The 112913-nt window shown below is 67.5% G+C and carries 105 protein-coding genes, 3 tRNA genes and 2 pseudogenes (2 of these 110 only partly in view); 35 read left to right on the top strand and 75 right to left on the bottom strand.

Translation table 11 applies throughout. The annotated features are described in order from the left end of the window. A protein-coding gene (gene rpmA, locus BLV49_RS13620) for a 50S ribosomal protein L27 (protein ID WP_091185559.1) crosses the window boundary here: on the bottom strand, positions 1 to 113 show its start. 145 nt of this gene lie to the left of the window's left edge; only the first 113 of its 258 coding nucleotides appear in the window; the start codon lies at positions 111 to 113; the stop codon falls past the left edge of the window. Between the two features lie 19 nt (positions 114 to 132). Then, the gene (gene rplU / locus BLV49_RS13615; protein WP_091185553.1) at positions 133 to 441 is read right to left on the bottom strand and encodes a 50S ribosomal protein L21; all 309 of its coding nucleotides are present in this window, start codon (positions 439 to 441) and stop codon (positions 133 to 135) included. 209 nt (positions 442 to 650) lie between these two features. Here rplU and BLV49_RS13610 point away from each other — a divergent pair, with 209 nt between their 5' ends. Continuing rightward, on the top strand, positions 651 to 932 hold the full coding sequence (locus BLV49_RS13610; RefSeq protein WP_091185550.1) for a DUF4031 domain-containing protein: 282 nt from the start codon (positions 651 to 653) through the stop codon (positions 930 to 932). Here the strand turns inward: BLV49_RS13610 and BLV49_RS13605 are convergent. Next, entirely contained in the window at positions 929 to 3178 is a 2250-nt protein-coding gene (locus BLV49_RS13605; protein ID WP_091185547.1) for an Rne/Rng family ribonuclease, read from the bottom strand. The two genes, BLV49_RS13610 and BLV49_RS13605, sit on opposite strands and share 4 nt — an antisense overlap. 297 nt (positions 3179 to 3475) lie before the next feature. On the opposite strand from BLV49_RS13605, the gene BLV49_RS13600 reads away from it, so the two are divergent. Continuing rightward, on the top strand, positions 3476 to 4087 hold the full coding sequence (locus tag BLV49_RS13600) for a vitamin K epoxide reductase family protein (protein WP_091185544.1): 612 nt from the start codon (positions 3476 to 3478) through the stop codon (positions 4085 to 4087). A 64-nt stretch (positions 4088 to 4151) separates the two neighbouring features. Here the strand turns inward: BLV49_RS13600 and ndk are convergent, their stop codons facing one another. The 6 genes from ndk to BLV49_RS13570 form a co-directional block, all read right to left on the bottom strand. Further along, complete coding sequence (gene ndk, locus BLV49_RS13595; protein WP_091185540.1) at positions 4152 to 4568, bottom strand: nucleoside-diphosphate kinase; 417 nt, start codon at positions 4566 to 4568, stop codon at positions 4152 to 4154. 3 nt (positions 4569 to 4571) lie between these two features. Then, positions 4572 to 4928, bottom strand: a complete 357-nt coding sequence (locus tag BLV49_RS13590) for a DUF4233 domain-containing protein (RefSeq protein WP_091185537.1) — start codon at positions 4926 to 4928, stop codon at positions 4572 to 4574. Then, positions 4925 to 6292, bottom strand: a complete 1368-nt coding sequence (locus BLV49_RS13585; RefSeq protein ID WP_091185532.1) for a bifunctional folylpolyglutamate synthase/dihydrofolate synthase — start codon at positions 6290 to 6292, stop codon at positions 4925 to 4927. Before BLV49_RS13585 ends, BLV49_RS13590 begins: the two co-directional genes overlap by 4 nt. Then, positions 6285 to 9635 carry an isoleucine--tRNA ligase gene (gene ileS / locus BLV49_RS13580; protein WP_091185529.1) on the bottom strand — a complete coding sequence of 1117 codons (3351 nt, stop codon included), beginning with the start codon at positions 9633 to 9635 and terminating at the stop codon, positions 6285 to 6287. The genes BLV49_RS13585 and ileS overlap by 8 nt, the downstream gene beginning before the upstream one ends. A 215-nt stretch (positions 9636 to 9850) precedes the next feature. After that, entirely contained in the window at positions 9851 to 10330 is a 480-nt protein-coding gene (locus BLV49_RS13575) for a DUF1648 domain-containing protein (RefSeq protein ID WP_176980850.1), read from the bottom strand. After that, positions 10327 to 10914 (bottom strand): TetR family transcriptional regulator, encoded by a 588-nt coding sequence (locus BLV49_RS13570; RefSeq protein ID WP_245723663.1) that lies wholly within the window; start codon positions 10912 to 10914, stop codon positions 10327 to 10329. The genes BLV49_RS13575 and BLV49_RS13570 overlap by 4 nt, the downstream gene beginning before the upstream one ends. Positions 10915 to 11026: 112 nt before the next feature. On the opposite strand from BLV49_RS13570, the gene BLV49_RS13565 reads away from it, so the two are divergent. The 4 genes from BLV49_RS13565 to BLV49_RS13550 are packed head-to-tail and all read left to right on the top strand — an operon-like array spanning position 11027 to position 16057. Beyond that, entirely contained in the window at positions 11027 to 12670 is a 1644-nt protein-coding gene (locus BLV49_RS13565; protein ID WP_091185516.1) for an ABC transporter substrate-binding protein, read from the top strand. Beyond that, positions 12667 to 13632 (top strand): ABC transporter permease, encoded by a 966-nt coding sequence (locus BLV49_RS13560; RefSeq protein WP_245723662.1) that lies wholly within the window; start codon positions 12667 to 12669, stop codon positions 13630 to 13632. Before BLV49_RS13565 ends, BLV49_RS13560 begins: the two co-directional genes overlap by 4 nt. Continuing rightward, on the top strand, positions 13629 to 14474 hold the full coding sequence (locus BLV49_RS13555; protein ID WP_091185513.1) for an ABC transporter permease: 846 nt from the start codon (positions 13629 to 13631) through the stop codon (positions 14472 to 14474). Before BLV49_RS13560 ends, BLV49_RS13555 begins: the two co-directional genes overlap by 4 nt. Then, positions 14471 to 16057: a dipeptide ABC transporter ATP-binding protein gene (locus tag BLV49_RS13550; protein WP_245723661.1), complete on the top strand. Its 1587-nt coding sequence runs from the start codon at positions 14471 to 14473 to the stop codon at positions 16055 to 16057. Before BLV49_RS13555 ends, BLV49_RS13550 begins: the two co-directional genes overlap by 4 nt. A gap of 1 nt (position 16058) precedes the next feature. Here BLV49_RS13550 and BLV49_RS13545 read toward each other — a convergent pair whose 3' ends face one another. Further along, positions 16059 to 18158, bottom strand: a complete 2100-nt coding sequence (locus tag BLV49_RS13545; RefSeq protein WP_176980849.1) for an acyltransferase family protein — start codon at positions 18156 to 18158, stop codon at positions 16059 to 16061. A gap of 187 nt (positions 18159 to 18345) precedes the next feature. On the opposite strand from BLV49_RS13545, the gene valS reads away from it, so the two are divergent. Together valS and BLV49_RS13535 are read left to right on the top strand one after the other, a co-directional pair. Next, a complete protein-coding gene (gene valS, locus BLV49_RS13540) occupies positions 18346 to 20925 on the top strand; it encodes a valine--tRNA ligase (protein WP_091185505.1) in 2580 nt (859 codons plus the stop codon). 8 nt (positions 20926 to 20933) lie between these two features. After that, positions 20934 to 21197, top strand: coding sequence for a hypothetical protein (locus BLV49_RS13535; protein WP_091185501.1), 264 nt, complete (start codon positions 20934 to 20936; stop codon positions 21195 to 21197). On the opposite strand, the gene BLV49_RS13530 is transcribed toward BLV49_RS13535, so the two are convergent. From BLV49_RS13530 to BLV49_RS13515, 4 genes are all read right to left on the bottom strand, one after another. Next, on the bottom strand, positions 21191 to 22426 hold the full coding sequence (locus BLV49_RS13530; RefSeq protein WP_091185497.1) for an MFS transporter: 1236 nt from the start codon (positions 22424 to 22426) through the stop codon (positions 21191 to 21193). The genes BLV49_RS13535 and BLV49_RS13530 overlap by 7 nt on opposite strands. Further along, positions 22423 to 22635 (bottom strand): hypothetical protein, encoded by a 213-nt coding sequence (locus tag BLV49_RS13525; protein ID WP_091185494.1) that lies wholly within the window; start codon positions 22633 to 22635, stop codon positions 22423 to 22425. Before BLV49_RS13525 ends, BLV49_RS13530 begins: the two co-directional genes overlap by 4 nt. Before the next feature lies 1 nt (position 22636). Next, positions 22637 to 23254 carry a winged helix-turn-helix domain-containing protein gene (locus BLV49_RS13520; protein ID WP_091185490.1) on the bottom strand — a complete coding sequence of 206 codons (618 nt, stop codon included), beginning with the start codon at positions 23252 to 23254 and terminating at the stop codon, positions 22637 to 22639. A gap of 82 nt (positions 23255 to 23336) precedes the next feature. Continuing rightward, entirely contained in the window at positions 23337 to 24143 is an 807-nt protein-coding gene (locus tag BLV49_RS13515) for a class I SAM-dependent methyltransferase (RefSeq protein WP_091185486.1), read from the bottom strand. A gap of 64 nt (positions 24144 to 24207) precedes the next feature. Between BLV49_RS13515 and BLV49_RS13510 the strand changes: the two genes are divergently transcribed. Continuing rightward, the gene (locus BLV49_RS13510; RefSeq protein WP_091185483.1) at positions 24208 to 26244 is read left to right on the top strand and encodes a M3 family metallopeptidase; all 2037 of its coding nucleotides are present in this window, start codon (positions 24208 to 24210) and stop codon (positions 26242 to 26244) included. A 61-nt stretch (positions 26245 to 26305) separates the two neighbouring features. On the opposite strand, the gene clpX is transcribed toward BLV49_RS13510, so the two are convergent. The 5 genes from clpX to BLV49_RS13485 form a co-directional block, all read right to left on the bottom strand. Beyond that, positions 26306 to 27583 (bottom strand): ATP-dependent Clp protease ATP-binding subunit ClpX, encoded by a 1278-nt coding sequence (gene clpX, locus BLV49_RS13505; protein ID WP_091185478.1) that lies wholly within the window; start codon positions 27581 to 27583, stop codon positions 26306 to 26308. 142 nt (positions 27584 to 27725) lie between these two features. Beyond that, positions 27726 to 28391 (bottom strand): ATP-dependent Clp protease proteolytic subunit, encoded by a 666-nt coding sequence (locus BLV49_RS13500; RefSeq protein WP_091185474.1) that lies wholly within the window; start codon positions 28389 to 28391, stop codon positions 27726 to 27728. Positions 28392 to 28410: 19 nt separating this feature from the next. Next, entirely contained in the window at positions 28411 to 29004 is a 594-nt protein-coding gene (locus BLV49_RS13495; RefSeq protein ID WP_091187359.1) for an ATP-dependent Clp protease proteolytic subunit, read from the bottom strand. Positions 29005 to 29163: 159 nt separating this feature from the next. Beyond that, positions 29164 to 30528, bottom strand: a complete 1365-nt coding sequence (tig, locus tag BLV49_RS13490) for a trigger factor (RefSeq protein ID WP_143034062.1) — start codon at positions 30526 to 30528, stop codon at positions 29164 to 29166. Between the two features lie 51 nt (positions 30529 to 30579). Continuing rightward, a tRNA-Pro gene (locus BLV49_RS13485) sits at positions 30580 to 30656 on the bottom strand. 174 nt (positions 30657 to 30830) lie between these two features. Between BLV49_RS13485 and BLV49_RS13480 the strand changes: the two genes are divergently transcribed. After that, positions 30831 to 30901 (top strand) — tRNA-Gly (locus BLV49_RS13480). Between the two features lie 188 nt (positions 30902 to 31089). Here BLV49_RS13480 and BLV49_RS13475 read toward each other — a convergent pair. Then, positions 31090 to 31620: a gamma carbonic anhydrase family protein gene (locus BLV49_RS13475; RefSeq protein WP_091187355.1), complete on the bottom strand. Its 531-nt coding sequence runs from the start codon at positions 31618 to 31620 to the stop codon at positions 31090 to 31092. 97 nt (positions 31621 to 31717) lie between these two features. Here BLV49_RS13475 and BLV49_RS13470 point away from each other — a divergent pair, with 97 nt between their 5' ends. Continuing rightward, the gene (locus tag BLV49_RS13470; RefSeq protein WP_091185470.1) at positions 31718 to 35470 is read left to right on the top strand and encodes a zinc ribbon domain-containing protein; all 3753 of its coding nucleotides are present in this window, start codon (positions 31718 to 31720) and stop codon (positions 35468 to 35470) included. An 87-nt stretch (positions 35471 to 35557) separates the two neighbouring features. Beyond that, positions 35558 to 36043, top strand: coding sequence for a Dps family protein (locus BLV49_RS13465; RefSeq protein WP_091185466.1), 486 nt, complete (start codon positions 35558 to 35560; stop codon positions 36041 to 36043). A 66-nt stretch (positions 36044 to 36109) separates the two neighbouring features. Here the strand turns inward: BLV49_RS13465 and BLV49_RS13460 are convergent, their stop codons facing one another. Genes BLV49_RS13460 through BLV49_RS13445 form a run of 4 tightly spaced genes read right to left on the bottom strand, consistent with a single transcriptional unit; the run spans position 36110 to position 39736 of the window. After that, positions 36110 to 37609 carry an amidohydrolase gene (locus tag BLV49_RS13460; protein WP_091185463.1) on the bottom strand — a complete coding sequence of 500 codons (1500 nt, stop codon included), beginning with the start codon at positions 37607 to 37609 and terminating at the stop codon, positions 36110 to 36112. A 10-nt stretch (positions 37610 to 37619) separates the two neighbouring features. After that, positions 37620 to 38615: an Fpg/Nei family DNA glycosylase gene (locus BLV49_RS13455; protein WP_091185460.1), complete on the bottom strand. Its 996-nt coding sequence runs from the start codon at positions 38613 to 38615 to the stop codon at positions 37620 to 37622. Next, the gene (locus BLV49_RS13450; RefSeq protein ID WP_091185456.1) at positions 38615 to 39103 is read right to left on the bottom strand and encodes a ribose-5-phosphate isomerase; all 489 of its coding nucleotides are present in this window, start codon (positions 39101 to 39103) and stop codon (positions 38615 to 38617) included. Before BLV49_RS13450 ends, BLV49_RS13455 begins: the two co-directional genes overlap by 1 nt. Positions 39104 to 39118: 15 nt before the next feature. Then, on the bottom strand, positions 39119 to 39736 hold the full coding sequence (locus BLV49_RS13445) for a mycothiol-dependent nitroreductase Rv2466c family protein (RefSeq protein ID WP_091185451.1): 618 nt from the start codon (positions 39734 to 39736) through the stop codon (positions 39119 to 39121). A gap of 77 nt (positions 39737 to 39813) precedes the next feature. Between BLV49_RS13445 and pepN the strand changes: the two genes are divergently transcribed. From pepN to BLV49_RS13425, 4 genes are all read left to right on the top strand, one after another. Continuing rightward, positions 39814 to 42357, top strand: coding sequence for an aminopeptidase N (gene pepN, locus BLV49_RS13440; protein WP_091185447.1), 2544 nt, complete (start codon positions 39814 to 39816; stop codon positions 42355 to 42357). Between the two features lie 87 nt (positions 42358 to 42444). Continuing rightward, a complete protein-coding gene (locus BLV49_RS13435; RefSeq protein ID WP_091185445.1) occupies positions 42445 to 43455 on the top strand; it encodes a mechanosensitive ion channel family protein in 1011 nt (336 codons plus the stop codon). Beyond that, a complete protein-coding gene (locus BLV49_RS13430) occupies positions 43452 to 43844 on the top strand; it encodes a globin (RefSeq protein WP_091185442.1) in 393 nt (130 codons plus the stop codon). The genes BLV49_RS13435 and BLV49_RS13430 overlap by 4 nt, the downstream gene beginning before the upstream one ends. 29 nt (positions 43845 to 43873) lie before the next feature. Next, complete coding sequence (locus BLV49_RS13425) at positions 43874 to 45532, top strand: FAD-binding dehydrogenase (protein WP_091185439.1); 1659 nt, start codon at positions 43874 to 43876, stop codon at positions 45530 to 45532. On the opposite strand, the gene BLV49_RS13420 is transcribed toward BLV49_RS13425, so the two are convergent. Continuing rightward, a complete protein-coding gene (locus tag BLV49_RS13420) occupies positions 45533 to 46177 on the bottom strand; it encodes a DUF8185 domain-containing protein (RefSeq protein WP_091185437.1) in 645 nt (214 codons plus the stop codon). A gap of 55 nt (positions 46178 to 46232) precedes the next feature. Here BLV49_RS13420 and BLV49_RS13415 point away from each other — a divergent pair, with 55 nt between their 5' ends. Next, positions 46233 to 47099, top strand: coding sequence for an acyl-CoA thioesterase (locus BLV49_RS13415; protein WP_091185434.1), 867 nt, complete (start codon positions 46233 to 46235; stop codon positions 47097 to 47099). Positions 47100 to 47106: 7 nt separating this feature from the next. On the opposite strand, the gene BLV49_RS13410 is transcribed toward BLV49_RS13415, so the two are convergent. The 5 genes from BLV49_RS13410 to msrA all read right to left on the bottom strand — a co-directional run bounded on the left by BLV49_RS13410 (position 47107) and on the right by msrA (position 51057). Continuing rightward, complete coding sequence (locus tag BLV49_RS13410) at positions 47107 to 47577, bottom strand: acyl-CoA thioesterase (protein WP_091185432.1); 471 nt, start codon at positions 47575 to 47577, stop codon at positions 47107 to 47109. Then, positions 47577 to 49259 carry an energy-dependent translational throttle protein EttA gene (ettA, locus tag BLV49_RS13405; RefSeq protein WP_091185430.1) on the bottom strand — a complete coding sequence of 561 codons (1683 nt, stop codon included), beginning with the start codon at positions 49257 to 49259 and terminating at the stop codon, positions 47577 to 47579. Before ettA ends, BLV49_RS13410 begins: the two co-directional genes overlap by 1 nt. A 51-nt stretch (positions 49260 to 49310) precedes the next feature. Continuing rightward, entirely contained in the window at positions 49311 to 49784 is a 474-nt protein-coding gene (locus BLV49_RS13400) for a DUF6993 domain-containing protein (RefSeq protein WP_245723660.1), read from the bottom strand. 50 nt (positions 49785 to 49834) lie between these two features. Further along, positions 49835 to 50356, bottom strand: a complete 522-nt coding sequence (locus BLV49_RS13395) for a single-stranded DNA-binding protein (RefSeq protein WP_091185427.1) — start codon at positions 50354 to 50356, stop codon at positions 49835 to 49837. A gap of 179 nt (positions 50357 to 50535) precedes the next feature. After that, a complete protein-coding gene (gene msrA / locus BLV49_RS13390) occupies positions 50536 to 51057 on the bottom strand; it encodes a peptide-methionine (S)-S-oxide reductase MsrA (protein WP_091185425.1) in 522 nt (173 codons plus the stop codon). 108 nt (positions 51058 to 51165) lie between these two features. Between msrA and BLV49_RS13385 the strand changes: the two genes are divergently transcribed. The 3 genes from BLV49_RS13385 (at position 51166) to BLV49_RS13375 (ending at position 53217) form a co-directional block, all read left to right on the top strand. Next, entirely contained in the window at positions 51166 to 52173 is a 1008-nt protein-coding gene (locus BLV49_RS13385; RefSeq protein WP_091187351.1) for an aldo/keto reductase, read from the top strand. Positions 52174 to 52247: 74 nt separating this feature from the next. After that, complete coding sequence (locus tag BLV49_RS13380; RefSeq protein ID WP_091185422.1) at positions 52248 to 52478, top strand: hypothetical protein; 231 nt, start codon at positions 52248 to 52250, stop codon at positions 52476 to 52478. A gap of 64 nt (positions 52479 to 52542) precedes the next feature. Beyond that, positions 52543 to 53217, top strand: a complete 675-nt coding sequence (locus tag BLV49_RS13375) for a hypothetical protein (protein WP_091185419.1) — start codon at positions 52543 to 52545, stop codon at positions 53215 to 53217. Positions 53218 to 53221: 4 nt separating this feature from the next. On the opposite strand, the gene nadE is transcribed toward BLV49_RS13375, so the two are convergent. The 5 genes from nadE to BLV49_RS13350 form a co-directional block, all read right to left on the bottom strand. Then, on the bottom strand, positions 53222 to 54043 hold the full coding sequence (nadE, locus tag BLV49_RS13370; RefSeq protein ID WP_091185416.1) for an NAD(+) synthase: 822 nt from the start codon (positions 54041 to 54043) through the stop codon (positions 53222 to 53224). A 52-nt stretch (positions 54044 to 54095) separates the two neighbouring features. Further along, positions 54096 to 57548 (bottom strand): error-prone DNA polymerase, encoded by a 3453-nt coding sequence (locus tag BLV49_RS13365; RefSeq protein WP_091185412.1) that lies wholly within the window; start codon positions 57546 to 57548, stop codon positions 54096 to 54098. A gap of 26 nt (positions 57549 to 57574) precedes the next feature. Continuing rightward, positions 57575 to 59134, bottom strand: a complete 1560-nt coding sequence (locus BLV49_RS13360) for a DNA polymerase Y family protein (protein WP_091185408.1) — start codon at positions 59132 to 59134, stop codon at positions 57575 to 57577. A gap of 10 nt (positions 59135 to 59144) precedes the next feature. Beyond that, on the bottom strand, positions 59145 to 59843 hold the full coding sequence (gene imuA', locus BLV49_RS13355; RefSeq protein ID WP_143034061.1) for a DnaE2-dependent mutagenesis accessory factor ImuA': 699 nt from the start codon (positions 59841 to 59843) through the stop codon (positions 59145 to 59147). Between the two features lie 108 nt (positions 59844 to 59951). Continuing rightward, the gene (locus tag BLV49_RS13350; RefSeq protein WP_091187349.1) at positions 59952 to 61868 is read right to left on the bottom strand and encodes a BCCT family transporter; all 1917 of its coding nucleotides are present in this window, start codon (positions 61866 to 61868) and stop codon (positions 59952 to 59954) included. A gap of 166 nt (positions 61869 to 62034) precedes the next feature. Between BLV49_RS13350 and BLV49_RS13345 the strand changes: the two genes are divergently transcribed. Next, a complete protein-coding gene (locus tag BLV49_RS13345) occupies positions 62035 to 62739 on the top strand; it encodes an SOS response-associated peptidase (RefSeq protein WP_091185402.1) in 705 nt (234 codons plus the stop codon). A 1-nt stretch (position 62740) separates the two neighbouring features. On the opposite strand, the gene ku is transcribed toward BLV49_RS13345, so the two are convergent. Then, positions 62741 to 63718: a non-homologous end joining protein Ku gene (ku, locus tag BLV49_RS13340; protein WP_091185400.1), complete on the bottom strand. Its 978-nt coding sequence runs from the start codon at positions 63716 to 63718 to the stop codon at positions 62741 to 62743. Between the two features lie 68 nt (positions 63719 to 63786). Here ku and BLV49_RS13335 point away from each other — a divergent pair, with 68 nt between their 5' ends. Further along, positions 63787 to 66282 carry an ATP-dependent DNA ligase gene (locus BLV49_RS13335; RefSeq protein ID WP_091185397.1) on the top strand — a complete coding sequence of 832 codons (2496 nt, stop codon included), beginning with the start codon at positions 63787 to 63789 and terminating at the stop codon, positions 66280 to 66282. Here BLV49_RS13335 and BLV49_RS13330 read toward each other — a convergent pair. After that, the gene (locus BLV49_RS13330; RefSeq protein WP_091185395.1) at positions 66263 to 67447 is read right to left on the bottom strand and encodes a zinc-dependent alcohol dehydrogenase; all 1185 of its coding nucleotides are present in this window, start codon (positions 67445 to 67447) and stop codon (positions 66263 to 66265) included. The genes BLV49_RS13335 and BLV49_RS13330 overlap by 20 nt on opposite strands. A 125-nt stretch (positions 67448 to 67572) precedes the next feature. Here BLV49_RS13330 and BLV49_RS13325 point away from each other — a divergent pair, with 125 nt between their 5' ends. Beyond that, positions 67573 to 67977 carry a hypothetical protein gene (locus BLV49_RS13325; RefSeq protein ID WP_091185393.1) on the top strand — a complete coding sequence of 135 codons (405 nt, stop codon included), beginning with the start codon at positions 67573 to 67575 and terminating at the stop codon, positions 67975 to 67977. 96 nt (positions 67978 to 68073) lie between these two features. Next, positions 68074 to 68748: a DUF6766 family protein gene (locus BLV49_RS13320; protein WP_091185391.1), complete on the top strand. Its 675-nt coding sequence runs from the start codon at positions 68074 to 68076 to the stop codon at positions 68746 to 68748. A 35-nt stretch (positions 68749 to 68783) separates the two neighbouring features. Here the strand turns inward: BLV49_RS13320 and BLV49_RS13315 are convergent, their stop codons facing one another. The 4 genes from BLV49_RS13315 to pdhA all read right to left on the bottom strand — a co-directional run bounded on the left by BLV49_RS13315 (position 68784) and on the right by pdhA (position 72585). Beyond that, positions 68784 to 68978 (bottom strand): hypothetical protein, encoded by a 195-nt coding sequence (locus BLV49_RS13315; protein WP_091185386.1) that lies wholly within the window; start codon positions 68976 to 68978, stop codon positions 68784 to 68786. Between the two features lie 121 nt (positions 68979 to 69099). After that, positions 69100 to 70470 carry a dihydrolipoamide acetyltransferase family protein gene (locus tag BLV49_RS13310; RefSeq protein ID WP_176980848.1) on the bottom strand — a complete coding sequence of 457 codons (1371 nt, stop codon included), beginning with the start codon at positions 70468 to 70470 and terminating at the stop codon, positions 69100 to 69102. 10 nt (positions 70471 to 70480) lie between these two features. Then, positions 70481 to 71476, bottom strand: coding sequence for an alpha-ketoacid dehydrogenase subunit beta (locus tag BLV49_RS13305; RefSeq protein WP_091185383.1), 996 nt, complete (start codon positions 71474 to 71476; stop codon positions 70481 to 70483). Next, positions 71473 to 72585, bottom strand: a complete 1113-nt coding sequence (gene pdhA, locus BLV49_RS13300) for a pyruvate dehydrogenase (acetyl-transferring) E1 component subunit alpha (protein WP_091185379.1) — start codon at positions 72583 to 72585, stop codon at positions 71473 to 71475. Before pdhA ends, BLV49_RS13305 begins: the two co-directional genes overlap by 4 nt. 133 nt (positions 72586 to 72718) lie before the next feature. On the opposite strand from pdhA, the gene BLV49_RS13295 reads away from it, so the two are divergent. Continuing rightward, positions 72719 to 73321: a TetR/AcrR family transcriptional regulator gene (locus tag BLV49_RS13295; RefSeq protein WP_091185376.1), complete on the top strand. Its 603-nt coding sequence runs from the start codon at positions 72719 to 72721 to the stop codon at positions 73319 to 73321. Between the two features lie 87 nt (positions 73322 to 73408). Then, positions 73409 to 74887 (top strand): FAD-dependent oxidoreductase, encoded by a 1479-nt coding sequence (locus BLV49_RS13290; protein ID WP_091185372.1) that lies wholly within the window; start codon positions 73409 to 73411, stop codon positions 74885 to 74887. Positions 74888 to 74889: 2 nt separating this feature from the next. On the opposite strand, the gene BLV49_RS13285 is transcribed toward BLV49_RS13290, so the two are convergent. From BLV49_RS13285 to BLV49_RS13275, 3 genes are all read right to left on the bottom strand, one after another. Beyond that, positions 74890 to 75624 (bottom strand): endonuclease/exonuclease/phosphatase family protein, encoded by a 735-nt coding sequence (locus tag BLV49_RS13285; protein ID WP_143034060.1) that lies wholly within the window; start codon positions 75622 to 75624, stop codon positions 74890 to 74892. Between the two features lie 27 nt (positions 75625 to 75651). After that, a complete protein-coding gene (locus BLV49_RS13280) occupies positions 75652 to 76134 on the bottom strand; it encodes a hypothetical protein (protein ID WP_091185368.1) in 483 nt (160 codons plus the stop codon). Positions 76135 to 76196: 62 nt separating this feature from the next. Continuing rightward, positions 76197 to 77264 carry an FUSC family protein gene (locus tag BLV49_RS13275; RefSeq protein ID WP_143034059.1) on the bottom strand — a complete coding sequence of 356 codons (1068 nt, stop codon included), beginning with the start codon at positions 77262 to 77264 and terminating at the stop codon, positions 76197 to 76199. An 80-nt stretch (positions 77265 to 77344) separates the two neighbouring features. Between BLV49_RS13275 and BLV49_RS13270 the strand changes: the two genes are divergently transcribed. Then, complete coding sequence (locus BLV49_RS13270; protein ID WP_091185362.1) at positions 77345 to 78034, top strand: SDR family oxidoreductase; 690 nt, start codon at positions 77345 to 77347, stop codon at positions 78032 to 78034. Between the two features lie 7 nt (positions 78035 to 78041). On the opposite strand, the gene BLV49_RS13265 is transcribed toward BLV49_RS13270, so the two are convergent. Then, entirely contained in the window at positions 78042 to 79142 is a 1101-nt protein-coding gene (locus BLV49_RS13265) for a glutamate--cysteine ligase 2 (protein ID WP_091187344.1), read from the bottom strand. A gap of 85 nt (positions 79143 to 79227) precedes the next feature. Here BLV49_RS13265 and BLV49_RS13260 point away from each other — a divergent pair, with 85 nt between their 5' ends. Both BLV49_RS13260 and BLV49_RS13255 read left to right on the top strand, forming a co-directional pair. Beyond that, entirely contained in the window at positions 79228 to 80028 is an 801-nt protein-coding gene (locus BLV49_RS13260) for a class II glutamine amidotransferase (RefSeq protein ID WP_176980847.1), read from the top strand. A 91-nt stretch (positions 80029 to 80119) separates the two neighbouring features. Then, positions 80120 to 81580 carry an MFS transporter gene (locus BLV49_RS13255; RefSeq protein WP_342706633.1) on the top strand — a complete coding sequence of 487 codons (1461 nt, stop codon included), beginning with the start codon at positions 80120 to 80122 and terminating at the stop codon, positions 81578 to 81580. Positions 81581 to 81583: 3 nt separating this feature from the next. Here BLV49_RS13255 and BLV49_RS13250 read toward each other — a convergent pair whose 3' ends face one another. After that, the gene (locus tag BLV49_RS13250) at positions 81584 to 81982 is read right to left on the bottom strand and encodes a ChaB family protein (RefSeq protein ID WP_091185354.1); all 399 of its coding nucleotides are present in this window, start codon (positions 81980 to 81982) and stop codon (positions 81584 to 81586) included. 183 nt (positions 81983 to 82165) lie between these two features. On the opposite strand from BLV49_RS13250, the gene BLV49_RS13245 reads away from it, so the two are divergent. Further along, positions 82166 to 83803: a RecQ family ATP-dependent DNA helicase gene (locus BLV49_RS13245; RefSeq protein ID WP_091185350.1), complete on the top strand. Its 1638-nt coding sequence runs from the start codon at positions 82166 to 82168 to the stop codon at positions 83801 to 83803. 24 nt (positions 83804 to 83827) lie between these two features. Here the strand turns inward: BLV49_RS13245 and BLV49_RS13240 are convergent, their stop codons facing one another. Continuing rightward, positions 83828 to 84064, bottom strand: coding sequence for a DUF2795 domain-containing protein (locus BLV49_RS13240; protein WP_091185347.1), 237 nt, complete (start codon positions 84062 to 84064; stop codon positions 83828 to 83830). A gap of 371 nt (positions 84065 to 84435) precedes the next feature. On the opposite strand from BLV49_RS13240, the gene BLV49_RS16955 reads away from it, so the two are divergent. Continuing rightward, on the top strand, positions 84436 to 84582 hold the full coding sequence (locus BLV49_RS16955; RefSeq protein ID WP_176980846.1) for a hypothetical protein: 147 nt from the start codon (positions 84436 to 84438) through the stop codon (positions 84580 to 84582). Positions 84583 to 84600: 18 nt separating this feature from the next. Here BLV49_RS16955 and BLV49_RS13230 read toward each other — a convergent pair whose 3' ends face one another. After that, a complete protein-coding gene (locus BLV49_RS13230) occupies positions 84601 to 86151 on the bottom strand; it encodes an arylsulfotransferase family protein (protein WP_091185341.1) in 1551 nt (516 codons plus the stop codon). Positions 86152 to 86227: 76 nt separating this feature from the next. Between BLV49_RS13230 and rlmC the strand changes: the two genes are divergently transcribed. After that, a complete protein-coding gene (gene rlmC, locus BLV49_RS13225; protein ID WP_091185338.1) occupies positions 86228 to 87352 on the top strand; it encodes a 23S rRNA (uracil(747)-C(5))-methyltransferase RlmC in 1125 nt (374 codons plus the stop codon). Positions 87353 to 87355: 3 nt separating this feature from the next. Here rlmC and BLV49_RS13220 read toward each other — a convergent pair whose 3' ends face one another. Continuing rightward, a complete protein-coding gene (locus BLV49_RS13220; protein ID WP_091185335.1) occupies positions 87356 to 87565 on the bottom strand; it encodes a hypervirulence associated TUDOR domain-containing protein in 210 nt (69 codons plus the stop codon). Between the two features lie 20 nt (positions 87566 to 87585). Then, positions 87586 to 88032, bottom strand: coding sequence for a sigma-70 family RNA polymerase sigma factor family protein (locus BLV49_RS13215; protein WP_091185331.1), 447 nt, complete (start codon positions 88030 to 88032; stop codon positions 87586 to 87588). A gap of 156 nt (positions 88033 to 88188) precedes the next feature. On the opposite strand from BLV49_RS13215, the gene BLV49_RS13210 reads away from it, so the two are divergent. After that, complete coding sequence (locus BLV49_RS13210) at positions 88189 to 88926, top strand: TMEM175 family protein (RefSeq protein WP_091185327.1); 738 nt, start codon at positions 88189 to 88191, stop codon at positions 88924 to 88926. Here the strand turns inward: BLV49_RS13210 and BLV49_RS13205 are convergent. The 7 genes and pseudogenes from BLV49_RS13205 to BLV49_RS13185 form a co-directional block, all read right to left on the bottom strand. Continuing rightward, entirely contained in the window at positions 88899 to 89264 is a 366-nt protein-coding gene (locus BLV49_RS13205) for a VOC family protein (RefSeq protein ID WP_091185324.1), read from the bottom strand. The two genes, BLV49_RS13210 and BLV49_RS13205, sit on opposite strands and share 28 nt — an antisense overlap. Positions 89265 to 89338: 74 nt before the next feature. Further along, complete coding sequence (locus BLV49_RS13200; protein ID WP_281245336.1) at positions 89339 to 89803, bottom strand: MBL fold metallo-hydrolase; 465 nt, start codon at positions 89801 to 89803, stop codon at positions 89339 to 89341. A gap of 198 nt (positions 89804 to 90001) precedes the next feature. Continuing rightward, positions 90002 to 91900, bottom strand: coding sequence for an AAA family ATPase (locus BLV49_RS17060; protein ID WP_218132632.1), 1899 nt, complete (start codon positions 91898 to 91900; stop codon positions 90002 to 90004). Further along, positions 91901 to 92214: pseudogene (locus tag BLV49_RS17455) on the bottom strand (TIGR02391 family protein); the annotation flags it as partial. It abuts the gene before it with no gap. 459 nt (positions 92215 to 92673) lie between these two features. After that, positions 92674 to 93003 carry an ImmA/IrrE family metallo-endopeptidase gene (locus BLV49_RS13190; protein WP_091185321.1) on the bottom strand — a complete coding sequence of 110 codons (330 nt, stop codon included), beginning with the start codon at positions 93001 to 93003 and terminating at the stop codon, positions 92674 to 92676. After that, on the bottom strand, positions 93000 to 93170 hold the full coding sequence (locus BLV49_RS16950) for a hypothetical protein (protein ID WP_176980845.1): 171 nt from the start codon (positions 93168 to 93170) through the stop codon (positions 93000 to 93002). Before BLV49_RS16950 ends, BLV49_RS13190 begins: the two co-directional genes overlap by 4 nt. Before the next feature lie 3 nt (positions 93171 to 93173). Beyond that, a complete protein-coding gene (locus tag BLV49_RS13185; protein WP_176980844.1) occupies positions 93174 to 93545 on the bottom strand; it encodes a transcriptional regulator in 372 nt (123 codons plus the stop codon). Positions 93546 to 93894: 349 nt separating this feature from the next. On the opposite strand from BLV49_RS13185, the gene BLV49_RS13180 reads away from it, so the two are divergent. Together BLV49_RS13180 and BLV49_RS17480 are read left to right on the top strand one after the other, a co-directional pair. Further along, on the top strand, positions 93895 to 96381 hold the full coding sequence (locus BLV49_RS13180) for an AAA family ATPase (protein WP_176980843.1): 2487 nt from the start codon (positions 93895 to 93897) through the stop codon (positions 96379 to 96381). Positions 96382 to 96444: 63 nt separating this feature from the next. Continuing rightward, a pseudogene (locus BLV49_RS17480) lies at positions 96445 to 96579 on the top strand (IS256 family transposase); the annotation flags it as partial. A 315-nt stretch (positions 96580 to 96894) separates the two neighbouring features. Here BLV49_RS17480 and BLV49_RS13170 read toward each other — a convergent pair. The 18 genes from BLV49_RS13170 to BLV49_RS13095 form a co-directional block, all read right to left on the bottom strand. After that, positions 96895 to 96968, bottom strand: a tRNA-Pro gene (locus BLV49_RS13170). Positions 96969 to 97057: 89 nt separating this feature from the next. Next, entirely contained in the window at positions 97058 to 97894 is an 837-nt protein-coding gene (locus BLV49_RS13165; protein ID WP_091185310.1) for a DUF1684 domain-containing protein, read from the bottom strand. After that, the gene (locus BLV49_RS13160) at positions 97891 to 98808 is read right to left on the bottom strand and encodes an NUDIX hydrolase (RefSeq protein ID WP_091185308.1); all 918 of its coding nucleotides are present in this window, start codon (positions 98806 to 98808) and stop codon (positions 97891 to 97893) included. The genes BLV49_RS13165 and BLV49_RS13160 overlap by 4 nt, the downstream gene beginning before the upstream one ends. A 63-nt stretch (positions 98809 to 98871) precedes the next feature. After that, positions 98872 to 100386, bottom strand: a complete 1515-nt coding sequence (gene der, locus BLV49_RS13155) for a ribosome biogenesis GTPase Der (RefSeq protein WP_091185306.1) — start codon at positions 100384 to 100386, stop codon at positions 98872 to 98874. Then, a complete protein-coding gene (gene cmk / locus BLV49_RS13150; RefSeq protein ID WP_091185303.1) occupies positions 100379 to 101059 on the bottom strand; it encodes a (d)CMP kinase in 681 nt (226 codons plus the stop codon). Before cmk ends, der begins: the two co-directional genes overlap by 8 nt. A gap of 4 nt (positions 101060 to 101063) precedes the next feature. Beyond that, complete coding sequence (locus tag BLV49_RS13145) at positions 101064 to 102185, bottom strand: prephenate dehydrogenase (RefSeq protein ID WP_091185300.1); 1122 nt, start codon at positions 102183 to 102185, stop codon at positions 101064 to 101066. Then, on the bottom strand, positions 102182 to 103033 hold the full coding sequence (locus BLV49_RS13140) for a pseudouridine synthase (RefSeq protein WP_091185294.1): 852 nt from the start codon (positions 103031 to 103033) through the stop codon (positions 102182 to 102184). Before BLV49_RS13140 ends, BLV49_RS13145 begins: the two co-directional genes overlap by 4 nt. Next, the gene (gene scpB, locus BLV49_RS13135; RefSeq protein ID WP_091185291.1) at positions 103023 to 103664 is read right to left on the bottom strand and encodes an SMC-Scp complex subunit ScpB; all 642 of its coding nucleotides are present in this window, start codon (positions 103662 to 103664) and stop codon (positions 103023 to 103025) included. Before scpB ends, BLV49_RS13140 begins: the two co-directional genes overlap by 11 nt. Next, entirely contained in the window at positions 103654 to 104496 is an 843-nt protein-coding gene (locus tag BLV49_RS13130) for a segregation and condensation protein A (protein WP_091185288.1), read from the bottom strand. Before BLV49_RS13130 ends, scpB begins: the two co-directional genes overlap by 11 nt. Beyond that, positions 104480 to 105376, bottom strand: coding sequence for a ParA family protein (locus tag BLV49_RS13125; protein ID WP_091185283.1), 897 nt, complete (start codon positions 105374 to 105376; stop codon positions 104480 to 104482). The genes BLV49_RS13130 and BLV49_RS13125 overlap by 17 nt, the downstream gene beginning before the upstream one ends. A gap of 75 nt (positions 105377 to 105451) precedes the next feature. After that, the gene (xerD, locus tag BLV49_RS16945) at positions 105452 to 106366 is read right to left on the bottom strand and encodes a site-specific tyrosine recombinase XerD (protein ID WP_176980842.1); all 915 of its coding nucleotides are present in this window, start codon (positions 106364 to 106366) and stop codon (positions 105452 to 105454) included. After that, positions 106363 to 107004, bottom strand: coding sequence for an NUDIX domain-containing protein (locus tag BLV49_RS16940; protein WP_176980841.1), 642 nt, complete (start codon positions 107002 to 107004; stop codon positions 106363 to 106365). The genes xerD and BLV49_RS16940 overlap by 4 nt, the downstream gene beginning before the upstream one ends. Then, positions 107004 to 108701 (bottom strand): CTP synthase, encoded by a 1698-nt coding sequence (gene pyrG, locus BLV49_RS13115; protein ID WP_434061461.1) that lies wholly within the window; start codon positions 108699 to 108701, stop codon positions 107004 to 107006. The genes BLV49_RS16940 and pyrG overlap by 1 nt, the downstream gene beginning before the upstream one ends. Before the next feature lie 6 nt (positions 108702 to 108707). Beyond that, complete coding sequence (recN, locus tag BLV49_RS13110) at positions 108708 to 110429, bottom strand: DNA repair protein RecN (protein ID WP_091185275.1); 1722 nt, start codon at positions 110427 to 110429, stop codon at positions 108708 to 108710. After that, positions 110426 to 111331, bottom strand: coding sequence for an NAD kinase (locus tag BLV49_RS13105; protein ID WP_091185271.1), 906 nt, complete (start codon positions 111329 to 111331; stop codon positions 110426 to 110428). The genes recN and BLV49_RS13105 overlap by 4 nt, the downstream gene beginning before the upstream one ends. After that, a complete protein-coding gene (locus BLV49_RS13100) occupies positions 111328 to 112140 on the bottom strand; it encodes a TlyA family RNA methyltransferase (RefSeq protein ID WP_091185268.1) in 813 nt (270 codons plus the stop codon). The genes BLV49_RS13105 and BLV49_RS13100 overlap by 4 nt, the downstream gene beginning before the upstream one ends. After that, entirely contained in the window at positions 112131 to 112301 is a 171-nt protein-coding gene (locus BLV49_RS16935; protein ID WP_218132631.1) for a hypothetical protein, read from the bottom strand. Before BLV49_RS16935 ends, BLV49_RS13100 begins: the two co-directional genes overlap by 10 nt. Positions 112302 to 112348: 47 nt before the next feature. Then, on the bottom strand, positions 112349 to 112913 hold the 3' portion of the coding sequence (locus BLV49_RS13095; RefSeq protein WP_091185266.1) for an HAD-IIA family hydrolase. It continues 461 nt past the right edge of the window; only the last 565 of its 1026 coding nucleotides appear in the window; the start codon falls outside the window, past its right edge; the stop codon is at positions 112349 to 112351.

The following is a 112913-nucleotide window of genomic DNA, read 5'->3' as shown; positions in this document are numbered from 1 at the left end:
ACGATGATCTCGCCCGCGTTGACAGCCTGGCCGCCGAAGCGCTTCACACCGAGACGCTGGGCGTTGGAGTCACGACCGTTGCGAGTAGAGCTCGCACCTTTCTTGTGTGCCATCTCTTGTTCTCCTCGATGTCTACTTGATTCCGGTGACCTTGACGCGCGTGAGCTCCTGACGGTGCCCCTGGCGCTTCTTGTACCCGGTCTTGTTCTTGAACTTCTGAATGACGATCTTGGGGCCGCGGAGGTCACCGAGGACCTCTGCCGTGACCATGACCTTCGCGAGCGACTTCTGGTCGCTTGTGATGGTGTCTCCGTCAACGAGGAGGACTGCGGGGAGCTGGACGTTGCCGTCCTTGTCGGCCTTCACGCGATCCATCGTCACGATGGTGCCGACCTCGACCTTCTCCTGCCGTCCACCGGCGCGCACTACTGCGTAAACCACTTGGAGTACCTACTTCTCTCGGGAGCCGGAGCTCCGTCTGTTTGTCAAAGGAAAGTCACTGCTCCAGACGGACCCAGTGGGATGGAAGGTCTGCCTGTCAGAAAACCACGGTTGCGTTCCGGGGATAAGCCAGACGCACCAACGGTCAAGTTTACGTCATGGGCGGTCAGATCAACAAATGACACGGGCGGTGTTTCTAGAATCGAAGAATGACCGTGCTCATCGATCCGCCCATGTGGCCGGCGCATGGACGGCTCTGGTCGCACCTCGTGAGCGATTCCTCACTCGACGAGCTCCATGAGTTCGCTCGGGAGGCGCAGATTCCCACGCGAAGCTTCGACCTCGACCATTACGACGTGCCGGATGCCCGCTACGAGGAGCTTGTGCGTCTAGGGGCCGCGCCGGTTGACGCGCACACGCTCACGAGACGGCTGATCGCCAGCGGCCTTCGCATTCGCGCGAAGGACCGCCGGCGATCAGCGGGGGCCTAGTCGGTCTTCTTTGTCGGGTCCTGCGTCGGAACGGGCGTGCCGCTCAGCGCTGCGGTCGTGACGCGGCGAGAGCGGTTGCGTCCCTGACCCGGCTTCTTCGGCTCGGGCAGCGCGTCGAGGACCGAGCCCAGGAGGTCCTCGGCCTCGCGCTTGTCGATGTGCCGCTCGTTCCGCGAGGCGGGTTCGATCGGAATGTCGAGAATGGCGACAGGCTTCTCCTCGACCGTCTTCTCCTCCACCGGCTGCTCGGGCGCACTGGCGGCCGGAGCCGCCTCCTCGACGTGGATGGTGCTCGCCGCGATCTGCGAGAGCGCCTTCTTGGCGTCGTCGGTTATCGAGTGGGTGGATGTCTTCGGAGCGCCACCGTGGTTGGTGCCTCCGCCGTTCGAGTTGTTCGAGCTGCCACCGCGGCGTCGCCGGCCGTTCCCGTTGTCCGACGACGAGGAACGGTGCTTGAGAACCGGGTCGTGGTGCACGATGACACCGCGGCCTGCGCACACCTCGCATGCCTCGCTGAACGTCTCGAGCAGACCGAGGCCGAGCTTCTTGCGGGTCATCTGCACGAGGCCGAGCGAGGTGACCTCGGCAACCTGGTGCTTCGTGCGATCCCGGCTCAGGCATTCCACGAGCCGGCGCAGCACCAGATCGCGGTTGGATTCGAGCACCATGTCGATGAAGTCGACGACGATGATCCCGCCGATGTCGCGCAGACGCAGCTGACGGACGATCTCCTCGGCGGCCTCGAGGTTGTTCTTGGTGACGGTCTCCTCGAGGTTTCCGCCGGACCCGACGAACTTGCCCGTGTTGACGTCGACTACGGTCATAGCTTCGGTGCGGTCGATCACGAGCGAACCGCCGGAGGGCAGCCACACCTTGCGGTCGAGAGCCTTCTCGATCTGCTCGGTGATGCGGTACTCGTCGAAGATGTCCTTGCCGCCGTCGTAGTTCTCGACGCGCTCGAGCAGGTCGGGCGCGACCTGGCTGAGGTACTTCTCGATCGTCTCGCGAGCGTCGTCGCCAGCGATGACCATGGAGTGGAAGTCCTCGTTGAACACGTCGCGCACGATCTTGATCAGAAGATCGGGCTCAGAGTGCAGCAGCGCGGGCGCGTGACCGTTCTCGACGAGCTTCGAGATCGACTCCCACTGGTTCTTGAGTCGCGTGACGTCGCGAGTGAGCTGCTCTTCGCTCGCGCCCTCTGCCGCCGTGCGGACGATGACGCCGGCGTTCTCGGGAAGGATCGCCTTGAGGATCTTCTTCAGCCGCGCTCGTTCCGTGTCCGGAAGCTTCCGGGAGATGCCGTTCATCGAGCCGTTGGGCACGTACACGAGGTAGCGTCCGGGCAGCGAGACCTGACTCGTGAGTCGGGCCCCCTTGTGCCCCACAGGATCCTTCGTCACTTGCACGAGGACCTTGTCGCCGGGCTTGAGGGCAAGCTCGATACGGCGCGGCTGGTTGCCGGTCTCGACCGAGTCCCAGTCGACTTCGCCGGAGTAGAGCACGGCGTTGCGCCCGCGTCCGATGTCGACGAACGCGGCTTCCATGCTCGGCAGCACGTTCTGGACCTTGCCGAGGTAAACGTTGCCGATGAGCGACGACTCTTGCGATCGCGCGACGTAGTGCTCGGCGAGAACGTCGTCTTCGAGCACGCCGATCTGGATGCGGCCGCCCTTTGAACGCACGATCATCTTGCGGTCGACGGATTCGCGGCGCGCGAGGAACTCCGCCTCGGTCACGACGGCGCGGCGACGCCCGGCGTCACGGCCGTCACGACGGCGCTGCTTCTTCGCCTCGAGTCTGGTCGACCCCTTGACCTTCTGCGGTTCGGTGATCAGCTCGGCGCGCGACGAATTGTCACCGCCCTGGTCTCCGCCGCGACGCTTCCGGGAGCGCCTGCGAGAGTTCGATCCGGACTCGTCCTCATCATCGCTGTCGTCGCGAGGGGCTGGGCGAGCCGGAAGCGGCTTGATGTCGGGTGCGCGGAACAGCAGCTGCGTCGACGGTGCCGACACGAACGGCGCTTGCTCCTCCGGCTTGTCGTCACCGGTTCCGGCGTTCTCCGCGGCCTGGGCGCCGGACTGCTGCGATTCGCTCGTCTCCGCGGGAGACTGTGCGGCGGCCTCGTCGGCAGCGGACGGCGTGTGCTCGTCCCGTGGCGTCTCGGCATCCGACCCGTTCGTCTGCGCAAGCGGCGCAGCTTCTTCAACCGGGTCCGCGGGATTTGTCGTGTTCTGTTCTTCCACCATCTCTGGTGCACTCCTCGACCGGACGGACAGCCGCGCCATCCATCCGGGAACTCTCTTAGGGAAGATGCGCCTCAGCGAACCCCTCCACAATCCTGTCTCCTGCAATCGGCTCTACGCTCTGATCGCAGGCCCTCGGTCACTCCGACCGATTCACAATGCGGGGCGCGTGACGCCCCATAAGCCTTTTTCATCGTGAGGCGAAGCGCGGTTCGCCTCTGACTTTCTTCATTATCGCACGATACCGCCGCGGGCGCTGTCAGCGACTCTCGAGACGCCGCGCTGTGTCATAATCCGAACGTGACCGACTCCAGTGTCAAGCCTCGCGCACCTGAACGTCCGATCGCCTTCGCGATCACCCTCATCGTCGCCGGAGTCGTCGGCTGGTATGCGGCGTTCGCGCTCACTCTCGACAAGTTCATCCAGTTGGAGAACCCGCAGGCAAAGCTCGGCTGCGACTTTAGTCTGCTGGTGGGGTGCGGCACGAACCTCGCGTCTGAGCAGGGTGCCGTCTTCGGCTTTCCGAACCCCATCATCGGGCTGACCTGCTGGGTCGCGCCGATCGTCGTCGGTGTGGCTCTGCTCGCCGGCGCGCGATTCCCGCGCTGGTTCTGGTCGCTCTTCTGGCTCGGCTTCGTGTTCGCGATCTGCCTCGTCGGCTGGTTGATCGCGCAGAGCATCTACGTGCTGTTCTCGCTGTGCCCGTGGTGCATGGTCACCTGGGCTGTGACGATCCCGTCGTTTCTCGCCGTGACGTTCCACGTGCTGAAGATCGGCGCGCTGCCGGTCGGCGCGGCCGGCCGCCGCGTGGGCTCGGTTCTCGCGGGCTGGACGCCGCTCATCACGCTTGTGCTCTACGTGCTCGTCGCGCTCCTGGCGCAGCTGCGCCTTGACGTCATCGGGCATCTCTGAGCCCGCGCGAAAAGTCGGCGCCGGGCGGAGGTTCCGCTCGGCGCCGACAGCGAGCGACGATTGCTCAGGCGAACCACAGCGACAGCTCGCGCTGTGCCGACTCCGGGCTGTCCGAGCCGTGCACGAGGTTCTGCTGCACCGGGAGACCCCAGTCACGCCCGAGATCGCCGCGGATGGTCCCGGGCGCGGCGGAGGTCGGGTCGGTGGTGCCGGCGAGCGATCGGAATCCCTCGATCACGCGATCGCCGGCCACGCGGATAGCGACGACCGGTCCCGACATCATGAACTCGACGAGCGGCTCGTAGAACGGCTTGCCCTCGTGCTCGGCGTAGTGCGCAGCGAGCAGGTCGCGCTCGGGCTGCACGAGGCGGATGTCGACGAGCGAATAGCCCTTGGCCTCGATGCGGCGGAGGATCTCTCCCGTGAGGCTGCGTGCGACCCCGTCGGGCTTCACGAGCACGAGTGTCTCTTCTACGGCCATTGGTTATTCTCCTGACTGGTTCTGGTGGAGTTTTTCTCGATCGATGCGCGCGCCCACGACCATGCAGTACACCCACATGAGCAGGAACAGGCCGCCCACGACGAACATCAGCGGCATGACGATGCCGGTAGCAACGATAACGCCTTGCAGCACCCAGCCGCAGATCAGCCCCCAACGGAAGCGCAGCACCGGAATGACGGCGATCATGAGCACGCACAGGATGCCGCCGCCGATGAACGCCACGGGAGGATCGACGAGCTTCAGGCCGAAGGCGACGAGGGAGCCGAGGAAGACCACGAGGATCTCCGCGCTGAACACGATGGAGCCGAGCGTCGCCTTCAGGCTCTGCGTGCGTCTCATGCCCAGTCCCTGTCGTCGGCGATGAGCAGGGTCTCGCCGGCGAGGATGATGGAGCCGGCGACGACGACCATGCGGCGCGGCTGCTCTCCCGCCCACTCGCGCGCCGCGTACAGGGCGTCGTCGACGGACTCGAACGCGGCCACGCGGTCTCCCGCGCCGGCTTTCGCGACAGCGACGGCGAGCTCGTCGGCCGAGAGCGCGCGCTCTGATTCCACTTGTGTCGCGTACACGCGCGTCGCCTTTGGCAGCACCGCGGCGAGGATGCCGGGCACGTCCTTGTCGGCGAGGACCGCCATCACGAAAGCGATCTCGTCGACGTCGAAGTAGCGATCGAGAGCCGCGACGAGCGAACGAACGCCGTGCGGGTTGTGCGCCGCGTCGACGAGCGTCGGCGGTTCGGTCGAGGCGAGCTCGAGCCGCCCGGGCGAGCGCGCCTCGGCGAGGCCCTGTGCGAGGACGTCGTCGGCGATGCGCACGCTCCCGTTTCCGAGGAACGTCTCGACCACGGCGATGGCCAGAGCGGCATTGTGCCCCTGGTGGTCGCCGAAGACGGGGAGGAACTGCTCGGTATAGGTCCCGGCGCGTCCCGTGACCGAGATCTGCTGTCCGCCGACGGCGACGAGGTCGGAGGAGAGAACGAAGTCCTTGTCCTCGCGATACAGCTCTGCATCGTTTCGACGCACGGCAGACTCGATCTCCGCCATCGCCGCTGCCGCCTGCACGCTCGTGACGACGCGCGCGCCCGGCTTGATGATGCCGGCCTTCGTGCGCGCGATCTCCGTGATGGTGGAGCCGAGCGTCGCGGCGTGGTCGATGTCGATGGGCGTGAAGACCGCGACCTGCGCGTCAGCCACGTTGGTGGAGTCCCACTCGCCGCCCATGCCGACCTCGATCACGGCGACGTCGACGGGAGCGTCTGCGAAGCTCGCGAACGCGAGCACCGTGAGCGCCTCGAAGAAGGTGAGGCGCACGTCCCCCTTCTGCTGCAGTTCCGCGTCGACGAGCTCGATGTACGGTTTGACGTCCTGCCAGTTCGTCGCGAGCTTCTCATCGCTGATCGGCTCGCCGTCGATCGAGATGCGCTCGTTGAACACGCGCAGGTGCGGGCTCGTGAACAGTCCCGTGCGCAGTCCGTGCGCCCGAAGCAGGCTCTCGGTGAAGCGCGCCGTGCTCGTCTTTCCGTTCGTCCCGGTCAGCTGGATGATCGGGTACGCGGTCTGGGGGTCTCCGAGCAGTTCCATCGCGCGCCGTGTGGCGTCGAGCCGCGGCGCAGGTCGCCCCTCACCCACTCGCGTGTACAGTTCGGCGATCGCGTCGGCCGCCTCGTCGGCGAACCGCGCGTCATCGATCGATGACTCAGGCATCGGCATCCTTTCCGACACGGCTCACGGCGATGAACACGCGGCCTTCGTTCGCGTACTCACCGGCGTCGAGCTCCTTGATGAGTTCGGGCGCGTGCGGTGCGGCCGCGGCGAGCAGCTCCGCCGAAGCTCCTGCGGAGCCCAGTTCCTTGACCGTGTGCAGTGTGAACTGCACGGCGAGGGTCTCGGCGGCGATGTCGACGTCTTCGACCCAGCGCACGGCGGCGGCGTCCTCCTCCGAGGCGAACGCGACGTCGAGGCAGATGCGGTCGCTGACGTCGAAGCCGGCGGCCTTTCGCGTGTCCTGCACGGCCCGCACGAGGTCGCGTGCGAGACCCTCGGCTTCGAGCTCCGCCGTGAGTCGAGTGTCGAGCAGCGCGAACCCGGAGCCGGAGAGCAGCCCGATCGCCTGATCGCCGGCGTCGCTCGCGGTCTCGAGCACGAGACTGTACTCACCCTCGACGAGCGGGATTCTGCCCGCCGTCACAACGCCGTCGCTCTCGCTCCAGTCGCCGTTCTTCGCCGCGACGATGGCCTGCTGGACCTGCTTGCCCAGGCGGGGGCCTGCCGCGCGAGCGTTGACCGTGAGCTTCGACGTGATGCCGTGCTCGACGGCGCTGTTCTCGGTGAGCTCGACGAAGCTCACGCGCTTGACGTTCAGCTCGTCGCGGAGGATCTCCTCGAAGTCGCTGAGCGACGCGGCATCCGGGGTCACGACCGTCAGGTTCGCGAGCGGGAGCCGCACGCGGTGGCCGGACTGCTTGCGCAGCGCCTGCGCGACCGAGCTGATCTCGCGCACGCGGTCCATCGCGGTCACGAGCGCGTCGTCTTGCGGGAACGCGTCGGGCACGGGCCAATCGGTCAAGTGCACGCTGCGACCGCCCGTGAGGCCCTTCCACACGCGCTCGGTCACGAGCGGCAGCAAGGGCGCTGCGACGCGGCTGAGCGTCTCGAGCACCGTGTAGAGCGTGTCGAAGGCCTCGCGCCCTTCGCCGGTCTCGGTGACGCCATGCCAGAAGCGGTCGCGAGAGCGGCGAACGTACCAGTTGGTCAGCACCTCCGCGAAGTCGCGCAGCTTGGCGGCAGCGAGAGGAGAATCGAAGTTCTCCAGGTCCTCGGTCACCTGGGCGACGAGCTGCCGCAGCTTGGCCAGGATGTAGCGGTCGAGCACGTCGGAGGAGTCGGTGCGCTCGCTCGCCTCGTAGCCGCCCTCGATGGCGCTGTTGGCGTACAGCGAGAAGAAGTACCACGTGTTCCACAGCGGAAGCAGGAGCTGACGAACGCCCTCGCGGATGCCCTCCTCCGTCACGATGAGGTTTCCGCCGCGCAGCACGGAGCTCGACATGAGGAACCAGCGCATCGCGTCGGACCCGTCGCGCTCGAACACCTCGGTCACGTCCGGGTAGTTGCGCAGCGACTTCGACATCTTCTGCCCGTCGCTGCCGAGCACGATGCCGTGGCTCACGACGTTCTTGAACGCGGGGCGGTCGAAGAGCGCCGTCGAGAGCACGTGCATCATGTAGAACCAGCCGCGCGTCTGCCCGATGTACTCGACGATGAAGTCGGCCGGGTTGTGCGTGTCGAACCACTTCTCGTTCTCGAACGGGTAGTGCACTTGCGCATACGGCATCGAGCCGGAGTCGAACCACACGTCGAACACATCGGTGATGCGGCGCATCGTCGACCTGCCGGTCGGGTCGTCGGGATTCGGGCGCGTGAGCTCGTCGATGTACGGGCGGTGCAAGTCTGTCGGCCGCACCCCGAAGTCGCGCTCGAGCTCGTCGAGGGAGCCGTACACGTCGACGCGCGGGTACTCCGGGTCGTCGCTCTTCCAGACCGGGATCGGCGAGCCCCAGTACCGGTTGCGGCTGATGGACCAGTCCCTGGCGTTCGCGAGCCACTTGCCGAACTGACCGTCCTTGACGTTCTCCGGCACCCAGTTGATCTGCTGGTTGACCTCGACCATCCGGTCGCGGAAGGCGGGCACGCGCACGAACCAGCTCGACACCGCCTTGTAGATGAGCGGGTTGCGGCACCGCCAGCAGTGCGGGTAGGAGTGCTCGTAGCTCGCCTGCCGCACGAGTCGCCCGTTGTCCCGCAAGAGCCGGGTGAGCGGCTTGTTGGCGTCGGACCATAGCTGACCGGCGACGTCAGGCACGCTCGGCAGGAACTTGCCACCCTCATCGAGCGAGAGGATGACGGGAATGCCCGCCGCCTCGCAGACACGCTGGTCGTCCTCGCCGTACGCGGGAGCCTGGTGGACGATTCCGGTGCCGTCGGTCGTCGTGACATAGTCGTCGACGAGGATCCGCCAGGCGTTCTGCGTGCCCCACGCCTCGGTGTCGGCGTAGTAGTCGAACAGGCGCTCGTACTGCACGTCCGCGAGTTCGGCGCCGATTATCGTGCGGCCGATCGCCGCAAGGGCGGCATCCGCCGACTCGTACCCGAGGTCCTTCGCATAGCTCGCGACGAGATCCCGAGCGAGCAAATACTCGCCCGTCGGCGCCTGGTCGCCAGCGGGCTTCGGACCGGCAGGCACGACGGCGTACTCGATCTCGGGGCCCACGACGAGCGCGAGGTTCGTCGGAAGCGTCCACGGCGTCGTCGTCCACGCGAGCGCCTTCACGTCGGTGAGGCCGAGCGCGACGGCCTTCTCCCCTGTCAGGGGGAAGGTGACGGTGACCGTCTGGTCCTGGCGCATCTTGTAGACGTCGTCGTCCATGCGCAGCTCGTGGTTCGACAGCGGCGTCTGGTCCCGCCAGCAGTACGGCAGAACCCGGTAGCCCTCGTACGCGAGTCCCTTGTCATACAGCTGCTTGAACGCCCACAGCACGCTCTCCATGAAGGAGATGTCGAGCGTCTTGTAGTCGTTCTCGAAGTCCACCCAGCGCGCTTGACGCGTAACGTACTTCTCCCACTCCTTCGTGTAGCGCAGCACCGAGTCGCGCGCCGCCGCGTTGAACTCGGCGATGCCCATCTCCTCGATCTGGCTCTTGTCCGTGATGCCGAGCTGGCGCTCCGCCTCGAGCTCAGCCGGCAGCCCGTGCGTGTCCCAGCCGAACCGCCGGTGCACTTGCTTGCCGCGCATGGTCTGGAACCGCGGGAAGAGGTCCTTCGCGTAGCCCGTGAGCAGGTGCCCGTAGTGCGGGAGCCCGTTCGCGAACGGCGGGCCGTCGTAGAACACCCACTCGGGAGCGCCCTCGCGCTGGTCGATCGACGCCTGGAACGTTCCGTCGGCGTCCCAGAACGCGAGAACGTCCTCTTCGATCGCGGGGAACGACGGCGACGGGGTGACGCCGAAGGCCTCACCGGTGTGCGAGGCGTCATTCGACTTGGGGTACGGCATGTCTCTCCTGGCAGGTTGTCTGTGCTCCTGCGAGGACGGCTCTCGCCGCGGTACCACCTCACTTGCCCGCCGGGACGGGCCTCTCGTTCTTTGGCTGTGACGGGCCAGACCCGTTCGGTTCTACTGGGCACGGATGCCGTTCTTCCGAAGACTCCCCGGTGATGCCGGATCGCTGTCGCTGCCCCAAGTCTACCCGCCGCGCGACGCTGCTGCGGTCACGCCCGTTCGGGCTTGAGCGCGAACCAGGCGACGACGGCGAGCACGACGCCTACGGCTGCGCCGACGAGCATCCAGATTCCGCCGCCCGGCGCGAGTCGCGCGTCGGCAAGTCCGCGCTGGTCGCCGAGACTGCCCGCGACTCCGATCGTGATGAGCGCCGAGAGGAACGGCGCCGTGCTCAAGAGCACTCGCCGGTTGGTCTCCGGCGACAGGCTGCCCCCTCGGGTTCCCGCGAACAGCAGGATGATCAGCATCAGAACCGCATAGCCGACGACGCAGATCACGGGAAGGAGGACCATGCCCCAGGCTGAACCGAATCCGTCGGGGGCGTCACCGCTGCCCCAGTGCACGGCGACGGGATCCGGCAGCTCCGGCAGCCAGCTGACCATGATGATCGCGCCGACGAGGGCGATCAGGCAGGGGATGATGATCCCGACGAGCACTTCACGCGCGTTCACAGGTTCACGAACTCTCATGATGCGGCCCCGAAGCCTTCGCACACGGGGTGCACGGCGACGCGCACGTACTTCTCGAGCGGTTCCCGGGAGACGCCGGATGCCGCCCATCGCGCGGCGGCCGCTGCGGCCGCCGCCGTGACGGCCGCAGCAGCGGCCTTCGCGCGGAGCGGATCCGCGTGCCTCTCACGCTCGGTGATGAACGCCTCGAGCGTGCCGCTCACGGCGAGAAACCGCGTCAGCCCCGAGCCCTTGAGCACGTCGAGGGTCCCCATGAGCTCGAACTGCGTGAGCGCCCACGGGACACGTCCGCTCGGGTGGTCGGCCGCCACGTGCACGAGCGCCTCCTCCACTCCCTCCATTACCGGGTCATGACGGGGAATCCCGGTCAGGATGCCGCGGAGCGCCCCGATCGTCTCGTCGAAGTCGACCCAGAGCACGTCGCTCTTCGCGGAGAAGTAGTTGAAGAACGTGTTTCGGCTGACGCCGGCGCGCGTTGCGATGTCGTCGACCGTCGTGCCGTCGTACGTCTGCTCGAGGAAGAGCTCGGCCGCCGCTTCCTCAAGCGTGCGACGCGACGATCGCCTCGGCCTTCCCGCGCTCACCCTGCTCACCTTCGGTTCGCTCCCCTCGCCCGCCTCGCGTGTATCTTGCCATAAGGTAATTACTGCACTGCATACAATAACTGTGCTCCTCGCTGTGAAAGGCCCTATCCCCATGCCTCACCCTGCACGCTTCGTGCTCCCCGTCGCCATCGTCACCACCGCTCTCCTCGGACTCAGCGCCTGCAGCTCGGGTGGCGCCGACTCCGCGACGACCGAGGCGGTCACGGGCGGCACGCTCGTCTACGCCTCCGGCGACGCGGAGCCCGATTGCCTCGACCCGCACGTGGGAGGCAACTACCCTCAGGCCCTCGCGGGCAGCCAGGTGATCGAGTCCCTCGTCTCCCGCGACTCCGAAGGCACGATGATTCCCTGGCTGGCAACCGACTGGACCGTGTCGGCCGACGGCCTCACGTGGGACTTCACGCTCCGCGATGACGTGTCGTTCACCGACGGCACCCCCTTCGACGCGGCAGCGGTTAAGACGAACATCGAGCATCTGCAGGATCCGGAGACGGCGTCCTCGACCGGCTACCTCGCCGTGCAGAAGATCGCGGGAATCGACGTCGTCGACGCCGAGCACGTGCGTTTCACCCTCTCAGCACCCGACAGCGCTCTGCTCGAATCCCTGTCGCAGAGCTGGGTAGGCATGGAGTCGCCGGACGGCATCGCCCGCGGAATGGACGAGAACTGCAAAGCTCCCATCGGCACGGGACCGTTCATCGTCGCCGATTGGGTCGCTCAGGACCACATCACGTTCGAGCGCAACGATGACTACAACTCCCCGCCTGCCGACGCCGTAAACGACGGCCCCGTCGCGTTCGATCGGATCGAATGGCGATTCATCCCCGACTCGGCCTCCCGATATGCGGCGCTGCAGAGCGGCGACGTCGACATGATCGACAACGTGCAGCCGGATGTGCTCGCCGCCGCGCAGAAATCGAAGACGTTCACGGTGCTCGACGCACCCCGCACGGGCGCCTCGAACCGCATCGAGCTGAACGCCGGCAAGTCGCCCTTCAACGACGAACGAGTCCGCGAGGCCTTCGCTCGAGGCATCGACATCGACGCGGGAATCCAGTCGTTGTTCTTCGGGACCGTGGAGCGTTCGACCTCGCCACTCTCAAGCGCCGAGCCGGCGGCCTACAGCGAGCCCGACCTGTTCACGGTGGACACGAAGGCCGCGAACGCCTTGCTCGATGAGGCCGGATGGGACGCTCGGGACGCCGACGGCTATCGCACGAAGGACGGGGCGCGCCTCACCCTCGCGTTCCCGGTGAGCACGGCGCAATCGATCCCCGCGGAGCAGTCGCTCTTCGATCAGATCGCCGCGGGAGCCAAGGACCTCGGCATGCAGGTGAAGATCGAGCTCATGGACCTCTCCAGCTGGTACGCCGCGCTCGGCTCGAACGACTACGACCTCGTGAGCGCGCCGTACACGAAGGTCGGGCCCGACGTGCTCCGGATCCTCTACCACTCGTCCGGCATCACTCCGGCGCCGAGCGGCTACTTCGCGAACCACGCTCAAGTGTCGCTTCCCGCGCTCGACGCCCTTCTCGATCAGGCGTCCGCCTCGCAGGATGCCGCGGAGCGGACCACGCTGTACGAGCGCGCGCAGAAGCTCGTCCTCGACGGGTACTACATCGTGCCGCTGTACGACCAGCTGAACACCTTCCTCATCAACCCGAAGGTAGCGGGCGTGCGCGCCATGCCGACCCTGTCGACGCCGACATTCGTCGACGCGCACTTCACGAAGTGACCGTTCGCACGAATGCCACGCCCTCGCCTCGCGCGTGGCGATGGCTCATCGTGCGCCTTCTCGGAGCCGTCGCCGTGCTCTGGGCCGTCGCGACGGTCGTGTTCTTCGCGATGCGGCTCATTCCCGGCGACCCGGCGGAGGCGATACTGGGCGGGCCCGGTTCGCAAGCGTCCGCCGAGGCTCTCGCCGCCGTGCGTGCCGAGTACGGACTCGACCGGCCGCTGCTCCTGCAGTACCTGGGGCAGCTCGGCAGGCTCGCAACCGGCGATCTCGGGACCTCCTACTCGCTCAAGGCGCCGGTCGGCTCCATCATCGCGGGCCAGCTGGGAAATACGCTCGTTCTCGCGGTGCTCTCGCTCGCGCTCGCATGGCTCATCGCGCTCGCGCTGTCCCTGTACTCGACGCGCGGCGGTCGCGTTCCTGCCGCCGTCGGGAACGCGATCGAGCTGACCGCCGCCGCCCTGCCGCACTTCTGGCTCGCCGCGATCCTCATCGCGACGTTCAGCACGGGCCTCGGCTGGCTCCCGCCCGTGTCGACGGCGGAGCCGGCCAGCCTCATTCTGCCGGTCGTGACTCTCGCCGTGCCGACGGCAGGCTTTCTCACGCAGGTCATGCGCGACTCGCTGCTCGACGCGCTCGACGCGCCGTTCGCGCTGAGCGCCCGAGCGCGGGGATCGAGCGAACTGCGCGTGCGCCTCGTACACGCGATCCGGCACGCCGCTGTTCCCGGAGTGAATCTCACGGCGTGGGCGTTCGGGTACCTCGTGAGCGGAGCCGTCGTCGTCGAGACGATCTTCGCGCGCCCGGGCCTCGGCCGCAGCCTGCTGCGCGCCGTCACCGCCAGGGACGTCCCCATGGTCACCGGCGTCGTTCTCGTGACGGCGCTCGCGTACGTCGTCATCACTGTCGCCGCCGATGCCGCGACCCGGGTGATCGACCCGAGGACGGCGGGCGCCGCATGACCGACATCGAGCTGCGCACCTCCCGTCACGTCCTGACGGCGCGCGTTCCCGTCGGCGCTCTCGTCGCCGGCGTCGTCGCAGCGTTCCTGATCGCGTGCGCCGTCGCGCCGGCGGCGATCGCCCCCTACGACCCGCTCGCCGTGCAGCCGGCCGATGCGTTCAAGGCGCCGAGCGCCGACCACTGGTTCGGCACGGACGAGTCGGGCCGCGACATCTTCAGCCGAGCGGTGTTCGGGGCCCGTGCCTCACTCCTGATCGGCGTCGCCTCCACGGCGATCGGTCTCGTCCTCGGCGGAGCGCTCGGCCTCGTCGGCGGACTGGCCGGTCGCTTCGCCCACCTGGCGACCGGCCGGCTCATCGAAGTGCTGTTCGCGTTCCCCGGACTGCTTCTCGCTCTTCTCGTGATCGTGATCGTGGGACCCGGGCCGGTATCCGTCACGATAGCGGTCGGGCTCTCCACGGCGCCCGGGTACGCTCGCATCGTCCAGGGACGAGTGCTCGCGATCCGCGCCTCCGGCTATGTCGAGGCGGCTCGAGTGCTCGGCCACTCTGCAGCGCGCATCGTGTGGCGCACCATCGTCCCCAATACCGCGGCGCCCCTCGTCGTGCTCGCGACGCTCGGCATCGGGCAGGCCGTCGTGTGGGCGGCGTCTCTCAGCTACCTCGGTCTCGGAACGCAGCCGCCGTCTCCCGAGTGGGGCGCCATGCTCAACGCCGGCCGGACGTACATGCAGACCGCTGCGTGGATGACGATCATGCCCGGCCTGTTGATCCTCGCGACGACGATCTCGTTCACAGTGCTCGGCCGACGCCTGGCGAAATCGACGGGAGGCGCGGTGTGACCCGGCTGCTGAACGTCGAGAGCCTCCGCGTCCGCTTCGGCGCGCGGCACGTGCTGAACGGCGTCTCGTTTCACGTCGACGCCGGAGAATGCGTCGCGATCGTCGGCGAATCTGGGTCGGGAAAGAGCGTCGCGATGCGCAGCCTCCTCGGCTTGAGCGGCGGGACGGTGGCTGCCGACGCGATGAGCCTCGGCGACATCGACCTGCGGGCTCTAGATGCGCGCGGCTGGCGGAAGGTGCGCGGTGGCCGCATCGGACTGGTGCTGCAGGACGCGCTCGCCTCCCTCGACCCGCTGCGACCCGTCAGCCGGGAGATCGAGGAGGCGCTCGCGCTGCACACCTCGCTCACGGCTCTTGAGCGCCGGACGCGGGTTCGCGACCTGCTTGAACTCGTCGGGATGCCGGAGCCGGACAGCCGCGCCCGGCAGCGGCCGGGCGAGCTCTCCGGCGGGCTGCGGCAGCGTGCGCTGATCGCTTCCGCTATCGCCGCGGACCCGGAGCTGCTGATCGCGGATGAGCCGACGACCGCGCTCGACGTCAGCACGCAAGCGCGGATCCTCGCGCTGCTTGGCCGCTTGCGCGACGAGGGCACAGGAATCCTTCTCGTCAGCCATGATCTCTCCGTCGTCAGCGAGATCGCGGATCGCGTGATCGTGCTGGATGCCGGCCGCGTCGTCGAAACCGGGCAGACGGCGGACGTGTACGCGAGCCCGGCGAGCCCCGTGACTCGCGCTCTGCTCGCCGCCGTGCCCGGGCCCGTGCCGCGGGGCCGCTCGCTCATGGCGCCGGCTCAGCCCGCTGCTGACTCGGCGGCGCCCGGCCCCGTCGTGGTGACGGCGGAATCCGTCACCGTGAGCTTTCCGCGGCGCGGCGCCGAGCCGATCCACGCGGTGAGGGACGCCTCGCTCGAGCTCCGAAGAGGGATGACCGTCGGTCTCGTGGGCGAATCCGGCTCGGGCAAGTCGACGCTCGCTCGAGTGATCCTCGCCTTGCAAGCGCCCACGTCGGGGAACGTGCTGCTGGCCGGCGCACCGTGGTCGGCCGTGCCAGAGCGGCGACGCCGCGAGAGCCGGCGCCGCCTCTCCCTCGTGCAGCAGGACACCACGAGCTCATTCGATCCGCGATGGAGCGTGCAGCGCACCATCGCCGACGCGCTGCCCGGCGGCATCCGTTCGACTGAACGTCGGCGCAGGGTGCACGAACTGCTCGCTGACGTGCAGCTCGAGGCGGACGTGGCGGAGCGGATGCCGTCCGAGCTGTCCGGCGGGCAACGGCAGCGTGTCGCGATCGCCCGGGCGCTCGCCGCCGAGCCCGAGATCCTCGTGCTCGACGAGCCCGTCTCGGCGCTCGATGTGACGGTGCAAGCTCGCATTCTCGACCTGTTCGACCGGCTGCAACGCGAGCACGCGCTCGGGTATCTGCTGATCAGCCATGACCTCGGCGTCATCCGGCACATGAGCGACGAAGTGCTCGTGATGCGCGACGGCGCGATCGTGGAACGCGGCGACACCGAGAGCGTGCTCGCCGCTCCCGGCCACGACTACACGCGCGCGCTGCTGGCCGACACGCCCGGCCTGACCTGACTCACGCGGCGACGGTGTCGCCGACGACCTCGGCCATCTTCGTTCCGATCGGCTTCGCGAGAGTGGACGAGTACACCCAGCTCACGTGATGCGTGTCGCGGAACGCCAGCACTCCCCCGATGACCGGCGGGCATTCGCCATCGACGATGAAGTAGTCGCTCATGTCGATGAGGGACACGCGCGGGTCCGCGTCCGACTCGGCAGCATCCGCAAGCGGGTCGTCGCCGAAGGCCTTGTCCACGGGTACCGCGCAGTTCTGGGCGGCGTCGGCTCCGCTCACGGTCACGCAGTTCAGCACGCCCTTGTCCATGCGCGGTGTGTCGCGAATGGCGACGATGTTCTCGATCGTCGACGGCAGTTGCTCCCACCGCTCCTTGTACGCCTCTGTCGCGGTCTGCTGCCAGGTCTCGCCTGCCGCGGCCTTGACGGGGTTGGCCGACTTCGCCGATGTGACGAGCGTGTCGATCTCGGGATGCTCGTCGATGTAGCGCAGGGCCTCCGTGTTCCACGTGCGGCACGTGTCGACGAGCGCCGCCATCTCGGCATCGGACTTGCTCGGCTCGTCCCGGTCCACGCCGATGAACGGGCAGGAAGCCTTCGTGATGACGAGAACGCGCCAGTCGTGCTTCTCGGCGGTGAGCGACATCGCGCTGAGCCACTGCTCCGCATGCGAGTCGCCGACGAGGGCGATCGTGCGCGTCGCATCCTCTTCGGCGACGCCGTACGGGCACACCTTGAGCTGCGAGTCCCGCGTGTTCGTGATGCAGCGCTCGGGTGACTTGTCGACGAGAGCAGGGTCGGGAATCGCGACCGTGTTCGATTCCGGATCGCAGCCCGAGCCGGACTCGAGGGCGGCCGCGCCGAGGCATGGCTCGCCGCTCGCGACGATCTTCTTGAGCTCGTGCTGCTGCTGCGCGACCTGCTGATCCGCCACGCCGACGCCGGCGAACGTCACGGCGACGACAGCCGCCATCGCGGCGGCCGTCGCGGCGAACGTGAGACGAGGGCGCCAGTGCGCCGTCATTCCGGTGCGGATGGGATCCTCGACCCACTCCTTGGACCCCCAGGCGAGAAGAAGCGTCGCAGCGACGATGCAGAGCATGTCGAGGGGGGTCAGTTCGCGGCGCAGCACGAAGGGCACGAGCACGATGAGCGGGAAATGCCACAAGTAGACGCTGTAGGAGACGTCACCGAGCCACTGCATGGGACGGGTCGCCAGGAGCCCTCGTGGCGACCAGGCGGGCTCGGGGTCGTGCGCGACGATGACCGCGACCGTCGCGAGAACCGGCAGAAGTGCCGTGAAACCTGGGAAGGGCGTGCCGCCCGTGTACAGAACAGCGGCGACGGCGATGCCCGCGAGCCCCGCCCATGCCAGGCCGGCACGCAGCCCGGGCGGCAGAGCGGCGAACCAGCCGGGGCGCGCAGCGGCGACGAGAGCGACGAGGCCCCCGGCGGCGAATTCCCAGGCCCGCGTCGTCGTGACGAAGTAGGCGGCGGCCGGATCCACGGCCGTGTGCCAGATCGACCAGGCGAGCGATCCGACGAGAATGGCGCCCATGATGGCCGCGACGACGCGACGCGGAGTGCCGCGCCGGCTGCGCGCGGCGAGCCAGAGCGCAAGGACCATGAGCAGGGGCCACACAATGTAGAACTGCTCCTCGGTCGACAGGGACCAGTAGTGCTGCACGGGCGAGACCTGCGCTTCGGCGGCCATGTAGTCCACCGCCTGGTCGGCCAGCGCCCAGTTCTGCACGTACACCGCCGACGCGGCGACTTGAGCGAGGAAGCCCGGCACGAATCCCGTCGGCGCGAGCACCCACACCGCGACGACCGTCACCACGAGCACGAGAAGGGCCGCGGGGAGCAGGCGGCGCGCACGACGCGCCCAGAATCGTGGCAGGTTCACCCGACCGGACGACGCCATCTCGCGCAGCAGGTGCGCCGTGATGAGGAAGCCCGAGATGACGAAGAAGACGTCGACTCCGACGTAGCCGCCGGGAAGCACGGCGGGCGCCAGGTGGAAGACCACCACGAGGCTCACTGCGATGGCGCGCAGCCCCTGAATATCCGTCCGCACTTCGGTCGTGCGTCCGCTCGTCACTTGAGACACAGTGGATCACCAGCCATTCGTCGTTACCCCCACTTTAGGGGGCACGCTCTCCGCGCGCTCCCACTTGACATTCAGGGAGGATGCGGTCTCGCACGTCAACGCCGGGACGTTAAGATGGAGTGACCTCATTCAGGCACGGTCACACGGTGCCGCCCATATCGATATCGAAAGTAGCTCCATGACGACGAACGTTCCCGACAAGCCGGCCCTCGAAGGACTCGAAGGAAAGTGGGGCTCCGTCTGGGAAGCCGACGGGACCTATCGGTTCGATCGGGCCGCCGCGAGTGAGGGCGGACGCCCGTGCGTGTACTCCATCGACACCCCGCCGCCGACGGCATCCGGCTCCCTCCACATCGGGCACGTCTTCAGCTACACGCACACCGACGTCGTCGCGCGCTTCCACCGCATGCGGGGCAAGAACGTGTTCTACCCGATGGGCTGGGACGACAACGGCCTGCCGACCGAGCGCCGGGTGCAGAACTACTTCGGAGTGCGCTGCGATCCCTCGCTGCCGTATGACCCCGATTTCGTTCCGCCGCACGAAGGCGGCGACGGCAAGAGCATCAAGGCGGCCGACCAGCAGCCGATCTCCCGGCCGAACTTCATCGAGCTGTGCGAGCGGCTCACGATCGAGGACGAGAAGCAGTTCGAGGCGCTCTGGCGCGACCTCGGGCTCTCGGTGGACTGGACGCAGAGCTACCGCACGATCGGACGCGAATCGCTGAAGACGAGCCAGCACGCGTTCCTCAACAGCCTCGCCCGCGGCGAGGCCTACCAGGCGATGGCGCCGACGCTGTGGGACATCACGTTCCGCACGGCGGTCGCACAGGCCGAGCTCGAGGACAAGGAACAGCCGGGCGCCTATCACCGCATCAGCTTCCACAAGCCCGACGGCGGCACGATCGAGATCGAGACGACGCGTCCCGAGCTGCTCCCCGCGTGTGTCGCGCTCGTGGCGCACCCGGACGACGAGCGCTACCAGCCGTACTTCGGCACGACCGTGACGACGCCCGTGTTCGGCGTCGAGGTCCCCGTGCTCGCGCACCACCTCGCGCAGATGGACAAGGGCGCCGGCATCGCCATGATCTGCACCTTCGGCGATGTCACCGACGTCGTGTGGTGGCGGGAACTCGACCTCCCCAACCGCACAATCATCGGCTTCGACGGTCGCATCATCGCCGAGCCGCCGGCGGCCATCACGTCCGCGCAGGGCACGGAGGCGTACGAACAGCTCGCCGGCAAGACCGTCTTCAGCGCGAAGAAGGCGATGGTCGAGCTGCTGGCCGCCTCGGGCGACCTGATCGGCGAGCCGAAGTCGATAACGCACCCGGTGAAGTTCTTCGAGAAGGGCGACAAGCCGCTCGAGATCGTCTCCACTCGCCAGTGGTACATCACGAACGGCGCCCGCGACGAGAAGCTGCGCGACCGCATGCTCGAGCTCGGCCGTGAGCTCCAGTGGCACCCCGACTTCATGCGCGTGCGGTACGAGAACTGGGTCGGCGGCCTGAGCGGCGACTGGCTCGTCTCCCGGCAGCGGTTCTTCGGCGTGCCGATCCCGCTGTGGTATCCGCTCGACGCCGACGGCAACCCGGTCCACGACTCCCCCATCGCGCCCGCCATCGATGCGCTTCCCGTCGACCCGTCCAGCGACACGGCGCCCGGCTACGACGAGAGCCAGCGCGGCGTTCCCGGCGGCTTCGTCGGCGAAGTCGACGTCATGGACACGTGGGCGACGTCGTCGCTCACGCCGCAGATCGCGGGCGGCTGGGAGCGCGACCCGGAGCTCTTCTCCCTCGTGCACCCGTACGACGTGCGCCCGCAGGGTCAGGACATCATCCGCACCTGGCTGTTCTCGACAATGCTGCGCTCGGTTCTCGAAGACGACCAGAAGCCGTGGAAGCACACGACGATCTCCGGGTTCATCGTCGACCCTGACCGCAAGAAGATGTCGAAGTCCAAGGGCAACGTCGTCACCCCCGCCGACATGCTCGAGAAGCACGGCTCCGACGCCGTGCGCTACTGGGCGGCCTCCTCGCGGCTCGGCACCGACGCGGCCTTCGACCCGCAGAATCCGACGCAGATCAAGATCGGGCGGCGCCTCGCGATCAAGATCCTCAACGCGTCCAAGTTCATTCTCGGGTTCGAGGGAACGGATGCCGCCACGGTGACCGAGCCGCTCGACCTCAGCATGCTCGCGACCCTGCGTGACGTCGTCGCCGAGGCGACCGCGGCGTTCGAGGTGTACGATCACGCTCGCGCGCTGGAAGCGACCGAGACGTTCTTCTGGACGTTCTGCGACGACTACCTCGAGCTGGTGAAGGAGCGCGCGTACGATGCGGACAGCGCCGGCCGCGGTTCGGCCGTCGCGGCGCTGCGGAGCGCGCTGAGCGTTCTGCTTCGCCTGTTCGCCCCGTTCGTCCCGTTCGCCGCCGAAGAGGCGTGGTCGTGGTGGAACGAAGGCTCGGTGCACGCGAGCAGCTGGCCGAGCGTCGAGGACCTGGATGCCGCTGGCGAAGCGCGCCTTCTCGAGCTCAGCAGCGCGGCCCTGACCGGCATCCGCCGGGCGAAGACCGACGCGAAGGCGTCGCAGAAGACGCCGCTCGCCCACGCGCTCGTCGTCGGGCCCGCGGAGCAGGTCGAGTTGCTGCGGCAAGCGGCATCCGATCTGAAGGCCGTCGGCAGAATCGCGAACCTCGAGTTCGGCGAAGGCGAGGAGCTCGCCGTCGTGAACATCGAGCTCGGCGAGACGGACGCCTAGGAGGAGCCATGCAGCTCGGCACACGCTGGCCTGTCGGTGGGCAGCCGCCGCGGAATCTTCCCGAGGTCGTCGTCGACGCTGTCCGCGGCGTGGAGGAGGAGCTCGTCGCCGATGAGGTGTCCACGGCCGGCTGGGCGTGGACCCTCACCTGGCTTGAAGGACTGCCCATCGTCGAACTCGACGACGGCACCCTCGTCACGTACGACGCGCAGCGGGACACCGCGACCGTCCGCCAGAGCGGCGACGAGGACACCGACGACGACGATTACTGATCCACGACCCGCGCGGGCGTGGCGAGAAGCAGGCGGGCAGCGACGAGCGTCGAGAGAATCACGAGCGCGCCGCCGATGATCGTCGGGAGCGTCAGGCCGGCCCGGCCGAGCCAGCCGCCGGCCAGCGTGCCGAGCGGGAACGCGCCCCACGTGATCGTGCGGATCGCGCCCACGGCTCGCCCGAGCATGTGACCGGGCACGAGCTCCTGCCTCACGGCGCCCCACGGCACGTTCCAGAGGGCGACGCCGAATCCCGCTATCGCGAAGAACGCGACGCTCGAGAACACTTCGGGGGCCGCGCCCGCCCCGATGAGCCCGATGCCGTCGAGCACCGAGCCCGCGATGAGGGCACGGCCGCGGCCGAAGCGGGACACGATCCCTTCCGCACTCAGCGAGCCGAGAACGGCGCCGACGGACACGCCGGCGTAGACGAATCCGATCGCCGCTTCGGGTGTGCGGAAGTGCTCGATGTACAGCAGCACGATGACCGCCTGGCCGAGTGAATTGAAGAACCCGGTCACGCAGTTGACGGCGACGAGGCCGCGCAAGTAGCGGTGGCGCCGGATGAACTGCAGCGCGTCGACGAGTTCTCGGCGCACGGAACCGGCTCGGGCCTCAGCGCCCGGTTCGGCGAGCGGTCGGCCGACGGCGCGCGGCAGCAGCAGGATGAGGCCGGCTGCCGCGGCGAAGCCGGCGAGTGTTGACCACACCGGAAGCGAGATCGCCACGCCGAAGAGCAGTCCGCTCACGGGCGAGGCGATGAAGCCGTCGACGACCGTCTGCGTGGCGTTGAGCCGCCCGTTCGCGCGCTCGAGCTGGGAGCGTTTGACGGTGTCGGGCATAAGGGCGAGGGCGGCCGTGTCATATACCGTCTCTCCCATTCCGAACACGAGCACGACGCCGTAGAGCAGCCAGATCGAGAGTGTGTCCGTCGTGATGCTGAGGGCGAGTACGAGCGCCATGACGACGCGCAGGCCGTTCGCGATGGCCATCGCCTTCCGGCGATCGACGCGGTCAACGAGCACGCCGGCCGGCATGCCGAACAGCAGCCATGGCACGAAGGCGATGGCCCCGATGCCGGCGATCAGCACAGGGTCGCGCGTGAGCGTCGTGGCGATGAGCGGCACCGCCGTGCGGCCGAGGCCGTCGGCGAGATTGCTCACCAGGCTGGACTGCCACAGCAGCGCGAAGGGCCGGCCGAGACCCTCTCGGCGGGAGGCCAGCGTCATCGCGGAAGCAGCCCCTGCCGGTGGAGCGCGGCGAGGTCCCGCCCGCGCTCAGCGGCGCCCTCGCGAGCGATGTCGCACGCGGTGGGAGTTCGCTCCGCTCGGCGCATCCCCCAGGAGACGAGTGCGCTGCCGAGGCGGACGATCAGCAAGTCGACGCCCGCCGGGCGGTGTGAGCGGCGATAGTGAAGTGTGGGTGTCAGGGTGCTCATTTCAGCTCCCGAGTTCGGGGAGGGGGAACGACGTCAAGTGCATCATGACGGGTCGCTCGCCCTCGGTGTGGGTGTCGCGGAAGCGCTCGACGAACTCGTCGACGAGTGCGTGGTAACGCTCGTTGAACTCCCGAAGCTGCTCGGAGGTGAGCGTGAGGTTGGTCGTCGAGTAGACGCTTGCCAGGCGCCAATCGCGATCGGTCGTGACGATGTCCCGCGTGAAGTAGCGGGTGATCTCCTGCTGCCGCAGGACGTTGTACTCCGCGAGGATAGCCATCGACGATTCCTCCGCGGCGGGTGAGGGATCGCCCAGCTCGTCCGGGCCGAGCGTCACGCCACCGGGAACGCGCTCCCACCAGCGCTCCCTCGCGTTGCCCCGCCCGGCCACCTCGCGGATGAGCTCGTGCTTCGCGAGCTGGCGCAAGTGGTAGCTCGTCGCGCCGGAGGACTCGCCGAGATGCTCGGCGAGGCTCGACGCCGTCTGCGGCCCGTACTGCGACAGGATGTCGAAGATGCGCACTCGAAGCGGGTGCGACATCGCCTTGAGGGCCGAGACATCGAGGTATCGGTCAGTGCGAACCGGAGGACGAGGAGCCTCCCCCTCAGCAGGAGCGGTCATGGGACCACTCTACGATCGCAAAGCTTCCTTTGCAAGTGTTTGTTTGCAATGCTTTCTTTGCGGATCTGTCATCCGTCAGCGACTACTTGCGCGCGAGGATCTCCCCGTGCGGCATCGCGAACCAGCCCCGTTCGTCCTGCACCCAGTCCTCCCAGGCGCGCGAGATCTCGCGCAGGTCCTCGAGCGTGGCGACGCCACTCTCGATGGCCTGCGTGGCGAAGCTCGACTCGAGAGCCCGCACTGACCATGCACTCCCCCACCAGTCGCGATCCTCGGCGTCGGAGAAGCACCAGATGGATGCCGTCGACGCGACGTCCGCGAAGCCGGCCTCGAACGCGAGCGTCTTGAGACGCCGGCCGGCGTTCGGGTCGCCGCCGTTCGTGCGCGCCACGGCTTGATAGGTGTCCATCCACTTCTGCAGCCCAGGCAGGAGCGGGAACCAGCTGGATGCGATGTAGATCACGTCGCGCGCAGCGACGATGCCGCCGGGCTTCACGACGCGGCGCATCTCACGCAGCACGGCGACCGGGTCGGCGACGTGCTGGAGAACCTGATGCGCGTGAACGATGTCGAAGGTGTCGTCTTCGGCGTCGATCGCGTAGGCGGAGCCGGTGCGAAAGGACACGTTGCGGCGTCCGAGCGAGTCGGCGAGCCCCGTCGCCTGAGTCTCCATCGTCGGCTCCATGTCGATGCCGACGACGTTGCCCGGCGCCACGCGCGCCGCGATGTCCACGGTGATGGTGCCGGGGCCGCTGCCGACGTCGAGCACATTCAGTCCCGGCTTCAAGTGCGGCGCAAGGTACGCGGCCGAATTGTCGACGGTTCGCCAGCTGTGGGTGCGCAGAACGCTTTCGTGGTGACCGTGCATGTATCGCTCGTTTACCTGCATGGTCTCGAGCCTAAGGGCTTCGCCGGTCCTGCCGTCCGATGTGACGAAGTCATAGGCTGGGGCAATGGATTCGACACCCTTTGACACGCCAAGCACGCTGCCGTATCGCCTGCCGCCGTTCGCCGAGATCACGGACGAGCACTACCGCCCCGCGTTTCTCGCCGGCATGCGGGAGCACGAGTCCGAGGTCGCCGCGATCCGGGACGATCCCGAGCCGGCGACGTTCCAGAACACGATCGCCGCCCTCGAACGCGCCGGTCGTCTCCTGCATCGCGTGGCTCTCGTCTTCTACAACAAGAGCTCGTCCGACAGCTCCGAGGCGACGAACGCGCTCGAAGAGGAGCTCGCCCCGATGCTCGCGGCGCACGAGGATGCGATCCGGCTCGACGCGAAGCTCTTCCACCGCATCACCGCGGTGTGGGAGATTCGCGACGACGCGGGCCTCGATGACGAAGCGAAGTACCTCGTCGAGCGCTATCACACGGAGTTCACGCTCGCCGGCGCCGGCCTTGGGGATGACGACAAGAGCCGCCTGCGCGACCTCAACGCGCGACTGTCGACGCTGACGACCCGTTTCGAGAAGAACCTGCTCGCCGACACCAACGACCTTGCGCTCACGATCGACGACGTCGCCGACCTCGAGGGGCTCTCCGAGGGGGAGGTCGCCGCGGCGCGCGAGGCCGCACGCATGCGCGGGCTGACCGAGGGATTCGTGCTCTCGCTCGTGCTTCCCACGAGCCAGCCGCTGCTGAAGAGCCTTGCCCGCCCCGAGGTCAGGGAGCGCCTCATGGCCGCATCCCGAATTCGCGGCTCGCGCCCGGGCGACACCGACAATCGCGCTCTCGTTCTCGAGATCGCGCGCTTGCGCGCCGAACGCGCCCGGCTGCTCGGCTTCGACAGCCACGCGGCCGCCGTGCTGGCCGACCAGACGGCGAAGACCCCGGATGCCGTCTCATCGATGCTCTCTCGGCTCTCGGCGCCCGCGACGCGCAACGCCGCGGCGGAGCAGTCCGTCCTCGAGGACGCTGCGCGCGCGGACGGCGTCTCCTTCTCCGCCGCGGACTGGCCGTACTACGAAGAGCGGCAGCGGGCGAAGCAGTTCAGCGTCGACACAGCGGCGATGAAGCCGTACTTCGAAGCGGATCGGGTTCTGCGCGACGGCGTATTCTTCGCCGCGACGCGGCTGTACGGCATCCGATTCACCGAGCGTCCTGATCTGGTCGCATACCACCCTGACGCTCGCGTGTTCGAGGTCACGGAGGACGACGGATCCCCCGTCGGGCTGTACATCCTCGACCTGTACACGCGTGATTCGAAACGCGGCGGCGCCTGGATGAATCCCCTCGTCGAGCAGAACGCCCTCTTCGACGATCCCGCCGTGGTCGTGAACAACCTCAACGTGCCCAAGCCGCCCGCCGGCTCCCCCACCCTGCTGAGCTACGACGAAGTGAACACGCTCTTCCACGAGTTCGGCCATGCCCTGCATGGACTGCTCGCCCGGGTCACATACCCGAAGTTCTCGGGAACGAACGTGTTCCGGGACTTCGTCGAGTTCCCGAGCCAGGTCAACGAGATGTGGATGCTGTGGCCCGAGGTTCTCGACAACTACGCCGTCCACTACGAGACCGGCGAACGGATGCCGCAAGAGCTCGTCGACGCGCTCAACGCGTCGACCGGATACGCCGAGGGCTTCGCGACGAGCGAGTACCTCGCGGCCGCGACTCTCGATCAGGCGTGGCACCGCATCGGCGCCGACGACGAGGTGGGCGACGTCGCGGGGTTCGAGCGAGACGCCCTCGCGGCGGCGGGCCTTAACCTGCCGGCGGTGCCGCCGCGCTATTCGAGCACGTACTTCGCCCACGTCTTCTCCGGCGGCTACGATGCGGGCTACTACTCCTACATCTGGAGCGAAGTGCTCGACGCTGACACCGTGGAGTGGTTCCACGAGAACGGCGGGCTCACGCGTGAGAACGGCGATCGTTTTCGCTCGCGACTGCTCGGCGTCGGCGGAAGCACCGACCCGCTCGCGGCGTACCGCGGCTTCCGCGGTCGCGACGCCGCTATCGAGCCGCTGCTGAAGCGCCGCAATCTCGACTCCTGACAGCGAACGACGCCGCCCGCGCCCCGCAGGGGAACGGGCGGCGTCGTTCGCTCGCGGCGGCCTAGGCTGACTTCTCCTGGCGCCGGTCGGAGTGGCGCACGATCGTCGGAGCGACTCCGTCGACGACGGCCTCGCGCGTGACGATCACCCGTGCTACCTCGTCGGTGGAGGGCACCTCGAACATGATCGGACCGAGAACGTCTTCCATGATCGCGCGGAGCCCCCGGGCACCGGTCTTTCGCTCGACGGCGAGGTCGGCGATGGCCTCGAGCGCATCGCGCTCGAACTCGAGCTCGACGTCGTCGATCTCGAACATGCGCTGGTACTGGCGTACGAGAGCGTTGCGCGGCTCCGTGAGGATGTCGATGAGCGCGTGCTGGTCGAGCGGCGTGACGGTCGTGAGAACCGGCAGGCGGCCGATGAACTCGGGAATCAGACCGAACTTGTGCAGGTCCTCGGGAAGGACTTCGCTGAACAGGTTGATGTCGTCGCCCTTGGAGTGCAGCGGCGCACCGAAGCCGATGCCGCGCTTTCCGGCGCGCGCCGACACGATCTCCTCGAGTCCCGCGAACGCTCCCGCGACGATGAACAGCACGTTCGTCGTGTCGATCTGGATGAACTCCTGGTGCGGGTGCTTGCGCCCGCCCTGCGGCGGAACCGAGGCGACGGTTCCCTCGAGAATCTTGAGGAGCGCCTGCTGGACGCCCTCTCCCGAGACGTCTCGGGTGATCGAGGGGTTCTCCGCCTTGCGCGCGATCTTGTCGATCTCGTCGATGTAGATGATGCCCGTCTCTGCACGCTTGACGTCGTAGTCGGCGGCCTGGAGCAGCTTGAGCAGAATGTTCTCGACGTCTTCGCCGACGTACCCGGCCTCGGTCAGCGCGGTCGCGTCCGCCACGGCGAACGGAACATTGAGGCGCTTCGCGAGCGTCTGCGCGAGGTAGGTTTTGCCGCAGCCGGTCGGTCCGACGAGCAGGATGTTGCTCTTCGCGATCTCGACGTCGTCCTGCCGGTTCTCCGCGCTCGTGAGCGCTGACCGCGCGCGCACGCGCTTGTAGTGGTTGTACACCGCCACGCTCAGCGCCCGCTTGGCCGGCTCCTGACCGATCACGTACTCCTCGAGGAAGTCGAAGATCTCCTTCGGCTTGGGCAGATCGAAATCGCCCGTCGTGCCTTCGCCCGCCTCCGCGAGGCGCTCCTCGATGATCTCGTTGCAGAGCTCGACGCACTCATCACAGATGTACACGCCGGGTCCGGCGATCAGCTGCTGAACCTGCTTCTGGCTCTTTCCGCAGAACGAACACTTGAGCAGGTCGGCACTCTCACCGATTCGAGCCATGGCGGGGCTCCTTCCCCCTGGTGCATTGCATGTATTGAGCCTAACCCGTAGCTCCGACATCACGTGCGAACCGTTCGCGAGTGTGTCGAATTGCGTGAGGGCGGCAGGACCGAATGATCCTGCCGCCCTCTCGACAAGCGCGCTACTTGACGAGCGCGGGAGCGTTCTTGCGGCTCGTCAGGACCTGGTCGATGAGACCGTACTCGAGCGCTTCCTGCGCCGAGAGGATCTTGTCGCGGTCGATGTCCTTGTGCACTTCCTCGACCGAGTGCTTCGAGTGCTGCGAGAGCGTCTCCTCGAGCCACGTGCGCATGCGCATGATCTCGGCCGCCTGGATCTCGATGTCCGACGCCTGTCCCTGGCCGGCCTGGCCGACGGCGGGCTGGTGGATCAGAATGCGCGCGTTCGGCAGTGCGAGCCGCTTGCCCGGGGTGCCGGCCGCGGTGATCACGGCGGCGGCCGACGCCGCCTGGCCGAGAACGACGGTCTGGATGTGCGGACGAATGTACTGCATCGTGTCGTAGATCGCCGTCATGGCCGTGAACGAGCCGCCAGGCGAGTTGATGTACATCACGATGTCGCGGTCGGGGTCCATGCTCTCGAGCACGAGCAGCTGAGCCATGATGTCGTCCGCCGACGCGTCGTCGACCTGGACGCCGAGGAAGATGATGCGGTCCTCGAAGAGCTTCGCATACGGGTCCTGCCGCTTGTATCCGTACGCCGTGCGCTCTTCGAAGCTCGGCAGGATGTAGCGAGAGTTCGGCATCTGCAGGGAACGTCCTGCCGCTTCAAAAGTGGGAGTCTGCATTGTTGTCGTCCTCTTCTGCCTACTTCGATTCCTTGTCGGTTCCGCCGCCGCCCGCGACGTCGGTCGCCGACTCGCGAATGTGGTCGACGAAGCCGTACTCGAGCGCCTCCTGCGCGGTGAACCAGCGGTCGCGGTCTCCGTCGAGGTTGATCTGCTCGACCGACTTGCCCGTCTGCGCCGCCGTGATCTCGGCGAGTCGGCGCTTCATGTCGAGGATGAGCTGCGCCTGCGTCTGGATGTCGCTCGCGGTTCCGCCGAAGCCGCCGTGGGGCTGGTGCAGCAGAACGCGCGCGTTCGGCGTGATGTACCGCTTGCCCTTCGTCCCGCTCGTGAGCAGCAGCTGACCCATGGAGGCGGCCATGCCGATGCCGACGGTGACGATGTCGTTCGGCACGAACTGCATCGTGTCGTAGATCGCCATGCCGGCCGTGATCGAGCCGCCGGGCGAGTTGATGTACAGGTAGATGTCGCGCTTGGAGTCCTCCGCCGCGAGCAGGAGGATCTTCGCGCAGATCTCGTTCGCGTTCTCGTCGCGCACCTCTGAGCCCAACCAGATGATTCGGTCCCTCAGAAGCTGGTCAAAAACACTCTGGGCCACAAGGGGCTCTGCCATGTCGCGCTCCATTCCGTTATCGCTACCCTACGAATCTAGTGGAGGCCGCACGTCCGAAAGACCGTGTTCGCCGTGGGCAGATCACGCCCGCCGTGCGCGGCCGGAAGACAAGAGACCGGATGCCGAGCGGCATCCGGTCTCTTCGCGTGTCTGGGAGGACTACTTGGCGTCCTTCGCCTCAGCCTCGTCCTGCGCGTCCGTCTCGGGTGCGGCCTCGGACTCGGCAGGCGCCTCGTCCTCGGGCTCATCCTCGCTCGGGATGAATCCGGTGAGGTCGACCTTCTCGCCGTTGGTGTCCACGACGTCGGCCTTGCCGAGCACGACCGCGATCGCCTTGTTGCGCGCGACCTCGCCGACCATCTGCGGAATCTGGCCGTTCTCGTCGAGAACCTTGATGAACTCGCCGGGCTCCATGCCGTACTGCGCGGCGCCCTGGATCAGGTACTGCGTGAGCTCTTCCTGGGCGACCTGCACGTTCTCCTTCTCGACGATGGCGTCGAGGAGCAGCTGCGTGCGGAACGTCTTCTCGCTCGACTCGGCGACCTCGGCGCGGTGCTCGTCGTCTTCGAGACGGCCCTCGCTCTCGAGGTGACGGTGCACCTCGGCCTCGATGAGGTTCTCCGACACGGGGATGTCGGCCTTCTCGATGAGCATGTCGATGAGCTTGGTGCGCGCCTCGGAGCCCTGCCCGAACGCCTTCTGGCTCTTGACCTGCTCGACGAGGCTCTCACGGAGCTCGCCGATCGTGTCGAACTCGCTGGCGATCTGAGCGAAGTCGTCGTTCGCCTCGGGCAGCTCGCGCTCCTTGACGGCGGTGACCGTGACGGCGATCTCCGCGTCCTCGCCCTGGTGCTCGCCGCCGAGCAGCGGAGCCGAGAAGGTCGTGCTCTCGCCCGCGGTCAGCGACTCGACAGCTTCGTCGATGCCCTCGATGAGCTCGCCCGATCCGACTTCGTAGGACACGCCGCTCGCGTTGTCGACCTCTTCGTCGCCGATCGTGGCGATGAGGTCGATCTGCACGAAGTCGCCCTTCTTGGCGGGACGATCGACAGAGACGAGCGTGCCGAAGCGCGTGCGGAGGTCGTCAAGCGCCTTGTCGATGTCCTCGTCGGTGACCTCTGCCGGATCGACCTCGACGGTGAGACCCTCGTAGGCGGGAATCTCGAAGTCGGGGCGAACGTCGACCTCGATGGCGACCACGAGGTCGCCCGAGAAGTCCTTGTCGCTCGGCCACTCCGTGATGTCGGCCTCCGGGCGGCCGAGGGTGTGCAGCTCGTTCTCGGCGACGGCCTGACGGTAGAAGCCGTCGAGTCCTTCGTTCACGGCGTGCTCGATGACCGCGCCCTTGCCGACTCGCTGGTCGATAATCGCCGGCGGCACCTTGCCCTTGCGGAATCCCGGCACCGCGATCTGCTCGGCGATGTGCCCGTAGGCGTGGGTGATGCTCGGCTTGAGCTCCTCGGGGGTAACCGAGATGATGAGCTTCACCCGCGTCGGGTTGAGCTTTTCGACCGTGGTCTTCACGATGATGCGTTCTCCTGTGATTTGGATTCTTTCCTCGAATGAGGACGTACGTGGTCGGGGCGACAGGATTCGAACCTGCGACCTCCCGCTCCCAAAGCGGGCGCTCTACCAAGCTGAGCTACGCCCCGGCGCAAACGAACCGGAAGTGGACTTTCACCAAGGCATGTGCAGGCGAATTGACCTCAAGCATCCTACTCTACAGGGGTAACCCGACCGGCATGCGCTCGCGGCTCAGCCACCGCGCCGTGCACGCGCGAGCCCGAAACGTGTACTACGATGTTCCAGTGCCTGTTGCGCGCAACGGGGATGTAGCTCAATGGTAGAGCCTCAGTCTTCCAAACTGATGGTGCGGGTTCGATTCCCGTCATCCCCTCGATGAAACTGCCTCGCCTCGAACAGATCTGGTCCGTCGCGGGCGTTGTGCTCTTCGTCGTCGCCGGCGTTTTTCTGGCCATCGGTCGTTTCGGCCCCGGAACACTGCTCATGGCTGCGTGTGCCGTATGCCTTGGTTCCGCGATGGCGGCCCGTCGTCGACGCGGCAGGAACCGATCCTGAAAGCGGTCAGCGACCCGCGTGGAGGTCCGCGTTGCCGACGTAGTGCGCGGCGTTGGCGCGGATCGAGGCCACTTCGTCATCGCTGAGCGAGCGGCGCACCTTCGCGGGAACGCCCGCCACGAGCGACCGAGGCGGAACTTCCATGCCGCCGAGCACGACGGCGCCCCCTGCGATGAGGCACTCGTCACCGATCACGGCGCCGCTCAGCACGACCGCGCCCATGCCGACGAGAACCGTGTCGCCGATCGTGCAGCCGTGCACGACGGCGTTGTGCCCGACAGACACGTCGCTGCCGATCACGACGGGCGAGCCCGCATCCACATGCACGGCCACACCGTCCTGAATGTTGCTGCGCGCGCCGAGCGTGATCGAATCCGAGTCTCCGCGAAGCACCGCGTTATACCAGACGCTCGACTGCTCGGCGAGGGTCACCGCGCCGATGATGCGTGCACCGGATGCCACGAACGAGCTCTCGTGGAGGTCGGGGGCCGCCCGGTCAGGGAGCGAGATGACAGAGGAGGAGTCGGCGACAGTCATGCCCACACCCTAGTCCCGACTGTCGTCCACAGCCCGCACCGCCCACATCGGTCGCGCCGTAGGCCGTACACGCGTCCGGTTCCGCCATAGTGGAGTCATGGCTTTTCGAGGGCACCCCGGCCGCAACTGGCCGAGTTCACCGTGGGCGTTCGTCGACACCCGGTTGTGCCCGGCCTGCTTCGCACCGCTGCGCGGAACCGTCTGCCCCGCCTGCGACCTCGACCTGAATGCTCCGGAGGCGGCCGAGCTGTTCGCAGCGTCGCGGCGCCTCGTCGACGCGGAGGAGTCTCGCCAGCAGATCCTCTCCCGCATGCGCGACCGGCAGTCCTGGCACGAGGCTTCCCGCGCCACGCCGAATGAGCGACCAGCGGCCGCGAGCCCCGCTCCCCCGCTGCCCGTGCCGACGCCCTCGGCGGTTCCCGCCCCGGCCCGGCAGGAGCCCGCGCGCCCGCGACGCTCCACCGTCCAGATCCTGCTCCTCACGGTCGGCGTGGTTCTCGTCTCGGTCGCCGCGATCTTCTTCCTCGTCGTCGCGTACCTCATCGCGTCCCTCGCCATCCGTTCCGTCCTGACCGCGGCGCTCGGGCTCGCAATCATCGCCGCGACGTGGCTGCTCGCCCGCCGCAGCTACACGGCGACAGCGGAAGGCGTCGGCGTCGTGGGGACCGTGTTCCTCGTACTCGACGTGTGGATCGTGCGCGCCAACGACGTCTTCGGCTCCTCGGCCATGCCCCCCTGGCCATACGCGGCGCTGAGCCTCGCGCTGCTCACCGCCGTGCTCGTCGCCGCCCGAGTGCTCACGCACGTGCGCAGCTACGCCGTCACCGGAATCATGCTGGGAGCCGGCGCCGCGTTCTCCGCGGGCGTCTCCCTCTTCCCCCACGGGGCGGCGGCGTCGCGCTCCTGGACGGGGTTCCTCGCGGTCTCCGTTCTCGCGCTCGCCTGGCCGCTCCTGCGTCGACACCGCCCGGAGATGGTCACGGCGCGCACGCTCGCCGCGGTCAGCTCGGTCCTCGCCTTGCCGTTCGCCACAGCGTCATGGCCAAGCCTTCAGTGGGGCACGACCATCGCGTTCCTCGCCACCGCGGCAGTGTTCACGGCGCACTTGTGGTACTCACCCGTCGCGACAGCGCCACGGCGAGCGGATCCCGAGCTTGTGACGCTCACCCCCCAGCCGCAGGCCGCTGCGCCGCCGTTGACGACGACGCAGCGTCTCGGCGCGTGGAAGACGTCAGCCGGCGTCGGAATCGGGCTCGCCCTTGCCGGAGCCGCAACCGCGCCGACCGTGCACATGTCCTCGATCGCCGCTCAGCTCATCGTGCCGAGTACGCTGACCGCCGCCTTCGCCATCCTCCTCGCGGCCGTCGCCCGGCTCTCGAGGGCGACGGCGAGCGGCGCCGGAATGCGCGTGGCTTCCGACGTCGTTCTCGCCGTCTGCGGGCTCGTCGCGATTCCGGCGCTCGGCACCGCGGCGGTCGAAGCCGTCGCGCGCGTCGCGATCACGAACTTCTCGCTCCCGGCCCTCGCGTCCGTTCAGCCTGTGCTTCCGCAACTGGAGTACGCACCGCCGATCACTCTCGCGTGCCTCACGATCGCCATCGCGTCGACGCTCGCCCTGAGAGGCCTGCTTCGTCGTCTCGGCTGGCTCCCCCTCGGCACCGGAGCGCTGGCGATCGCCGTGTGGGCGGTGATCATCCCGATCCCCCTTGGCAGCACAGCCGTCCTCGCTGGCCTGACAATCGCTTCCACCGCCCTGTTCGCCCTGCTGCGGCCACGCCGCGGCCGCCGCATCGTGCTCGCGATCATCGTCATCGGAGCGTCGCTCCTGTCGTATGTTCTCGGAGCCAACAGCTCAGGCGCCTGGCCGTTCGCGGCAATCGTGGCGATCGGCGCCCTCACGACCTTCCGGCTGAGCATGCCCGCCCGCGTCAAGCTCGCCGATCGGCTCGCGACCGGTCCCATTGTGACGGCCGTGCTCGTGACGGTCGTGCTCGTGACCGCGCGATGGGCGCCCGTCTGGATCGGCACCCTGGTCGGCGGCGGGGGCGGTGCCCTTCCGGCTCTCACCCTCGTGCTCGCCGCAGCCACGACGGTCGCCCTCGCCGCCATCCTGCTGACCCGGCTGCCCGCGCCGGACTGTTCCGTGATGGCGGTGATCGGCGGGATCTCCGCAGTGTTGGGGATGATCGAGTTGACGGCCGGCCGAATCGGCGACCCGGCGCCCTACCTCGCCGGACTCGCGGCTGTGCTTCTCGCGCAGATCGCCTGGCACATCACGCCAGGCGCGAGAGAGCGCGTCGGACGATACGTCACAGCGGCGCTCGTTCCCCCGACCGCGATCCTGCTCGCGGTCGAGAGCTGGCGGGTATTCGGCCCGAGCGTCTGGGGCGCACCAGAGCTCATCACAGCGGGCCTCTCCCTGGTTCTCGCGGGCCTCGGCCTCGTCCTCTTCCGAGGGGACCACTTCGCGCCGACGGGAGACCCGCGAAGCCACCCGGCGCGTTTGTGCTGGGATGCCGCTATCGCGCTCACGGCGGTCGTCACCGTCCCTTCGGCGCTCACGACGAGCGATTTCGGTCCGCTCAACCTGTTCTTCCTCGGTCTCATTCCGCTGCTGTTCGCGGCCGGCGAGGGCGATCTCGTGAGCGGCACGAGTCTGAGGCGCCACGTCGCGTGGGTATCGCCGCCGTGGCTCGCCGCGGCGCTATGGCTGCTTCTTGCACAGCACGGCGTCGAACTCATCGAGGTGTACAGTCTCCCGCTCGCCGCGCTTCTCGGGCTCATCCTCGCGCTCATCGCGTGGCGGCAGCCGGTGCGGGAGACCGAAGTGCCGAGCGGACGCAACATGCTCGCCATCGTCGCTATCGGAATCGCCGCGATACCGAGCATCGCGGTCGCGGCATCCGGCACGCTCTGGCGCCCGGCCGTGCTCGTGGCGATCGGTGTCGCGCTCGCCCTCGGCGCGCCGGCGCTGGCGTCGCTGTGGCGAGGAATTCGAGCGGCACTGTGGCTGTGGTCCGCTGGTCTCGCGATCGCGGCGATAGCGGGCTGCACGCAGGCGTTCCGGCTCATCAGCCACAGCGCGCCGGCCGTGCCGATCGAGGCGTGGCTTGTGCCCGTCGCCGTCGCGCTCACCGTCGGCGGCATCCTGTGGCGCACGAAGTCGCACACACCGGCCGTGCTGGGCCAGATCGCGGTCGCGAGCGCTCCCGCCGTCATCGGGATTCCCCTCGCGAACCTCGCCGCCGTTTCCGAGGTCCCCGTGTGGCGGCTCTCGCTCGTCGGCTGCGCGATCATCGCCTACTTCGTCGCGGCCTCGACGCCAAGGCTCGCGCCTCGCGCCGTCGCAGTGCGCTGGACGTCGGCGGGATCGACGGCCTTCCTGTGCATCGGCGCGATGGCGGGCGGACTCGATCCAATCGAGGCGGTGACCGTCCCGGTCGCGGTCGGCGCGATAGTCGGCGGCGTCCTTCGCCTGCAGGCGGATCGCACGCAGCGCTCATGGCGCCACCTCGGCGCGGGGCTCGCGGTGCTTCTCCTGCCGTCACTGGCCCTTGACCTCGTCGACGGGGTGCTGTGGCGCCTTGTCGGGCTCGGTGTCGTCGCCCTCGCGGTTCTCGTCGGGGGCGTGTTCGCACGCCTGCAGGCGCCCGTCGTCCTCGGGGCGGGAGTGCTCATCGTCCACGGGCTCGCCCATTTGTGGCCCTGGATCTCCGTCGCCTACCATGCGACGCCGTGGTGGCTGTGGGCGGGCGCGGGAGGCGTCATCCTGATCGTGATCGCCGCAAGCTACGAGAAGCGGGTGCGCGAGCTGCGAGCGGTGGCGCGCAGCGTCTCGGCGTTGAGGTGAGTGGGGGCTTACTGAGTGCAGGCTTCGCTTGCTTGCGGAATTCGGCGCGGACAGTAGCGTTGTAATCACCGAGAGAAGAGGATCAATATGACAACGTCTCAGACCGAAACACTCACCAACGTCAACCCCGACGTCGCTTCGGGCACGGCTCAGTTCCTTTCGCCACTCGTCGTGGACCTCGAGGCGATCGTCGTCAATGGGAAGCAGGCGCACTGGCACTTGCGCGGCGCGAACTTCATCGGCGTGCACGAGCTTCTCGACACCGTCGTCGCCGACGTGCAGGGCTGGGCGGATCTCGCCGCCGAGCGCGTCGTCGCTCTCGGGCTCCCCGTGGACTCCCGCCTGTCGACGGTGGCATCGAAGACGACGGTCCCGGAGCTGAGCGCGGGCTTCCAGCAGTCCGAGAACAGCATTCCCGAGGTCGTGGCCATGCTCGATGCCGCCATCACGACGGCCCGCACCGCCGTCGACGGCCTCGACGAGGTGGACTTGAACAGCCAGGACATCGCGATCGAGATCGTCCGCGGACTCGAGAAGGACCGCTGGCTGCTTCTCGCGCACATCGCGAAGTAATCCTCTCGACACGCATGCGGGGCCCGGAGCGATCCGGGCCCCGTTCGCGTTGGCTGCCTCTCTCGTTCAGAGGGTGCTGTGCGTCCAGCGTCCGCCGAGCAGTGTCCCGGACACCGGCATCGTGCGCAACGATTCCGCCGGCGTGCGCAACGGATCGTTGTCGAGGATCGCAAGGTCCGCCAGGTCGCCCTGCTGCGGGGCGATCCGGCCGAGCCGCGTGGATGCCGCGAGTGCCTCGCGCGCCGTGATGCGCTGCTCCGGGTGCCACGGCTGCCTGCCGTCCCTGCTGCGCGTGACGGCGGAGGCGATGCCGGTCCACGGATCAAGCGGAGCGACGGGCGCGTCAGAACCGAGGGCGAGGGGAACGCCCGCGTCGAGGAAGCTACGCAACTGGAATGCGCGGCCGGTGCGTCCGGGCCATTCGCGGTCAGCGATGTCGCGATCGTCCATCGCATGCTCAGGCTGAACGCTCGCCGTCACGCCGAGCTCGCGCATGCGCTGCACATCATCGGGGCGCACAAGCTGGGCGTGCTCGATGCTCCCCCTGGCGCCCGTGTCGCGGAACGCGTCGAGAGCCAGCCCGATCGCTCGGTCGCCGATCGCGTGCACGGCGCAGTCGAGCCCCGCGGCCGTCGCCCGGCTCATGAGAGCGTGGAGCCGTTCGGACGAGACGTTCAGGATGCCGGTGGCCGACGGTCCGCTGACGCCGGCGTACGCGTCGTCGCAGTATGCCGTTCGCGTGTTGAGCGAGCCGTCGGTGATGACTTTGAACGGTCCGACGCTCACGAGCCCGTGGGCATGCGGGATGAGCTGTCCTGTGTGCATCCGCTCGGCGACGGCGCGCTCGAGATCCTGGCTGTAGATCCCGAAGCGGACGCGCAGCTGTGTCGCGCCGGCTTGAGCGCGTCGCGCCCACACGTCGCGGTTCCAGGTCATCTCCATGTCCGTGATGCCCACCACACCGCGGGCGGCCGCGGCGTCGGCCGCTTCGCTCGCCCACCGGTCGGAGACGTAGTCGGGAACTTCGTCGAGAAGCTTCTGCACCCGGAAGGCGTCCTCTTCCCTCAGCAGGCCGCCAAAGCCCGGGTCTACGTTGAAACGCCACATCGCGGCGGAGTTCAGCCACGTGGAGTGCAGGTCGGCCGAGACGAGCACGGTGGGCCGCTCCCCGAGCGCCACGTCGAGGACCTCCGCGCTGGGGACTTCCGCCCACAGCGCGTCCCGGAAGCCGACGCCCACGACGAGTTCCGCATCGGCGGCCGCCGATTGCACGATGCGCGCCGCTTGAGCAGGCGATGTCGCTCCGGACACGTCGACGCGCGTGCTCGCGATCGACCACATCGTGAAGTGGACGTGATGGTCCCACAGGCCCGGGACGACGACGCGCCCGTCGAGGTCGGTCGCTTCGCCGCGCGTCGCGGCGAACCGCGCCGGGCGGATCGCCGTGATGGCGGCATCCGTCATCTCGATGTCGACGAGCGCGTCCTCGCCGGCCAGCCGGGCGTTCAGAAGCGTGCGCACGGCGCCCGAGCCCGGGGTCGCCGCGCTCAAGCGGAACTCGCTCATGCGTCGGCTCCTAGAGCTGGCATCCGGGGCACCAGTAGAGCTTGCGGTTGCCCATCTCCTCGAGCACGATGTTGGTTCCGCACACGCGGCACGGCAGCCCTTCGCGCTTGTACACCCAGTGCCGGTCGGCGCGGTTGGCCATCGCCTTCGCGTAGTCCTCGCCCGTGAGCCCGTCCATCGTCATCATCTGCCCTGTCTCGATGCCGATGCGCAGCAGTCGCACCCAATCCCGCCAGAGCTCGCGCACGAGCTCCTCGGGCACGTCGCGCCCGGGGGTGTGCGGGTCGAGTCGCGCGCGATACAGCAGCTCCGCGCGGTACACGTTGCCGATGCCGCTCACGACGCTCTGGTCCATGAGCAGGAGCCCGATCGGCGTCTGCTTCTTGCGCACCGTCTGCACGAAGCGCTCCTCCGCCTCCGCGCTGTCGTCATGCGCCGGATCGGGGCCGAGCTTGTCGATGACCTGCTGCACCTGGCGCCCGTCGCGGATCTCGCAGGCCGTCGGCCCGCGCAGGTCCGCGACCGTGTGCTCGGTCAGCAGACGAAGTCGCACGGCCCCGACGGGCTCGGGCGGGAAGCGGTCCCACTCGACGTCGGTGTCGCCCTTCGTCTGCTCCGACATGCGCACGCGCGCTCGCCGCGGCGCCCCGATGCTCGCAAGCGAGTTCTCCCCCGCCTCATCGAGCACGGTGAGCGCCATGTCGGTGCCGTGCTGGTTCGTCTGTCCCATGCGACCGTTCGCCGACGCGATCGTCGGATCGACGGAGATCTCGCCCGCGAAGTCCCACGCCCCGTAGATGCCCAAGTGCACGCGCAGCCACACGTCATCGCCGAAGTCGGCGAACATCTGCTTGCCGACGGCGAAGACGCGCTCGAGCGTGCGCCCGTCGAGCAGCGCGGCGCCCTCGACGAATCGACCCTGCGGTGAGGATGCCGCCACGCGACGGCCCGCGAAGTTGTGCTCGAACTGCCGGGCGATGCGGTGGACGGAGTGGCCCTCGGGCATCAGTGATCGATGACCTTTCCGGCGATGTCGCCGGTCTGCTCGTACTCGGCGAGCTGGGCGATGCGGCGAGCGTGCCGCTCGTCCCCGCTGAACGGGTGGGCGATGAACGTGTCGATGAAGGAGAGCACGTCCTCGTAGCTGTGCTGGCGCGCCCCGATCGAGATCACGTTCGCGTCGTTGTGGTCGCGCGCGAGTTCGGCTGTCGAGGTGTTCCACACGAGCGCCGCGCGGGCGCCCTTGACCTTGTTCGCCGCGATCTGCTCGCCGTTTCCCGAGCCGCCGAAGACGACGCCGAGCGCCTCGACGCCCGCGGTCTGATCGACGACGACCGCGTGCGCGGCGTTGATGCAGAACGCGGGATAGTCGTCGAGCGGGTCGTACTCGCTCGGACCGTGGTCGATGACCTCGTGCCCCTTGTCACGCAGGTAGTCCTGCAGCTTGCGGCTGAACTCGAGGCCGGCGTGGTCGGTGGCGATGTGAATGCGCATGGTCCTATCCTGCCGTCAGTCGAACTGCGGGCCGACCGTGCGCGAGCGCTTGAGCTCGAAGAATCCCGGGTACGAGGCCGCCGCGACGACGCCGTCCCACAGGGTGAGCGCCTGCTCGCCCTTCGGGGCCGGGGAGATCACGGGACCGAAGAACGCGACGCCGTTCACGGCGATCACGGGCGTGCCGACGTCTTGCCCGACTCGGTTGATGCCGTCGAAGTGCGAGGCCCGCATCTGCTCGTCGTACTCGTCGCTCTCGGAGTAGCGCGCGAAGTCGGCGGGCAGCCCGACCTCCTCGAGGGCGCCGGCGATGACCGCGTCGGCGTTCGTGCTGCCGCCCGGGTGGATGCGCGTGCCGAGCGCGTCGTACAGCGGTTTCACGATCCCCTGGCCGTGCAGTTCGGCTGCGGCGGCGACGAGACGCGTGTAGCGCAGAGCGCGCGGGAAGAACGCACGGTAGTCGTCGCTGACGTCGGTGTCCTCGTTGAGGACGGCGAGGCTCATGATGTGCCAGGTCACGTCGAGGCTGCGGTGCTGTGCGACCTCGTCGACCCAGCGCGAGGTCATCCACGCCCACGGGCACGAGGGGTCGAACCAGAAGTCAACGGTCGTTGTGTCGGAAGAGCTGCTCATGGTTTCACCCTACGGCAGAGAGCGCGGCGCTACGCTGGGTCGTTGGACACGATCCACGATGTCGATAGGAGCAAGACGTGCCAGGAGAGAACCTCACTCGGGTCGAGGCGCAAGAGCGCAAGAACCTGATCGCGACGCAGAGCTACGCGGTCGCGCTCGACCTCACACAGGGCGCCGAGACCTTCCGCAGCACGACGACCGTGCGGTTCACGGCGAGCGAGGGCGCCTCGAGCTTCATCGACGCGATCACCTACCGGGTGCACGCCGTCACGCTGAACGGTCGCGAGCTCGATCCCGCGCAAGTCGCCGACGGCGCCCGCATCCAGCTGGAGGGTCTCGCCGCCGAGAACGAGCTCGTCGTCGACGCCGACATGCGCTACACCAACACGGGTGAGGGGCTTCACCGCTTCGTCGATCCCGTCGACGGCGAGGTGTACTTGTACAGCCAGTTCGAGGTTCCCGACTCGCGCCGCGTCTTCGCGGTGTTCGAGCAGCCCGATCTCAAGGCCACGTTCCAGTTCACGATCACCGCCCCCGCCGAATGGCAGGTCGTGTCGAACTCTCCCACTCCCGATCCCGTGGCCGAGGGTCAGGATGCCGCGACGTGGCGCTTTGAGCCGACTCCCGTCATCTCGAGCTACATCACCGCGATCGTCGCGGGGCCCTACGAAGTCGTGCGCAGCGAGCTCACGAGCAGGGACGGCCGCACGATTCCGCTTGGCGTGTTCGCGCGCAAGAGCCTGTTCGAGTATCTCGATGCGGACTACATCTTCGAGAAGACGCGTGAGGGCTTCGCCTACTACGAGGAGAAGTTCGACTACGCGTACCCGTTCGAGAAGTACGACCAGCTCTTCGTGCCGGAGTTCAACGCCGGCGCCATGGAGAACGCGGGCGCGGTCACCTTCACCGAGACGTACGTGTTCCGCTCCAAGGTGACGGATGCCATCAAGGAGCGCCGCGTCGTCACGATCCTGCACGAGCTCGCGCACATGTGGTTCGGCGACCTCGTCACGATGAAGTGGTGGAACGACCTGTGGCTCAACGAGTCGTTCGCCGAGTGGGCGTCGACGATCTCCACGGCCGAGGCAACGGAATGGTCGCAGGCGTGGACCACGTTCCAGGCGATGGAGAAGAGCTGGGCGTACAAGCAGGACCAGCTGCCGTCGACGCACCCGGTCGTCGCGACGATCCGGGACCTCGAGGACGTGCAGGTCAACTTCGACGGCATCACCTACGCGAAGGGCGGATCGGTTCTCAAACAGCTCGTCGCCTGGGTCGGCGAGGAGGCGTTCTTCGCCGGGGTCTCCCAGTACTTCAAGAAGCACGCGTACGGCAACACCGAGCTTTCCGACCTTCTCGCCGAGCTGGAGGCCACGAGCGGCCGTGAGCTCGCCAGCTGGTCGAAGCTCTGGCTCGAGACCGCCGGCGTCAACACGCTCCGACCCGAGATCGGCACCGACGCGGAAGGCACGATCACGTCCTTCGACGTCGTGCAGACCGCGGCGGAGGACTACCCGACGCTTCGTCCGCACCGTCTCGCCATCGGCTTCTACAACCTCCACGAGGGCCGACTCGTCCGCGACAAGCGTTTCGAGCTCGACGTCGACGGTGAGCGCACGGCGGTCGCCGAGGCGATCGGCGCGACGCGCCCGGATCTCGTCCTCGTGAACGACGACGATCTCGCCTACGCCAAGATCCGGCTCGACGAGCAGTCGCTCCGCGTCGCGATCGAGCACCTGTCGAGCATCGAGAGCCCGCTCGCCCGCGCGCTGGTGTGGGGATCCGCGTGGGATTCGACCCGCGACGCCGAGACGCCCGCGAGCGACTACGTCGACCTCGTCCTCAACAACATCGCGACCGAGACGGAGTCGACGACGCTGCGCACGACGCTCAACCAGCTCGTGCTCGCCGCCTCGCACTACGTGTCGCCCTCGCGCCAGCGCGCGACGCTCCAGCGCGTCGCGGACGCGTTGTGGCAGCTCGCGAACGACGCCGAGCCGGCAAGCGACGCGCAGTTCCAGTTCGTGAAGTTCTTCGCCGCCGTCGCGGAGACCCCTGAGCAGCTCGACTCCGTGCAGGGCCTGCGCGAAGGACGGTTCCCGCTCGAGGGCCTGGACGTGGACACCGATCTCGGCTGGGAGCTTCTCATCGCTCTCGTCGCGGGCGGTCGCGCGGGAGACGACGAGATCGAGCAGGCGCTCGCGTCGGACAATACGGCAAGCGGCCAGCAGTCCGCCGCCCACGCTCGCGCCGCGATCCCCACCGCGGAGGGCAAGCAGGCCGCGTGGGCGTCAGTTCTCGATCAGGACGCCCTGCCGAACACGATCGTGCGCAGCACGTCGCTCGGGTTCCTGCGGGCGACGGACTCCGAGATTCTCGAGCCGTACATCGAGCGCTACTTCCAGTCCGTTCTCGACATCTGGAACAGCCGCACCTACAAGATCGCGGAGTACGTCGCCGTCGGCTTCTATCCCTCTCCGATCGCGAACGAGGCTCTGCGCGATGCCACGCGCGCATGGCTCGACGCTCATGAGGAGCCGGCGGCGCTGCGACGGCTCGTCGTGGAGAACCTCGCGGGCGTGGAGCGCGCTCTCGCCGCACAGGCACGCGACACGCCCTGACGGGCGTGACGGTGCCGGCCCGCCTCGAGCGGCGGGCCGGCACCGTGTCACAGCAACCGCGAACCTCTCACGGATACACTCGCACTCGTGTCAGCCTTCTGGAAAAGCGTCGCGGACTTCTTCGATTCGCCGCTCGGCGTTCTCGTGCACGTCGTGCTCATCATCGTCTGCGCGGTTCTTGTCACGTGGGCGCTGCACGTGATCATCCACCGCGGCGTGTTGAGCATCGTCAGCGGTGTGAAGAAGGGCCACGGCGTCGACGACACGCAGGCGCTCGCCGCCTCCCCGCTCGCCGCGGTGCGTGTTGTGCAGCGCACGAGAACTCTCGGCTCGGTGCTCACCAACATCGTCAACGTCGTCATCGTCGTCATCGCGGTGCTGCTCATCATCCACGCGGTGTCCCCCGGCATCCTGAGCTCGTTCGCCCTGCTCTCGGCCGCCGTCGGTGCCGGCCTCGGCTTCGGCGCCCAGAACATCGTGAAGGACGTGCTCAACGGCATCTTCATGGTCATCGAGGACCAGCTCGGCGTCGGCGATGTCGTGGACGTGGGCTCCGCGACGGGCGTCGTCGAGCGCGTCGGCATCCGCATCACCCAGATCCGGGACGTCAACGGCGTGCTGTGGTTCGTGCGCAACGGGGAGATCCTCCGCGTCGGCAACATGTCGCAGGGCTGGTCCCGACTGATCATCGACCTCGCCGTGCCGTACGACGCCGACCTCGACACCGTCCGCGAGCGACTTCTCGAGACGGCTGTCGCGCTTTCTCATGAGGCGAAGTGGCGCACGCACTTTCTCGACGCTCCCGAGCTGTGGGGAATCGAGTCGGTGTCGGAGGACGCGATCGTGCTGCGGCTGGTCGCCAAGACGCGCACGTCATCGAAGGACGACGTGGGCCGTGAGCTGCGCCAGCGGCTGAAGATCACGCTCGACGAGCTCGCCGTGCAGTCGCCGTCGCTCGAGACCGTCATCCTCGAGGGCTGGGAGGGCGCAGGCAGCGTCGGCGGCGCCCGGCCGCCGAAGACGAAGCCCATCACGGTGAACGAGGCGCCGCGCCTCGGCCGTCTCAAGCCCAAGCGCAAACCGAAGGGAACCGCATGACCGACGCCGTCGCCGTCAGCTTCTACGAGGAGGTCGGCGGTCACGCGACCTTCGACAAGCTCGTGACCGAGTTCTACAAGGGCGTCGCCGCCGATCCGGTGCTCACCGCGATGTACCCGGAGGAGGACCTCGGGCCCGCTGCCGACCGGCTGCGGCTGTTCCTGGAGCAGTACTGGGGCGGTCCGACCACGTACAGCGAGACTCGTGGGCACCCGCGCCTGCGGATGCGGCACGTTCCCTACAAGGTCAACCCCGACGCACGCGACCGCTGGCTCGCCCACATGCGCGCCGCCGTCGACGCTCTCGGCCTTTCACCGATGCACGAGGCGACACTGTGGGACTATTTTGAGAGGTCAGCCCACGCGCTGGTGAACACCTTCGAGGAGTGAGCCTGCGCCCGTGACGAAGGAGCCACCGCATGCCCCACTCGCGCTACGACGCCGTTGTCGTCGGCGCCGGCCTCTCCGGTCTCGTCGCCGCCGCTGAACTGGCCGACGCGGGCCGCAGCGTCGCCGTTCTCGACCAGGAGCCGGCGGCCTCCCTCGGCGGTCAGGCGTGGTGGTCCTTCGGCGGACTGTTCCTCGTCGACTCCCCCGAGCAGCGTCGCATGGGCATCGCCGACAGCGTCGAGCTGGCGTGGCAGGACTGGCAGGGCACCGCGGGATTCGACCGCGAGGAGGACGCGTGGGCAGAGCGTTGGGCGCGCGCCTACGTCGACTTCGCCGCGGGCGAGAAGCGGTCGTGGCTGCGGGAGCAGGGCGTGAGTTTCTTCCCCGTCGTGGGTTGGGCGGAGCGCGGGGCGGGCGCCGCGTTCGGGCACGGGAACTCGGTGCCGCGCTTCCACATCACGTGGGGCACCGGGCCGGGAGTCCTCGCACCCTTCATCCGTCGTGTGACGGCTGCTCAGGATGCCGGAAGGCTCGCGCTCCTTCACCGGCACCGCGTCGACGACCTCATCGTGACGGATGGCAGGGTCACGGGCGTGCGCGGCGCCGTGCTGACGCCCGATGCGGTGCCGCGCGGGGTGCCGAGCTCACGCGACGAGGACGCGCCGTTCGAGATCGCCGCCGACGCTGTCGTCATGGCGACCGGCGGCATCGGCGGCAATCCTGAGCTGGTCCGCGAGAACTGGCCAGAGAGGCTCGGCCCCGCGCCCGAGCGGATGCTCACCGGGGTCCCCGCCCACGTCGACGGACGCGGCATCGGCATCGCATCCGCCGCGGGAGGTCGCGTCGTCAACGCGGACCGCATGTGGCACTACACCGAGGGCATCGAGAACTGGTCTCCCGTCTGGCCCGCGCACGGGATCCGCATCCTGCCGGGGCCCTCCTCGCTCTGGCTCGACCCCACGGGCAGACGACTGCCCGCTCCCCTGTTCCCCGGCTTCGACACCCTCGGCACCCTCGCGCACCTCACGCGAGCCGGTTTCGACCACTCCTGGTTCGTGCTCACGCAGAAGATCATCGAGAAGGAGTTCGCGCTCTCCGGCAGCGAGCAGAACCCCGACCTGACCGGCAAGGACGTTCGGATGCTGCTCAGCCGCGTGCTGCCGGGCGCACCTGCACCCGTTGAAGCGTTCAAGCGGCACGGGGCCGATTTCGTCGTCGCCGACACGCTCGACGAGCTGCTCGCGGGCATGACGGCGCTCTCGGAGCCGGGTGTGCTCGACACCGCTCGAGTGCGCGATGAGATCGTCTGGCGTGATCGCGAGCTCGACAACGGCTTCGGCAAGGACGCCCAGCTCACGGAGGTGCGCGGCGCGCGGGCCTATCGCGGCGACAAGCTCATCCGGGTCGCGAGCCCGCACAGGCTCCTCGATCCGAAAGCGGGGCCGCTCATCGCCGTCAAGCTCCACCTGCTCACCCGCAAGACGCTCGGCGGCCTGCAGACCGACTTGTCCGGCCGCGTCCTCGATCTTGCCGGCGCGCCCGTTCCCGGCCTGTACGCGGCCGGCGAGGCGGCCGGCTTCGGCGGCGGAGGCGTGCACGGCTATCGTTCGCTCGAGGGCACGTTCCTCGGCGGCTGCCTGTTCACGGGGCTCACGATCGGTCGCAGCCTCGTCGCCGAATCCCGGTGATCAGCGCTGCTTCACGAGCACGTGGCCGCGGCGTGAGGTGAGCCGGAGCCACGGTCCGCTGCGGAAGACGGCGAGGCGTTCGGGCCCGTGCAGGAAGCCGAGGCTCTCGGCGGCGAACGCCGCACCCGAGGGAATGTCCTCCGGGTGCTCGAGCGGGCGCGCCCACACGTCCGAGCGGATGCGCTGCACAACCGGGTCTCCGGGGCTCGCCGGCAGCGCCGCCGCAATCTCCGCAGCGCCGGAGCGAGCGGCATCCGACAGCACGTCCGACTCGACGTCCGTCGCACGCGCCCAGCCGCCGCGCGGCGGCGCGATTCCCGCCCAGGCGACCTGCACGTCGTTCGGCGGAACCTGGAGGCGCGGTTCGTCGACCGGCGCGAGCGCGGCAATCCGGTCGCTGATCGCCGCCGGAGTCACCGTCCGATCGAAATCGGCGCCGCTCGTCTCGGCGAACGTGCGCAGACCGAGGACGGTCGGGCTCGCGTCGAGCAGACCGCGCGCGTACAACACGGGCGCGTACACCGCGAGCACGCCACGGGTCGCGATCAGACGAATCGCGTCCGGGTCCACGTGCTTGGCGCGCGAGACGTACACGTTCAGGTCGGATACCGCCTGATTGTCGCTGAGGGAGAAAGAGAGGTTCATCTGCTTCTAAACTAGCTGACGGCCCCTCCCGTCGGGCCGAGGAGAAGGAGCGCTCATGACTGACCCGGTTGTGTCCCTGCTGGAGGCTCTCGACCTCACCGATACGGGCGCGAGAACCGCGGAGGACATCTACACGGGTCCCTCCCAGTGGATGCCGCACGGCCGCGTCTTCGGCGGCCAGGTGCTCGCGCAGTGCATCGTCGCCGCGAAGCGCACAGTTCCCGATGACCGCTTCATTCACTCGATGCACGGCTACTTTCTCCGCGCCGGCGACGTGCGACTGCCGATAACGTTCTCCGTCGACCGCATCCACGACGGTCGCTCGTTCATGGCGCGCCGCGCCCAGGCGTACCAGAACGGCGTGCCCATCTTCTCGATGATCGCGTCGTTCCAGAACGATGACGAGGGGGTGGATCACCAGCTTCCGATGCCGGATGTGCCGGGCCCCGAGGAGCTGCCGAGCGACACCGACCTGCTCGATCACATCAGCGATCCCCGCGCCCGCGCGTGGGCGGCCGACCGTGCGTTCGAGATCCGGCACGTCTCGGAGCCGGTCTACTTCCACGCGGCCGACGAGGCGGCGTCCTCTCAAGCGGTGTGGATGCGCGCGAAGAGCGCGCTGCCCGACGACCGCGGCCTTCACCAGGCCGCGATCGCCTACGCGAGCGACTACGCGGTTCTCGAGCCGGTCTTGCGCCGGCACGGGCTCAGCTGGCTCGACGCGGGCCTCAAAGTGGCCAGTCTCGACCACGCCATGTGGTGGCATCGTCCCGCCCGGGCCGACGAATGGCTGCTGTACGTGCAGGACTCGCCGAGCGCGACGGGCGGTCGCGGTCTCGCCCAAGCGCGGTTCTACACGCGCGACGGCGCTCTCGTCGCGAGCGTCGCGCAAGAGGGCATGGTGCGGGTCCCGCGGTCGTAGCCGCCGCTCAGCGCTTGCGCGTGAACGGCACCGGCTCTTCGAGGTACCGCTGCCACGCCTCGCGCTCTCGCGCCGTGATGCGCCTCGGCTTCCCGCTGGCGGCATCCACGAGCACGATCGTGCTCGAGGCGCGAGCGAAGAGCAGATCGGATTCCCGGTCGGGATACACCTCGTAGCAGACGTCGAGGCTCGCCCCGCCGAGCGCGCCGATCCACATGCGCACGTCCAGCGGCCCGCGCTGGTACGGAATGGGAGCGACGTACTCGACTTCGTGCCTCGCGATGAGCGTCATCGTGTCCGAGCCGACCTCCGCCTCGATCAGGGCCATGCCCTGGTCCACGTCCCCGCCCTCGTCGTCGCTGCGCCAGAAGGCGCGCACGCGAGCCTCTTCGAAGACGCGCATGAGCTCGACGTTGTTGACGTGGTTGTACGCGTCCAGATCGCCCCAGCGCAAGTGGATGGGAACGTGGACTCGCATCAGTCGCGCGTCAGCTTGCGGTACGCCGAACGGTGCGGCTTGGCGGCATCCGGTCCGAGACGTTCGATCTTGTTCTGCTCGTACGCTTCGAAGTTGCCCTCGAACCAGTACCAGTTCGCGGGGTCCTCCTCGGTGCCCTCGTACGCGAGGATGTGCGTCGCGATGCGGTCGAGGAACCACCGGTCGTGGGTGACGACGACGGCGCAGCCGGGGAACTCGAGAAGCGCGTTCTCAAGGCTTGACAGCGTCTCGACGTCCAGATCGTTCGTCGGCTCGTCGAGCAGGAGGAGGTTTCCGCCCTGCTTGAGCGTGAGCGCGAGGTTGAGCCGGTTGCGCTCGCCGCCCGAGAGAACTCCCGCGCGCTTCTGCTGGTCGGGGCCCTTGAAGCCGAACGTCGACACGTACGCGCGTGAGGGAATCTCGGTGTTGCCCACGTGGATGTAGTCGAGGCCGTCGGACACGACCTCCCACAGCGTCTTATTCGGGTCGATTCCCGTGCGGGACTGGTCGACGTAGGAGATCTTCACGGTCTCGCCGACTCTGAGGTCTCCGCCGTCGAGCGGCTCAAGGCCGACGATGGTCTTGAACAGCGTTGTCTTTCCGACGCCGTTCGGGCCGATGACGCCGACGATGCCGTTGCGCGGGAGGGAGAAGGAGAGACCGTCGATGAGGGTGCGGTCGCCGAAGCCCTTCTGCAGGTTCTTCGCCTCGATCACCACTTGGCCCAGTCGAGGGCCGGCCGGGATCTGGATCTCCTCGAAGTCGAGTTTGCGCGTCTTCTCCGCTTCGGCAGCCATCTCCTCGTAACGAGCCAGTCGGGCCTTGGACTTCGCCTGACGGCCCTTCGCGTTGGAGCGAACCCATTCGAGTTCCTCGGCGAGGCGCTTGGAGAGCTTCGCGTCCTTCTTGCCCTGGACCTGCAGTCGCTCCTGCTTCTTCTCGAGGTAGGTCGAGTAGTTGCCTTCGTACGGGTAGAGGTGGCCGCGGTCGACCTCGGCGATCCACTCGGCGACGTGGTCGAGGAAGTACCGGTCGTGGGTGACGGCGAGGACGGCGCCGGGGTACTTGGACAGGTGCTGCTCGAGCCACAGCACGCTCTCGGCGTCGAGGTGGTTTGTGGGCTCGTCGAGAAGCAGCAGGTCGGGCTTCTGCAGCAGGAGCTTGCACAGGGCGACGCGGCGCTTCTCGCCGCCGGAGAGCACGCTGACCTGAGCGTCGGACGGCGGGCAGCGCAGGGCGTCCATCGCCTGCTCGAGCTGGGAGTCGAGATCCCACGCGTCGGCGGCGTCGATCTGCTCCTGAAGGGTGCCCATCTCGGCGAGCAGCGCGTCGAAGTCGGCATCCGGCTCGGCCATCGCGGCCGAGATCTCGTTGAACCGGTCGACCTTCTTCTTGATGTCGCCCAGACCCTCTTGCACGTTCTCGAGGACCGTCTTCGACTCGTCCAGCTCCGGCTCCTGCATGAGGATGCCGACGCTGTAGCCAGGCGACAGCTTCGCTTCGCCGTTGCTCGGCGTGTCGAGACCCGCCATGATCTTGAGGATCGTCGACTTACCGGCGCCGTTCGGGCCGACGACGCCGATCTTCGCGCCGGGCAGGAACGCCATCGTGACGTCGTCGAGGATTACCTTGTCTCCGACCGCCTTGCGGGCGCGGACCATCGAGTAAATGTATTCGGCCATATTGCCTCCCAGCTTACCCGGCGGCGCGCGCAAGGCGGAATCGTGCGTGACTCACCGATCGATCGTGCGAGTCGTGCCGATGAGGCATCCGCCGTCAGCGAGCACGTCCGTGACGACGGAGTGGTAGCCGTCCACGGCCGGTCCGTTCTGCCCCACAAGGCACGCGTCGTTCCAGCGCACGGAGAACTGGATGGACTCCGCCGTGTTCCCGACCGTCGAGTTGTCTTGCGTCAGCTGCATCGCCGACGGATCGAACCCCGCATCGACGAGCGCGTCGATGATGGCGCGGCCCTGGGCGTCAGGTCGAGCGTCGAGTGTCGCGCGGTTGACCGAGTCGAAGTACGCGAGTGCTTCCGTGGTGTCCGCGTCGGCGGACAGTTCGGTCGACGTGGGGGTCGGTGTTGTTTGCTCGGCTGAGGGTGGAACGGGGTCGGCGTCGTGCGCTTCGGAGCAGCCGGCCAGGACGAGTGACGCCGCGACAGCGAGCATGAGGCCCGCCGCGCGGACCGTGGCTGCGGTTCCCACCTGCACCTCCGGTTCCGGCGGGATCGCCCGCCGGAACCGATTCTAGAGACTCAGAACGGCGTGTCCGCGACGACGGGTGCGCCTAGCGGTGACGGATCCCATGCGGGCTGCCGCGGCGTTTCGGCGCCGTCGCGCACAGTGTCGGCGAGCGGCTCTCCGTTCGAGATTGCGATTTCGAGGTCATCGCCCTCGGTCGTGGCGACTTCTGCCGACTCGTCCTTCGTCGGGCGGGTGTACACGCTCGTCCCCCAGCCGAGGTCATGACCGATCGCATCGGCGTCGATGTCGACGGCGAGTCCTTTCCTCTCCCCGTTTGTCCATTCGCGAACCCGCAGCCGCCCCATCACGATGACGTGATCGCCCTTGTGAAGGCTCGCGGACACGTTGTCGGCGAGATAGCGGTAAGCCGCGACGGAGTACCAGTTCGTGCCGTAGTCGGTCCAGGCGCCGGTCTTCTTGTCGAAGCGGCGCAGACTCGACGCCAGTCGGAAATTGCAGATCGCGGTGCTCGAGGTCGTCACCACAGACGGTTCGGTAGCGACGATTCCCGTGACGGTTATCGCATCAGCCATGATTGCTCCTCTCGGTCCATCGCCCCGACGAATGTGGGGCGCGGTTCCGGAGGCGACGCTCGTGCCGGATCAGTCGTCTCCGGAACCAAACCCGAGTCTTGCGGGCGGGCGCGGTTCCAGGAGCGGCACGATGCGAATACGTGCACAGACGCTCGAATCGGGCGTCTGTGCACGACCAGTCATCGGGCGTACTCGGTGAACTTGTTGCGCACCTTGACGACTTTCGGAAGGGCGACAGCGTTGCAGTAGCCCTGCCCCGGGTTCTTTGCGAAGAAGTCCTGGTGGTACTCCTCAGCGCGGTGGAACTCGCCCAGAGGCTCGATGGTCGTGACGATTGTGCCGTCCCACCATTCCGCCGCGCGATCGCGGGCAGCCTCGAAGTCGGCCTTCTGCGCGTCGTCGGCGTAGAACATCGTCGAGCGGTACTGCTCGCCGATGTCGTTTCCCTGACGATTCAGCTGTGTCGGATCGTGCAGGGTGAAGTACGCGTCGAGAATGATCTCTCCGGGGATCACCTCCGGATCGAACGTGACGGCGACCGCTTCGGCGTGTCCCGTGCCTCCTCCGCACACCGACTCGTAGCTGGGACTTGCCGTGTGCCCGCCCGTGTACCCGGAGACCACATCAGTGACCCCGTTGAGCGTTCGGTAGACGGCGTCGAGGCACCAGAAACAACCGCCGGCGAGAACGTAAGTCTGCATTGATTCTCCTTCATCGAGCGCAGCCGCTCAGCCGGCCGCGCACTCTTTTACAACGTACGCCTTCCGTGATTGATTCCGGGTGAGAGCGCTCCCGATAGCATGGCGGGCATGACTCATCTTCCCGCTGACGACCGCTATGAGCGCATGACCTATCGTCGGGCCGGCCGCTCTGGCCTGCGACTCCCGGCGCTCTCGCTCGGGCTCTGGCACAACTTCGGACACGGCAAGCCGTTCGACACGCAGCGTGACATCGTCACGCGCGCGTTCGACCTCGGCATCACGCACTTCGACCTCGCCAACAATTACGGGCCGCCCGCCGGCAGCGCCGAATCGAACTTCGGCCGCATCCTCCAGGAGGAGCTGAGCGCTCACCGCGACGAACTCATCATCTCGTCGAAGGCGGGCTATTACATGTGGCCCGGACCGTACGGCGAATGGGGCTCGCGGAAAGCCATGCTGTCGTCACTCGATCAGAGTCTCCGCCGGCTGGGCGTGGAGTACGTGGACGTGTTCTACTCCCACCGGCCCGATCCGGACACGCCGATCGAAGAGACGATGGGCGCCCTCGCGTCAGCTGTGAAGCAGGGCAAGGCGCTCTATGCCGGGATCTCGAACTACTCGCCCGCGCAGACGCGAGCGGCCGCGCACGCGCTCGCGGAGCACAACGTGCCGCTCGTGCTGCATCAGCCCTCGTACAGCATGTTCAATCGGCACGTCGAACGCGGGCTCTTCCCTGTCCTGGACGAAGTCGGCAGCGGCTGCGTCGTCTTCTCCCCGTTGTCGCAGGGATTGCTGACGGACCGCTATCTCGGCGGCGGCATCCCGGCCGATTCCCGCGCGGCCGTCGGCCACTTCCTCACTCCCGACAGCATCGACGACGAATATCTCGAACGAGCACGAGCGCTCAACGACATCGCCGCAGCACGCGGTCAGAGCCTGGCCCAGCTGGCGTTGAGCTGGATCCTTCGACAGCCCAACGTGACGTCCGCGCTCATTGGGGCTTCGTCGGTCGCTCAGCTCGAGCAGAACATCGCTGCTCTTGATGCGGGACCGCTGACCGAGGACGAGCTCGCGGCGATCGAGCCGCACGCCGTGGACGGCACCGGTCGCAGCTGATCTCCCACTGTCGGTGGCCGCCCCTATCGTGATTCCCACACGAAGCTGGGGCCGGCCACGACGATGGGAGAGAAATGCAGACAACCGCTACCCGCGCACGTCGCGCTGTCACATTCCGTGTCAACGAATATCTCTGGCGGGTCACGGCTCCCGACGGCTACGTCTACGGGCATGTCGAACGCGTCATCGAGCCGGGCGGGGAGCGGTTCGAGGCGAAACGGTATCGGCTGAGCGCATCACGTTTCGTCTCAATCGGCCGGTTCTGGTCCTTCGACGACGCCGTCGAGTGCCTCAGACTGGGCTAGTGCGAATCGGCCATGTGCGGCATGCCGCACGGGAATGCGGTGCGCCTCGGGTTATCGTGCCTGCATGGAATGGTGGAACAGCTTCACTCAGTGGCTGACGGCCGCTGACACCCGGCCCGTGCTCTTCACTGCGGCGGTCATTGCGATCGCGATGATCGTCTCGGCGCTCGTCGCCGCCGTGGTCGCCAAGTCGGGCATCAAGCGGCTCGTCGCGCAGCGCGACCGAGAGCAGCGGGCCGCCGCGATCGCCGCGCTCATCGATGCGGCCACCGAGGCCACCGTATGGAACTCGCTCACTCCGCAAGAGCAAGTGCTCGCCGATCGTGCTGTCGGCCAGGCCGACATCCACGTCCGCCTTCTCCCGATCAAGGGGACGTCCGTGGCCGCCGACTGGGCGGCTCACCAGCTGGCGCAGATGAAGCGCGCATCGGCGACGTTCGGCTATGAACTCGAGCCGGTTCTCGCGGAGTTCCGCGACAGGCTTCTCGACTGGCAGGAGCGTCCGTCCCGCGCGAAGAAGGTATTCCAGAGCGATCTGGAACGGTGGGCGTCGTCCGACGAGGACGGCCCGACGGTGCGAGCTCAAGACCGGTGGGTTGCCGAGCAGCACCACGAGGCCCACAACTCGCGGCTCCCGGAACCGGCCTCTGTCGATCCGCAGACGCGCAAGCTCATCGACGACGTCGCCGCTCTCGATGCGAACAAGCGGGCAAGCGTTACGAACGAGAAGTCAGCGTAAGCGATCAGCGCCACCACTGGTCGTCGACGGCGACCGGAAGTGTGCGCTTGTGCCGCGACGCGAGGTATTTCCCCTCGAGGCGCTCCGCGGCGGCGTCATCGACGTCGCGCCCTTCCAGGTAGGCGTCGATGTCGGTGTAGCTGAGTCCGAGGTTGGCCTCGTCCGTCTGTCCCGGCTGATCGTCGAGAAGATCCGCCGTCGGCACCTTCTCGTAGAGGCGCGCCGGCGCTCCGAGGGCTTGCAGAAGCTGCCGTCCTTGTCCCTTCGTCAGCCCGGAGAGCGGGGTCACGTCGGCGGCGCCGTCCCCGAACTTCGTGTAGAAGCCTGTGACGGCCTCCGCCGCGTGATCGGTTCCGATGACGAGGAGTCCGTCCTGCCCGGCGATCGCGTACTGGGCGATCATTCGTGCGCGCGCCTTGACGTTCCCCTTGTTGAAGTCGGTGATGCTCGTCCCCGTCGCGTCGACGAATGCCGAGGCGAAGCCGTCGACGGCGGCCTTGATGTTGAAGTCGACGACCTGCTGAGGTGCGATGAACTCGAGCGCGAGCTGGGCGTCCTCCTCGTCCTGCTGCACCCCGTAGGGAAGGCGCACTCCGACGAATCGCGTCTGCGAGTCCTGCGTCTCGCGCCGTTCGACGGCGAGCTGGCAGAGCCGGCCCGCGAGCGTGGAGTCCTGGCCGCCGCTGATGCCGAGCACGTAGCCGCGTGCTCCCGTCGCGTCGAGGTAGTCGCAGAGAAACTGGATGCGCCGTTCGATCTCGGCTTCAGGATCGATGGTGGCTTTCACACCGAGTTCGTCGATGATCTGTGCTTGGAGTTCTCGCATGCTGTTCACCCTACCGAGCATGTATTGCGTGCGTGTGACGGGTTGACATTTGTCATTGGAAGTCTCGCGAACGCGTTGAGGCTGTCACCGCGAGGGGTTCGAAACGGTCGGCGACGACGTTGACCACGCCTTCTGGAGAGCGCTCGAGCATCCCTCGCACGATCAGCGCCGGCTGCTCTCGGGCAATGCGCCGGTACCGCGCCCACACTCCCGTGCTGCAGACCACGTTCACGAGTCCCGTCTCGTCCTCAAGGTTCATGAAGGTCACGTTCCGCGCCGTCGCGGGCCTCTGCCGGTGCGTGACCACACCGGCGACTTCGATGCGCCGCCCGGTCTCGGCCGCGCGAAGATCAGCGGCAGTGCGGACCCCTCGAGAGCGAAGCCGCGCACGGAGATGCTCGATCGGATGTCCGTCGGGAGAGATGCCCGTCGCCCAGATGTCCGACACGGTCTGCTCTTCGGGACTCAGCAGCCCGAACAGGGGCGGCTGCACCGTCAGCGTCGTGCCCTCGAGCTGGTTCGGATGTTCCTGAGCCGCCTGCTCCGCCTGCCACAGCGCCTCGCGGCGGCTGAGTCCGAAGCATTCGAACGCGCCGGCGTCGGCGAGGGACTCCAGCACCGCCGTGTTCGCTCCCGTGCGCCTGGCCAGGTCGAAGACGTCGCGATACGCTCCCCCGCTCTCGCGTTCGGCGACGATGCGCTCCGCGAGCTTCTCTCCGACGCTGCGCACGCTGGACAGTCCGAGTCGCACGGCGAAGCCGCCATCTCGGCGGTGCTCGGCCTGCGTGTCGGGAGCGTCGGGGTCGAATGGCTCGACAGGCGGCTGGATGCGCTTGAGACACGAGTCTATGCCGGTCGCCCGCCCGGCGGCATCCGCTTCGAGCGTCGGATGCACGCCGGAGCGGAGGATGTCGGGCCGCCGTGTGACGACGCCGTGCCGTCTGGCATCGGCGACGAGACTCTGCGGAGAGTAGAAGCCCATCGGCTGGGCACACAGCAGGGCGGCGAGGAACGCGGCCGGGTAGTGCAAGCGCAACCACGCGCTCGCGTAGACGAGCAGGGCGAAGCTGATGGAGTGGCTCTCGGCGAAGCCGAAGTTCGCGAACGCCTGGATCTTCTCGTACACGGCGTCGGCCTTCTCCCCCGTGATGCCGTTGCCGGCCATGCCCGCATACAGTTTCTCGCGCAGCGTGTCGATGCGCTCCGTGCCGCGTTTCGATCCCATGGCGCGGCGCAGCTGGTCGGCGTCTTCAGCGCTGCAGCCCCCGACGGCGACGGCCATCTGCATGAGCTGCTCTTGGAACAGCGGCACCCCGAGGGTGCGCTTCAGCACGGGCTCGAGCGCCGGGTGCAGGTACGGGATCGGGAATTCGCCCTTCACCTGCCCGCGAGCCTTCTTCACTTCCCATTCCCGCTGCTGCATGCGCCGCTTGATGTACGGGTGAACGGCACCGCCCTGGATGGGGCCAGGGCGCACGAGTGCGACTTCGACGACGAGGTCGTAGAAGCACCGCGGCTGCAAGCGCGGCAGCATCCCCATCTGTGCCCGGCTCTCCACTTGGAAGACACCGACCGAGTCTGCCCGGCACAGCACGTCGAACACGGCCGGTTCGTCTTTCGGAATCGTGTCGAGCGCCCAGGTCTCACCGCAGTGCGCGGTGGTGAGCTCGAAGACGTACTGCAGGGCCTCGAGCATGCCGAGCCCGAGAAGGTCGAACTTCACGAGGCCCATCCAGGCGCAGTCGTCCTTGTCCCACTGCAGCACGGTGCGCCCGTCCATGCGGGCGTGCTCGATGGGGCACACTTCGCCGACGGGCCGGTCGGTGAGAACCATGCCGCCGGAGTGGATGCCGAGGTGCCGCGGCAGTTTGAGCGCCTGCTCGGCCAGCTCGATCACGGCCGGCGGAATGTCGTGATCGTTCGCCTCCACCTGAGCGCCCCAGCGCTCGACTTGCTTGCTCCAGGCGTCCTGCTGCCCCGGACTGTGTCCGAGCGCCTTCGCCATGTCACGGATGGCGCCCTTCGGCCGGTAGCTGATGACGTTCGAGACTTGTGCGGCGTTGTAGCGGCCGTAGGTCTCATACACGTACTGAATGACTTCCTCGCGACGACGCGAGTCGAAATCGACGTCGATGTCGGGCTCCTCCTCGCGCATGCTCGAGAGGAACCGCTCGAACGGCAGCCCGTAGTGGATGGAGTCGACGGCGGTGATGTCGATCAGATAGCAGACGGCCGAGTTCGCGGCGGATCCCCGGCCTTGGCACAGGATGCCGCGAGAGCGTGCGAATTGGACGATGTCGTAGACGATGAGGAAATAGCCGGGGAAGTCCTTCTCCTCGATCACCTGCAGTTCACGTTCGATGCGCTCTCGCTTTGACGCATCGAGGTCCGGGTACTTGCGCGCTGCGCCGCGCCAGACGAGCTCACGCAGCCAGCTCATGGGGGTGTGCCCGTTCGGTACCGGCAGCTTCGGCAGCCCCGGCGAGACGGCGCGCAGCGAGAAGGAGAGTTCGTCAAGCAGCTCGACGCTGCGGGAGATCGCGCCGTCGAAGCGCCCGAACAGCGCCTGCATCTCGAAACCGCTGCGCAGGAAGGCAGCTCCGGATGCTGGCAGCCAACCGTCGATCTCGTCGAGGCTGCGTCGCGCCCGCACAGCGGAGAGGGCTTGCGCGAGGCGGTACTGCTCGGGCCGGGCGAAGTGGATGTTCCCGGTTGCCACGACAGGGAGCCCGCGTTCGGAAGCGAGCTGGGCGAGCGTGTCGTTGCGTGCGTCGTCGAGGGCGTCGCCGCAGGCGTTGAGCTCGACGGTGACGCCGTCTGGGCCGAACAGGTCGACGAGAAGATCGATCTGGCGCCCCGCCTCCGCGCGTCCGCCTCGGTCGAGAGCCTGACGGACGGCGCCCTTGCGGCATCCGGTCAGCACATGCACGTGGTCGCGCAGCTGCTCTCCGAGGGCGTCGAGACGATAGCGGGGGCTGCCCTTCTGCGCTCCGTCGGCGAGTTGCGCCTGCGTGATTGCGCCCGCGAGGTGCCGGTATCCCTCCGGTCCGCGCGCGAGCAGCAGCAGATGGCTGCCGACCGGATCGGGTTCGCCGTTCTGCGGCTCGCCCAGATCGAGGGAGAGCTCCGCTCCGAACGCGGTCTTGAGGTCGGGGTGCATCGCGGCCGCCTCGGCGAAGCGCACGGCGCCGTAGAAGCCATCGTGGTCGGTGAGCGCCATGCCGCTGAGGCCGAGGTCCACGGCCTCGTCGACGAGCTGTTCGGGCATGCTCGCGCCGTCGAGGAAGCTGTAGGCGGAGTGCGCGTGCAGCTCGGCGTACGGCACCGTCTGCGTGCCGCGGATCTCGGTGAGCTGCTCGGGGTCGTGCAGTCCCGTGCTCGGCGTGTAGGGTTCCCGTTTTCGGCTGCGCGGGCCGTCGTCGAGGGCGGTGAGGGGCGCGGCCGGTTCGTCGGAGAGCCGACGGGCGAACTCCGACCACGGGATCGGCGGATTGTGCCAGCCCATCGTTCACTCCCCCTTTCGCTTTCGTCTCAGTCGTATCGGCCTTCGGCGCTCCAGCGCCCGTCTTCGAGGTTCAGCAGCCACGCGGTTCCTGTCTGGTCGATGGCTTGGAACCGGTACAGCCGTCTGCGGTTCGCCGGATCCCACCAGCGCATGTCGACCGGCCAGGGTCCCGCCCACGCGGTGAGCCGCAGCGCGCTGCCGCCCGTCGACAGCGCCGCGAGCGGGGCGTGCAGCGTGCCCCGGGCGGTGACCACGGCGATGTTCCCGTCTCTGTCGAAGACCGTGACGGGAGCGGGACGCTCGAAGACGGTGCTGGGTGGAAGTCCTTTGAGCGCTCCGGGCCAGGGCCGTTCGGGCGCCGCGGTCTCCGCGGTCACCGCCCGCTCGCCCCACGGCACGAGCTGCTGTCTCTCGCGCAGCATCCGTCCCCCTGTGCGGGAGATCGTGCAGACCTCGGCGTGGCCGAGCATGCTCTGCACGCGAGTGATGCTGTGGTGCACACGTTGATCGACGCCGTCTCCCCAAAGTCCTTCCTCGTGGTGTGCTCGATCGTCGAGCGCTGCCGCGCTGATCTGCACGGACACGATGGGCGAGGCGAGAGCGTCCGAGGTGGAGCCGGCGCCCTGCAGCTGCCAGCGCAGCCGGTCAAGCACATCGGATGCCGAGAAGAAGCGCGGATGCAGCCACGTGCGCTCCCGCTGGTCACCGGTCTCGTCGCGCAGCTCGATGCGCATGGCTGTGGCGACCAGGCCCGCCTCGGCGATGTGCGCCATCATGCGGTCGGCGTCGGCGCGCACGGTGAATGCGATCTGGTCCGCCCGGTCGAGGGCGTCGTCGAATTCCCGGTGCAGTGTGAACTCGGCGGCCCGCTGCGTCGGTTCGACCATGCGCGGGTCATCGCCGTTCGCGAGCCGGTGCAGTCGAACGGCCGCCGGACCGAAGCGGTCGCGCACCTGGTCGACGCCGAGCCGCGCATACTGACCGAGCGTGTGGATGCCGAGCCTGTGCAGCAGCGGCCCCTGCCCGGCGAGTTCCGTGGCGGGCAGCTCGTCGATGGGCACGTCGGCCACGAAACCGGCGGAGGTGCCGGCCGGAACGATGACGGCGCGGCCGGGTTCAGCGCGGCGAGCGGCGAGTTCGGCGGGGAAGATGCCGTCGGCGACGCCGATGCGCGCGTCGTCGATATCGAGTTCGCGCATGAGCGACAGAAGCCGCGAGGCCGCGGCTTCTTCGCCGCCGTAGTACCGGCTCGGGCCCCGCATGCGCAGTGCGCAGAGCCCGGGGGCGAGCACTTGAGCGCCGGGCGTCAGCTCATCCAGGCGCGCGAAGACGTTCTCGAAGGCGCGATGGTCGGCGTCAGCGTCGTAGCCGTGGACGACGAGCGCCGGGCACGCAGCCTGCGCCTCTCGCACCCGCTGGCCCGCGCGCACACCCCACTGCGCGGCTGCTCGGTTGCAGAATGCGAGCAGTCCGCGCTCCACAAGCGCGAAGGGCGTCGTGCGTGGGTTCCCCGTGCTGTCGGCCGCCGCCATGACAGACCAGTCGACACACCACAGCACGAGCGATCGAGTCAGCGATTCCGGCATCGCTCCTCCTTCATTCGGTGATGTGTTCGATTTGATCAGGAGCCTCCGACATTCCGGGCAGCGCAATACGCACCTGTCGGGGACGTCCGCCGCGCCCCTTGGCCGTCACGGTCGCGATGCAGCCGGCGAGATGCCCGTGCCCGCTGCCGAGTCCGCTCCACTGCCTGTCGGAGAGCGCGAGCTGATCTTCGGAGCCCGGCCACTCCCCGAGCGAGAGCAGGATGCTGCCGGTTCGGCGCAGCCGCGCCTCGAGCCGCGCTCCTTCCGCTGGCGCGAGCGAGCCAGGCGAGCCGACGAGGACAAGACTCATCACGTCGGCAAGCGCGGCCGCGGCGCGAATGAGCTGGCGGCCCGGATGAGGCACGAGAATCAGGCGGTCAAGGCGGATCCCGGCCGCTTCGGCCGCGTCGGCGGAGAAGTCGGGGATGCCAACGACGGCGACCCAGTCGCCGCGCCTCGAGGACTCGGACATGAGCATGAGCGCGAGCGCAGCGGACGAGACTGCGTAGACCGCCCCCGGTCTGAGCCCCGCTCCGGGAAACAGCGGCGCGAGGGCATCGACGACGGGAACGACAGGCGCCTCCAGGCCCGTGCCGAGGGTGCGGCGCTGCATTCCGCGAATGCGACTCGTGAGTTCCGCCAGCACCTCGGCACGACTCGACCCCGATGTCTCGACGACATCGAAAGCGCGAGCAGTTCCGGTTCCCATACCGATATGATCGAACACCTGTTCGGCCATGTCAATCCGGCGGCAGCGAGCACGAGCGGTTCTCGAGAAGGCTGAGTTACGGCTGGAGAGCCGCTCACTGAACGGTGATCAGTTGCGCGGAGACGACTCCGAATCGCCTGGACTCTCCTCGTCCGGACGCCCCGCAGCAGACTCCTCCTCCGTGTCCTCTGCGTCCGTCGGCTCGGTGCGTGCCCCTGCCCCGGCTCTGGCTTCCGCTTCGCGCAGCTCTTGCGCTTCCGCTTCGGCCTCGACAACCGCTTGGTGCAGTTCTTCGGATTCCGACGTCGTGAGTTCGAAAGCTCCCTCATGCTTCTCGACAGCATTCACCACGCTCTCGACGAGCACATGCCGGGCGAGGCGTCCCCGCCACACGAGCGGATCATTCGAGAGGTCTTTCCACAGGGCGACACACAACAGCAGCATGACGATGACGAACGGCAGCGCCGACACGATCGTGATGTTCTTCAGCCCGTTGAGCGCTTCGGCCGGATGGTCGCCGCCCGCGAGCAGCATGACCGCGGCGACGGCGCCGGTGGCGACGCCCCAGAAGACCGTGAGCTTCTTCGTCGGCTCGGCGGCCCCGTTCTCGCTCAGCCCGGCCATCACGATCGACGCGGAATCGGCGCCCGTGACGAAGAAGATCGCGACGAGCACGACGGCGAGCACCATGAGCACGATTGTGATCCAGCCGGGGACGGGCATGTGCGCGAGCAAGTCGAACAGGATCGTGTCGAAGTTGATGTCAGGCGCCCCGTCGACGATCTTGGCGAGCATGTTCGACGTGTCGTTCGCCTGTTCGGCCTTCTCCTGGAGTCCGATCGCCCCGCCGCCGAAGATGGCGAACCAGAGCACCGAGATTCCCGAGGGGACGAGCAGCACGCCCGTGACGAACTGTCGCACGGTGCGACCGCGCGAGATGCGGGCGATGAACAGTCCGACGAAGGGCGTCCAGGAGATCCACCAGGCCCAGTAGAAGATGGTCCACGTCGACATCCACTCGGCCAGCGCCTCGTTGCCGACGCCGCCCGTGCGCGACGCCATCTGCGGCAGATCCGCGACGAAGGCGCCGATGGCGTTCGGGATCACGTTGAGGATGAACAGCGTCGGCCCGCCGATGAACACGATGAGGGCGAGCACGACCGCGAGCACCATGTTGATGTTCGACAGCCACTGGATGCCGCGTTCGATGCCCGACACGGCGGAGGCGACGAACAGGGCCGTCAGGATCGCGATGACCAGCACGGTGATGCCCGTGCCGACGTTCTGCATGACGCCCGTCGACTGCAGGCCGCCACCGATCTGCAGCGCTCCGAGACCGAGGGAGCACGCTGAGCCGAACAGCGTCGCGAGAATCGCGAGGATATTGATGACGCGGCCGCCCCAGCCGTTCACGGCCTTCGAGCCGAAGAGGGACGTGAACATCGACGAGAACAGCTGGCTGCGACCGAGGCGATACGTTCCGTAGGCCATGCCGAGGCCGACGATCGCGTACATGCCCCACGGGTACAGCGTCCAGTGGAACATCGTCGTACCCATGGCGGTGCTCACCGCGGCGGGGATCTGGCCGTCGACCGTCCCGGGCGGCGGCGACATGTAGAAGAACAGCGGCTCCCCGACACCGTAGAAGATGAGCCCGATGCCCATGCCCGTTGCGAACATCATGGCGATCCACGACGAGGTCCGATACTCGGGGCCCTCGTTGTCTTTGCCGAGCGGGATCGCCCCGAATCGGCTGGCCGCGACGACGATGACGAACACGGTGAAGACGGTGGCGGCGATGACGAACAGCCAGCCGAAGTCCTGCATGGTGCCGGCCAGCGCGGCATCGGAGACGACGCCGAGGCCGTCGGGCGAGATGAAGCCCCACGCCACGAAACCGACGGCGAGAATCGCGGCGACGCCGAACACGATCCAGTCGACGCCGCTGCCCTTTGCAGGCTTGCGACGCCGCGTGCTCTTCATGAGCCCCGCGATGAGGTCTTCGGTGGAATCTGGAGTACTCATGAGCACGTATCCTCGCGCCTTTTCAGCTCGAGGCCCTAGTCCTTCCGCTTCTGTCGGCATGAATGGACGACACCTCAGCCTAGGGCGAAGGACATGCTCGGTGAAAGGGCCGTGCCGGTCCGGCCGGGAATCCGCGACCGTCGGTGGCCCGGGGTAGCCTGTGGGCATGTGCGGACGATTCGCGATGGACGAGACAGTCAACGACCTCATCACCGAGTTCGTCATCGCCACGGGGCAGCAGCCCGAGAACTGGAGTCCCGACTGGCGGCAGGGCTACAACATCAAGCCGACGGAGACCGTCGCGACGGTGTTCGAATCGGTGCGGGACGGCTCCCCCGTGCGGCGCCTCGACGGCGCCCGCTGGTCCCTCGTCCCGTCATGGGCGAAGCACCCAAAGCTCAAGTTCCCGACGTTCAACGCGCGAAGCGAGGATGCCGCGTCGAAGCCGGCGTTCAAGGCGAGCGTCGTCTCGAAGCGCGCGATCGTGCCGGCGAACGGATACTACGAGTGGAAGACGGTCGGGAAGACGAAGACGCCGTTCTACATTCACGATCCCGAGCGGCCGCTCGACATCGCGGCGCTGTACTCCTGGTGGCGCGCCTCCCCCGCTGAGCCGTGGCTGCTCACGGTCAGCATCCTCACGCGGGCGGCACACGGAGCGCTCGCCGAGATCCACGACCGCACACCCGTCACGCTCCCGCGCAGCATGCGCGACATGTGGCTCGACGCCACGATCGCCGGTGATCAGAAGCTCGTGGATGCGGCCGCGGCGGCGTCCCAGGAGGTGGACCTCGAACTCTACGAGGTCGCGCCGCTCGGCCGCGACGCCGACGGACCGGAGCTGATCGATCAGGTCGAGCGCCTGATCTGAGTCACGCGCTCTTCTTGCGAGCCGGCGTCTTCTTCGCCGCGGGCTTCTTCGCGGCAGGCTTCTTCGCCGGGGCTTTCTTGGCGGGCGTCTTCTTCGCCGGGGCCTTCTTCGCGGGCGACTCCTTGGCCGTCGCCGTGTCTGCGTCAGCCGTCTTCTTGGCGGCCGGCTTCTTCGCCGCAGGCTTCTTGCCCTTCGACGCGCGCGACTTCTCCACGCTTCTCTTCAGCGCCTCCATGAGGTCGATGACCTCGGCGCCCTCCTTCTCCGGAACCTCGCCGAACGTGGCCTCGGTGTCGAGCGACTCCCCCTGCTCGAGCTTTGCGTCGATGAGCGTGCGGAGCTCTTCCTGGTACTCGTCGTGGAACTCTTCGGGAGCGAAGTCGGAGGCGAAGCTCTTCACGAGCGCGGCGGAGAGCTCGAGCTCCTTCGCCGTGACGCGCACCTTCTCGTCGAGAACGGGGAACGACACTTCGCGCACCTCGTCGGCCCAGCGCATGGTCTGAATGAGGAGCACGTCATCACGCACGCGAAGCGCCGCGAGCCGCGTCTTCTGCCGCAACGCGAACTGAACGATCGCGGTCCGATCGGTCTTCTCGAGCGTCTGGCGCAGCAGGACGTACGCCTTCGGCGATCTGCCCGAGGGTTCGAGATAGTAGCTGCGGTCGAGGAGGATCGGATCGATCTGGTTGCTCGGCACGAACTCGACAACCGAGATCTCACGGCTGCGTTCCTGCGGGAGCGAGGCGAGGTCCTCCTCGGTGAGAATCACCGTCTCGTCGCCCTCGACGTAGGCCTTGTCGATGTGATCGTACGAGATGACGCGCCCGCACACTTCGCACCGCCGTTGGTAGCGGATGCGGCCGCCGTCCTTGTCGTGCACTTGGTGCAGGCTGACGTCGTGGTCCTCGGTGGCGCTGTACAGCTTGACCGGCACGTTCACCAGTCCGAACGTGATAGCGCCCGTCCAGATCGCTCTCATGGTTACAGTAGAGCGCATTCGGCTGTCAACTGCTAGCCGTTGCGACGCGCACGCGCGAGCATGTATGCATGGCTGGCTCCAAGCAGACCGTGTCGATCGAGGGCCGACGGCTCCAACTCTCGAACCTCGACAAGGTGCTCTATCCGGCGACGGGCATGACGAAGGGCGACGTTCTCGCGTACTACAGTGAGATCGCTCCCGTCATGCTTCCGCACTGCCGGGACCGAGCCGCGACGCGCAAGCGCTGGCCGAACGGAGTAGGCGAGGACGGTTCGGGGCAGATGTTCTTCCAGAAGGACATTGGCGAGGGCGCGCCCGACTGGGTCGACGTGCGCAGCATCCAGCACTCCGATCACGTCAACCGGTATCCGCTCGTGAACGATCTCGCGACCCTCACCTGGCTCGGCCAGCTCGCCGCCCTCGAGATCCACGTTCCGCAGTGGCGCTTCGGCCGAGGCGACGAGAAGCTCAATCCTGACCGGCTCGTGCTCGACCTCGATCCGGGCCCCGGCGTGACCCCGCGCGAGTGCGCCGAGATCGCGCGTCTGGCCCGCGGCATCCTGAACGACATGGGACTCGAGGCGTTCCCGGTCACGAGCGGAAGCAAGGGCATCCACTTGTATGCGCCGCTCGACGGCACGCAGACCTCCGACCAGGTCTCCCAGGTCGCCCACGAGCTTGCGCGGGCGCTCGAGGCCGATCATCCCGACGACATCATCAGCTCGATGAAGCGCTCGGCGCGGGCGGGCAAGGTGTTCATCGACTGGAGCCAGAACAACGCGAACAAGACGACGATCGCGCCGTACTCGCTCCGGGGTCGCGCGCAGCCCACCGTGGCCGCGCCGCGCACGTGGGGCGAACTCGCCTCGCCGCGCCTGAAGCACCTCGACCACACGGAGGTCCTCGCCCGCGTGAAGCGCCGCGGTGACCCCATGGCGGGAATCGAGGCCGGCGGCGACGGCGAGAAGCCGCAGCGCGACCGGCTCACGATCTACCGTTCGAAGCGCGACAGCAGCAAGACGCCCGAGCCCGTTCCCGCCGCTGTCGCGCCGGACGACGGCGACGCGCCGGTCTTCGTGATCCAGCGCCACGATGCGACGCGCCTGCACTTCGACTTCCGGCTCGAGCACGACGGGGTGCTGGTCAGCTGGGCGCTGCCGAAGGGTGTTCCCACCGATCCCAAGCGCAACCACCTCGCCGTACCGACCGAGGACCACCCCATGGAGTACCGCTTCTTCGAGGGCACGATCCCGAAGGGCGAGTACGGCGGCGGCGTCGTCGAGATCTGGGACTCCGGCACGGTGCAGATCTCCAAGTGGCGCGACGACGAGGTCATCGCCACGCTCACCGGGCAGCCCGACGGCGGACTCGGCGGCGTGCGCAAATACGCGCTGTTCCGCACCGACGACGATCCGCAGAAGCCGCAGTGGATGATCCACCTGATGCACAGCGACGCCGATTCCTCCGCCTCGCCCCCGAAGCCGACTCCGAAGAAGACACCGGTGAAGTCATCGTCGAAATCGGCGGCGAAGTCGGCCACGAAGAGCACGACGACGACGGATGCCGCGACGCGCCGCGCCCCCGACGGCAGAGGCCGTGCGTCCCTCAAGCCGATGCTCGCGACGCGCGGCTCGAACGCGGGGCTCGGAGCCCTCGACGAGGACGAGTGGGCGTTCGAGATGAAGTGGGACGGCATGCGCGCGATCGTCTCCGTGGACCACGGCACGGTGCGGGTGCGCAGCCGCTCGGGGAAGGACGTGACGACGGCATACCCCGAGCTCGCGGATGTCGCCGACGCGGTGATGGCGGATGACGCCGTGCTCGACGGCGAGATCGTCGCCGTCGACGCGGCCGGCGTGCCGAGCTTCTCACTGCTGCAGCAGCGCATGAACCTCACGAATCGCCGCGAGATCGCGAAGGTGCGCCAGTCGGTGCCCGTGTCCCTCATGGTGTTCGACGTTCTCGACGTGAACGGCCAGCCGTGCACGAGCCTGCCGTATCAGAACCGGCGCGAGCTGCTCGGCGAGCTGATCGACGAGTCGACGGACGCGCCGCTGAGCGTACCACCCGCCTTCGACGGCGACGCGAACGCGGCCGTGGCCGCGAGCCGGCAGCTCGGGCTCGAGGGAGTCATGGCGAAGCGCCTTGACAGCGTCTACCGTCCCGGCACGCGCTCAGCGGACTGGCTGAAGCTCCCCCACGCCGACACCGCGGAGGTCGTGGTCATCGGCTGGCGTGAGAGCGAGAGCGACCGGCTCGGGATCGCCTCCCTTCTGCTCGCAATGCCGCGCGGCGGCGCTCTCGAGTACGCGGGGCGCGTCGGCACGGGGTTCTCGAACGCCGATCGACGTGACATCAGGGAACGGCTGTCCCGCTCCGAGCGGAAGACGCCGCCGGTCGAGGTTCCCGCCGCTGACCGGCGCGACGCCCGCTGGGTAACGCCGCGGCAGGTCGCCGAGATCAGCTACCGTGAGCAGACGCCCGAGGGACGGTTGCGGCACCCGGTGTGGCGCGGCTGGCGTCCGGACAAGAGCGTCGACGACATCAGTCCGACTGGGGCTTGAGTACGACCTTGATGCAGCCGTCCTCCTTCTTCTGAAAGGTCTCGTACATGCCGGGAGCCTCCTCGAGGGGAACACGGTGGGTGACGAGATCGTCGATGCCGAGGGGATCCGCGGGGTCCTGCACGAGCGGCAGCAGGTCGTCGATCCACCGCTGCACGTTGCACTGGCCCATGCGCAGGGTGAGCTGCCGGTCGAACATGGTCTTCATGGGCATCGGATCAGCCTCACCCGCGTACACGCCGCTGATCGACACGGTGCCACCGCGGCGCACGGCCTTCAACGCCGTGTGCAGGGCGGCGAGCCTGTCGATGCCCGCGTGCTTCATGGCGGGACGGGACAGTGCCTCGGGCAGCATCCCGACGGCCGCCTGCGCGGTCGCGGCGACGGGCGAGCCGTGCGCCTCCATGCCCACCGCGTCGACCACCGCGTCCGGTCCGCGACCGGCCGTGCGATCGTGCAGTTCGGTGATCATGTCGTCATGCAGATCGAGCGTGGATACGCCGTGGCGCTCGGCCATCTGCCGGCGTTCGGGCACGGGATCGACCGCTGTCACCTCGCAGCCCAGGTGACGCGCGATGCGGGCGGCGAGCTGGCCGACGGGTCCGAGGCCGAGCACGGCCACGCTGTCGCCGGCGCCAACGCCGGCGTACTGGACGCCCTGCCACGCGGTCGGCAGGATGTCGCTGAGGAACAGATAGCGCTCATCGGGCAGGCCGTCCGGGACGACGATGCAGTTCGCGTCCGCGCGCAGCACCCGCAAGTACTCGGCCTGTCCACCCGGTACCTGGCCGTACAGGCTCGTGTACCCGTAGAGAGCGGCACCGCTGCCCTGCGACCTGACCTGCGTGGTCTCGCACTGCGTCTGCAGGCCCCGTCGGCACATTGCGCACTCGCCGCAGGCGATCACGAAGGGGACGACGACACGATCGCCGACCTTGACGTGACGAACGTCGGCGCCCACCTCCTCGACGATCCCCATGGCCTCATGCCCGAGCACGTCGCCTTTCGCGAGGAAGGGGCCGAGCAGTTCATATAAGTGCAGGTCTGAGCCGCAGATCGCCGAGCTCGTCACGCGGATGATCACATCACCGGGATCCGTGATCCCAGGATCGGGCAGCGTCTCCACGCTGAGGGTCCGTTTCGCCTTCCAGGTCACTGCGCGCATGGGTTCTCCGCCTTCCGTCGGCCTCCAGCCCAGCTTCTCGTCGGCCGCCGCTCAAGCCCTTGACAGAATCCCGAGCGCTTCGCAAGGTCCGATGGCGGACGTCGGCCGCGCAATATGGTGGTGCCATGACAGATCTCCAGCGCGGGGCGAGCGGCATAGTCCTTGCCGTCGGTCTCACCCTCGGGCTCGCGGCGTGCGGCGCGCAGTCCGAGGTCTCACCGGTTCTCGATACCACCACGTCGTTCCGGCAGGCGATCGCCGACGGCGACGGGCAGGCCGCATGCGAGCTGCTGAACGATGCGACACGCGTGACCCTCGGTTCGGACTGCGCGAATGCGATCGCGAGCGAGGATCTGCCGGGCGCGGCATCCGACACGGGCACGGCCGAGGTGCAGGGCCGCATGGCCATCGTGCAGTTCAACGACGACACGATCTTCCTCGCGAAGACCCCGGACGGCTGGCGGATCACGGCGGCCGGCTGCGTGCCGCAGACCGAGGGACCGTACCAGTGCACCGTGGAAGGACCGTGACATGCGAGCAGTCTTCATCAGCACACTCACCTTCATCTTCGGCGGACTGATCTACATGCTCGTCGTCGGCCTCATCGGACGATAAGGGGAACGAGTATGAAAAGCGCATTCACGTACCACGGCCTGAGCATCGTCCTCGGCGTCGTCTTCATCCTTATCCTCGCCGGCCAGGCGGTGAGCGGTCTCTCGCTATACAACGAGGAGCAGCTGCAGGACGGACTGCAGAAGATCGGCATGCTCGACTACATCACCTCCTCCTCGTTCGTCGTGGACGTCGCGGAGAACTGGCAGTCCGAGTATCTGCAGTTCCTGCTCTACATCATCGCGACGATCTGGCTTGTGCAGAAGGGATCCCCCGAGTCGAAGACCGCTGACAAGGTCGGCGTCGAGAGTGACGAGGACCAGAAGATCGGTGAGTACACCCAGGAGGACTCGCCGCGCTGGGCGAAGAAGCGGGACTGGAAGCTCGTCGTCTACTCGAACTCGCTCGTGATCGTGATGGCCGTCATCTTCTTCTTCTCCTGGCTCGTGCAGGGCGTGGCGGGGCACGTGAACTACAACGAAGAGCAGATGAAGGCGCTCGAGGCGCCGATCCCGTTCGGCGAATACCTGCTCTCGGCGGAGTTCTGGAACCGGACGCTGCAGAACTGGCAGTCGGAGATCCTCGCGGTCGTCAGCATGGCCGTTCTCGCGATCTTCCTCCGCCAGCGCGGATCGTCGCAGTCGAAGCCCGTGGGCGAGCCGCACGACGCCACTGCTGTGGGAGGCTGAGCGGCGGACACGGAACCCGCCGCTCAGCCGGTCGGCTACTGGCCGCCGTCCTCGACGCGGCGGGCGCGCTGCTCGGGAGAGGACGACACGTCCTCGCTGTACTCGTCGAGCACATCGGCGGTGTCGCCGATCGTGGTCTCCTGCACAGGCTCATCGTTCTCGCGTAAGTGCTCGGCCTGCTCCTCTGCGGAAGCGTCGTCGGGCAGTCCGCCCCGGTTCGAATCGCTCATGGTTCCCCTTTCCGTTGCTACGACAAAGGCCGGCATCCGACCGCTTTCGCGGAGATGCCGGCCGGTGTCGCTTCGACGCTACGGGCCGTTCCCCGCAGTGTCACGGGGTTGACACGTCAGGTCAGGCGATGATCGTCCAGGGGTTCTCGATCAGCTTCGTGAGCGTCTGCAGGAACTGCGCGGCAAGAGCACCGTCGATGATGCGGTGGTCGGCCGACAGCGTGTAGCGCATGATGTGGCGGGCGACGATCTCGCCATCCACAACGACCGCCTCCTGCTTCGTGCCGCCGACCGCGAGAATCGCGCCCTCCGGCGGGTTGATGATCGCCGTGAACTGCTCGACGCCGAACATCCCGAGGTTGCTGATCGTGAAGGTCCCACCGGACATCTGCGCCGGGCTCAGCTTCTTGTCCTGCGCAAGGCCCACAAGGCTCTTCGCCTCCGCGCCGAGCTGCGTGACCGTCTTCGTGTCAGCGTCGTCGATCACGGGAACGACAAGGCCGTTGTCGCTCGCGACGGCGACGCCCACGTTGATGCGCTTGTGCCGCAGCGTGTGGTCTGCGTCGTCGCCCACGTAGGACGCGTTGATCTCGGGGTGCTGCCGCAGTGCGAGAGCGGCCGCGCGGATGATGAGGTCGTTGATGCTGACCTTCGTGCGGCCCGCGGCGACGAGCTGCTCGTTGAGCGAGCCGCGCAGCTTGACGAGCTCCTCGGCGTCCGCAGACGCCGTCACGAAGAACACGGGGGTCTCGCGGGCGCTCTCCCCCAGCCGGCGCGCGATCACGCGCCGCACGTTGCTCATCGGGACCTTCTCGGAGTCGCGACGCTCGTCGGCGGACGGTGCGGACGGCTTCTGTGCGGGAGCCTTCTGCTCAGCCTTCTTCTGCTCCGGCTTCGTCTCGGGAGCGGGCGCCTCCGACAGGAGAGGCTCGATGTCGGCGCGGATGATGCGACCGCCGGGGCCCGTGCCCTTCACCTTCGACAAGTCGAGGTCGTAGTCCCGCGCGAGCTTGCGCACGAGCGGGGACGCGAACTGCCGTTCACCGTCGTCCTGCGGCTCCTCGTGGGCGGTGGCCTCGTCAGCCGTCGGCTCCCCGTGGGTGGCGGCTTCGTCAGCCGTGGCCGGGGTGGCCTCCTCGTCGGCCTCCGCTTTCTGCTGGCTCTCCGCGTCAGCGGCATCCGACTTCTCCGCCGGCGCCGACTCGGCCTGCGCCGTGTCGGCGTCCGCCTTGTCGTCACTCGGGGCGCTGGCGCCCGAGCCGTCGTCGATGCGCGCGATCGGAGTGCCGATGGAGACGAGCTCTCCTTCGTCGACGAGGATCTCGGCGAGCGTTCCCGCCTCGTACGCCTCGTACTCCATGGTGGCCTTGTCGGTCTCGATCTCGACGAGGACGTCGCCGACCTCGACGGTGTCACCCGGCTTCTTGTGCCACGTGGCGATCGCGCCCTCCTCCATGGTGTCGGAGAGTCGCGGCATGGTGATATCGATCATGATCTTCGTCTTACCTGCGGTGCCCGACCGCGTCGAGGGTCTGACGAATGGCGTTCTTCACGTCATCCGCTGACGGCAGGGCCGCCGTCTCAAGTGGCTTCGCGTACGGCATGGGCACTTCGGCCATGGCGACGCGACGAACCGGCGCGTCGAGGTAGTCGAACGCTCCATCCGAGATGGATGCCGCGACCTCCGCACCGATTCCGTAGGTCAGCCAGTCGTCCTCGAGGACGACGGCGGCGTGTGTCTTCTTCACCGATTCGATGAACGTCTCGCGGTCGAGAGGGCGAAGGCTGCGCAAGTCGACGACCTCGATGTCGAGGCCCTCCTTCTCCGCCAGTTCATCCGCGACCTCTTGCGCGACGTGCGCCATGCGCGAGTAGCCGATGAGGGTGAGGTCCTTGCCCTCGCGGGTGACCTTCGCCTTGCCGATCTCGGCGGGCTCGATGTCGTCGGGGACTTCGCCCTTCGTGTTGTAGAGACCGAGGTTCTCGAGGAACAGCACGGGGTCGTCGTCGCGGATCGCGGCCATCAGCAGCGCCTTCGCGTCTGCCGGGTTGCTGGGCGCGACGACCTTCATGCCGGGAACGAACGAGTAGTACAGCTCGATGTTCTGCGAGTGCGTCGCGCCGAGCTGCTGCCCGCCGCCACCGGGGGTGCGAATAACCATGGGGACCTTCGCCTGACCGCCGAACATGCCGTAGATCTTGGCGGCGTGGTTCACGATCTGGTCGAGCGCGAGCAGCGAGAAGTTGATGGTCATGATCTCGACGACGGGACGGAGCCCGATCATCGCGGCGCCGATCGCGGCTCCCGTGAAGCCTTCCTCGGCGATGGGCGTGTCACGCACGCGCTTCTCGCCGAACTCCTCGAGCATCCCCGCCGTGATCTTGTAGGAGCCCTCGAAGACGCCGATCTCTTCACCCATGAGGAAGACGTTCTCGTCGCGCAGCATCTCCTGGCGCAGGGTGTCGTGCAGGGCCTGCCGGTACGTCATGATGCTCATGCGCGGCCTCCGTTCTGGGGGAAGGGCGCCGGTTCGAACAGCGGCTCGCCGGGCAGGCGGCGCGAGTCGTTCGGGACGGGCGTTGCGTAGGTGTAGTCGAACAGGGTCGACACGTCGGGGTGAGGACTGTTGGCGGCGAAGTCGGCCGACTCGGCCGCGAGCTTCTTCGCGTCATCGTCGATCTTCGACATCAGCTCATCATCAATGACGCCGTCTTCCTTGAGCTTCGTGCCGAAGGTGACGACCGGGTCGTTGAGCTTGAGCTGCTCCACCTCCTCGGCGGAACGGTACTTCGCGGGGTCGACGACCGAGTGGCCCTTGAGGCGCTCGGTCATGACCTCGAGCAGGAAGGGCTTACCGTCGCGGGCCGAGGCCACCGCGCGCTGCGCTGCCTCGTACACGGCGACAGGATCGAGCCCGTCCACCCGCTCGGACTCCATCCGGTATGCGGCTCCGCGCTTGTACAGTTCGGGCTCGGCGGACGCCTTGTCCACCGTGGTGCCCATGCCGAGCTTGTTGTTGATGATCACGAACACGCACGGCAGGTTCCACAGCGCCGCGATGTTCAGCGACTCGTGGAACGCGCCGATGTTCGTCGTTCCGTCGCCCATCGTGCACATGACGACGTCGTTCTCGCCGCGGTACTGGATGCCGAGCGCCACACCGGTCGCGAGCGGGATCTGGCCGCCGACGATGCCGTAGCCGCCGAGCAGGCGCGCTTCGAAGTCGAACATGTGCATCGACCCGCCCCAGCCCTTCGAGACGCCGTCATCGCGGCCGTAGAGCTCGGCCATGACGCGGTTGGGGTCGATGCCGCGGGCCAGAGCGTACCCGTGCTCGCGGTAGTTGGTGAACAGGTAGTCGCTCGGCTTGAGGGCGGCCATCAGTCCGACGACTGCGGCCTCCTCACCGAGGTTCAGGTGACAGTAGCCTCCGACCAGCGCCTGAGTGTAGGCGCGCGACGCCCGCTCTTCGAAACGGCGGATGTCCATCATCTGCCGGTAGAAGTCGATCAGCTGGTCTTTGTCCACCTTCGGCTCGGACGCTGATTTCTTGCGGGTCGTAGTGGTCGAGCGTGATGTCGTCTTCCGCGGGGTCCGCGTGGCCATCAAGAACTCCCTTCGACCTCCCTTGTGGGGGGCCTCTAACGCATTAGCAGCCAAAATGAGACTGTTCGGTATCATTGTATGGCATGGAGTGGTCGGACGCACCTATTCTAGGGTGCTCCGGACAGGAGAGAGCATGACGGCATCCCCGGCTACTGGCCCGGCGCGCAAGCGCGGCCGCCCGACCGCCGCCGAGCGGGTGCAGCGCCGAGCCCAGATTCTCGATGCCGCCCTGATCGTCTTCCTCGAACGCGGCTTCGGGAACACGACGATCGAACAGCTCGCGCAGGCCGCGCGCGTGAGCAAGCGCACGATCTACAGCTATTTCGGCGACAAGGCGGCCGTCTTCAGCGAAATGGTGCAGAGCCTCGCCAAGGGCGTCAGCACCGATCCCCCGCCCGACGACACGCTCGAGTCCCTCTCGATTCGCATCGTGCGTCGCCTCCACTCCGCCGAGCTCATCGGCCTGCACCGGCTCGTCATCGCCGAGTCGACGCGATTCCCTGAACTCGCTGTCACGCTTCACGCGAACGGCGATGAACGCCACATCGCACGCCTCGCCGAGCACCTCCGCGGCGAACGCGGCCTCGATTCCGACGAGCTCGCCCGCACGCTGTTCACGCTTCTGCTCGGGCAGCCGCACCGGATGCGTCTTCTCGGCCTGCTCGAACCCGTCACTGAGGAGGGAGCGAGAGCACAGGCGCTTGCCGCGCTCGCGGCGCTGGGGCTCTCACGCTGATCTCGTCGGTCCCGTCAAGGGGTTGCCGCGCGACCGAACCCGCGATCGACTGAGGAGCCCAGCTTCCGCCGAACGAATGGGACGGACATGACCTCACTGTGGCTCGCCAGGCATGAGCTTCCCCCAAGCGATCCTCTCGACCGCCTGGACGGCGCTGAAGACATCATCGTCGGAGCAGGGCTCACGGGCCTCGTCACCGCGCTGCTGCTCGCCCGAGCCGGGCGCCGTGTCGCCGTTCTCGAGGCCCGCACGCTGGCCGCGGTGACGACGGGCAACACGACGGCGAAGCTGAGCCTCCTGCAGGGGGCGCGGCTGCAGGAGGTGCAGCATCGCACGACCCAGCGTGTCGCACGCGCCTACCTCGACGCGAACCGCGCGGGCATGGACTGGCTCACCGAGTTCATCGGCGACGCGGGCGTTCCGATGCAGCGCCGACAGAGCGTGAGCTATGCGGCGACGGACAACGGCGCCGCGCTCATCGACCGGGAGTACCGCGTCGCCCGGTCGCTCGGGCTGCCTGTCACGCGGCTGGCGGACGCGGGACTGCCGTTCCCGACCCGCGCCGCGATCGGGCTCGCCGATCAAGCGCAGTTCGATCCCCTCGACGTCGCGCTCGCCCTCGCCGCCGAGCTGCGCACGCTCGGCGGAACGATTCACGAGGGTGTGCGGGTGCGGGGAGCGAAAGCCGGGCGCCCGGTGGTCGTCCACACCTCGGTCGGCGACGTCACCGGGTCGACGCTCACGCTCGCGAGCGGGACTCCGGTTCTTGATCGGGGCCTGTACTTCGCGAAGCTCGAGGCCAAGCGCTCGTACGCGGCAAGCTACGCCGTGAACGGGCCGCTGCCCGCGGCGATGAGCCTGAGCGTCGATCAGCCCACGCACTCCATCCGCACGACGCCGAGCGACGACGGCGGGGAGCTTCTGCTCGTCGGCGGGCTCGGCCACGGCGTCGGGCGGCATCCGTCCCCCGCCTCCCGAGTGGCGCATCTCGATGAGTGGACCCAGACGCACTGGCCCGGAGCCCGACGCACGCACGTGTGGAGCGCGCAGGACTACGAGTCTCCGCACGGCGTGCCGTTCGTCGGCCACCTGCCGCGGGGGCGCGGACGCGTCTACCTGGCGACCGGGTACGACAAATGGGGCATGGCGAACTCGGCCCAGTGCGCGCTCACGCTCGCCGCGACGATGCTCGGCGAGCTTCCGGACTGGGCGCGCGTCCTGCACCACAGGATCACCACTCCCGTCGCGCTCGCCCGCGGCCTCGGCATGGGCGCGGCGGTCGCTCGTCACTACGCCACGGGGTGGGCGGGAGCGCTGCGGTCGCTGCCGGCGGATGCGCCACGGGAGGGCCAGGGCGCCGTGGGGCGTGAGGGCATTCGTCTCGTCGCCGACTCATGCGTCGACGGAACGAGGCACCGCGTCTCCCCCGTGTGCACGCACATGGGGGCGATCCTGTCGTGGAACGACCAGGAGAAGTCGTGGGACTGCCCGGCGCACGGGTCGCGCTTCACCGCGGACGGCTGTCGGCTGGAAGGCCCGGCCTGCCGCGACCTGCGGAGGAAGTGAGCTCAGATCACGAAGTCGTCGGGGCGGTCCGGCAGCTCGTCGGTCTTCTCGAGGTCGACGCCGAGCGGCGGTCCGAAACCGGAGTCCACGAGGATCGGCATGTGATCGGAGAGCCCTCGCGGAAGCGTGACGACGTGCTCGATGTCGAGGCCGATCGACGTGGCGAAGTCGAAGTGGCCGCGGAAGAACTTGTAGCGCGTGTACGTGCGCGCGTCGCTGAGCGTCAGCTCGTAGCCACGACCGCGCACCCGCTGCGTGAGCCCGTTCTTGAAGACCGGGTAGTTGTAGTCGCCCACCATGAGGGTCGGAACGCCGGGGCCCATCATGTGCAGCACCTCGTGCGCTGAGCGGATCTGATTGCGGCGAAGGGAATTGAGCGCCGTCAGCGGAGCCGCATGGAAGGACGCGACGATGACGTCCCGGCCTTCCTCCATGTCGGTCAGGCGCGTGCCGATCAATCGCTCGTGCGCCGGTCGAAGCACACGGTCGTGCAGGGACTTCTTGAGGGCGAACGTCTGGGTGTCCACCGCCGTGAAGCGGTCTCCGTTGTAGTAGATCGCCAGTCCCAGTCGATTCCGGCTCGTGGAATCGGCGAGTCGGAGCGAGCCGACCTCTTGCGGCAGCGCGACCGTGTCGACCTCCTGCAGGCACACCGCGTCCGGGCGGTACTCCTCGACGAGCGAGACGAGTTCTCCGACGGCGCGGTTCTTGCGCAAGTTGTAGCTGATGACCTTCACGGTGCCTCCCTTGGGGCCGTTTCCACATTACGATGCGAAGTCGTGCGCTTCCTCCGTGCGCGGCGTCCGCAGCGCGAGCCTCGCGAAGATCGCGGCGGCGATCGACGTGCCGAGGTAGACGACGGCGAGCGGGTTGCACAGCGCCGTCGACATCTCGAGCGCGAACCCGTCGCCTGCGGGGGCGAAAAGCGATCGCGGTCCCGTCCCCGTGATCTCAGGGACGGTCAGTCCGAACAGGATGCCGGCGGTCGCCGAGAACGAGAGGGCGACGATCACCGGAACGATGCGATGCCCGAGCGCCAGGGCGCGCCGAAGCCACACTCCGCTGAGCACCTGCAGCACGAGGCCGACAGGCGCGAGGGTGCACGCCATGATGACGGCGACGGGTCCCGTCATGCCGAACAGCGCGCGGCTGCCGACCACCCAGAGGGCGACAAGCACGCCGACGACGATCGTGAGAACGCCGACGGTCGTTGCGCGTGTGGTGATCGTCTGCAGGTCTGCTGTCATGATGGGGTCGCTTTCGGTGGGTTCTCCCAGCTTGCCCGGAGCCGGGCGAAGCGGCAAATGCGTCACTGTGTTCGCGCCCGCTCGTCGATGCGGCGCTGGATCGTGCGCAGGGCGAAGATGATCGTGCCGGAGCCGGACTCGACGACCTTTTCACGGTGGAGCGTGTCGATGACGTCCCGCATCGCCGCCGCGCAGCGTTCGCCGGCTTCTGCCGTCCCGTCACCGGCGTCCCACGCGCGAATGTACTCGGCGATGCTGCCGAGCGCGGTGCGCAGCGGGTCGATGAGCTCCGGCGGAATCTCCACCGTCACCGGCTCGTGCCAGATCGCCCCGCTCAACGCCTCCGTCACGTCGGACAGCCGGCGAGCGACGAGTCGCAGCGCATCCAGATCCTCGTACACTCCCGACAGGCTGCCCTTGTGCCACAGCTTCCGCGGGTTCGCCTTGCCGCTCTCGCGGGCCTCGTCGGCGAGTTCCTGCGTCTCATCGAGCGAATGGCGCAGCTCTCGCACGCCGTCGAGCCAGTCGCGGCCGTCCGGCGGCCATTCCGCCTCGAGAACGTCCGCGAGGTTCTCGACCTGGCTGGCGATCTCGAGTCGCAGGGTCGAGAGCCGGGTGCGGGCGGAGTTGAACTCGAGGGGCGGGACGAAGACCAGGTTGACGAGGGTCCCGACGAGCAGGCCGAGGCCGAACTGCACCACATAGCCGATGCCGTACGACTCGGGGTCGTCGACGCCGAGAATCACGACGAAGACGCCGGCTATCGCGACGTAGATGCGACCTTCGCCGAGTCGTCGGATGCCGGCGACGAGCACGCCGAGGCCGGCGGCGAGCGGCGCCCGGAGGAACCACGGCATGCCCGTCGCGATCAGGAGCCAGCCGAGGGCGACACCGAGCACGATGCCCACCACCATCTCGACGCTCGAGCGGATGGACCCGATCACGGTCGGGGTCACGCCGAGGAGCGCGCCAAGCGGTGCGTAGTAGGCGTACGTGTCGAGTTCGCCCGGCAGAAGCACCCCGAGCAGCCACGCTCCGATGACAGCGATAGCCGTCTTCAGCGCCAGCAGAAGCCGAAACGGCGAGAACACGGATCGAACCACCTGACGCGCAACGGAGAGATCTGCCACGCTCTTCATCCAATGGGCGAGGCAGCAGCGCGGCAAGAGCCTTGACAGCACCTGCCGCGCATGCGTGGCACGATTGCAGCATGGCCGTTCATCTCATCACCGGCGCGGGCTCCGGCATCGGCGCCGCGCTCGCGCGCCGCCTCCACGAGCGGGGCGACTCCCTCGTCCTCCATGCGCGCGATGCGGGACGCGCGCGGCAGCTCGTCGACGCCTTCCCCGGCGCGACGACGCTCGTCGGCGATCTCGCCCAGCCGGGCCGGCTGTCGTGGGCCCTCTCGAAGCAGTCCCTGCCCGCGCGCCTCGACTCGCTCGTGCACGTCGCGGGCGTCGTCGATCTCGGCGCCGTCGCCGATCTAGCCCCCGCGGCGTGGGAGAGCCAGCTCGCCGTGAACCTCGTCGCTCCCGCCGAGCTCACGCGGCTCCTGCTGCCTCTCCTGCGTGCCTCGCGCGGGCACATCGTGTTCGTCAACTCGGGTTCCGGCCTCGCGGCACGAGCGAACTGGGGCGCCTACGCCGCGTCCAAGCACGGTCTCAAAGCCCTCGCCGACGCGGTCCGCGACGAAGAGCACGCCAACGGCGTGCGTGTGACGTCGGTGTACCCGGGGCGAACCTCGACGCCCATGCAGCAGAAGGTGCACCAGCAGGAGGGCAAGGACTACGACCCGAGCCGCTTCATCGACCCGGAGTCGGTGGCCACCGGCATCCTCACAGCCCTTGACCTGCCGCGCGACGCGGAGCTGACCGACCTGTCGATCCGACCGGGCTCCTGAGCCGGTCCTACTCGTCTTGACCGGCGGTGACGCGCGCGAGCTCCGCGACGACGTCGCTCAGCTGACCCGTCTTCTCGAGCATGGCGCGCTGCCGCGCCGCTCCCGTGCCGCGTGCCAGGATGCGCTCGACGCCCGCGTTCACGAGCTCGAGATCTCCCGAGGCGTCAAGCGCGGGAGTGAGCAGATCGAGAAGCTCCTCGAGCGCCGCGCGAGCGGCCACCGGTCGCATGGTGCGCGGGTGGAGCAGGTCGGCGTCGAGGCCGTGGCGGCTCGCCTGCCAGTTGGCCAGGCGCACCATCGTCGGCGAGAACGTCAATGCCGGTTCGCCGTCCTGCCACTGACGTGCGGCCGTGTCGACCAGTGCGCGGCACAAGGCGGCGATGAGCACCGTGTCGCGCGCATCGGCGCACACGTCGGCCACGCGGATCTCCACGGTCGGGAACCGGTGGGACAATCGCGCGTCGAAGTACACCATGCCGCGATCGAGGATCACGCCCGAGTCGAGCATGGCCTGCAGGAGGCCCTCGTACCCGTCGAGCGAGCCGTGGACCGGTTGCGGGCCCGCCGAGGGCCAGCGCTGCAGCGCCTGCGACCGGTAGCTCGCGTACCCGCTGTCCTGGCCCTGCCAGTACGGGGAGTTCGCGCTCAGCCCGATGAGCAGCGGCGTCCAGGTTCGAATGCGGTCAAGGACGGCCACGCCCTCCTCCGGCGATTCGACAGACACGTGCACGTGGCAGGCGCACGTGAGCTGCTCGCTCGTGGTGAGACCGAAGTGCTCGATCATCTGCTGGTAGCGCGGGTCGGTGTCGACGGTCGGCTGCACCGGGAGCGGTGACGTGCCGGAGGCGATGACACGCGCGCCCGCCTCGCGAGCCGCGTCGATGGCGGTGCGCCGCCACGCGCGCACGTCCTCGCCGAGCACGTCCATCCGCTCGGTCGGCGGCGTGTCGGTCTCGAGCTGCTGCTGTTGGAGCTCGCCCTCGAGGGAGCCGCCTTCGTCGCCGTTCTCGGTGTCGGCGTTGCGAATCGCCCGGGCCGCGACGGCTCGGGGGATGCCGGTCTCCGCATTGACGAGCAACAGTTCTTCTTCCACTCCTACACTCCGCATGTCGCCCACTCTGTCAGTCAACGGGTTGTACTCGCACGGGCTTGGCGAGAGGCTCGAGAGACGATATGCAGGAAGGACGGTGCACATGTGCCGACTGTTCGGATACGTCTCTGACCGGCCGACGGCCGTGGTCGACGAGCTGGGGGCGGACGGCTTCAGGGACTTCACGGCCCTCACGAGCGTCCACGGGGACGGCTGGGGCATGGCGTGGCACGACCCGGAGGATGGGCACACGCGAACCGCGCGCTCGCCGCTGTCCGCGCACGACGACCCGGAGTATGCGCGGCTCGCCGCACGCCCGCTCGGCTCGGCCGGCATCCTCCATTTGCGATGGGCGACGGGCGGTCTGCCCGTGCGGCCGGAGAACACGCACCCCTTCGTCGACGGGGACTACGCGTTCGGGCACAACGGGCACATCGCCCCGATGGAGAAGCTCGACGAGCTGCTGACGCCCGAGTCGCGGCAGAAGCTGCGCGGAGACACCGACAGTGAGCGATACTTCCGCCTGATCATGCAGTGCATACAGCAGTGCGACGACGAAGCGGAGGGAGTGACGATCGCTCTGCGCATCCTCATGCGCGAGTTCCCGAACGACAGCTTGAACTCGCTGCTTCTGACGCCGACGAAGCTGTTCGCCGTGCACGTCAACAGTCGCGCCGATTCGCCGAAGGAGGGCCTCCGCGCCCTCTTCGAGTCCCCCGACGCGATCCCGGCGCGGCACGAGAACGAGTACTACGCGATGGACTACCAGCGAACCGAGAGCTGCGTGCACGTGATCTCGAGCGGACTCGACGCCGACCACTGGACGCCCGTTCCGCAGGACACCGCGGCGATGATCGACATCCAGTCGCGGGAGCTCACGCGGCTCGAGCTGATTCCCGCGTAGAAGCGCTTCTGTCAACCCCCGTGCGCGGCGTCAGGAGGAACCCTAGCCTGAGCCAACGGGCGCCCGTCCTGCGCTTCCGGAGGGAGAGATCATGGCCGAAGGGCTTCGCACCATCGCAACCCGCATCCCGGCTCGGATGGATCGCCTGCCGTGGGCGCGATGGCATTGGCTCGTCGTCGTCGGCCTCGGCACCGTGTGGATCCTCGACGGCCTCGAGGTCACCATCGTCGGCGCGATCGCCGGCCGACTCACCGAGGACAGCAGCGGGCTCGGCCTCACGACAGGAGAGATCGGGCTTGCGGCGGGCATCTACGTCGCCGGCGCCTGCTCGGGCGCGCTCGTCTTCGGCTATCTGACCGACCGGTTCGGGCGGAAGAAGCTGTTCATCATCACCCTCGGCCTGTACTTGCTCGCGACCGTCGCGACGGCGTTCTCGTTCACGCCCCTGTTCTTCTTCATCTGCCGGTTCTTCACGGGCGCGGGCATCGGCGGCGAGTACGCGGCAATCAACTCCGCGATCGACGAGCTCATCCCGGCGCGCCGCCGCGGCGTCGTCGATCTCGCCATCAACGGCTCGTACTGGCTCGGCACGGCGTTCGGCTCGATGCTGACCGTCGTGCTCCTGAACACCGACATCTTCGCCGCCGGCCTCGGCTGGCGCCTCGCTTTCGGTCTCGGCGCGGTCCTCGGACTCGTGATCCTGCTCGTGCGCCGCAACGTGCCCGAGTCGCCGCGCTGGCTGTTCATTCACGGCCACGACACGCAGGCCGAGGAGCTCGTCGGCTCCATCGAGGAGACGATCGAGAGGGAGACGGGCACGACCCTGGAGACGGTGCCGGACGACAAGGAGATCAGGATCCGACAGCGCCGTTCCACGGGCTTCGGCGAGATCGCCCGCACGGCCGTGACGCGGTTCCCGAGGCGCTTCGTTCTCGGGCTGTCGCTGTTCATCGGCCAGGCGTTCCTGTACAACGCCGTGTTCTTCACCTACGCGCTCGTGCTCACGGAGCTGCTCGGCGTGCCCGACGACATCGCCCCGTGGTCCCTCGTTCCGATCGCCATCGGCAACTTCCTCGGCCCCATCCTGCTCGGCCACTTCTTCGACAGCGTGGGCCGCAAGCCCATGATCGCGAGCTCGTACATCGGCAGCGGCATCCTGCTCGTGGTCACCGCTCTCATGTTCGGAGGCGGGATTCTGGATGCCACGTGGCTCACCGTCTGCTGGTGCGTCGTGTTCTTCTTCGCCTCCGCCGGAGCGTCGAGCGCCTACCTCACGGTGAGCGAGATCTTCCCCATGGAGACCCGCGCCATGTCGATCGCGTTCTTCTACGCGGTCGGCACGGGGCTCGGCGGCATCATCGGGCCGATCCTGTTCGGGCAGCTCATCGGCGGCGGCATCCAGTCGGTCACCTACGGCTACTACCTGGGCGCCGGGCTGATGATCGCGGCGGGCCTCGTCGAACTGTTCCTCGGCATCAACGCTGAGCGCCGGTCGCTCGAGGACATCGCGACGCCGCTCTCGGCCGAGAACCCGACCGTGCCCTCGTCCTGACGGCTACGACTCGCGCGATTCGCGCGTCTTGCGCTTGTTGGCCTTGTCGATCGCGTCGACGAGTTCGTCCTTGTCCATCGTGCTTCGCCCGCTGATGTCGAGCTTCTTCGCGATGTCGTAGAGGTGCTCCTTCGAGGCGTTGGCGTCGACACCGCCGTGCGTCTTCCCGCCGGAATCGCGACCGCCCTCTGCCTTGCTGTCACTCGGGCCCGAGCTGTCCTTCTTCTCCCAGTGGTCGCCGACCTTCTCATACTCGTGCTTCAAGGCCGCGAACGCCGTGCGGTGCGCCCGCTCGCCTTCCCCGTACTCGTCGACGGCGGAGTCGTGCGCCTTCGACCAGATCGCTTGAGCGTGCTTCGGGGAGCGCTTGATCGTGTCGGGCATTTCCTTCGATGCGGGCATGTCGATCCTTTCTCGCCAGAGGTCCCCTTGGGGGCCGTTTCCTCACACCCTACGAGCGAACCGGGCCGGTCACGAGGGCCTTGCGCGCAGGCTGCGGATATACCAGGGACGGGGCGTGAGGCAAACCCCGTGCCCTGCAGCCGAGAGCGGGGTTGAATGAGAGAACGCGCACGAGAGGACACGATGCCCGCACACAGCACGATCGAACGCGCACGGGAGCTTGCCGCCGAGGCATTCGGCTGGGACGAACTGCGCTCGGGCCAAGAGGACGCGATCACGGCGCTCGCCGAAGGCCGTGACGCCTTGTGCGTCATGCCCACCGCCTACGGCAAGTCCGCCATCTACCAAGTCGCGGGGATGCTCGTGGCGGGCCAGACCGTCGTGGTCTCGCCGCTGCTCGCGCTGCAGGCCGATCAGATGGCCGGCATCGCCGACGCGCCGGATGCGCCGGCGGCCGTCGCCGTGAACTCGGCGCAGAGCGACTCGCGCAACGAGGACGCGTGGCGCTCCCTCGCGGTCGGTGAATCGGAGTTCATCTTCCTCGCCCCCGAGCAGCTCGCGAAGGCCGAGGTCGTGGAGCGCTTGCGGAACAGCGACGTGTCGCTCTTCGTCGTCGACGAGGCGCACTGCGTCTCCGCCTGGGGACACGACTTCCGCCCCGATTACTTGCGCCTCGGCACGATCATCGAGCGGCTCGGCCATCCGGTCACCCTCGCGCTCACCGCGACGGGCGCGCCGCCGGTGCGGGAGGAGATCGTCGAGCGCCTCGGCATGCGGGAGCCGCTCGTGCTCACGCGCGGCTTCGACCGGCCGAACCTCTGGCTCGGCGTGACGCGTCACGAGTCGGAGGACGACAAGCGCGAGGCCGTGATCGATCAGGTTCAGGAGCTGCCGAAGCCCGGTCTCGTCTATGTCGCGACCCGGCGCGCCGCCGAGGAGTACGCGCAAGCGCTCGCGGAGCGCGGCCTGCGCGCTGCCGCCTACCATGCGGGGCTGCCCGCGAAGGAGCGCACGCGCGTGCACGAGGCCTTCCTCGATGACGAGATCGACGTGGTCGCGGCGACGAGCGCGTTCGGCATGGGCATCGACAAGCCGAACGTCCGATTCGTCCTCCACGCGGCGGTCACGGAGTCGCTCGACAGCTACTACCAGGAGATCGGGCGTGCCGGACGGGACGGCGAACCGGCGACGATCGAGCTGCACTACCGGCTCGAGGACCTCGGCCTTCGCCGGTTCTTCGCCGCCAAGCATCCGGACGCCACCGTCGTGCGGAGCATCATCACGGCGCTGCACACCGCCGAGCGCCCGGTGCGGAACACTGATCTCGCGAAGGCTGTCGACGCGAACCCGCGGAAGGTCAGCGGTCTTGTCGGGCTGCTGCACGACGCCGCCGTCGTGCAGCGTGCGCGTGGCGGTATCCGACTCGCGTCCGGCTTCGACGGCACGGCAGCGGACGCCGCGCGACTGGCCGACGAGCAGGCGCAGATGCGGGAGCGGATCGACGAGTCCCGCATCGAGATGATGCGCGGTTACGCGGAGACGTCGGGGTGCCGGCGCCAGTACCTGCTCGGCTACTTCGGCGAGCGACTCGACGAACCGTGCGGGCGATGCGACAGCTGCGACGCCGGCACCTCGGAGGCCGCGGACGCCATCGCCGACGACCCGTATCCCGTGCAGTCCCGGGTGCGGCACGTCGAGTGGGGCGAGGGCGTCGTGATGAGCACGGAGGATGACCGCATCACCGTGTTCTTCGAGAGCGAGGGCTACAAAGTGCTCGCCCGCGAGGCGATCGCCCAGAACGATCTGCTCACGACGCTGTGAGCCGGTCGCTCCCGGTGCGGCCCGTCAGGCCGACGCGTAATCGTCGACGACCGGTCCGGTGAGGGCGCGCAGCTCGAGGAGGACATCGCGCGTGCTGCTGTAGTTGCGCTCGGGTAGCGCTCGGAAGAGGTCGAGCTTGTCGGGGCTCTCCCGGCGCGCGTTGACGACGAGATCGTCCCGCGTCGCCGGATAGTCGAGGCTTCTCAGCCAGCTCGCGTCGATCGGCGTGCCACCGGTCTTCGTCACATCGTCATTTCGCATCGCCGTCCCCTATCGCTTTCGAGATCGCGCCCTCGGCGGCACACCTCGTTCGAGCTCCACAGAGCCGGTCGGACAGGACTCGTCATCGAGCGTTGCCGAATCTGTGGCCGTTGATTCACTTGTGACGGGTGATATTACCCTCGGGCAGACGCACTCGCTAGCCCTCCGGCGAGGGGACGAGAACCAGCGCACGAACCGGTAAACTGAGGGCAGCATAACGGGACATGGGGGTCATCGTGACAATGCTTGGCGCAGACGCGTCGCGCGACCAGATGCATGCTGAAGGCGATTACGTCCAGCGGGATCGCAGCGACATATCGCTCGACAAACTCTCCGATAACGAGTGGCGCGTCTGTGACCGACGGGTCCCCGTGCACGACGCGTCATCGGTTCTCGGACTCATCGAGAAGACCGCGGAAGGCTACGAGGTTCTCGCGATCGAAGGTGGGCCGAAGCGCAGCGTCGAAGGGAGCCTCGATGACGCCGTGGAAGTCTTCGCCGTGCCCTCGACACGCTGAGCGTCGTTCAACGGGCGCTCACGTCGCCGCCCGAAGAGCGACGATGGCGGAGGAACCGAGGACCGCTCCCCCGGAATCCCGCGCTTCCGCACGGATCACGGCTGCGTCCGCGCTCGCCGGGATAGCGATGCTGGTCTCGAAGCCGGTGCGTTTCGCCGTCGCCACCTCGGAGAGCTTCGCTTCGCTCGGTCCCGCGAGCAGTCGCCAGCTGGCGACGTCGGTCGCTCCGTTCCAACTCATGTAGGCGCGCGTCGTGCCGTCGTCATCGGCCTGCGCCGCCACGGCCGGCGGCGCGGCCGGCTTCCCGGTCCACGCGTGCCGGTACACCCGATAGGAGCCGGTGCCGAGCTCGGTGAGCCCGAAGACCGCTTCCCCGTCGGCCGTGAACTCGGTCGCGGCCGGCGCACTGCCCCAGCCGACGAGCACCGAACCGTCCTCAAGCAGCTGCGTGTTTCCCATCGCGTAGCCCTTGTACTTCCCGTATCGAAAGGCGCGATCGAGCGTCACGCTCTTCGCCGATTCGTCGACGGCGAGGATGAGCCCCGCCGAGATGCCCTCGTCGCCCTTCACACCGTTGTTGTCGAAGAGGCTGATGCGGTCGGGGCCGTGCCAGCGCGCGTCATGCTGCCAGGAGAAGGCCGCATCGTCCGGGATCGTGAAGTCGCTTGCGCTCCCGCCAAGGCGCCACAGAACCTCGCCCGTGCGGCGGTCGAGCGCGTACAGGGCGCTCGTGTGTCGCGCCGAGACGAGCAGCCGGTCGCCTGCGGCATCCGCCGAGTTGATGTGGAACGGGTCGAAGGCGTGCTCGGCGTCCGCGCCCGTGGTGTCGTCGTCGATGCGCTTGGCGCTCTCGTCGAGCGGCACGTGCGCGAGCATGTCCCAGTCCAGGAGGACTTTGCCCGTCGCCACGTCGATCTCCTGCACGCGGCAGCCGTACATGTAGCCGTCGCGGGGACCGCCGAGCGGCCGAAGGTCGGTGCGCACGATGGGGTAGGCGGTGACGAGCGCGGTGTCGCGATCGGTGAGGGTGAACTCGTGGAGGTCTGCGAGGCAGCCGGCTCCCGCGCGCACAACAGCGATCTGCCGGTACGAGTTGTCGAGGATGTAGCCCGTGCCTTGCCCATTTCCCGCGCCGACGTGTCCCGCCCAGTACGTGAGGACGGGCTTTCCGCGGTAGGTCTGCACGCGCACATCTCCCGTGTCGACGCCGGTCGGCGCGATCCAGACCGGCTCCCCGTCGTCGTCGAGGATCCCGCCCGTGAACATGTCGGTTCGGGGGCTCGCGAACAGGTAGCCGGACGCCGGCGTTGCACCGGGTTTGCGCCAGGATTGCACGGCGGCGATCGTCAGCGCCGTGCTGACGAAGCGGCGGAGCGCGGGCTCCTTGGGCTCGTCATCGCCCGCGTCCTTCTTCTCGCCGTCCTGCGCGTCATGCGCGTTCTCCAGGAACTGGCCGCCGCCCCACACGGCGATTCCGCCGACGACGGCGCCGCCGAGCGCGGCCGCCGAGAGTCCGAGGACGTGGCGCCGCGAGACGCCCCGCGGGTCCTTCTCGTCGTCGCTCGACATGTTCGGATGCTAGCACCGCCCCTTTGCACGCTCCTCACGGCGCCAGCGGAACTCGCGCGGGTACACTCGACGCTCGATGCAATGTGCCTATTTCGACGCGGGAGCGTGCCGCTCGTGCACTCTCATGGGCGAACCGTATGAGGATCAGCTCGCTACGAAGGACGCCGAATGCCGTCGGCTGCTCGAGCGCCACGACGGAATCGAATGGCTGCCGCCGGTCGCAAGCGCCGAGAGCGGCTTCCGAACGAAGGCGAAGATGGTGGTCGGCGGAAGCGTCGATGCCCCGACGCTCGGCATCATGAACCGCAGCGGCCGGGGCGTGGATCTGCGCGAGTGCGGCATCATTTCCCCCGGCATCCTGAACGTGTTTCCCGCGCTCGCCGACTTCATCACCCAAGCGGCCATCACCCCGTACGACGTGCCGGCCAGACGTGGCGAACTCAAACACCTGATCGTCACCGAGTCGAGCACCGGAGCGCTCATGCTGCGCTTCGTCCTGCGCTCGCAGGAGCCCGTCGCGCGCATCCGCAAGCACTTGCCTGGGCTGCGTCAGCTGGTGCCGCGGCTCCAGGTCGTGTCGGTGAACATCCAGCCTGAGCACAAGGCCGTGCTCGAGGGCGAACGGGAGATCGTGCTCACGGACGCCGAGTCTCTTCGGATTCCGCTCGGCAGCGTGGAGCTGAATCTGCGGGCGAAGAGCTTCGTCCAGACGAACACGCAGATCGCGACGGCGCTCTACGCGCAAGTGCGCGGGTGGGTCGAGGAGCGGCGGCCGGAGAGCGTGTGGGACCTGTACTGCGGCGTCGGCGGCTTCGCCCTCAATTGCGCCCACGCTGCTGGCCGGGTGACCGGCGTCGAGCTGAGCGAGGAAGCGATAGTGAGCGCCTCGCTGAGTGCACAGGCGGCGAAGCTGACGAACACGAGGTTCGTCGCCGGTGACGCGACGACCTTCGCCGAGCGCCAGTCTCGGCATCCGGATCTCGTCATCGTCAATCCGCCCCGGCGCGGCATCGGCGACCGGCTTGCCGCGTGGCTCGAGCGTTCGAGCGTTCCGCACGTGGTGTACTCGAGCTGCAATGCCGTAACGCTTGCGAGCGACCTCGATGCGATGCCGTCGCTGCGTCCGGTGCGTGCGCGCGTGCTCGACATGTTCCCGCAATCGGGTCACTACGAGACCGCTGTGCTGCTCGAGCGCGCGTGAAGGTCAGATCTTGGTGAGGGCAGAACCCTTGTGCATCGCGACGTGGTCGGTCTTGTCGCTCTTGATCTCGTACTGAGGATCGTCGGGCGTGCACCGCCGCATGTGCCCTTTGTATTCGACATCTTTCGTGTGCACCTTGGTGATCGTCCCTGAGACGTGCCCCGCCTCCGAGTTCCAGCCCACGTGGTCTCCGACCTTGAACGAATTCGCCATCCCCGCCTCCTGCTCGACGCTTACACGTGGTTCCAGTGTCGCAGGCGTTGAGCCCGCAGCCGGATCCACACGGCGCTGATGAGGTGGCCGGTGAAATCGATGGTGATCGCGGCGCTGGCTTCGTCGCCGTGGTTGAGCATGAGGCCGGCTTGCCCGTTCACCGAGCGTTCCTCGATCACGAGTCCCGGCCGAGGCGCCATGCCGTGAACGAGAAGCGCGACGGCGTCACCGACGCCTCCCACGACCCTGATGCTCGAATCGCTCTCTTCGCCGGCGTCGACAACGACGGCGACGGCCGGGTCGAGCAGTGCCGCGAGAGACACCGGATCTCCGCTCTCGCTGGCGACGCGGAACTCGTGCACAGCGGAGTAGTGCATGGGCCGAGCAAGCCAGTCCCAGAACCTGTCCCAGAGCAGGGCGAGGCCAGCGCGAATGGGACGCGCGTCCGAGTTCACTGTGAACGACATTGTTCGTGCCTCAACCTTGCGGTTCCAGTGTACGTCCGATGCTTCTCATGGTCGCCTCCGATCGCCATTCCGTGTGGGCTACAGCGATGACCCGACAGAGGTCGCTTTCGTGACCGGTTGCTGGCGACATCGAACGCGGCGTGTGTTAAATGGCATATGAGCAGCGACGGCGCGGCGCAGGAATCAGCGGAGACTTACGGCCTCGGTCGGATCGAAGCCTTCTCGGACGGCGTCATCGCTGTCGCGATCACCTTGCTCATTCTCGACCTGCGGGTGCCGGAGCCCGAGGAAGGCGCTTCGCTCGCAAACCGATTCGGCGACATGTGGCCCAACTATCTCGCGTACGTCATCTCGTTTCTCGCGATCGGCATCATGTGGATCAACCACCATGCGGCCCTTCGCCGTCTGAGAAGCGCCGACCACTCGGTTGTCATCGTGAACCTGATTCTGCTGCTCTGCATCGTGACGCTGCCCTTCAGCACCTCGCTCTTCGCGACGTACTTGACCGAGCCGCAGGGCGGGCATCTCGCCGCCGTCATTTACGCGGGATCGTTCCTCGTGACGTCATCCGTGTTCCTCGCGCTGCAGTACCTCATCCTGTGGCGCCCGGCCACTTCTCCTCCACGGCCCGATGACGACCCATCAGCGGCGGCCGCTGCTTCTTCGCAGCGCGATCGCCGCCCCTGTCTACCTCATCGCTGCGCTGCTCGGATTGGCGAGCCCCTACCTCACGTTGGCGACCTGCATCCTGCTCGGGCTCTTCTACCTGCTTCCCCTGCGGCCGGGAGTCCCGCGCGGAGACGACGCACGACCACGAGGGGCAGACGGCGTCTGAACCGGCCGGCGGTCCCGAATCGCGCCGGGCGTCAGCTCAGGCAGAGGCAGAACGGGTGACCGGCGGGGTCGAGGAACACGCGAAAGGTCTCCCCTGGCTGGGTCTCCGCCTTCGTCGCACCCGCGGCCAACGTCGCCGCTTCCGATTCGTCCAGGTCACGCACCATTACGTCGATGTGCATCTGCTGCGGAACCTCTTGCCCCGGCCACTCCGGTGCGCGGTAGTTCTCAACGGACTGGAAGGAAATGCACGATTTGCGGTCGTCCGGACGAATGTCCACCCATTCGCCGTCGTCACCCTGTTCGACGTTCCAGCCGAGCATGTCGGCGTAGAACGTCGCCAGCGCATCGGCGTCAGGGCAATCGATCACGACACTGGGAAACGCTGCGTAAGCCATGGTGGGCAAGCTACCACCGTGACGGGCGACGCGCTAGAGAGCGAGCCCGCCTGTCTCGGGCATCGAAGCGTCGATCAATGGCCGCGCGCGATCCATTCCTCCAGGTGTGGCTTCTCAGCGCCGATCGTTGTCGTGTCGCCGTGACCCGTGTAGACGACCGTCTCTTCCGGCAACGTCAGGAGGTGCGTCCGGATCGACTCGATGATCGTCGGGAAGTCGCTGTATGAGCCCCCCGTCGCGCCGGGCCCGCCTTGGAACAGGGTGTCACCCGTGAACACGGCGTTCAGAGAGGGCGCGACGAAGCACGTCGACCCTGGTGAGTGCCCAGGTGTGTGCACTGCGCGCAGCTGGACGCCTGCTACGGCATACTCGTCGCCATTTGCGATCGCGGCGTCCGGTGCCGTCTCGTAGAGTGTCGAGCGGGATCCGTGGTGCCGACGATGTGGTCCCCTTTGGTCCCGGCTCCCCCCGACCCAAGAAGCGCCATGGACCAGTTCCTCACATTGCCTGCGTTGCGTTCGACCAACCCATTTGTTCAAAGGATGCTCGACTCGGTCCAGTGCGCACCAGGAGACGAGAACAGTGCAGGACCGCCGTTACCGAGTGCGTCAACGCGACGTCATGGCCAAGGGTAGTTCAAGCGCTGTTTGATACCGCCACCGTCTCGCCGGTCGCATCGATAAGCGCTTAGTCAATCGCCCAAAGTTCCTGCTCCTTGCGCCTCCAACACCCTTGAGTCATTCCGCCGGAGGTTCCAGCACCTGGACTCTCAAGGATTCGGAGGGTATGGCAACGGAACGATTGTTGATCTTGAACTCTTCTTGAGCGAGACGCCGAAACTCTCCCAGCGTTTTCTTTCCATGTCGGTGTCGCTCAGGATCGTCATCGAACGCTTTATTGCATGCAGTGGCGACGGCGCCAGGATTCGGTGGTTTTCCTTCGCGCGAGCGGCGGCGCGAATCTACGGCATTGCGCTGCGTGATCATCGTCTCTAGTGAGTGCTGTTTAGTAACTTCGGTTGCTCGCTGAAGCATGTCGGCAATGTTCTCAGGAGTCAGTTCACTAAAGACTAGTCCTAGGTGCTCCGGTGCTAGAAAGTGGCTTTCCACATCCGTTCCCACGGTCACAAACGGAGCGGCTCCTGCGGCTAAGACAGCAGCCTCAAAATCAGCGACTTGATCATCGTCGAGGTAGTCGCGGTCGCGGTGGATAACGACCCGAGTGCCAGGAGCGTGCTCTGCGATGAAACGGGCGAGCGTAGCAGCAGCCTGAGTCTGGCTCGAACCAGAGTAAGACCAGATATCAAATTCGCCTTCGGCAAGTCCAGATGACAAGGCCAATGCCCTCAGGTATTCAGTATCGCTATCCTCTGTGATCAGAACGGTCGAGGTGTCTCCGTTCCTGAGCCGGTCGCCAGCGTCCAGGGCACCAAGTTCTAGTAGGGCAGCCACCCGATCAAAGTCACCGTCACGAAATTCACCGGCGCTCATCCACTGGACGATCGAGTTGTGTTGTCCGAGTTCGTCCAGCATGTGTCGAGAGTGTGTGGAGATCAGCACCTGGAAGGTCCTCTCAGCAGCCAAGGAAACGAGGAGCCGAGCGAGCTTACGCTGATTGTCGGGGTGCAAGTGCGCATCGGGCTCGTCGAGAATCAGCAGTCTCGGCTCGTAGAGTCCGACGTATGCAAGCACCTGGATTGCCTGCAGGACCCCAGTCCCCGAGGACTCGATGGGAAGACGCGGGCCATGCTCGCGAGTCGCCCAGGCCGAGATGTATTCGTCAGAAGCGTCGTCGAACGCCACCTCAATCTTCACGTCAGGGAATATTTCAGCTAACGACCTTTCGAAGTTCCCCCATGCCGTTGGATTCTTCGAGAGTTGCAGTAAAACATTGCGGAACACGGAGTTCGCGTCACCCCGAGCTGCCGCCCGTTGCACGACGCCGCTCGATTGAAACGCCTCGACGGCGGGAATTCCGGCGAGCCCGGGCGCGACGACGGAGAACGGTTCGGTCAGACGCTCTAGCCGCGCGCCGAGTGTCTGACCGGAGATGTTGACCTGGATGTTCTTGTTCTTACCCTTCTTCACCGTGACTTCAGCTGAGCCCAAATCATCGGTCTCGAAAGTCACCGATATTTCATTGCTGTTTGTTCGGAGAGCGCCCCCGTGCGCTAGCGCGTCAACGTCGCGCAGCGGCGTGTAGATGAGCTGTTGGGTGGCAAGTGAACCTGGCCGCGTACCCTCCGCGCGAATCCAGCCGCGCGCTCCTGTCAGTTCGAGGCTCTGAGCGACCGATACGGCGAACTGAATCGCCTGGAGCAAGCTGCTCTTGCCGGCGTTGTTGGGGCCGACGAGCACCGTGACGTTGCCGAGTGTGAGTTCGGCGTCAACAACCGACTTGAATCGCTGCACCCGCACCTTATCCAGCATGTGACTCCCTCTCTCGGTACCCTTCCCCATGGCGCCGCCCGAACGGCAGAACACAAGCAGCCACGCGCTGCCGATGCGTGTGTCAGGTCGATCGAAGGGGTCTCGCCATGTCCAGGCTAGCTCGCCGTTCCGCGAGATCGCTCCGTCCAGCCGACGATGGATCAGAGATAGCGTCCCCAGCACGTCGAGACCGCCCAGTTCGCTCATCGTCCAGTGCAGCTTGGGCTCGTGGGCCACCGAATTCCGGAAGGCGCTGAACAACCCCTTCGCGAGGTTGGCTATACGGAGTTGCTCATCTCGCTCGGTGCGGGTTTGCCCCCGTTGATCCGGAGTGGCGGGTCTGAGCCGGCCATCGTTTTCTCGATGAGCGCGTATCCATCGGCATCAACGCCGGTCTGAGAACGAACCCGTGCTCCCAGGCCCTTGAGCGCCTCAAAAACCGTTTCGTAGTAAACCTTGCGGACGAGGTCTTCTCGACAGTACGCAAGTGCCTCGGCACGCGCCTCGCGTTGTTCAAGAATCTTGTGGAGCCGTTCGAGCGGGCGAGGGCCTCGGTATTGGCAAATGCCTTACTCGCCGTTGCTACTCGTCCATAGGCGAGCACTTCAAGGCTCGCTAGCGAGAGAACCTGATTGAGCTCATCACGCGCGATGTCAGCTCGGGACTTGCGGTCGAGTGTCCGTTCCGGCCGCATCGCCGCTCGCACAAGACCGATCAGCGCATTCCCATTGGCAGTCTTTGTTTGATTGCTGGAGACAGCGTGGGCGAGCCGACGCCACTTGGTATAACCTTCGCCTGGGTCAGAGCGGAGCGGTACTTCAGACATGATGCGCGTGAGTTCACTGCCGCTGTAAAGGTCACTGACAATCTTGGAGACGACCTCGAAGGTCCCGAGGGGAAGCGCTGATCCGGTTGGTCATGAATGGTTCACGCCCATCTCGCGCGAGCTCGCTGCATGACTTTGCGTGCTCCGCTCTGGTTCATTCTCCAGGGGCGATCCCGAGGCTGACGTTGTAGGCATCCGCTGTCTCCTCGTCGGTGGCGCTCGCTCGGGCGAGCCGGAAGGCTCCGTCGTTGGGGATCAGCATCGTCCCCGGGGAGCCAGTCGGCTTCAGCTTCTTGGTCGCCACCCAGCCCACACTTGCTCTCGTCGGAAAGGAGACGCCAAACTGGTGCTCCAGGATGACGTGGGCGAGTTCGTGGCACATGGAGGTGCGACGACGGGTCAGGGGCTGAGCGTCGTTCTCTAGGATGACTACCCCGCTCGCGTTCGGGATCAGGGCCCGGACAGTGCGCTTCCGTCCGCTCACAGGAAGTGGTCACGCGCGGCACCATCGAGGTCGCTGAGTTGGACGACTGGGATGCCGTACTCAGAGGCGAAGGCGTAGGGGTCGAACGGCGCGTGCGCGTCGCGGCCGATCTCGGCCCTAAGCTCTAGCGCGAGGCTCTTCGCCTCGGTCTTGAATCCTCGACGCACGAGTCATTCCTGGGCCCGTGCACGTTCTATGGTCGCGCCGATCACCTGTTGCAGGTACCTGACGTCGGTCTCGCTGAGATCCTTCCGGGCGCGCAGGAGCGGCGCGAGCTGCGCCATGAGGTCGGGTTCGGGGTTGTCGTTGGCATCGCGCTGTCCCTCGTGCGCGAAGAATTCCTCGGCCGGGAGTCGGAGCCAGGCGATGATTGTGGCGAAGCCGTCGGTGTCCGGCTTGAGGCCGTTGCCGAGCCGGGATAGCAAGGAGGGGCTCACGCCGTTCTCGCCAGCATGTACGCGCGCGACGAACGCGCAATCGTCGTTGAGGCGAAGGAGATTCGATGACCTACCCGACGAGCGTGCACTGTTGCGCAGGCTCACGCGAAGAAGCGGAAGCTCGAGGGAACCGCCTGTCACGTGCGTGCCGGACCACGCTGCTGGCGGATGCCTGGCTATCATTAGCGACGCGACGAAGCGCAAGCAGATTGGGGAGCTAAGAGTTGACGACTAATCTCGAGCTAGGTGGATCCGGACTTGAGTCCGAGCTGCCTGCTTTTATCCGACACATGACGCAGACGGACCCAGCGATGGCGGCTCTCCTCGAAAGCCTGCTGCCCACTCTGACGAATGTATCAACCGAGGACGAACGTCGGGCCGCTCGCGCAAGTTTCAATTCGAAAGCAAAGGCAACACTGCTGGCGAGTCTCACCGATTCCGAGGAGGGAGACGCTTGACTCGCTACTTCTTGACTCGCGTGTCTGTCGAAGGATTTCGCGGAATCAACAATGATGGCGATCCCCTTGTGCTTTCGTTCAAGTCGGATCGCGTCAACTCTGTGTTCGCACCGAACGGCTCGGGCAAGAGTTCGCTGTACGAGGCACTCGAGTATGCGTTCAGGGGCAGCGTCGCGCGTCTAAACCAAATGCAGTCTGCAGAGAGCCCCGCCAACTACATCGCAAATCTCTTTCATTCTCAGCGAAAGGCAACGATCGAGGTCACACTCGCTCCGGATGACGGGGGCTCGGACGTCAAGATCGTGGTCGAACGCGAGTCATCCGGCGAGCGAACGGTGTCGTCAGTCGACGTATCTGACCCAGACGCACTCCTTGCCTCGATGAACGAGGACTTCGCACTACTCGACTATGCGGCATTCAACCGGTTCATCGAGGATACAGCTCTTACTCGAGGTCGATCTTTCTCTTCTCTTCTTGGGCTCTCGGAGTACGGCGAGTTTTTGCGGACGCTGAAAGCCGTGTCCAACAGTCAGACATTCAAGTCAGATCTTGAAGTTGCTCAGCTCGAGGCCGAGAATACGAGTTTGCGAGCCAGGGCCGACGAAGCGCTGCGGGATTTTGTAGCCCACTACCGGACGCTGACTGCCCGAGAGATCGACGATGTTTCGCGAGCTGACCGCTGGGGCGACGAAGTCCTCTCCTCACTCCGAGGAGTTGCTCTGCTATCCCCTCTCCTGGAGGACTGTTCCAGCCTCGCAGCGGTTAATTTCGCTGCGTTGAAGAACGCAGTCTTCGAAGCAGAGAGTGGGGCGGTACGCGAACGACTTGCCACTCTCACGACGACGCGAAACCTCTTGGACGAGAGAGTGGCTTCACGCGCTCCAGTTGACGCTTCGAAGGACCTTGAGCGTCGGCTGAGCGAGTATGACGAAGCCTTGTCGGCAGCGGCAGAATCGGAGCTACAGGGCTTACTCTCCGCCGCGAGCGAGTACCTTCATCTTCATGAGGACACATCGGCATGCCCGCTTTGCGAGCGGCCCGGAGCCGACGGGCTAGCGGAGCGAGTCGATGAACGACTTGACGCCCTCGCGGAGCTGAAGCGTTGCGAAGAGGCGCTTCGCACCGAAGTCTTCAATGGTGTTTTCGTCTCTCGCCTTGGTCTACTGGAGCAAGGTACGGTTCCGCCGCTTGATGATATGTCCTCTGTCGCGGCGGCCTTGCGAACCCAAGTACAGACTGGGATCAACCTGACGGATGACGACATCAGATCCGCAGAGTCCCGATTAACAACCCTCGAAGGACTACTTGCCCTGCGGGCGGAGTCAGTTGCGACTGCGCTTGAGAAGATCGAGGCCTCCCTGCCCCCGTCGCTGGTTCACCTAGCGGAACTCGTCGCCACCGCGGAAGCCGCACGTACTGAACTAACCAGGCATATTGAAGCAAAGTCTGAGGCGGACAAGGCTCAACGCAAGCTTGACGCCATCACTGACTGGAAGCGCTTCATCGACTCGTCCTACCGAACGTTTGCGAGCGCGGAATCCAAAATGTCTCAGCGGATCCTTGGAGAGCTGCGCACGGACTACCAAGAGATCTTCGCGGGCATCATGAGTGTCGGTGACATCGTGCCAAATCTCAATCGCGCAAACGGCACGGAACAGCTCACTGTAGAACTATCGAAGTTTCACAGCGCCGAGTCTGTATCGGCGCGTGCGGTGTTGTCGGAGAGTTACCGGAACGCGCTTGCGATCTCGGTCTTTCTCTCCGCTGCAGCACGCCATGGACGAGCTCCACGGTTCGTCGTACTCGACGACGTAACGTCGAGTTTCGATGCCGGCCATCAGTACCGCATGATGGAGCAACTCAGAACTCGGTTGCAACATGACGGATCCAATGATGGCCTTCAGGTCATTCTGCTAAGTCATGACGTGACGTTGGAGAAGTACTTCGATCGCCTGGATGACGGACAAAGTTGGCATCACCAGAAGCTGCAGGGCTGGCCCCCGCTAACTCCTGTTAAGTCTCACAACCAGAACGTTGACCGCCTTCGCGACGATGCCGAGAAACATCTCCGAGCTGGACGGACTTCGGAGGGCGCGGGACTCATGCGGCAGTACTTGGAGTTCGTTCTTCAGCAAGTTATCCGCAAGCTCCAGATACCTGTACCAATCGATCTCGCAGTGAACGAGCATGCCATCATGGTGGGTTCATGCCTGGATGCCATTGTTGATGCAGTCAAAACCCGTGAGAAGCTTGGCACGATCGTGCTAGAGCAACAGCAGATCTCCGATCTCACGGGGCGACACGTGCCTGCCATCGTTGCTAACTGGGTGAGCCATTACGGAAGTTCCGGGTCGGCGGTATTCTCGCCACCATCCTTGCTTGCGGTGCTCGGCGACATAGATGGCATCCGACGATGCTTCCAGTACGACGAATCCGGAAGCGGTAACTGGAGATTCTACAAGTCGCTGACCAAACGCTTTTAACGCGGACACGTCCCACCGGGAGGTTGACGATCCGATAGCCGCTCAGCCTCTCTTGACCAATCGCTGTTCACCTACATCAGCTACGGCAACCCCCGCACTACGAGTCCGCTCGAGGGCGGCATCAACAGTCAGATCCGCAACGTCCTCCGCAGTCACCGCGGCATGAGCGAGGAGCATATGAAACGCGCCGCGGAATGGTTCCTCACCCTCCACGAACTCACCCTCGACGAAGCACTCGCCGCCGCCATCCACCCGCAGGCAGCAACACCCACCAACTCAGAGACAGAACACGACGAGGAGGACCAAACCCCGAGCCTCTACGACACCGGCCTCAGCGCCGACGAAGGCCTCTGGACCCGCTCCGGATGGGCCGGCCGAGCATGACACGCCCGAACCCACCAACACGTTCTGGCCTATAAGCCCCTATAAGCACCGAAAAGGACTACCAAACCAACAGGTGAACCCGCTCCCCGCGGGTTCACCTGTCCACGATGTCCTGAGACATCACATCGGTCGGGCTGACAGGATTTGAACCTGCGACCCCTTGACCCCCAGTCAAGTGCGCTACCAAGCTGCGCCACAGCCCGATGCTCCGACTCTCGGCCGAAGCAACCTGACCAGTCTAGCGTGTCCGAGGCAGTGCTCTTGACCACGGCGGCGGCCGGGCGCGTCGCCGTCAATCGAGCGCTGTGCCCTCGGCATCCACCGGCCACTTCTCCCCAGCTTCGATGGCGATCGGCAACACGTTCTCGGCCGGCGGCAGTGGGCAGTTCCACGCCGGGCTGAACGCGCACGGCAGGAGGCGCGCGCGGTTGAGGTCGACGAAGGCGACGTCTCCGACCTTGACGGCATCCGGTCCGGTCAGCGGCAGGTCGAGCACTCGCCCCGCACCGTAGGAGCTCTCGCCGTTTGTCGCGTCGCGGAACGGGATCGTCAGGGAGCCCTCGTGCTCGGTGGCGAGCAGCACGTAGAAGTGCTCCCCCACGGTGAGCACGACCTCGGCCGCGACCGGGACATCGACGGGCCTCGGGTCGCGGTAGTGCGCGATCGTGACCGTGCGCTCCTCCTGCGGCGGTTTGATGCGTGCAGGCACGAGCCACTCGGGCGCGTAGTCGAACACGTCGATGCGGTCAAAGCGCCGCATGCGCTCGGAGTCCTTGTTCCACACCTGCAGCGCGAACTTCTCGCCGTCGTAGCTGAACACGACGCCCTCCGAGCCGTCAGGGAATTCCGCCGTCGTGGGCCCGTCGAGCGAGAGCCAGTGCAGCGTCGCCTCGCCGTCGACGAGCTCGCCGCCGATGCGGACGCCGTCGGCGGCATCCGCTCGCACTCTCAAGCCGCGTTCGGCCGGAAGCGGCGACCAGCGACCGGGAGCGGGCTCGACCACCTGGTCGTCCTCGGTGACGTGCTCGCCCCACACGAAGGCGAGCGGGCTGCGCGGTCCGCGCATCTCGTCATTGCGGTCGTGGCGCCAGGCGCTCCAGCGCCCGCGGAAGGCGTCGAGCTCGGTCATCGCTTCGCCGCCTCGTCGATGCGCTCCCACAGCCAGCCGGCTCCGTGCACGCGCCCTCCCCTGCTCTCGACGCGGGAGGTCAGCTCCCGGTCGCTCGTGATCATCGTGACATCGTTCGGGTGCTCCGCCACGAGAGCGGACACCTGCTCCACGATCTCACTGTCACCCTCGTGCGGCGCGTTCACCACGCGGATGCCGTCGACATCCGCGATGCCACGGGCCTTGCCCTCGACCACGAGAGTCACGTCAGGGCACCAGCGGCTGCCGGGCAGGCCCAAGTCGTCGGCGTCGACGCCGTGGTGCACGAGCGTGTGCAGGCCGTCCCTCAGGCGCTCCGCCGCGGCGGCGCGATCCTTCCACCAGCCGTCCGGGCGAGCGCCGACGACGTTCGCGGCATCGACGACGAGCTGCGGGCGCCGCCCCAGCTGGGCGCTCAGCATCGGCCACGCCGCGGCGAAGCCCGGGTGAAGCGGAAGCTCGGCGACGCGGTCGACCGGCACCCACTCGAGTGCGATCGACTCGGGGTCGTTGATCGCCGGCTCGAAGCTCTCCCGCACCTCGGCGACGACCGTCGTGTACGACCAGTAGCCGACCGAGAACACCGACGCGAACCGGGCAGAGAGAGCGGATGCCGGCACAGCAGCCTCTTCGTGAGCCTCGCGCAGCGCGCCGTCGATCGCGTCCTCGCCCTCGTGCAGCGCGCCGCCGGGCAGTCCCCACGTGCCGCCGCGGTCGCTCCACTCGGCGCGGTGCTGCAGCAGGATGCCGCGGGCAGGATCCCAGGCGAGCAGCCCTGCGGCGCCGAAGCGTCCCCAGTAGCGGCCCCGGTCCCCCTCCACCCACGCGTCTCCGGGGTTGCGGGGACCGTGAGGGCGGCGGGGTTCACCCGGAGCGGGCGGGACGATGCGTGGCACGCTTCCAGAATCTCACGATTCCCCGAGGCGGGGAGCCGTAAGACGTGCTGTGACGGCGCTGGGCTACCGCTGGCGCTTCTCGCGCACGCGCATGTTGATGACGATCGGGCTGCCCTCGAAGCCGTAGATCTCCCGCAGGCGGCGCTGGATGAAGCGACGGTACCCGGGGTCGAGGAATCCCGTCGTGAACAGCACGAACGTCGGCGGGCGCGTGGACGCCTGCGTGCCGAACAGCACGCGCGGCTGCTTGCCGCCGCGCAGCGGGTGCGGGTGCTCCGCGACGAGCTCGGCGAGGAACGCGTTGAACTTGCCCGTCGGAATGCGCGTGTCCCACGACTCGAGCGCCGTCTCCAGCGCGGGCACGAGCTTCTCGAGGTGGCGGCCCGTCCGCGCGGAGATGTTCACGCGCGGCGCCCACGACACGTGCGCGAGATCCTGTTCGATCTCGCGCTCGAGGTAGCGGCGACGCTCGTCGTCGAGCAGGTCCCACTTGTTGAACGCGAGAACGAGGGCGCGGCCGGATTCGAGCACGAGGTCGATGATGCGCACGTCCTGCTCGCTGATCGGCTGGCTGACGTCGATGACGACGACAGCGACCTCGGCCTTCTCGACCGCCGCGCTCGTGCGCAGCGACGCGTAGAAGTCGGCGCCCTGCTGCAGGTGAACGCGACGACGGATGCCGGCGGTGTCGACGAACCGCCAGATTTTCCCACCGATCTCGACCTGCTCGTCCACGGGGTCCCGCGTGGTTCCCGCGAGCTCGTTGACGACGACGCGGTCTTCTCCCGCGGCCTTGTTCAGCAGGCTCGACTTGCCGACGTTGGGGCGGCCGACGATCGCGACGCGGCGGGGGCCGCCGACCTCGTCCTTCGCCACGCGCGACACTTCGGGAAGCACCTTGAGGATGTCGTCAAGCAGGTCGGCGACGCCGCGGCCGTGCAGAGCCGAGACGGGACGCGGCTCGCCGAGGCCGAGCGACCACAGCACGGCCGCATTGGGCTCCTGCCGGATGTCGTCGACCTTGTTGGCGGCGAGGAAGACGGGCTTCTTCACCCGGCGCAAGAGCTTCACGACGTGCTCGTCGGTGCTCGTGGCGCCGACGTTCGCGTCCACGACGAACAGCACCGCGTCGGCGAGGTCCATGGCGACTTCCGCCTGCGCGGCGACGGACGCGTCGATGCCCTTCGCGTCGGGCTCCCAGCCGCCCGTGTCGACGACGGTGAACCGGCGCCCGTTCCACTCGGCCTTGTACGACACGCGGTCGCGCGTGACGCCGGGGGTGTCCTCGACGACCGCTTCGCGACGACCGAGGATGCGGTTCACGAGCGCCGACTTGCCCACGTTCGGGCGGCCGACGATCGCGAGCACGGGAAGCGCGGGCAGGAACGTGACTTCGTCGGGGTTCTCGGAGGCGGCGTCGAGCACCTCGAGGTCGCCCTCGTCGAGTTCGTAGTCCTGAAGGCCTCGACGCAGGGCGTCGGCGCGCTGCGCCTCCTCGTTCTCGTCGAGGGCGCTGAGCGTCTCGGCGAGGTTGTCCTCGCTCGCGTCGTAGTCGTTCTCGGGCGGTGTCTCAGCCATTGCTCGTCCTTGCGGTCTGCCGGGCGATCACGTCGAGCACTGCATCGACGGTCTGATCGAAGTCCAGGGTGGTGGAGTCGACGGTCACGACGCCGTCTGCGGCGGTCATGAAGTCGACGACGCGCGAATCCGCGGCGTCACGCTTCCGAAGTTGTGCGGCGACGTCACCGGCGTTCTCGGTGGTCAGCTCGGCGGAGCGCCTGGCCATTCTAACCTCTTCCGCCGCGGTCAGCAGGATCCGCACGGGGGCGTCAGGGGCCACGACAGTCGTGATGTCGCGGCCTTCGACGATGATGCCGTCCTTCGGGGCGCGTCGCATGATGTCGCGGAACATGTCGTTGACGTGGCTGCGCACCTTGGGCACTCGGGCGACGCTGCTCACGACGCCGGAGATGCGCGGCTCGCGGATCGCCTCCGTCACGTCGGTCTCCCCCACGTGGACGGCGTAGGTGTCGGGGTCGACGCCGATGTGGTAGTCCCAGTCGGGCAGGATGTCGACAACCGCTCGCGGGTCGCCCGCCTCGACACCGCGTTCGATGACGTACCAGGCGAGCGCCCGGTACGCGGCGCCGGTGTCGAGGAAGTTGAAGTCGAGGCGGAGCGCTGCCGCCTTCGAGACGCTCGACTTGCCGGACCCCGCGGGGCCGTCGACCGCTACGACGATGTCTGCCATGTGCTCACACGCTCGCAATCCGCCAGCCGCGCGCCTCGAGATCCTCGATGGTGCGCTGCTTGACCTCGGGGAGGACGCTGATCTCCGCGAGACCGACGGCGGTTCCCGGCGAGTGCTCGAGGCGGAGGTCCTCCATGTTGACGTTGATCTCACCGAGTTCGGTGAGAAGCCGACCGAGCTCGCCCGGCCGGTCGTCGACCATGACGACTATCTGGGCGAAGCGCTGATCCTGACCATGTTTGCCGGGCAGGCGCGCGACACCGATGTTGCCCGCGGCGATCGCGTCGGCGAGGTGGCGCCGGGACCCGCGGGCGTCCGGGTGCTCGAGCGCGTCGATGACCGAGTCGAGGTCCTTGCGCAGCGCCGTCAGCACGTCGGCCACCGGGGCCGCGTTCGCGCCGAGGATCTGCACCCACAGCTCGGGCTGGCTCGAGGCGATGCGCACGGTGTCGCGCAGCCCCTGACCGGTGAGCCGGAGTGCGGCGTCAGGCGCGTCGACGAGGCGCGCGGCGAGCAGACTCGAGACGAGCTGCGGGACGTGCGAGATGAGGCCGACCGCGTCGTCGTGCTCGTCGGGCGTCATCTCGATCGGCACCGCGCCGAGATCGAGAGCGAGGTCCTCGATGAGGGCGAGGGCCTGCCGCGGCGTGGACTCGTCACGGCAGATCACCCAGGGCCGGCCGACGAACAGGTCGGCGCGCGCCGAGATGGCGCCGCCGCGCTCCCTGCCCGCCATGGGGTGCGAACCGATGTAGTTGGTGAGGTCGAGGCCCCGGCGGGTGAGCTCGATGAACGGCTCGCTCTTGATGCTCGCCACATCGGTGACGACGGCGCGCGGGTAGCGCTCGAGCTCCGCGGCGATGACGTCGGCTGTGACGTCCGGCGGCACGGCGACGATGATGAGGTCGGGGTCGTCGGTCTCGGCGGCAGGCCGGCCGGCTCCGTAGTCGACGGCGAGGCGCAGCTGCGACGGTGACGCGTCGGCGAGGGCGACGTCGAGGCCGTCGCCCGTGAGCGCGAGGCCGATGCTCGCGCCGAGAAGCCCGGTCCCGACGATGCGGACGTGCCCGTCGAAGCGCGCGAGGTTCTTCGACGGGTCGACGAGGGGCGCCCGCTTCTGGCTCACCGGCGTCCTCCCTTGCGGTGCGTGATCTTCGGCGTACGGCGCGGTCCGCCGCGCGTCTCGCGAGCGGCATCCGTTCTCGAGTCCAGCTCCGGCTCGGGATCGCGAGCCAGGGTGAGAAGCGCGCCGAGTTCCACCTTAGTCAGCTCGCGCATCTGCCCCGAACGCAGGGTGCCGAGGTGCAGCGGTCCGAAGCTGCGGCGCACGAGGTCGATGACGGGGTGGCCGACGGCGGCGAGCATGCGGCGGACGATGCGGTTGCGCCCGGAGTGCAGCGTGACCTCGAGCAGGCTCGTGCCCGACGCGTGCTGATCGAGCAGTCTCACGGCGTCGGCGGCGATGGGTCCGTCGTCGAGGTCGACGCCGTCCTTCAGCACCTGGATGGTCTGAGCGGTGACGCTCCCGCGCACCTTGGCGATGTAGGTCTTCGACACGCCGAACGAGGGGTGCGCGAGCACGTGCGCGAGCTCGCCGTCGTTCGTGAGGACGAGCAGGCCGGAGGTCTCGGCGTCGAGCCGGCCCACGTTGAACAGGCGTTCGTCGTACTCGGCCGTGAAGCGCGTGAGGTCGGGGCGGCCCTGCTCGTCGCGCATGGAGCTCACGACGCCGCGGGGCTTGTTGAGCATGACGTAGCGCTTCGTCGTGTCCAGCTGAACGGCCTGCCCGTCGACGGCGACGCGGTCGGTCTCGGGGTCGATGCGCGTGCCGGGAACCGTCACCACCTCGCCGTTGACGCTCACGCGGCCCTCGGCGATGTACTGCTCGCACACGCGGCGGGAGGCGACGCCGGCGGCGGCGAGCACCTTCTGCAGCCGGACGCCCTGCTCGGGCTCTGTGGGGTTACCGGACATCGCCGTCGAAGCCCTCCGTCCCGTCGGCGAGCAGCGGTGAGATCGGCGGCAGCTCGTCGATGGAGTTGATGCCGAGCTGCTGCAGCACGAGATCCGTTGTGCCGTAGTTGATCGCGCCGGTCTCGCTGTCGGTGAACAGTTCCGTGACGAGCCCCCGGCCGAGCAGGGTGCGCACGACGGAGTCCACGTTCACGGCGCGGATCGACGCGATCGCGCCGCGCGAGATGGGCTGCTTGTACGCGATCACGGCGAGCGTCTCGAGTGCGGCCTGGGAGAGCCGGCTGGGGTTCTGCTGCGACACGTAGTCCGCGACGACCTGGTCGTAATCGCCGCGCACGTAGATGCGCCAGCCGCCGCCGACCTCCCGCAGCTCGAAGCCGCGGCGCACGGTTCCGTCGACGCCGTCGTAGTCGGCGACGAGCCGGTGGATCGCGGCCTGCACGTGCTTCACGGGCCGGGAGAGCGCGGTGGCGAGGCCCATGACCGACTGCGGCTCGTCGGCGACCATGAGCAGCGCCTCGATGGCCCGGTCGAGGTCTGGCTCTGAGGCAGGGCCGGATGCCGCGACGCGGGGCGCGGCGGCATCCGTCGTGTTCTCGATCGTCTCGTCGGTGCTGGCGTCAGCCGTCATAGTCTGCTCCCAGGTTGGCAAGGTTCTCGTCGGACCAGTGCTCGCCGGCCCAGCGGAGGGTGAGCTCGCCGAGCGGCTCGAGCTGCTCGAATGACAGGGCGGCGTGCCGGTACAGCTCGAGCACGGCGATGAATCGGGCGACGATGACACCCTTCTGCTCGGCGCCGGCGATGAGCTGCCGGAACGTCACGGGCTCGCCGACGCGCAGCACGCCCACGACGTACGCGGCCTGCTCGCGGATACTCACGAGCGGGGCGTGCAGGTGGTCGAGCCCGACGACGGGGATCCCCTTCGGCGCGAGCGCCAGGGCGGCGAGGGCGGCGAAGTCGGAGAGGCTGAGCGTCCACACGAGCTCGGGCGTGCGCGTGCGGTACTTGTCTTCGAGCCGCACGGTGCGCGGGTGCCGGGCTGACTCGGCGTCGAGCCGGTCGGCGAACCAGGTGGACGCTTCCTTGAAAGCGCGGTACTGCAGCAGGCGTGCGAACAGCAGGTCGCGGGCCTCGAGCAGCGCGACATCTTCGGCGTCGACGAGCTCGCCTTGCGGCAGCAGGCCCGCGATCTTGAGGTCGAGCAGCGTCGCGGCGACGACGAGGAACTCGGAGGCCTGGTCGAGCTCCTTCTCGGACTCGACGCCGCGAATGTAGGACAGGAACTCGTCGGTCACGGCGGACAGCGAGACTTCGGTGATGTCGAGTTCGCGCTTGGTGATGAGCGAGAGCAGCAGGTCGAAGGGGCCCTCGAAGTTGCTCAGGGCGACGCGGAATCCCGCCTGCTGCTCCGGCTCGCTCGGCTCGGCAGGCTGCAGCGTGGGACCGTCAGGCGACGGCGCCACGGGCGACCAGCTCCCTGGCGAGCTGCCTGTACGCCTTCGCCGCGTTGTGCTCGGGGGCGAACTCGGTGATCGGCATGCCTGCGACGGAGGCGTCGGGGAACTTGACGGTGCGGCCGATGACGGTCTCGAGAACGTCGTCGCCGAACGCGTCGACGACCCGCTCGAGCACTTCGCGGGAGTGCAGCGTGCGCGAGTCGAACATCGTCGCGAGGATGCCGTCGAGCTCGAGCGCCGGGTTGAGGCGGTCCTTGACCTTCTCGATCGTCTCGATCAGCAGGGCGACGCCGCGCAGGGCGAAGAACTCGCACTCGAGCGGGATCAGCACGCCGTGGCTCGCCGTGAGGGCGTTGACGGTGAGCAGGCCGAGCGAGGGCTGGCAGTCGATGAGGATGACGTCGTAGTCGCCCGTGAGGTGGCGCAGCACGCGGGCGAGGATCTGCTCGCGCGCGACCTCGTTCACGAGGTGCACTTCGGCGGCGGAGAGGTCGATGTTGGCGGGGATGACGTCGAGGTTCTCGACGGCGGTGTGCTGGATCGCCTCACGCGGGTCGGTCTTGCTCGCGAGCAGCAGGTCGTAGATCGTCAGGTCGTCGTGCGTGTTCACGCCGAGGCCGGCCGACAGGGCGCCCTGCGGGTCGAAGTCGATGCACAGCACGCGGCGCCCGTATGCCGCAAGCGCGGCGCCCATGCTGATCGTCGTCGTCGTCTTGCCGACGCCGCCCTTCTGGTTGCACAGCGCGATGATGCGCGCGGGCCCGTGCCCGTTCAGCGGTTCGGGTGTGGGGAACTCTCGCAGCGGACGACCGGTCGGGCCGAGCTCGGTGTGCGACGATGCTGCCGCGGTCGCGGTGTCGTCCGTAGTGGCCACTGCGTGCCTCATTCCCGTCTCTCGAGTGGTGGTACTCGCCTGATTCTACCGATCGCTTCCGGATATCCCGCGTCGGCATGCGGGCCGCTAGTGATCGGCGCGGGCGCGCGGGTGCGCCTGCGTGTACATGTCGCGAAGCGTATCAGCGGTCACGAGCGTGTAGATCTGCGTGGTCGCGACCGAGGAGTGCCCGAGCAGCTCCTGCACGACGCGCACGTCGGCGCCGCCCTGCAGCAAGTGCGTCGCGAAGGAGTGCCGAAGGGTGTGCGGCGAGACCTCGACCGTGAGTCCGGCCTGCTCGGCGGCCGCCTTGATGATGAGCCACGCGTTCTGGCGGGACACGCGCTTCCCCCTGAGCCCGAGGAACAGCGCCGGCGTGGACGGACCGCGCGTGGACAGAGCTGGCCGGACTCGCACGAGGTATTCGTCGAGGGCCGCACGCGCGAAGCTTCCGATCGGCACGATGCGCTGCTTGTCGCCCTTTCCTGTGAGGCGCACGATGTCGGTGTCGACGACGTCGTCCACGTTGAGGGCGCACACTTCCGAGACGCGAGCGCCCGTGGCATAGAGCAGTTCGAGCAGGGCGCGATTGCGGATGTGCTGCACGCTGTCGCCGGCGGCGGTCGCGAGCAGCGCCTCGACCTGCGCGATCGTTATCGCCTTCGGCAGTCGGCTCGGCAGCTTCGGCGGTTTGACCTCGGCGGCGACGTCGACCTGCGTGACCTGCTCTTCGAGCAGGAACCGGTGAAGGCCCCGCACGGTCGAGAGCACGCGGGCGACGGAGGATGCCGTGAGGTGGTGTTCCGGGTCGTCGGAGAGCCCGCGGGCGAAGGCGCTGACGTGCGCGGCGCTCACGTCAGCGGCATCCGCTATGCCGTTCTCGGCGAGCCAGCCGAGGTAGCGCTGGAGGTCGCGTCGGTAGGCGCTGAGCGTGTTGTCGGAGAGGCCGCGCTCGATGCGCACGTGCCTGAGGTAGGTGTCGACAGCACGCTCAAGGCTCACGCCGAGTGGCCTCGAGCTCTCACGCGCGGCCACGCGGCGTCGGCAGGGGCGAGCCCCGACCAGCCGCGCTCGCGTTCCACGTACGCGGAGAGCACGCCGGTGACGAGAGACGGATTCTGCAGGCGACGATCCCGCACGGCGTCCACGACTTCGTCGAGGCTCACCCAGCGCACTTCGATGTCGGCTTCTTCCCCTGTGCGGTCGAAGCGCTCGGGAATGCGGTGCAGCCCGCGGGCGAGGTAGACGCGGATCGCCTCGTCGCTTCCGCCCGGCGACGTGTAGAACTCGGCGAGGGTCGCCCAGTCGTCGGCCTCGACATCGGCCTCTTCCGCGAGCTCGCGCTTGGCGGCGTCGAGCGGAGGCTCGCCGTGCTCGTCGAGGAGCCCGGCCGGGATCTCCCAGAGCCTTGCGCCTACCGGGTGCCGGTACTGGTTGATCAGCAGCACACGGTCGTGCTCGTCGAGGGCGAGGATCGCGACGGCGCCGGTGTGGTCGGTGTACTCGCGAACGATGGTGTCGCCGTTGTACCGGAACGCGTCCTTGCGGATGTCCCAGACACGGCCGTGGTACACCACGTCGCTCGAGACGATGTCGACCGTGCTCGGCTCGTCCCGCAGCGGACGCCGCTGGTGTGCCATCAGTTCTCCTCCGACACCTCATCGTCGAACAGCAGGCTCGCCTTGTGCCGCTCGAGGGCCGCGGCGACGAGGCCTGCGAAGAGCGGGTGCGCGTCGGTGGGCCGTGAGCGAAGCTCCGGGTGCGCCTGGGTTCCGATGTAGAACGGGTGCACGTCGCGCGGCAGCTCCACGTACTCCACGAGTCGTCCGTCGGGCGAGGTTCCGGAGAAGCTCAGCCCGGCGTCGGCGATGCGCTCCCGGTACGCGTTGTTGACTTCGTAGCGGTGACGGTGGCGTTCGGAGGCCTCGGTCGAGCCGTACAGGTCGGCGGCGAGAGAGCCTTCGGCGAGCTTCGCCGGGTAGAGCCCGAGCCGCATGGTGCCACCCAGGTCGCCCTCGGCGAGGATCTCGACCTGCTCGGCCATCGTCGCGATGACGGGGAACTCGGTTTCGGCGTCGAACTCGGTGGAGCTCGCTCCCTCGAGGCCCGCTTCCGAGCGGGCGTACTCGATCACCATGCACTGCAGGCCGAGGCACAGGCCGAGCGTGGGGATCTTGTGGGCGCGCGCGTAGTTGAGCGCCCCGAGCTTTCCCTCGATCCCGCGGATGCCGAACCCGCCGGGCACGCAGATGCCGTCGAGCTCGGAGAGCGCTCGTGCCGCGCCCTCGGGCGTCTCGCACTCGTCCGACGGAATCCAGCGAAGCGTCACGGCGGTGCGGTGAGCGAATCCGCCTGCCTTGATGGCCTCCGTCACCGACAGGTAGGCGTCGGGCAGGTCGATGTACTTGCCGACGAGACCGATGGTGACTTCGTCCTTCGGCTCGTGCACGGCGGTGAGCACGGTGTTCCAGCGGCTCCAGTCGACGTCTCCGGCGTGCAGACCGAGTGCGTCGATGATGTACGCGTCGAGGCCCTGGTCGTGCAGCGTCGAGGGGATGTCGTAGATCGACGGCACGTCGACCGTGTTGACGACGGCGCGCTCGTCGACGTCGCACATGAGCGCGATCTTTCGCTTGTTGCTCTCGGTGACGGGCCGGTCGCTGCGCAGGACGAGAGCGTCGGGCTGGATGCCGATCGAGCGCAGCGCTGCGACGGAGTGCTGCGTCGGCTTGGTCTTCTGCTCCCCTGAGGCGCCCATGTAGGGCACGAGGGAGACGTGCACGAAGAAGACGTTGTCGCGGCCGAGCTCATGCCGCACCTGGCGGGCGGCCTCGATGAACGGCTGCGATTCGATGTCGCCGATGGTTCCGCCGACCTCGGTGATGATGACGTCGGGCTTCGGGGACTCGGACGCCTGCAGGCGCATGCGGCGCTTGATCTCGTCCGTGATGTGCGGGATGACCTGCACGGTGTCGCCGAGGTACTCGCCGCGGCGCTCCTTCTGGATGACGGTCGAGTAGATCTGGCCCGTCGTCACGTTGGCGGACTGGCTGAGGTTGATGTCGAGGAAGCGCTCGTAGTGGCCGATGTCGAGATCCGTCTCGGCGCCGTCGTCGGTGACGAAGACTTCACCGTGCTGGAACGGATTCATCGTTCCCGGGTCGACGTTGAGGTACGGGTCGAGCTTCTGCATCACCACCCGCAGTCCGCGCGCGGTGAGAAGGTTGCCGAGGCTTGCCGCCGTCAGGCCCTTCCCCAACGAAGAAACGACACCACCAGTCACGAAAACGTGCTTGGTCGTGCCGTTTGAAGTACCCGTATCTGAAATGTTCGCCACGGGCTTCTATCCTATCAGTCGTGAGTCGGACCGAGCGAGCTCAAGCAGCTCCTCGGCGTGAGCCAGTCCGGTGTCGCTGTCGCTGAGTCCCGAGAGCAGTCGCGCCATCTCCTCGGTGCGGGCCTCCCCCTCGAGCGGCTTCACGCTCGAGTGGGTCACGAAGCCGTCGCTCTCCTTGACCACCGTGAGGTGGTTGGTGGCGAACGCCGCCACTTGGGCGAGGTGGGTGACGACGATGACTTGCGCGTGCTGCGAGAGCCGGGCGAGTCGCCGGCCGATCTCGATCGCCGCCGCGCCGCCGACGCCCGCGTCGACCTCATCGAAGACATATGTCGGCACAGGGTCGGATGCCGAGATCACGACCTCGATCGCGAGCATCACGCGCGACAGCTCGCCGCCCGAGGCGCCCTTCGAGAGCGGCCGCGGTTCCGCGCCGGCGTGCGCGCGGAGCAGGAACTGCACCTCGTCACGGCCGTTGCGCGAGTACTCGCCCGTGTCGCTCACGGCGATGATCACCGAGGCGTCCGGCATCGCGAGCGCGCTCAGCTCTTCGCTGATGGCCGTGCCGAGGCGTTCCGCGGCGCGGGTGCGTATCGCCGTGGTCTCGGCGGCGAGGGAGGCGACGAGCACGCCGTCCTCCTCGACCTGCCGCGTGAGCTGTTCGATGCGGTCTGAGTCGCTGTCGAGTTCGAGAAGGCGCGCGCTGCCCTGATCGAGGGCGGCGATGACGTCGTCGAGGCTCGGACCATGGCGCCGCATGAGCGTGCCGAGCACGGCGCGGCGCTCGTTGATGGCCTCGAGTTCGTTGCTGCCGTCTGCGTCGAGCGACGCGAGATAGCTCGAGAGCTCCCCCGCAGCCTCGGAGGCGAGGTAGCTGAGGTTCGCGAGCTGCTCGGCGATGGGCGCGAGGGCATCGTCGAACTCGGTGACGCGCTCGAGGGAGCGGCGAGCGTTCTCGATGAGAGCGAGCACGTCTCCGCCCTCGACGAGCTCGGAGGAGATCGCCTCGCGAGCCGCGGATGCGGACAGGCGAAGCTCTTCGAGGTTCGTGAGCTTCTCAGCGGTCGCGGCGAGCTCGTCGTCTTCGCCGGGGCGCGGCGCCGCGGCCTCGATCTCGTCCATGGCCTCACGCAGCTCCGCTGCTTCGGCGGAACGGGCGTCGCGTTCCCGCGTGAGGGTGGCGAGCTCCTGCTCCTCCGAGCGCCAGCGCGCAAAAGCCTCCCGGTACCGGGCGAGGACCTCATCGAGCTCCGCGCCCGCCGCACGGTCGACGGCGCCGCGCTGCGCGGACTGCGACCGAAGCCGGATCTGATCGGACTGGCCGTGCACGGCGACGAGCCGCTCCCCCAGTTCGGTCAGCACGCCGTTGGGAGCGCTTCGTCCACCGACCTGGGCGCGGCTGCGTCCTTCCGCGGTGACGGTGCGGCCGAGCGTCAGTTCCGCCAGTCCGTCGCCGCCGAAGGCGTCGACGTCGCCCCCTGCCTCTCGCACGCGGTCGGCCACGTGCCCGGTGTCCTCCACGATCCAGCGACCGTCGACGCGCGCCTGGCTCGCTCCCGCTCGCACGGTGCCAGAGTCCGCGCGACCGCCGAGAAGCAGCCCGAGCGCGGTGACGACCATCGTCTTTCCCGCGCCCGTCTCGCCGGTGATCGCCGTGAAGCCGGAGCCAAGGGGCAGGGTCGCGGACGCGATGACGCCGAGGTCGGCGATCTCGATCTCCTCGATCATGCCGCGGGTCCCCTCCATCCGCTCACGGGAAGATGGAATTTGCGCACGAGCCTGTCAGTGAACGGGCTGTCGTGCAAGCGCGCGAGCCGCACCGGGGTGTCGGAGCGTTCGGCGTTGACGCGCGATCCGGGTTGCAGTTCGTAAGTGCGGCGCCCGTCGCACCACAGCACGCCCATGCCGTCGCTGCGATCGAGCACGTCGATCGCGAGGGTGGAGCCTGGAGCGATGACGATCGGCTTCGCGAACAGCGCGTGAGCGCTCAGCGGCACGAGCGTGATCGCTTCCACGGTCGGCCAGATGACGGGCCCGCCGGCCGAGAAGTTGTAGGCGGTGGACCCCGTCGGAGTCGAGATGACGGCGCCGTCGGCACCGAAGGACACGAGTGGACGCTGGTCGACCTGGATGACGAGCTCGAGCATGCGCTCTCGGCTCGCCTTCTCCACTGTCGCCTCGTTGAGCGCCCACGTCGAGTACACGACGTCCCCTGACACCGTGACAGTGACGGCGAGCGTCATGCGCTCCTCGACGGAGTAGTCGCGCCTGACGACGCGCTGCACCGCACCGCGAAGGTCGTCGCGTTCGAGCTCGGCGAGGAAACCGACGTGACCGAGGTTGACGCCGAGCAGTGGGATCGCCTCCTCGCGCACGACCTCGGCCGCGCGCAGGATCGTCCCGTCACCACCGAGGACCATGACGAGCTCGAGCTCCGCCGTCGCCACGTCGTCGAGAATCTTCACGCCCGTGACGTCGAGGCCGTTCGCGCGAAGGTCCGCGCTCTCGTCCGCAATGAGCACCGGCGTCATCCCGGCCTCACGCAGCTGGTCGATGACGTGCGAGGCGGCGGCGAGCGAGTCGGCGCGCCCGGTGTGCGAGACCACGAGGATGTTTCTCTCCGCCGTCATTCACCATCTCCTGCCAGTCGGGCCGCGCGCTGCATCCATTCTGTCGGATTCGAGCCGCCTTCTGCCGTGAGGTGCACGAGAAACTCCCGGTTTCCGTGCGTGCCCGCGATCGGCGACGCGATGAGCCCGCGCACGCCGAAGCCGGCATCCCACGCGGACCACAGCACGTTCTGAACGGCGTCCACCCGCAGCCCGGCATCCCGCACGATGCCTTCGCGCACGCCCGTCTTCCCGACCTCGAACTGCGGTTTGATGAGAAGCACGATCTCAGCCGAGCGTCCGACCGTGTCGGCGAGCGGCCCGAACAGGTACCGCAGCGAGATGAACGAGAGATCCCCCACGACGAGCGAGGGTGATTTGTCGATCCCGGATGCCGCGGCGAGCGAGTCCGCGCTCAGCTCACGGGCGTTGAAGCCCTCCACGACGACGACTCTGCGGTCGTTTCTGAGTTCGGGAACGAGCTGCCCGTGTCCCACGTCGAGGGCGATGACGCGCGTCGCACCGCGCTCGAGCAGCACTTGCGTGAAGCCGCCGGTGGAGGCGCCGATGTCGAGGACCTCCCGACCGGACACGGGAATCTCGAAGGCGTCGAGCGCGGCGATGAGCTTGTGTGCGCCGCGGCTGACGTAGTGATCGGCGCCGGCCACCTCGATCCGCTGCGTCTCCGCGACCGCGAACGCCGGCTTGACGACGGTGCGGCCGTCGACGGCGACGAGGCCGCCCTTGATCAGTTCCGCGGCTGCGGCTCTCGAACGCGCGAGTCCGCGACGAGCGAGGGCGGTGTCGAGGCGCTGCGATGTCACCGAGATGCGCGCTCCCGCTCGCTGGCGTCGAGCACCGCGCTCAGTTCGTCGTGCACTTGGACGTAGGCGTCAGCGCGCTCTGCGAGGGGGCGCTGTTCGATGAGCTCAAGGCGCGACAGGAGCCCGTCGCCCGTCGGGGCCGCACTTGCGCCGTCTTCCTCGTTCATCACACCCCTAGGCTACAAGCCAGGGCCGACGTGCCGCGCCGACGCGCTCACGCGTACAGGCGCTCCGGCACGTTGAAACCGAAGATCTGCCGACCGCTCGCCCAGATCACGGCGCTCGCTGCGCGCAGCCGGTTGAGATCCGAGTCGCCTGCGCGGGCGATCTCCACTTCGGTGCCGTTGATGCGCACCGTTGCGTCGCCTACCGTCGCCTCGGACTTGTCGCGTGAGAACTGCGTCACCGGGTATGGCTCGAACAGTTCACGCAGATCGCGCACGACATAGGTCGGCCGCTCGTCGGTTCCGGCGGCAAGAACGTGCTTGGCGCGATCGACGCCCGTGAGCACGAGCACCGAGTCGATTCCCGCTCGGTTCGCGCCGAGGATGTCAGTGTCGAGCCGGTCCCCGATCATGAGCGGGTTCTGCGCGTCGAAACGCCGCTTCGCCTCCTCGAAGATCGGCACTTCCGGTTTGCCGGCGACCTCGGCGAGGCGCCCGACGGCGGTGTGGACGGCGGAGACGAGCGTCCCATTTCCCGGTGCGATTCCGCGCTCGCGTGGAATCGTCCAGTCGGTGTTCGTCGCGATCCACGGGATCTCGTTCGGTTCACCGTCG

The sequence above is a fragment of the Paramicrobacterium humi genome, from assembly GCF_900105715.1.
Taxonomy (GTDB): Bacteria; Actinomycetota; Actinomycetes; order Actinomycetales; family Microbacteriaceae; genus Paramicrobacterium; species Paramicrobacterium humi.
Note: the sequence above shows the minus strand (reverse complement) of the source record. Positions and strands in the feature narration are given on the sequence as shown.

Bases quoted from the DNA above. Each gene is read 5' to 3' on its own strand.
- BLV49_RS13610 (WP_091185550.1), top strand. From the start codon at position 651: ATGACCGTGCTCATCGATCCGCCCATGTGGCCGGCGCATGGACGGCTC.
- BLV49_RS13605 (WP_091185547.1), bottom strand. From the start codon at position 3,178: ATGGTGGAAGAACAGAACACGACAAATCCCGCGGACCCGGTTGAAGAA.
- ndk (WP_091185540.1), bottom strand. From the start codon at position 4,568: ATGGCCGTAGAAGAGACACTCGTGCTCGTGAAGCCCGACGGGGTCGCA.
- BLV49_RS13590 (WP_091185537.1), bottom strand. From the start codon at position 4,928: ATGAGACGCACGCAGAGCCTGAAGGCGACGCTCGGCTCCATCGTGTTC.
- BLV49_RS13585 (WP_091185532.1), bottom strand. From the start codon at position 6,292: ATGCCTGAGTCATCGATCGATGACGCGCGGTTCGCCGACGAGGCGGCC.
- ileS (WP_091185529.1), bottom strand. From the start codon at position 9,635: ATGCCGTACCCCAAGTCGAATGACGCCTCGCACACCGGTGAGGCCTTC.
- BLV49_RS13575 (WP_176980850.1), bottom strand. From the start codon at position 10,330: ATGAGAGTTCGTGAACCTGTGAACGCGCGTGAAGTGCTCGTCGGGATC.
- BLV49_RS13565 (WP_091185516.1), top strand. From the start codon at position 11,027: ATGCCTCACCCTGCACGCTTCGTGCTCCCCGTCGCCATCGTCACCACC.
- BLV49_RS13555 (WP_091185513.1), top strand. From the start codon at position 13,629: ATGACCGACATCGAGCTGCGCACCTCCCGTCACGTCCTGACGGCGCGC.
- valS (WP_091185505.1), top strand. From the start codon at position 18,346: ATGACGACGAACGTTCCCGACAAGCCGGCCCTCGAAGGACTCGAAGGA.
- BLV49_RS13535 (WP_091185501.1), top strand. From the start codon at position 20,934: ATGCAGCTCGGCACACGCTGGCCTGTCGGTGGGCAGCCGCCGCGGAAT.
- BLV49_RS13530 (WP_091185497.1), bottom strand. From the start codon at position 22,426: ATGACGCTGGCCTCCCGCCGAGAGGGTCTCGGCCGGCCCTTCGCGCTG.
- BLV49_RS13525 (WP_091185494.1), bottom strand. From the start codon at position 22,635: ATGAGCACCCTGACACCCACACTTCACTATCGCCGCTCACACCGCCCG.
- BLV49_RS13520 (WP_091185490.1), bottom strand. From the start codon at position 23,254: ATGACCGCTCCTGCTGAGGGGGAGGCTCCTCGTCCTCCGGTTCGCACT.
- BLV49_RS13515 (WP_091185486.1), bottom strand. From the start codon at position 24,143: ATGCAGGTAAACGAGCGATACATGCACGGTCACCACGAAAGCGTTCTG.
- BLV49_RS13510 (WP_091185483.1), top strand. From the start codon at position 24,208: ATGGATTCGACACCCTTTGACACGCCAAGCACGCTGCCGTATCGCCTG.
- clpX (WP_091185478.1), bottom strand. From the start codon at position 27,583: ATGGCTCGAATCGGTGAGAGTGCCGACCTGCTCAAGTGTTCGTTCTGC.
- BLV49_RS13500 (WP_091185474.1), bottom strand. From the start codon at position 28,391: ATGCAGACTCCCACTTTTGAAGCGGCAGGACGTTCCCTGCAGATGCCG.
- BLV49_RS13495 (WP_091187359.1), bottom strand. From the start codon at position 29,004: ATGGCAGAGCCCCTTGTGGCCCAGAGTGTTTTTGACCAGCTTCTGAGG.
- BLV49_RS13475 (WP_091187355.1), bottom strand. From the start codon at position 31,620: ATGACTGTCGCCGACTCCTCCTCTGTCATCTCGCTCCCTGACCGGGCG.
- BLV49_RS13470 (WP_091185470.1), top strand. From the start codon at position 31,718: ATGGCTTTTCGAGGGCACCCCGGCCGCAACTGGCCGAGTTCACCGTGG.
- BLV49_RS13465 (WP_091185466.1), top strand. From the start codon at position 35,558: ATGACAACGTCTCAGACCGAAACACTCACCAACGTCAACCCCGACGTC.
- BLV49_RS13460 (WP_091185463.1), bottom strand. From the start codon at position 37,609: ATGAGCGAGTTCCGCTTGAGCGCGGCGACCCCGGGCTCGGGCGCCGTG.
- BLV49_RS13455 (WP_091185460.1), bottom strand. From the start codon at position 38,615: ATGCCCGAGGGCCACTCCGTCCACCGCATCGCCCGGCAGTTCGAGCAC.
- BLV49_RS13450 (WP_091185456.1), bottom strand. From the start codon at position 39,103: ATGCGCATTCACATCGCCACCGACCACGCCGGCCTCGAGTTCAGCCGC.
- BLV49_RS13445 (WP_091185451.1), bottom strand. From the start codon at position 39,736: ATGAGCAGCTCTTCCGACACAACGACCGTTGACTTCTGGTTCGACCCC.
- BLV49_RS13430 (WP_091185442.1), top strand. From the start codon at position 43,452: ATGACCGACGCCGTCGCCGTCAGCTTCTACGAGGAGGTCGGCGGTCAC.
- BLV49_RS13425 (WP_091185439.1), top strand. From the start codon at position 43,874: ATGCCCCACTCGCGCTACGACGCCGTTGTCGTCGGCGCCGGCCTCTCC.
- BLV49_RS13420 (WP_091185437.1), bottom strand. From the start codon at position 46,177: ATGAACCTCTCTTTCTCCCTCAGCGACAATCAGGCGGTATCCGACCTG.
- BLV49_RS13415 (WP_091185434.1), top strand. From the start codon at position 46,233: ATGACTGACCCGGTTGTGTCCCTGCTGGAGGCTCTCGACCTCACCGAT.
- BLV49_RS13410 (WP_091185432.1), bottom strand. From the start codon at position 47,577: ATGCGAGTCCACGTTCCCATCCACTTGCGCTGGGGCGATCTGGACGCG.
- ettA (WP_091185430.1), bottom strand. From the start codon at position 49,259: ATGGCCGAATACATTTACTCGATGGTCCGCGCCCGCAAGGCGGTCGGA.
- BLV49_RS13395 (WP_091185427.1), bottom strand. From the start codon at position 50,356: ATGGCTGATGCGATAACCGTCACGGGAATCGTCGCTACCGAACCGTCT.
- msrA (WP_091185425.1), bottom strand. From the start codon at position 51,057: ATGCAGACTTACGTTCTCGCCGGCGGTTGTTTCTGGTGCCTCGACGCC.
- BLV49_RS13385 (WP_091187351.1), top strand. From the start codon at position 51,166: ATGACTCATCTTCCCGCTGACGACCGCTATGAGCGCATGACCTATCGT.
- BLV49_RS13380 (WP_091185422.1), top strand. From the start codon at position 52,248: ATGCAGACAACCGCTACCCGCGCACGTCGCGCTGTCACATTCCGTGTC.
- BLV49_RS13375 (WP_091185419.1), top strand. From the start codon at position 52,543: ATGGAATGGTGGAACAGCTTCACTCAGTGGCTGACGGCCGCTGACACC.
- nadE (WP_091185416.1), bottom strand. From the start codon at position 54,043: ATGCGAGAACTCCAAGCACAGATCATCGACGAACTCGGTGTGAAAGCC.
- BLV49_RS13365 (WP_091185412.1), bottom strand. From the start codon at position 57,548: ATGGGCTGGCACAATCCGCCGATCCCGTGGTCGGAGTTCGCCCGTCGG.
- BLV49_RS13360 (WP_091185408.1), bottom strand. From the start codon at position 59,134: ATGCCGGAATCGCTGACTCGATCGCTCGTGCTGTGGTGTGTCGACTGG.
- imuA' (WP_143034061.1), bottom strand. From the start codon at position 59,843: ATGGGAACCGGAACTGCTCGCGCTTTCGATGTCGTCGAGACATCGGGG.
- BLV49_RS13350 (WP_091187349.1), bottom strand. From the start codon at position 61,868: ATGAGTACTCCAGATTCCACCGAAGACCTCATCGCGGGGCTCATGAAG.
- BLV49_RS13345 (WP_091185402.1), top strand. From the start codon at position 62,035: ATGTGCGGACGATTCGCGATGGACGAGACAGTCAACGACCTCATCACC.
- ku (WP_091185400.1), bottom strand. From the start codon at position 63,718: ATGAGAGCGATCTGGACGGGCGCTATCACGTTCGGACTGGTGAACGTG.
- BLV49_RS13335 (WP_091185397.1), top strand. From the start codon at position 63,787: ATGGCTGGCTCCAAGCAGACCGTGTCGATCGAGGGCCGACGGCTCCAA.
- BLV49_RS13330 (WP_091185395.1), bottom strand. From the start codon at position 67,447: ATGCGCGCAGTGACCTGGAAGGCGAAACGGACCCTCAGCGTGGAGACG.
- BLV49_RS13325 (WP_091185393.1), top strand. From the start codon at position 67,573: ATGACAGATCTCCAGCGCGGGGCGAGCGGCATAGTCCTTGCCGTCGGT.
- BLV49_RS13320 (WP_091185391.1), top strand. From the start codon at position 68,074: ATGAAAAGCGCATTCACGTACCACGGCCTGAGCATCGTCCTCGGCGTC.
- BLV49_RS13315 (WP_091185386.1), bottom strand. From the start codon at position 68,978: ATGAGCGATTCGAACCGGGGCGGACTGCCCGACGACGCTTCCGCAGAG.
- BLV49_RS13310 (WP_176980848.1), bottom strand. From the start codon at position 70,470: ATGATCGATATCACCATGCCGCGACTCTCCGACACCATGGAGGAGGGC.
- BLV49_RS13305 (WP_091185383.1), bottom strand. From the start codon at position 71,476: ATGAGCATCATGACGTACCGGCAGGCCCTGCACGACACCCTGCGCCAG.
- pdhA (WP_091185379.1), bottom strand. From the start codon at position 72,585: ATGGCCACGCGGACCCCGCGGAAGACGACATCACGCTCGACCACTACG.
- BLV49_RS13295 (WP_091185376.1), top strand. From the start codon at position 72,719: ATGACGGCATCCCCGGCTACTGGCCCGGCGCGCAAGCGCGGCCGCCCG.
- BLV49_RS13290 (WP_091185372.1), top strand. From the start codon at position 73,409: ATGACCTCACTGTGGCTCGCCAGGCATGAGCTTCCCCCAAGCGATCCT.
- BLV49_RS13280 (WP_091185368.1), bottom strand. From the start codon at position 76,134: ATGACAGCAGACCTGCAGACGATCACCACACGCGCAACGACCGTCGGC.
- BLV49_RS13270 (WP_091185362.1), top strand. From the start codon at position 77,345: ATGGCCGTTCATCTCATCACCGGCGCGGGCTCCGGCATCGGCGCCGCG.
- BLV49_RS13265 (WP_091187344.1), bottom strand. From the start codon at position 79,142: ATGCGGAGTGTAGGAGTGGAAGAAGAACTGTTGCTCGTCAATGCGGAG.
- BLV49_RS13260 (WP_176980847.1), top strand. From the start codon at position 79,228: ATGTGCCGACTGTTCGGATACGTCTCTGACCGGCCGACGGCCGTGGTC.
- BLV49_RS13255 (WP_342706633.1), top strand. From the start codon at position 80,120: ATGGCCGAAGGGCTTCGCACCATCGCAACCCGCATCCCGGCTCGGATG.
- BLV49_RS13250 (WP_091185354.1), bottom strand. From the start codon at position 81,982: ATGCCCGCATCGAAGGAAATGCCCGACACGATCAAGCGCTCCCCGAAG.
- BLV49_RS13245 (WP_091185350.1), top strand. From the start codon at position 82,166: ATGCCCGCACACAGCACGATCGAACGCGCACGGGAGCTTGCCGCCGAG.
- BLV49_RS13240 (WP_091185347.1), bottom strand. From the start codon at position 84,064: ATGCGAAATGACGATGTGACGAAGACCGGTGGCACGCCGATCGACGCG.
- BLV49_RS13230 (WP_091185341.1), bottom strand. From the start codon at position 86,151: ATGTCGAGCGACGACGAGAAGGACCCGCGGGGCGTCTCGCGGCGCCAC.
- rlmC (WP_091185338.1), top strand. From the start codon at position 86,228: ATGCAATGTGCCTATTTCGACGCGGGAGCGTGCCGCTCGTGCACTCTC.
- BLV49_RS13220 (WP_091185335.1), bottom strand. From the start codon at position 87,565: ATGGCGAATTCGTTCAAGGTCGGAGACCACGTGGGCTGGAACTCGGAG.
- BLV49_RS13215 (WP_091185331.1), bottom strand. From the start codon at position 88,032: ATGTCGTTCACAGTGAACTCGGACGCGCGTCCCATTCGCGCTGGCCTC.
- BLV49_RS13210 (WP_091185327.1), top strand. From the start codon at position 88,189: ATGAGCAGCGACGGCGCGGCGCAGGAATCAGCGGAGACTTACGGCCTC.
- BLV49_RS13205 (WP_091185324.1), bottom strand. From the start codon at position 89,264: ATGGCTTACGCAGCGTTTCCCAGTGTCGTGATCGATTGCCCTGACGCC.
- BLV49_RS17060 (WP_218132632.1), bottom strand. From the start codon at position 91,900: ATGAGCGAACTGGGCGGTCTCGACGTGCTGGGGACGCTATCTCTGATC.
- BLV49_RS13165 (WP_091185310.1), bottom strand. From the start codon at position 97,894: ATGACCGAGCTCGACGCCTTCCGCGGGCGCTGGAGCGCCTGGCGCCAC.
- der (WP_091185306.1), bottom strand. From the start codon at position 100,386: ATGGCTGAGACACCGCCCGAGAACGACTACGACGCGAGCGAGGACAAC.
- cmk (WP_091185303.1), bottom strand. From the start codon at position 101,059: ATGGCAGACATCGTCGTAGCGGTCGACGGCCCCGCGGGGTCCGGCAAG.
- BLV49_RS13140 (WP_091185294.1), bottom strand. From the start codon at position 103,033: ATGTCCGGTAACCCCACAGAGCCCGAGCAGGGCGTCCGGCTGCAGAAG.
- scpB (WP_091185291.1), bottom strand. From the start codon at position 103,664: ATGACGGCTGACGCCAGCACCGACGAGACGATCGAGAACACGACGGAT.
- BLV49_RS13125 (WP_091185283.1), bottom strand. From the start codon at position 105,376: ATGAGGCACGCAGTGGCCACTACGGACGACACCGCGACCGCGGCAGCA.
- BLV49_RS16940 (WP_176980841.1), bottom strand. From the start codon at position 107,004: ATGGCACACCAGCGGCGTCCGCTGCGGGACGAGCCGAGCACGGTCGAC.
- recN (WP_091185275.1), bottom strand. From the start codon at position 110,429: ATGATCGAGGAGATCGAGATCGCCGACCTCGGCGTCATCGCGTCCGCG.
- BLV49_RS13105 (WP_091185271.1), bottom strand. From the start codon at position 111,331: ATGACGGCGGAGAGAAACATCCTCGTGGTCTCGCACACCGGGCGCGCC.
- BLV49_RS16935 (WP_218132631.1), bottom strand. From the start codon at position 112,301: ATGAACGAGGAAGACGGCGCAAGTGCGGCCCCGACGGGCGACGGGCTC.